Source organism: Pseudomonas sp. NY15374 (assembly GCF_048068255.1).
Lineage (GTDB): Bacteria > Pseudomonadota > Gammaproteobacteria > Pseudomonadales > Pseudomonadaceae > Aquipseudomonas > Aquipseudomonas machongensis.
Map to the genome: position 1 here is coordinate 112,848 of NZ_JBLUPZ010000004.1, position 115,092 is coordinate 227,939.

96 protein-coding genes (2 of these 96 running past the window's edge) are annotated in these 115,092 nt (G+C 63.2%); 49 read left to right on the plus strand and 47 right to left on the minus strand.

Features of this window, described 5'->3' with window-relative positions:
• Positions 1-216, minus strand: the 5' portion of a protein-coding gene (locus tag ACNFHO_RS11380) for a coniferyl aldehyde dehydrogenase (RefSeq protein WP_416766310.1). The gene continues 1,215 nt to the left of window position 1, outside the view; the window shows 216 of its 1,431 coding nt (coding positions 1-216); the start codon lies at positions 214-216; the stop codon falls past the left edge of the window.
• A 139-nt stretch (positions 217-355) separates the two neighbouring features.
• Between ACNFHO_RS11380 and ACNFHO_RS11385 the strand changes: the two genes are divergently transcribed.
• Positions 356-1,021, plus strand: coding sequence for a TetR/AcrR family transcriptional regulator (locus ACNFHO_RS11385; protein WP_054891154.1), 666 nt, complete (start codon positions 356-358; stop codon positions 1,019-1,021).
• 34 nt (positions 1,022-1,055) lie between these two features.
• Complete coding sequence (locus ACNFHO_RS11390; RefSeq protein ID WP_063541643.1) at positions 1,056-1,910, plus strand: sulfurtransferase; 855 nt, start codon at positions 1,056-1,058, stop codon at positions 1,908-1,910.
• A gap of 12 nt (positions 1,911-1,922) precedes the next feature.
• Here the strand turns inward: ACNFHO_RS11390 and ACNFHO_RS11395 are convergent, their stop codons facing one another.
• The 5 genes from ACNFHO_RS11395 to ACNFHO_RS11415 all read right to left on the minus strand — a co-directional run bounded on the left by ACNFHO_RS11395 (position 1,923) and on the right by ACNFHO_RS11415 (position 9,227).
• Positions 1,923-2,915 (minus strand): hydrolase, encoded by a 993-nt coding sequence (locus ACNFHO_RS11395; RefSeq protein ID WP_416766312.1) that lies wholly within the window; start codon positions 2,913-2,915, stop codon positions 1,923-1,925.
• A 63-nt stretch (positions 2,916-2,978) separates the two neighbouring features.
• Positions 2,979-5,696 carry a M16 family metallopeptidase gene (locus ACNFHO_RS11400; RefSeq protein ID WP_416766314.1) on the minus strand — a complete coding sequence of 906 codons (2,718 nt, stop codon included), beginning with the start codon at positions 5,694-5,696 and terminating at the stop codon, positions 2,979-2,981.
• A gap of 90 nt (positions 5,697-5,786) precedes the next feature.
• The gene (rsmD, locus tag ACNFHO_RS11405) at positions 5,787-6,380 is read right to left on the minus strand and encodes a 16S rRNA (guanine(966)-N(2))-methyltransferase RsmD (RefSeq protein WP_112899429.1); all 594 of its coding nucleotides are present in this window, start codon (positions 6,378-6,380) and stop codon (positions 5,787-5,789) included.
• On the minus strand, positions 6,380-7,879 hold the full coding sequence (locus ACNFHO_RS11410) for a M16 family metallopeptidase (protein ID WP_063541635.1): 1,500 nt from the start codon (positions 7,877-7,879) through the stop codon (positions 6,380-6,382). The genes rsmD and ACNFHO_RS11410 overlap by 1 nt, the downstream gene beginning before the upstream one ends.
• Positions 7,872-9,227 carry a M16 family metallopeptidase gene (locus ACNFHO_RS11415; protein WP_054891160.1) on the minus strand — a complete coding sequence of 452 codons (1,356 nt, stop codon included), beginning with the start codon at positions 9,225-9,227 and terminating at the stop codon, positions 7,872-7,874. Before ACNFHO_RS11415 ends, ACNFHO_RS11410 begins: the two co-directional genes overlap by 8 nt.
• A gap of 230 nt (positions 9,228-9,457) precedes the next feature.
• On the opposite strand from ACNFHO_RS11415, the gene ftsY reads away from it, so the two are divergent.
• The 4 genes from ftsY to rpoH all read left to right on the plus strand — a co-directional run bounded on the left by ftsY (position 9,458) and on the right by rpoH (position 13,613).
• Complete coding sequence (ftsY, locus tag ACNFHO_RS11420) at positions 9,458-10,957, plus strand: signal recognition particle-docking protein FtsY (protein ID WP_416766317.1); 1,500 nt, start codon at positions 9,458-9,460, stop codon at positions 10,955-10,957.
• Positions 10,954-11,625 carry a cell division ATP-binding protein FtsE gene (gene ftsE, locus ACNFHO_RS11425; RefSeq protein WP_011531723.1) on the plus strand — a complete coding sequence of 224 codons (672 nt, stop codon included), beginning with the start codon at positions 10,954-10,956 and terminating at the stop codon, positions 11,623-11,625. Before ftsY ends, ftsE begins: the two co-directional genes overlap by 4 nt.
• Complete coding sequence (ftsX, locus tag ACNFHO_RS11430) at positions 11,622-12,647, plus strand: permease-like cell division protein FtsX (RefSeq protein ID WP_416766319.1); 1,026 nt, start codon at positions 11,622-11,624, stop codon at positions 12,645-12,647. The genes ftsE and ftsX overlap by 4 nt, the downstream gene beginning before the upstream one ends.
• 111 nt (positions 12,648-12,758) lie before the next feature.
• Complete coding sequence (gene rpoH, locus ACNFHO_RS11435) at positions 12,759-13,613, plus strand: RNA polymerase sigma factor RpoH (protein WP_063541627.1); 855 nt, start codon at positions 12,759-12,761, stop codon at positions 13,611-13,613.
• Between the two features lie 78 nt (positions 13,614-13,691).
• Here rpoH and mtgA read toward each other — a convergent pair whose 3' ends face one another.
• The gene (mtgA, locus tag ACNFHO_RS11440; RefSeq protein ID WP_416766321.1) at positions 13,692-14,402 is read right to left on the minus strand and encodes a monofunctional biosynthetic peptidoglycan transglycosylase; all 711 of its coding nucleotides are present in this window, start codon (positions 14,400-14,402) and stop codon (positions 13,692-13,694) included.
• Positions 14,403-14,466: 64 nt separating this feature from the next.
• On the opposite strand from mtgA, the gene ACNFHO_RS11445 reads away from it, so the two are divergent.
• The 4 genes from ACNFHO_RS11445 (at position 14,467) to trmB (ending at position 16,721) form a co-directional block, all read left to right on the plus strand.
• Complete coding sequence (locus tag ACNFHO_RS11445; protein WP_054891165.1) at positions 14,467-14,838, plus strand: DUF423 domain-containing protein; 372 nt, start codon at positions 14,467-14,469, stop codon at positions 14,836-14,838.
• Positions 14,839-14,940: 102 nt separating this feature from the next.
• On the plus strand, positions 14,941-15,141 hold the full coding sequence (gene thiS, locus ACNFHO_RS11450) for a sulfur carrier protein ThiS (RefSeq protein ID WP_054891258.1): 201 nt from the start codon (positions 14,941-14,943) through the stop codon (positions 15,139-15,141).
• A 53-nt stretch (positions 15,142-15,194) separates the two neighbouring features.
• Positions 15,195-15,989 carry a thiazole synthase gene (locus tag ACNFHO_RS11455; RefSeq protein ID WP_008092966.1) on the plus strand — a complete coding sequence of 265 codons (795 nt, stop codon included), beginning with the start codon at positions 15,195-15,197 and terminating at the stop codon, positions 15,987-15,989.
• A gap of 9 nt (positions 15,990-15,998) precedes the next feature.
• Positions 15,999-16,721 carry a tRNA (guanosine(46)-N7)-methyltransferase TrmB gene (gene trmB / locus ACNFHO_RS11460; protein WP_054891167.1) on the plus strand — a complete coding sequence of 241 codons (723 nt, stop codon included), beginning with the start codon at positions 15,999-16,001 and terminating at the stop codon, positions 16,719-16,721.
• A gap of 55 nt (positions 16,722-16,776) precedes the next feature.
• Here trmB and ACNFHO_RS11465 read toward each other — a convergent pair whose 3' ends face one another.
• The 9 genes from ACNFHO_RS11465 to ACNFHO_RS11505 form a co-directional block, all read right to left on the minus strand.
• Complete coding sequence (locus ACNFHO_RS11465; RefSeq protein WP_054891168.1) at positions 16,777-17,103, minus strand: DUF3392 family protein; 327 nt, start codon at positions 17,101-17,103, stop codon at positions 16,777-16,779.
• Between the two features lie 9 nt (positions 17,104-17,112).
• Positions 17,113-18,291, minus strand: coding sequence for a radical SAM family heme chaperone HemW (gene hemW / locus ACNFHO_RS11470; RefSeq protein ID WP_416766323.1), 1,179 nt, complete (start codon positions 18,289-18,291; stop codon positions 17,113-17,115).
• Complete coding sequence (gene rdgB / locus ACNFHO_RS11475) at positions 18,288-18,884, minus strand: RdgB/HAM1 family non-canonical purine NTP pyrophosphatase (RefSeq protein ID WP_054891170.1); 597 nt, start codon at positions 18,882-18,884, stop codon at positions 18,288-18,290. Before rdgB ends, hemW begins: the two co-directional genes overlap by 4 nt.
• Positions 18,881-19,315 (minus strand): DUF4426 domain-containing protein, encoded by a 435-nt coding sequence (locus tag ACNFHO_RS11480; protein WP_063541623.1) that lies wholly within the window; start codon positions 19,313-19,315, stop codon positions 18,881-18,883. Before ACNFHO_RS11480 ends, rdgB begins: the two co-directional genes overlap by 4 nt.
• Positions 19,316-19,339: 24 nt before the next feature.
• On the minus strand, positions 19,340-19,960 hold the full coding sequence (metW, locus tag ACNFHO_RS11485) for a methionine biosynthesis protein MetW (protein ID WP_112899423.1): 621 nt from the start codon (positions 19,958-19,960) through the stop codon (positions 19,340-19,342).
• A 7-nt stretch (positions 19,961-19,967) separates the two neighbouring features.
• Positions 19,968-21,107 carry a homoserine O-succinyltransferase MetX gene (gene metX, locus ACNFHO_RS11490; protein WP_054891173.1) on the minus strand — a complete coding sequence of 380 codons (1,140 nt, stop codon included), beginning with the start codon at positions 21,105-21,107 and terminating at the stop codon, positions 19,968-19,970.
• A gap of 88 nt (positions 21,108-21,195) precedes the next feature.
• Positions 21,196-21,786, minus strand: a complete 591-nt coding sequence (locus ACNFHO_RS11495) for a YggT family protein (RefSeq protein WP_416766325.1) — start codon at positions 21,784-21,786, stop codon at positions 21,196-21,198.
• Positions 21,787-21,796: 10 nt separating this feature from the next.
• Positions 21,797-22,615: a pyrroline-5-carboxylate reductase gene (proC, locus tag ACNFHO_RS11500; RefSeq protein WP_054891175.1), complete on the minus strand. Its 819-nt coding sequence runs from the start codon at positions 22,613-22,615 to the stop codon at positions 21,797-21,799.
• A 38-nt stretch (positions 22,616-22,653) separates the two neighbouring features.
• Positions 22,654-23,340: a YggS family pyridoxal phosphate-dependent enzyme gene (locus ACNFHO_RS11505; RefSeq protein ID WP_063541619.1), complete on the minus strand. Its 687-nt coding sequence runs from the start codon at positions 23,338-23,340 to the stop codon at positions 22,654-22,656.
• 65 nt (positions 23,341-23,405) lie between these two features.
• On the opposite strand from ACNFHO_RS11505, the gene ACNFHO_RS11510 reads away from it, so the two are divergent.
• A complete protein-coding gene (locus tag ACNFHO_RS11510) occupies positions 23,406-24,407 on the plus strand; it encodes a type IV pilus twitching motility protein PilT (RefSeq protein WP_416766328.1) in 1,002 nt (333 codons plus the stop codon).
• A gap of 56 nt (positions 24,408-24,463) precedes the next feature.
• Here the strand turns inward: ACNFHO_RS11510 and ACNFHO_RS11515 are convergent, their stop codons facing one another.
• Positions 24,464-25,096 (minus strand): C40 family peptidase, encoded by a 633-nt coding sequence (locus tag ACNFHO_RS11515; RefSeq protein ID WP_054891178.1) that lies wholly within the window; start codon positions 25,094-25,096, stop codon positions 24,464-24,466.
• A 168-nt stretch (positions 25,097-25,264) separates the two neighbouring features.
• Between ACNFHO_RS11515 and ACNFHO_RS11520 the strand changes: the two genes are divergently transcribed.
• Positions 25,265-25,684 (plus strand): NINE protein, encoded by a 420-nt coding sequence (locus ACNFHO_RS11520; protein ID WP_063541615.1) that lies wholly within the window; start codon positions 25,265-25,267, stop codon positions 25,682-25,684.
• Positions 25,685-25,731: 47 nt separating this feature from the next.
• Here ACNFHO_RS11520 and ACNFHO_RS11525 read toward each other — a convergent pair whose 3' ends face one another.
• From ACNFHO_RS11525 to ACNFHO_RS11535, 3 genes are all read right to left on the minus strand, one after another.
• On the minus strand, positions 25,732-26,430 hold the full coding sequence (locus tag ACNFHO_RS11525) for an SPOR domain-containing protein (RefSeq protein ID WP_054891179.1): 699 nt from the start codon (positions 26,428-26,430) through the stop codon (positions 25,732-25,734).
• Position 26,431: 1 nt separating this feature from the next.
• Positions 26,432-28,168, minus strand: a complete 1,737-nt coding sequence (gene argS, locus ACNFHO_RS11530) for an arginine--tRNA ligase (RefSeq protein ID WP_054891180.1) — start codon at positions 28,166-28,168, stop codon at positions 26,432-26,434.
• Between the two features lie 132 nt (positions 28,169-28,300).
• Entirely contained in the window at positions 28,301-30,520 is a 2,220-nt protein-coding gene (locus ACNFHO_RS11535) for a primosomal protein N' (RefSeq protein ID WP_112899420.1), read from the minus strand.
• 167 nt (positions 30,521-30,687) lie between these two features.
• Here ACNFHO_RS11535 and rpmE point away from each other — a divergent pair, with 167 nt between their 5' ends.
• The 3 genes from rpmE (at position 30,688) to ACNFHO_RS11550 (ending at position 33,177) form a co-directional block, all read left to right on the plus strand.
• Positions 30,688-30,903 (plus strand): 50S ribosomal protein L31, encoded by a 216-nt coding sequence (gene rpmE, locus ACNFHO_RS11540; RefSeq protein ID WP_054891182.1) that lies wholly within the window; start codon positions 30,688-30,690, stop codon positions 30,901-30,903.
• Between the two features lie 2 nt (positions 30,904-30,905).
• Complete coding sequence (locus ACNFHO_RS11545; RefSeq protein WP_112899419.1) at positions 30,906-31,733, plus strand: thermonuclease family protein; 828 nt, start codon at positions 30,906-30,908, stop codon at positions 31,731-31,733.
• A gap of 175 nt (positions 31,734-31,908) precedes the next feature.
• Complete coding sequence (locus ACNFHO_RS11550) at positions 31,909-33,177, plus strand: malic enzyme-like NAD(P)-binding protein (RefSeq protein WP_054891184.1); 1,269 nt, start codon at positions 31,909-31,911, stop codon at positions 33,175-33,177.
• Positions 33,178-33,306: 129 nt separating this feature from the next.
• Here ACNFHO_RS11550 and ACNFHO_RS11555 read toward each other — a convergent pair whose 3' ends face one another.
• The gene (locus tag ACNFHO_RS11555; RefSeq protein ID WP_416766513.1) at positions 33,307-35,757 is read right to left on the minus strand and encodes a penicillin-binding protein 1A; all 2,451 of its coding nucleotides are present in this window, start codon (positions 35,755-35,757) and stop codon (positions 33,307-33,309) included.
• Positions 35,758-35,930: 173 nt separating this feature from the next.
• On the opposite strand from ACNFHO_RS11555, the gene pilM reads away from it, so the two are divergent.
• From pilM to ACNFHO_RS11670, 23 genes are all read left to right on the plus strand, one after another.
• Positions 35,931-36,815 (plus strand): type IV pilus biogenesis protein PilM, encoded by an 885-nt coding sequence (gene pilM / locus ACNFHO_RS11560; RefSeq protein ID WP_416766331.1) that lies wholly within the window; start codon positions 35,931-35,933, stop codon positions 36,813-36,815.
• Positions 36,812-37,345, plus strand: a complete 534-nt coding sequence (locus ACNFHO_RS11565; protein WP_416766333.1) for a PilN domain-containing protein — start codon at positions 36,812-36,814, stop codon at positions 37,343-37,345. The genes pilM and ACNFHO_RS11565 overlap by 4 nt, the downstream gene beginning before the upstream one ends.
• A 2-nt stretch (positions 37,346-37,347) precedes the next feature.
• Positions 37,348-38,358 (plus strand): pilus assembly protein PilP, encoded by a 1,011-nt coding sequence (locus tag ACNFHO_RS11570; protein ID WP_416766335.1) that lies wholly within the window; start codon positions 37,348-37,350, stop codon positions 38,356-38,358.
• Positions 38,312-39,550, plus strand: coding sequence for a type IV pilus secretin PilQ (locus ACNFHO_RS11575; RefSeq protein ID WP_414155836.1), 1,239 nt, complete (start codon positions 38,312-38,314; stop codon positions 39,548-39,550). The genes ACNFHO_RS11570 and ACNFHO_RS11575 overlap by 47 nt, the downstream gene beginning before the upstream one ends.
• Before the next feature lie 4 nt (positions 39,551-39,554).
• A complete protein-coding gene (aroK, locus tag ACNFHO_RS11580; protein ID WP_063541601.1) occupies positions 39,555-40,073 on the plus strand; it encodes a shikimate kinase AroK in 519 nt (172 codons plus the stop codon).
• A 97-nt stretch (positions 40,074-40,170) separates the two neighbouring features.
• A complete protein-coding gene (gene aroB / locus ACNFHO_RS11585; RefSeq protein ID WP_416766337.1) occupies positions 40,171-41,268 on the plus strand; it encodes a 3-dehydroquinate synthase in 1,098 nt (365 codons plus the stop codon).
• A 15-nt stretch (positions 41,269-41,283) separates the two neighbouring features.
• Complete coding sequence (locus ACNFHO_RS11590) at positions 41,284-42,882, plus strand: AAA family ATPase (RefSeq protein ID WP_416766339.1); 1,599 nt, start codon at positions 41,284-41,286, stop codon at positions 42,880-42,882.
• A 375-nt stretch (positions 42,883-43,257) separates the two neighbouring features.
• The gene (gene gltB, locus ACNFHO_RS11595; protein ID WP_054891193.1) at positions 43,258-47,703 is read left to right on the plus strand and encodes a glutamate synthase large subunit; all 4,446 of its coding nucleotides are present in this window, start codon (positions 43,258-43,260) and stop codon (positions 47,701-47,703) included.
• 123 nt (positions 47,704-47,826) lie between these two features.
• Complete coding sequence (locus ACNFHO_RS11600; protein WP_054891194.1) at positions 47,827-49,245, plus strand: FAD-dependent oxidoreductase; 1,419 nt, start codon at positions 47,827-47,829, stop codon at positions 49,243-49,245.
• Positions 49,246-49,424: 179 nt separating this feature from the next.
• Complete coding sequence (gene hemE / locus ACNFHO_RS11605; RefSeq protein WP_416766341.1) at positions 49,425-50,489, plus strand: uroporphyrinogen decarboxylase; 1,065 nt, start codon at positions 49,425-49,427, stop codon at positions 50,487-50,489.
• Between the two features lie 198 nt (positions 50,490-50,687).
• On the plus strand, positions 50,688-52,118 hold the full coding sequence (gene gbpA, locus ACNFHO_RS11610; protein ID WP_416766343.1) for an N-acetylglucosamine-binding protein GbpA: 1,431 nt from the start codon (positions 50,688-50,690) through the stop codon (positions 52,116-52,118).
• Between the two features lie 125 nt (positions 52,119-52,243).
• Positions 52,244-52,750 (plus strand): type II secretion system protein N, encoded by a 507-nt coding sequence (locus tag ACNFHO_RS11615; protein WP_416766345.1) that lies wholly within the window; start codon positions 52,244-52,246, stop codon positions 52,748-52,750.
• Positions 52,747-54,582 (plus strand): type II secretion system secretin GspD, encoded by a 1,836-nt coding sequence (gene gspD, locus ACNFHO_RS11620; RefSeq protein ID WP_416766347.1) that lies wholly within the window; start codon positions 52,747-52,749, stop codon positions 54,580-54,582. The genes ACNFHO_RS11615 and gspD overlap by 4 nt, the downstream gene beginning before the upstream one ends.
• Positions 54,579-56,042: a type II secretion system ATPase GspE gene (gene gspE, locus ACNFHO_RS11625; protein ID WP_416766349.1), complete on the plus strand. Its 1,464-nt coding sequence runs from the start codon at positions 54,579-54,581 to the stop codon at positions 56,040-56,042. The genes gspD and gspE overlap by 4 nt, the downstream gene beginning before the upstream one ends.
• A complete protein-coding gene (gene gspF / locus ACNFHO_RS11630; RefSeq protein ID WP_416766350.1) occupies positions 56,043-57,245 on the plus strand; it encodes a type II secretion system inner membrane protein GspF in 1,203 nt (400 codons plus the stop codon).
• Between the two features lie 2 nt (positions 57,246-57,247).
• Positions 57,248-57,694, plus strand: coding sequence for a type II secretion system major pseudopilin GspG (gene gspG, locus ACNFHO_RS11635; RefSeq protein ID WP_112899406.1), 447 nt, complete (start codon positions 57,248-57,250; stop codon positions 57,692-57,694).
• The gene (locus ACNFHO_RS11640; RefSeq protein ID WP_416766353.1) at positions 57,691-58,140 is read left to right on the plus strand and encodes a pilus assembly FimT family protein; all 450 of its coding nucleotides are present in this window, start codon (positions 57,691-57,693) and stop codon (positions 58,138-58,140) included. Before gspG ends, ACNFHO_RS11640 begins: the two co-directional genes overlap by 4 nt.
• Entirely contained in the window at positions 58,121-58,330 is a 210-nt protein-coding gene (gene gspI, locus ACNFHO_RS11645; RefSeq protein WP_416766355.1) for a type II secretion system minor pseudopilin GspI, read from the plus strand. The genes ACNFHO_RS11640 and gspI overlap by 20 nt, the downstream gene beginning before the upstream one ends.
• Positions 58,331-58,481: 151 nt before the next feature.
• Positions 58,482-59,075, plus strand: a complete 594-nt coding sequence (gspJ, locus tag ACNFHO_RS11650) for a type II secretion system minor pseudopilin GspJ (protein ID WP_416766356.1) — start codon at positions 58,482-58,484, stop codon at positions 59,073-59,075.
• Positions 59,076-59,131: 56 nt separating this feature from the next.
• Positions 59,132-59,926, plus strand: a complete 795-nt coding sequence (locus tag ACNFHO_RS11655; RefSeq protein WP_416766357.1) for a general secretion pathway protein GspK — start codon at positions 59,132-59,134, stop codon at positions 59,924-59,926.
• A complete protein-coding gene (gspL, locus tag ACNFHO_RS11660) occupies positions 59,923-61,035 on the plus strand; it encodes a type II secretion system protein GspL (protein ID WP_416766359.1) in 1,113 nt (370 codons plus the stop codon). The genes ACNFHO_RS11655 and gspL overlap by 4 nt, the downstream gene beginning before the upstream one ends.
• A complete protein-coding gene (gspM, locus tag ACNFHO_RS11665; protein WP_416766361.1) occupies positions 61,035-61,502 on the plus strand; it encodes a type II secretion system protein GspM in 468 nt (155 codons plus the stop codon). The genes gspL and gspM overlap by 1 nt, the downstream gene beginning before the upstream one ends.
• A 70-nt stretch (positions 61,503-61,572) precedes the next feature.
• Complete coding sequence (locus ACNFHO_RS11670; RefSeq protein ID WP_054891196.1) at positions 61,573-61,920, plus strand: YgiW/YdeI family stress tolerance OB fold protein; 348 nt, start codon at positions 61,573-61,575, stop codon at positions 61,918-61,920.
• Between the two features lie 48 nt (positions 61,921-61,968).
• Here ACNFHO_RS11670 and ACNFHO_RS11675 read toward each other — a convergent pair whose 3' ends face one another.
• The gene (locus ACNFHO_RS11675; protein ID WP_197890402.1) at positions 61,969-63,213 is read right to left on the minus strand and encodes an MFS transporter; all 1,245 of its coding nucleotides are present in this window, start codon (positions 63,211-63,213) and stop codon (positions 61,969-61,971) included.
• 107 nt (positions 63,214-63,320) lie between these two features.
• Between ACNFHO_RS11675 and ACNFHO_RS11680 the strand changes: the two genes are divergently transcribed.
• Both ACNFHO_RS11680 and ACNFHO_RS11685 read left to right on the plus strand, forming a co-directional pair.
• Entirely contained in the window at positions 63,321-64,226 is a 906-nt protein-coding gene (locus tag ACNFHO_RS11680; RefSeq protein ID WP_054891198.1) for a LysR family transcriptional regulator, read from the plus strand.
• Between the two features lie 52 nt (positions 64,227-64,278).
• The gene (locus ACNFHO_RS11685; RefSeq protein WP_054891199.1) at positions 64,279-65,052 is read left to right on the plus strand and encodes a ParA family protein; all 774 of its coding nucleotides are present in this window, start codon (positions 64,279-64,281) and stop codon (positions 65,050-65,052) included.
• Here the strand turns inward: ACNFHO_RS11685 and trxC are convergent.
• The 7 genes from trxC to betI form a co-directional block, all read right to left on the minus strand.
• Positions 65,049-65,483 carry a thioredoxin TrxC gene (trxC, locus tag ACNFHO_RS11690; RefSeq protein WP_063541589.1) on the minus strand — a complete coding sequence of 145 codons (435 nt, stop codon included), beginning with the start codon at positions 65,481-65,483 and terminating at the stop codon, positions 65,049-65,051. The two genes, ACNFHO_RS11685 and trxC, sit on opposite strands and share 4 nt — an antisense overlap.
• A 72-nt stretch (positions 65,484-65,555) precedes the next feature.
• Positions 65,556-67,016, minus strand: coding sequence for a protein adenylyltransferase SelO (gene selO, locus ACNFHO_RS11695; RefSeq protein ID WP_416766364.1), 1,461 nt, complete (start codon positions 67,014-67,016; stop codon positions 65,556-65,558).
• 163 nt (positions 67,017-67,179) lie between these two features.
• Positions 67,180-70,485 (minus strand): mechanosensitive channel MscK, encoded by a 3,306-nt coding sequence (gene mscK, locus ACNFHO_RS11700; protein WP_054891202.1) that lies wholly within the window; start codon positions 70,483-70,485, stop codon positions 67,180-67,182.
• 34 nt (positions 70,486-70,519) lie between these two features.
• On the minus strand, positions 70,520-72,262 hold the full coding sequence (locus ACNFHO_RS11705) for a potassium/proton antiporter (RefSeq protein ID WP_054891203.1): 1,743 nt from the start codon (positions 72,260-72,262) through the stop codon (positions 70,520-70,522).
• A 255-nt stretch (positions 72,263-72,517) separates the two neighbouring features.
• Positions 72,518-74,215 carry a choline dehydrogenase gene (gene betA, locus ACNFHO_RS11710; RefSeq protein WP_054891204.1) on the minus strand — a complete coding sequence of 566 codons (1,698 nt, stop codon included), beginning with the start codon at positions 74,213-74,215 and terminating at the stop codon, positions 72,518-72,520.
• Positions 74,216-74,291: 76 nt separating this feature from the next.
• Positions 74,292-75,764 (minus strand): betaine-aldehyde dehydrogenase, encoded by a 1,473-nt coding sequence (betB, locus tag ACNFHO_RS11715; RefSeq protein ID WP_112899397.1) that lies wholly within the window; start codon positions 75,762-75,764, stop codon positions 74,292-74,294.
• 30 nt (positions 75,765-75,794) lie between these two features.
• A complete protein-coding gene (gene betI, locus ACNFHO_RS11720) occupies positions 75,795-76,460 on the minus strand; it encodes a transcriptional regulator BetI (RefSeq protein WP_054891206.1) in 666 nt (221 codons plus the stop codon).
• 477 nt (positions 76,461-76,937) lie between these two features.
• On the opposite strand from betI, the gene ACNFHO_RS11725 reads away from it, so the two are divergent.
• Both ACNFHO_RS11725 and ACNFHO_RS11730 read left to right on the plus strand, forming a co-directional pair.
• Positions 76,938-78,941: a BCCT family transporter gene (locus ACNFHO_RS11725; RefSeq protein ID WP_054891207.1), complete on the plus strand. Its 2,004-nt coding sequence runs from the start codon at positions 76,938-76,940 to the stop codon at positions 78,939-78,941.
• Positions 78,942-79,137: 196 nt separating this feature from the next.
• Positions 79,138-83,829 carry a dermonecrotic toxin domain-containing protein gene (locus tag ACNFHO_RS11730; protein WP_416766367.1) on the plus strand — a complete coding sequence of 1,564 codons (4,692 nt, stop codon included), beginning with the start codon at positions 79,138-79,140 and terminating at the stop codon, positions 83,827-83,829.
• A gap of 21 nt (positions 83,830-83,850) precedes the next feature.
• On the opposite strand, the gene ACNFHO_RS11735 is transcribed toward ACNFHO_RS11730, so the two are convergent.
• The 4 genes from ACNFHO_RS11735 to gpmI form a co-directional block, all read right to left on the minus strand.
• The gene (locus ACNFHO_RS11735) at positions 83,851-84,615 is read right to left on the minus strand and encodes a divergent polysaccharide deacetylase family protein (RefSeq protein ID WP_416766369.1); all 765 of its coding nucleotides are present in this window, start codon (positions 84,613-84,615) and stop codon (positions 83,851-83,853) included.
• Between the two features lie 8 nt (positions 84,616-84,623).
• Positions 84,624-85,949 (minus strand): S41 family peptidase, encoded by a 1,326-nt coding sequence (locus ACNFHO_RS11740; RefSeq protein ID WP_054891210.1) that lies wholly within the window; start codon positions 85,947-85,949, stop codon positions 84,624-84,626.
• Between the two features lie 86 nt (positions 85,950-86,035).
• A complete protein-coding gene (locus ACNFHO_RS11745) occupies positions 86,036-87,328 on the minus strand; it encodes a murein hydrolase activator EnvC family protein (RefSeq protein WP_054891211.1) in 1,293 nt (430 codons plus the stop codon).
• 141 nt (positions 87,329-87,469) lie between these two features.
• Positions 87,470-89,005, minus strand: coding sequence for a 2,3-bisphosphoglycerate-independent phosphoglycerate mutase (gene gpmI, locus ACNFHO_RS11750; protein ID WP_416766371.1), 1,536 nt, complete (start codon positions 89,003-89,005; stop codon positions 87,470-87,472).
• A gap of 206 nt (positions 89,006-89,211) precedes the next feature.
• Here gpmI and ACNFHO_RS11755 point away from each other — a divergent pair, with 206 nt between their 5' ends.
• From ACNFHO_RS11755 to secB, 3 genes are read left to right on the plus strand one after another with little or no spacing between them, the layout of a single operon-like run.
• Entirely contained in the window at positions 89,212-89,625 is a 414-nt protein-coding gene (locus tag ACNFHO_RS11755) for a rhodanese-like domain-containing protein (protein ID WP_054891213.1), read from the plus strand.
• Between the two features lies 1 nt (position 89,626).
• Positions 89,627-89,881, plus strand: a complete 255-nt coding sequence (gene grxC, locus ACNFHO_RS11760) for a glutaredoxin 3 (protein WP_054891214.1) — start codon at positions 89,627-89,629, stop codon at positions 89,879-89,881.
• 39 nt (positions 89,882-89,920) lie between these two features.
• Positions 89,921-90,403 carry a protein-export chaperone SecB gene (secB, locus tag ACNFHO_RS11765; RefSeq protein WP_054891215.1) on the plus strand — a complete coding sequence of 161 codons (483 nt, stop codon included), beginning with the start codon at positions 89,921-89,923 and terminating at the stop codon, positions 90,401-90,403.
• Between the two features lie 70 nt (positions 90,404-90,473).
• Here the strand turns inward: secB and ACNFHO_RS11770 are convergent, their stop codons facing one another.
• Positions 90,474-90,917, minus strand: a complete 444-nt coding sequence (locus ACNFHO_RS11770) for a hypothetical protein (protein WP_063541575.1) — start codon at positions 90,915-90,917, stop codon at positions 90,474-90,476.
• 76 nt (positions 90,918-90,993) lie between these two features.
• Positions 90,994-93,096, minus strand: a complete 2,103-nt coding sequence (locus ACNFHO_RS11775; RefSeq protein ID WP_416766375.1) for a TonB-dependent receptor — start codon at positions 93,094-93,096, stop codon at positions 90,994-90,996.
• Positions 93,097-93,580: 484 nt separating this feature from the next.
• On the opposite strand from ACNFHO_RS11775, the gene ACNFHO_RS11780 reads away from it, so the two are divergent.
• Positions 93,581-94,900, plus strand: a complete 1,320-nt coding sequence (locus tag ACNFHO_RS11780; RefSeq protein WP_063541571.1) for an OprD family porin — start codon at positions 93,581-93,583, stop codon at positions 94,898-94,900.
• Between the two features lie 58 nt (positions 94,901-94,958).
• On the opposite strand, the gene ACNFHO_RS11785 is transcribed toward ACNFHO_RS11780, so the two are convergent.
• The 12 genes from ACNFHO_RS11785 to tssA form a co-directional block, all read right to left on the minus strand.
• A complete protein-coding gene (locus ACNFHO_RS11785; protein WP_416766377.1) occupies positions 94,959-95,750 on the minus strand; it encodes a hypothetical protein in 792 nt (263 codons plus the stop codon).
• The gene (locus ACNFHO_RS11790) at positions 95,747-100,156 is read right to left on the minus strand and encodes an RHS repeat-associated core domain-containing protein (protein ID WP_416766378.1); all 4,410 of its coding nucleotides are present in this window, start codon (positions 100,154-100,156) and stop codon (positions 95,747-95,749) included. Before ACNFHO_RS11790 ends, ACNFHO_RS11785 begins: the two co-directional genes overlap by 4 nt.
• A gap of 8 nt (positions 100,157-100,164) precedes the next feature.
• Positions 100,165-100,599, minus strand: a complete 435-nt coding sequence (locus ACNFHO_RS11795; protein WP_063541565.1) for a DcrB-related protein — start codon at positions 100,597-100,599, stop codon at positions 100,165-100,167.
• Between the two features lie 11 nt (positions 100,600-100,610).
• Positions 100,611-102,548, minus strand: coding sequence for a type VI secretion system Vgr family protein (locus ACNFHO_RS11800; protein WP_063541563.1), 1,938 nt, complete (start codon positions 102,546-102,548; stop codon positions 100,611-100,613).
• 23 nt (positions 102,549-102,571) lie between these two features.
• Complete coding sequence (gene tssH, locus ACNFHO_RS11805; RefSeq protein WP_416766380.1) at positions 102,572-105,244, minus strand: type VI secretion system ATPase TssH; 2,673 nt, start codon at positions 105,242-105,244, stop codon at positions 102,572-102,574.
• The gene (tssG, locus tag ACNFHO_RS11810) at positions 105,237-106,286 is read right to left on the minus strand and encodes a type VI secretion system baseplate subunit TssG (protein WP_054891224.1); all 1,050 of its coding nucleotides are present in this window, start codon (positions 106,284-106,286) and stop codon (positions 105,237-105,239) included. Before tssG ends, tssH begins: the two co-directional genes overlap by 8 nt.
• Positions 106,250-108,112 (minus strand): type VI secretion system baseplate subunit TssF, encoded by a 1,863-nt coding sequence (gene tssF, locus ACNFHO_RS11815; RefSeq protein ID WP_054891225.1) that lies wholly within the window; start codon positions 108,110-108,112, stop codon positions 106,250-106,252. The genes tssG and tssF overlap by 37 nt, the downstream gene beginning before the upstream one ends.
• Entirely contained in the window at positions 108,109-108,624 is a 516-nt protein-coding gene (gene tssE, locus ACNFHO_RS11820; protein ID WP_063541559.1) for a type VI secretion system baseplate subunit TssE, read from the minus strand. The genes tssF and tssE overlap by 4 nt, the downstream gene beginning before the upstream one ends.
• A 91-nt stretch (positions 108,625-108,715) precedes the next feature.
• The gene (locus ACNFHO_RS11825) at positions 108,716-109,204 is read right to left on the minus strand and encodes an Hcp family type VI secretion system effector (protein WP_054891227.1); all 489 of its coding nucleotides are present in this window, start codon (positions 109,202-109,204) and stop codon (positions 108,716-108,718) included.
• A 104-nt stretch (positions 109,205-109,308) separates the two neighbouring features.
• On the minus strand, positions 109,309-110,802 hold the full coding sequence (gene tssC, locus ACNFHO_RS11830; protein WP_063541557.1) for a type VI secretion system contractile sheath large subunit: 1,494 nt from the start codon (positions 110,800-110,802) through the stop codon (positions 109,309-109,311).
• Between the two features lie 10 nt (positions 110,803-110,812).
• Positions 110,813-111,328, minus strand: coding sequence for a type VI secretion system contractile sheath small subunit (tssB, locus tag ACNFHO_RS11835; RefSeq protein ID WP_054891229.1), 516 nt, complete (start codon positions 111,326-111,328; stop codon positions 110,813-110,815).
• A 57-nt stretch (positions 111,329-111,385) separates the two neighbouring features.
• On the minus strand, positions 111,386-112,423 hold the full coding sequence (tssA, locus tag ACNFHO_RS11840; protein WP_054891230.1) for a type VI secretion system protein TssA: 1,038 nt from the start codon (positions 112,421-112,423) through the stop codon (positions 111,386-111,388).
• Between the two features lie 396 nt (positions 112,424-112,819).
• On the opposite strand from tssA, the gene tagH reads away from it, so the two are divergent.
• The 3 genes in view from tagH to tssK are tightly spaced (at most 48 nt apart) and all read left to right on the plus strand, a layout consistent with a single transcriptional unit that may run on beyond the window.
• The gene (gene tagH, locus ACNFHO_RS11845; protein ID WP_416766385.1) at positions 112,820-114,175 is read left to right on the plus strand and encodes a type VI secretion system-associated FHA domain protein TagH; all 1,356 of its coding nucleotides are present in this window, start codon (positions 112,820-112,822) and stop codon (positions 114,173-114,175) included.
• A gap of 48 nt (positions 114,176-114,223) precedes the next feature.
• Entirely contained in the window at positions 114,224-114,721 is a 498-nt protein-coding gene (tssJ, locus tag ACNFHO_RS11850) for a type VI secretion system lipoprotein TssJ (protein WP_153773938.1), read from the plus strand.
• A 15-nt stretch (positions 114,722-114,736) separates the two neighbouring features.
• A protein-coding gene (gene tssK, locus ACNFHO_RS11855) for a type VI secretion system baseplate subunit TssK (protein ID WP_054891233.1) crosses the window boundary here: on the plus strand, positions 114,737-115,092 show its 5' end (the start). It continues 979 nt past the right edge of the window; only the first 356 of its 1,335 coding nucleotides appear in the window; the start codon lies at positions 114,737-114,739; the stop codon falls past the right edge of the window.

The following is a 115,092-nucleotide window of genomic DNA, read 5'->3' on the forward strand; positions in this document are numbered from 1 at the left end:
GGTTTCATCGGCGCTGCGCCCGCCGAAGTCCGCATCGATGGCCTCGATCAGCGCCTGTTGCTGTGCAACCAGGGCTTCACGCAGGCTCTTCAGCCACTGGATGCGCTGCGCGGCGGGTGGCATGGGATTGGCTGCGAAGGCCTGACGTTGCGCGGTGAACAACCGCTCGAGAACAAGGTCGGATGGCTCAAGAGGCTTGGCTGTGGACGAACGCATGGCAGCTCCGCGCAGAGGGGCGAGTTGTCGAGCTTATACTCTAATCGGCCTTGCTCTGTGAACGTTGGCGGGGTGCACCGCCCGTGGAATAAACCGTAAGATGGCTCGTCATCCGAAGCCCGCAGACCTGGATACCCGCATGGCCCCGCGCATGAAGACCCGTGAGCGCATCGTGCAAAGCAGCCTCGAACTGTTCAACCAGCAAGGCGAGCGCAGCGTCAGCACCAATCACATTGCCGCGTTCATGGAAATCTCTCCCGGAAACCTGTACTACCACTTCCCCAACAAGCAGGCGATCATCGCGTTGCTGTTCAGCCAGTACGAAGAGCTGGTGGACAGCTTCCTGCGCCCGCCCCAAGGCCGAGCAGCCACGGTCGAGGACAAACGCTTCTACCTCAAGGCACTGCTTGCAGCGATGTGGAACTACCGCTTCCTGCACCGCGATCTCGAGCATCTGCTGGAGAGTGATCCGGAGCTGGCCGCACGTTATCGGCGTTTCTCCCAGCGGTGCCTGCAGCAGGGCCAGGCGATCTATCGTGGCTTCGTCGAAGCGGGCATCCTGGACATGCTGCCGACCCAGATCGAGTCGCTGACCATCAATGCCTGGATCGTGCTCACCTCCTGGGTGCGTTTTCTCAGCACCACCCGCGAGCACTCTGCGCATATGGGTGAAGAAGCCTTCAAGCGTGGCGTCTATCAGGTATTGGTGCTGGAGCTGGGGTTCGTCACCGCTGGCTCCCGCGCTGCCGTGGATGCGCTATGCGATGAATTTCATGTTCCGTTCAACCAGGCCCTGGAACACTGATCCGGGCCTTTCGTGCCATCGATAGGAGATTGTCATGCCCCTTGCGCAACTGATCACCCCGCAGCAGCTGGCCGAGCGTCTGGACTCGCCGGGGCTGGTGATCCTCGACTGTCGCTTTGCCCTGGAAGACGTGGATTACGGCCAGCGCAGCTATGCCGGGGGGCATATCGCCGGTGCGCATTTCGCGGACCTGGAGCGCGACCTGAGCGGGCCTGTGGTCAAGGGGCAGACTGGGCGTCATCCATTGCCTGAGCCGCGCCGTCTGGTCGAGCGCCTGCGCGAGTGGGGCCTGGACAATGACAGCCAGGTGGTGCTGTACGACGACGGTCCCGGTGCCTTCGCTGCCCGCGCCTGGTGGTTGCTGGCCTGGCTGGGCAAGCGCAACGCGGTGTTCATCCTCGACGGCGGCCTCAAGGCTTGGCACGCGGCGCATCTGCCGCTGAGCCTGGATCCGCCGGTGCAGCGCGAGGGCAACTTCACGGGCGAGGCCGATGCGAAGCTGCTGATCGATGCCGAGCACCTGAACAAGCGTCTGGGCAGCGCCGACCTGACGTTGATCGATGCCCGCGCCTTGCCGCGTTTTCGCGGCGAAGTCGAGCCGATCGATCCTGTCGCTGGGCATATTCCTGGTGCGCAGTGTGCAGCGTTTACTGACAACCTGGGTGCGGATGGGCGCTTTCTGCCAGCCGAGCAGCTGAAGCAGCGCTTCGCCGAGAAGCTGGCAGGGCGTGCGCCGGAGCAGTTGGTCGCCTATTGCGGATCCGGTGTGACGGCCTGTCACAACCTGTTTGCGCTGGCGCTGGCGGGATACCCGTTGGGGCGCCTGTATGCCGGGTCCTGGAGCGAGTGGATCAACGATTCCAGGCACGGTGTCGCCACTGGCGATTGAGGCAGCGAAGCGCTAGCGGCCCTCCAGCAGCCACTGCGGAATCCGGCGCTCAAGGTAGTAACCCGGATTGCGCAGGCTGCCCTCTACAAAGCCCACATGTCCGCCGCGGCGGTGCAACTCGAAGTGCGTCTGCGGCGCCAGCTCCTGCGGTGCTGGCAGGCTGTGGTCGAACACGAACGGATCGTCCTGCGCGTGGATGATCAGTGTCGGTGTGCGGTTTTCCCCCAGGTAATAGCGGCTCGAGGCGTGGCGGTAGTAGTCGTGGGCATCGCTGAAGCCGTTGAGTGGTGCGGTCACTCGGCCATCGAAATCCCAGAAGGTCCTCAGGTTGCGTAGCGGCCCGAGGCGCTCCAGCGCGGCCAGCCCTTCGCTGTGGCCCCGGGCCTGGAAGTGCCGCTGCTTGTCCTGCACGTAAGCCAGCATCTCGCGCATGAAGTGCGCCTGGTAGACCTTGCTGAAGCCCATGGCGATGCGATCGGCGCACTGATCCAGACGAAACGGCACCGACACCGCCACCGCTGCTTCAAGCTGGCTGGCCGAACCGCTTTCGCCCAGGTACTTCAACAGCACGTTGCCGCCCAACGAGTAGCCCACGGCATACAGCGGCGCAAGCGGTCGTTGCGCGCGCAGATGGCGGATGGTTTCGGCAAGATCTTCGCTGGCGCCGGAGTGGTAGCTGCGAGCAAGCAGGTTCGGCTCGCCAGAGCAGCCCCGCCAGTTCAGTGCAACGCTGGCCCAGCCAAACGCCTGCAGCGCTTGCTGCAGACCTTTTACGTACGGGGAGTCGGAGGAGCCCGTCAGCCCGTGCAATACCAGCACCAGCGGCGTGTCCGCCAGATGCGAACCATGCCAGTCCATGTCGAGGAAGTCGCCGTCGGCCAGCCACAGACGCTCGCGGCTGCGCTCAAGTCTCGGAAGCCTGCGCCAGAGCGGGCCCCACAGTGTCTGCAGGTGAGGGTTTGACAGGCCGGTGGCTGGGCTGAAGGTTGCGGTGAGACTGGACATGCTCGGCGGCTCTTGGTGTGCCTGCCTAGAGTGCCACGAAACACCGCACCTGTGGTCGTGTTATCAGTCGGCTATTGGCAGTGCAGGCAGGGGCTGCTGAGCCACCTTGGGTCCGACGCAGGTCACGACACAACGGTTGCTGTCGAAGACCTGCCGAGCGACCGTCTGGATTTGTGTTGCCGTGGTTTGCGCGAGTTGTTCCTGGTAGCGCTGGAAATGATCCGCCGGCAATCCGGATGCGTTGATCTGTGCCAGCAGGTCTGCAAGCTCTTGGTCGTCGGCGAGGGTGCGCAACAGGTCACCGCACAGTTGGCTGCGTGCCAGCTTCATCTCGAACTCGCTTGGGCCTTGCTCGATGAAGCAGCGCAGCACGAGTTTGACGAGATCGATGGATGCTTGCAGATAGTGGGGCTTGATATCCCATTCGACGAGCAGCATCAGGGCGCCACGGTAGCCGTCGAAGTAGCTGCGAATGGCGTAAGTGAGGGATCGCCGTTCGCGCAGTTCGGATACCAGGCGCGACTCGAAGCTGGCGCCCAGAATCTGGTTGGCCATGGTCAGCGCAGGAAACTGCTCATCGCCGGGCTGGATTTCTACCGCAAACGCCAGGCTGACCTTTACGTTGTCGGTGTCTGGATTATTGCTTGGCTGTTCGATGTGCAAAGTCCTGGCCTGGTTGGATGGCCGGGCTTTTTCCAGTGCGGGAAGCGCAAGCTGGGTAACCGGCAGGGCCTGGCAAAGGTCGTTGACCAATGTTTCGGCATCCTCTCGAGACAGGTCCCCGGCCAAGGTGATTTCCAGGTTTCCGGCGCAGTAGGCTCGTTGGTGAAAGTCCACTATCTGCTGTCGGCTGATCGTCATGACACTGCTCGCAGTGCCATGACTGTCCCGCGTGTAAGGGTGGCTGTCATACACGTTACGAAGCCTTTCCACATCGAGCCGGTGCTCAGGTTTGGCTTCGCGACGGCGCAGATAGTTGATGACGCGGTTGCGTATGCCTTCCAGCGCCGTGGCCTCGAAGCTCGGCCGCGCACTCGTTGCAATCAGCAGCGCGACGGCTTCCTTGTACAGGCCGTTGGTGAATGGACTGCGCAGACGCAAGATGGCGTCGTCGTGCGTCACGTTGCGTTTGAGTGTGGCGCCAAGCGATTTGAGTTGGCTGGCTAGCTGCGCGGCGTCCAGCTGGTCACAACCCTGGTCGAGCATGTACAGCGTCATTGCGGCCAAACCGGGCGTGTCGCCGTCATGGTAGGCACCTGCCTTGAAGCGTAATTGCAGATCGACTGCAGGAGCACCTCGTACCGGAACGAAACACACCTTGCTGCCCAGCTCGGTATGCCACTGCTGTATCTCCTGTTTCGGGGTGTCCAGGGCGGCCTCTGAAAGGCCTTGCGCCGAGTTCAGGCCGGACAGGTCTAGCGCAGAGCTACCAGTGGCCAGGTCGCCGCATGCCAGTACGGGAGTCTCTACTATCGTTGCCTCGGGCGCGCACATATGAGTCACGGCAAGGCGTTCACGGGTGAGGTAAGTCTTGATCGCGAGCTGGATGTCCTGCTCGGTGAGCGACGCCAGTGTCTGAAATTCATCATGAAGTTGCGTTGGGTCCAGGCCGCCGATCACTCTCCAACTGAGCGCATCTGCCTGGCCGGTGAGGTTGGCCAGGGCCTCCGCGTGCTGCGCCAGCAGGTGCAACTTGGCATCTTCGATCTGCTGCGCGGTGAAAGAGGTCAACTGGACGCTTTCGATGATGTCCATAACTGCCTTTTCGGCGCTGGCCGGAGTATTGCCGAGTGCGACATAGCCGGAGAATGACAGCAGAGTATCGCCGCGCACCTGGTAGTCATAGGACGGGCCGATGCCTATCAGGACCTGTCGTTGGCGCACCAGTTTGTCATGCAGGAGAGACGACGCGCCTCTGCTCAGCAATTCAGCGACGATTCTCAAGGCGTGCACGCTGCGGGGCGACTCTGCCGTTGCCAGGCTTGGCACATTGAAGGACATCAGCAGGCCGTCGCGCAGGTTGGGCAGTGTCAGTGCCTGTTGGCGGTACGCCAATTGCTCAGGATGGCGAGGCGTCTGGGTCGGTTGCAGGGGGATGGCCTCGAAACCTGCGAAGTGCCGCTGCACCCATTCTTCGAGACGAGCCAGTTCGATGTCGCCAACGACTACCAGGGTGGCGTTGTTGGGGGCGTAATAATTCCTGTACCACGTGCGAATCGTGATCAGGTTCATGTCTTCGAGGTCTTGCGGGTCGCCGTAGTTGGGAGTGGCGTAGGGGCTGGTTTGGTGGGCAAGCTGTCTATGGCTTTCGAGGGCCTGTTGTACCGGCTGATTGTCGATTTTCAGTCGACGCTCATCGCGTACTGCGGTCCTGGCCTTTTCAAAGGCTTCGCCACCAAGGCGAGCATTGATCATGGCGTCGGCCATGATCTCCAGGCCTACCTCCAGGCGCGAGGCGGGCAGGGTCATCCTGTAGACCGTTGCATCGTCGAATGTAGAGGCGCCGCCGGTGCCGCCCAGCCAATTGATTATCCGCAGGTACTGGCCGGCTGCGAGTTTGCCGCTGCCCTCGAACACCATGTGCTCGAGCACATGGGACAGATTGCTATGGCCTGGCGGTTCGTGGCTGGAGCCCACGTGATAATGAAGCTGTGCACAAACAAGCGGGCTACGTTGATCACGCTGTAGGTAGACCTTCAGGCCATTTTCCAGGCGCACGTGCTGTAGCGGCGTGCTTGGTGGGGCGATTAGGTTGGTGGGTTTGACAGTGGATGCTGGCATCGTCGAGCTGCTCCGGCGGGTTTGAGAGCGGAGCAGCTTCAATCAGAGGGCTTGTTGACAGGTGCTATTTAAATCTTAGCGCTCATGGTTTCAGCCACGTTGCCACAGGGCGTAGTTCACCTGACCCGTTTTCTTTTCCCGGTGCAAGCGCCAGTTGCCGGGCATCGGCAAGCTGGAGGGCGAGGCTTCGCTTTCGGTATAGATCCAGGCCTGTTCTCGCAGCCACTGGTGTTCCTCCAGCAGGTTGCAGGCGTCTGCCAGCAGGTCCTTGTGGAAAGGCGGGTCGAGGAACACCACATCGAACTGCTGCTTGGCCGGGCCGCCGAGATAGCGCAGGGCGTCGGTCTGCAGGATCTGCCCACGGGGGCAGCGTAGCAATTCGAGGTTGTGCTTGAGGTTGGCGATGGCTGCGGGATTGCTGTCCAGTGCCACCGCATCGTCGGCGCCGCGCGAAAGGGCTTCGAGCACCAGCGCGCCGCTGCCGGTGAAGGCGTCCAACACGCGGGCGCCTTCGATGTAGGGGGCCAGCCAGTTGAACAGGGTCTCACGCACGCGGTCGGGTGTCGGGCGCAGGCCTTCGCCCTCGGGCACCGCCAGGCGACGGCTGCGCCACTCGCCGGCGATGATGCGCAGGTGCCCAGCTCCCTTGCTTTGGGTCTGGGCGGGGTTGGAGGGTCTTGCCATCAGTGCTCCGGTACGCCGAGCGGTTGCTCGGAAGGTTTGTCTGTGGGCGGTGGCAGCGGTTTTTGCGGCACGCTCGGGCCTGCGGTGACGATCACCAGCTTGTCCACTGCCAGGTGCTTGTTCATCGCCGCCTTGACCTGCTCGACGGTCAGCGCCTGGGATTGTTGCATGAAGTCTTCGAGCCAGGTCAGCGGCAGATTGTAGAAGCCGATGGCGCCCAGTTGGCCAACGATGCTCGCGTTGCTGGCATTGGAGAGCGGGAAGCTGCCGGCCAACTCACGTTTGGCATCGTCCAGCTCTTGCTGGGTCGGGCCGTTCTTCAGGTAGTCGGCGAGGATGTCCTGGACCAGCTTGAGCGTGCCTTCGCTGAGTTCGGCGCGCGTCTGCAGGTTGATCATGAACGGGCCGCGCACCTGCATCGGGCTGAATACCGAGTACACACCGTAGGTGAGGCCGCGTTTTTCCCGCACTTCGCTCATCAGGCGTGTGCCGAAGGCGCCGCCGCCGAGGATCTGGTTGCCCAGCGACAGTGCTGGCCAGTCAGGGTCCTGGCGAGTGATGCCCAGTTCGGCGAGCATCAGGTGGGTCTGCTTGGACGGGAAATCGATATGAGTCGCGCCCGGCTTGGGCTCTGCTGGTTCGCCAGGGCTGGCCAGCGCCGGACCCTTGGGCAGGGCGGCGGAGAGCTGCGCGGCGATGGCTTCGGCCTCACTGCGGCTGAGGTCGCCGACCAGGGCGATCACGGCATTACCGGCAGCGTAGGCCTTGGCGTGAAAGTCGCGCAGTTGTGCCTGGCTGATACCCGGGATGCTTTCGGCGGTGCCGTCGCTGGGGTGGGCGTAGGGATGGCTGCCGTAGAGGTTGGCGAACAGCGCCTTGCCGGCCAGCTTGCCAGGGTTCTGCTTCTCGTACTCGAAGCCTGCCAGTAGTTGGTTCTTGATGCGCTTGAGGGCGTCTTCGGGGAAGGTCGGCTTGCCGACCACGTCGGCGAACAGTTTTAGCGCCGGGTCGCGTTTGTCCGGGGCGCTCAGGCTGCGTAACGAGGCGATGGCCATGTCGCGGTACGAGCCGTTGCCAAAGTCGGCACCGAGCCCCTCGAAGCCTTGGGCGATCGCGGTGACGTCCTTGCCGGCCACACCCTCGTTGAGCATGGCGTTGGTCAGGGTGGCCAGCCCGGAGACGTTGCCGTCCTGGCTGCTGCCTGCGGCGAAGGTCACGCGCAGGTCGAACATCGGCAGCTCGCGGGCTTCGACGAACAGGACCCGCGCGCCTTCGGCGGTGGTCCAGTTCTGGATGTTCAGCTGGCGTCGACTGGGGGATTTGCCATCGAGCTCGGCCAGCGACTGCAGGGTGTTGGCCGGGCGTGCGGCGTTGCTGTCGGGCTGACCGGCGGCATTATCCGATTGCGCCGGGCGGGCCAGCAGCAGGGCCAGCGCCACGATCGCAGCCAGGATGCCGAGGCCGAACAGGGTATAGCGGGGGGCGCTGCGATCACTCATGAGCGGACTCCTCGGGCAGAACATGGGCAACGCTCAGGCGTTCGCGGGTGAAATAGGTGCGCGCGGCGTCCTGAATGTCCTGGGGAGTGACGCGCTTGAGGTCGTCCAGCTCGCTGTCGATAAGCTTCCATGAGAGGCCCACGGTTTCCAACTGACCGATGGTGGTGGCCTGGCTGCTGATCGAGTCGCGGTCGTAGACCAGGCCGGCGATGACCTGGGCACGCACGCGCTCCAGTTCTTCTGCAGTGGGTGGCGTGTTCTTGAGCTCGTCCAGCAACTGCCAGACGCCCTTCTCGACGTCGGCGAGGGTCTTCTGCTTCTGCACGTTGGGGGTGGCGGAGATCAGGAACAGGCTGTCACCCCGGGTGAAGGCGTTGTAGCTACTCGAGGCACCGGCCACCAGCTCCTGGCCGCGCTCGAGGCGTGCCGGCATGCGCGCACTGTAGCCGCCGTCGAGCAGCGCCGAGATCAGGCGCAGGGCCTGGGCGCTGCGTGGGTCCTTGGCAGTGGCCAGGCCTGGGACGTTGAAGCCGTAGATCAGGCTGGGCAGTTGGGTGCGTACGTGAAGAGTGAGCTGGCGCTGGCCGGGTTCGGCCAGTTCGAGTGGCAGTTTGGCGGGAGGAATGGCGCGTTTGGGGATGGCGGCGAAGTATTTGTTCGCCAGGCCCTTGACCTCATCGACGGTGACATCGCCCACCACCACCAGCGTGGCGTTGTTCGGTGCGTACCAGGATTCGTACCAGTGGCGCAGTTCCTCGACCTTCATCCGCTCAAGGTCGGCCATCCAGCCGATGGTCGGTGTGTGGTAGCCGCTGGCCGGGTAGGCCATGGCGCGGAACAGTTCGAAAGCCTTGGCGTTGGGCTGGTCGTCGGTGCGCAGGCGGCGCTCTTCCTTGATGACTTCGATTTCACGGCTGAACTCGTCGGCCGGCAGGCGCAGGCTGGCCAGGCGGTCGGCCTCGAGCTCCAGGGCTACCGGCAGTCGGTCGCGGGCCAGCACCTGGTAATAAGCGGTGTAGTCATCGCTGGTGAAGGCGTTTTCCTCGGCGCCGAGGTCGCGCAAGATGCGCGAGGCTTCGCCCGGACCGACCTTGGCGCTGCCCTTGAACATCATGTGCTCAAGCGCATGCGACAGACCGGTCTGGCCTGGCGTCTCGTAGCTGGAGCCGACCTTGTACCAGATCTGCGATACCACCACTGGCGCGCGATGGTCTTCGCGCACTACGACCTTCAGGCCGTTGTCGAGGATGAATTCGTGGGTCGGTTGCGTATCGGCGGCCAGGGCCGCAAGCGGCAGGCAGAGCGTGCCGAGCAACAGGCCAGCGGCGCGGCGGGCTAGAGCATTCATACGATGGATAACCTGTACGACGGCCCGCGGGGTTTAGCGTACGCGGGCCAGGAGGTGCTAGGATACTGATCCGGTTGCCTGGCGACCATGCCTGTCGCCGTTCTGGCCCACAGGACACTACGACAAAACGTTGCGCATGAACCAGCCGGCTTCAAGAGAGTCTGTTCTGCGTATAGAGAATTCCCGATGCCCAATGATGGTGCATCGCTACCCTGAGATAGCCGTCTTCCATGTTTGGTTCCAACGACGACAAGAAAGCGCCGGCCGAGGCCGGTGAAAAGAAAGGCCTGTTCGGCTGGTTTCGCAAGAAGCCGCAGCAACCTGTCGCCGAACAGCCGCAAGCCCCCGAGCAGCCCGTTAACGAGCCGGTAGCGCCAGCCACGCCCGTCGAGCAGGCCGTTGTCGCTCCGCTCGAGCCGGTTGCCGCCGATGCGCCGGTTGTGCCAGATGAAGTGCCGCCGTCGGTAGAAGCTCCCCAGGCCATACCTGCGCAGCCCGTCGAGGTCGAAATCCCGGCTCCGGTGGCTGAGGCCCCGGTGGCTGCGCCGGTCAGCAATCTGGTATTGCCTGTCGCCGAGGAGCCCGTGGCGCTGGTCCCTGACCTGGAACCGAGCGAACCGCCAGTCATTCCCGAGCGCCCTGTCGCGAGCCCTGAGCCTGTGGCAGCGGTTGTCGTCGAGCCTGAGCCGGTAGTTGTCACGCCCGTGGCCGAGGCGCCTGCGCCTGCACCGGTGGAGCCCCAGCCCGAGCCTGCCCTTGTCGAGCCAGAACCCGTGGTTGCCGCTACCGAGCAGTCCAAGCCCGGCTTCTTCGCCCGCCTCAAGCAGGGCCTGTCCAAGACCAGTGCCAGCATTGGCGAAGGCATGGCCAGCCTGTTCCTGGGCAAGAAGGTCATCGACGACGACCTGCTCGACGAGATCGAGACTCGCCTGCTCACTGCCGACGTAGGCGTCGAGGCCACTTCGCTGATCGTCCAGAATCTCACACAGAAGGTTGCCCGCAAGCAGTTGGCAGACGCCGATGCACTGTACAAGTCGCTGCAGGAAGAGTTGGCCGCGCTGCTGCGTCCGGTCGAGCAGCCTCTGAAGATCGAAGCCCAGAGCAAGCCCTATGTGATCCTTGTCGTCGGCGTGAACGGCGCAGGCAAGACCACTACCATCGGCAAGCTGGCCAAGAAGCTGCAACTCGAAGGCAAGAAGGTCATGCTCGCTGCCGGCGATACGTTCCGTGCGGCTGCGGTAGAGCAGTTGCAGGTCTGGGGCGAGCGCAACCAGATCCCGGTGATCGCCCAGCACACCGGCGCCGATTCGGCCTCGGTGATCTTCGATGCCGTGCAGGCCGCCAAGGCCCGTGGCGCCGACGTGCTGATCGCCGACACCGCCGGACGTCTGCACACCAAGGATAACCTGATGGAAGAGCTGAAGAAGGTCCGTCGGGTCATCGGCAAGCTCGACGCTGACGCGCCGCACGAAGTCCTGTTGGTGCTGGACGCGGGCACCGGACAGAACGCCATCAGCCAGGCCAAGTACTTCAACCAGAGCGTCGAGCTGACCGGCCTGGCCCTGACCAAGCTGGACGGCACTGCCAAGGGCGGTGTGATCTTCGCCCTGGCCAAGCAGTTCAGCCTGCCGATCCGCTTCATCGGGGTCGGTGAGGGTATCGACGATCTGCGGACCTTCGAGGCCGAACCCTTCGTCAAAGCCCTGTTTGCCGAGCGTGAGCACCCATGATCCGATTCGAGCAGGTCGCCAAGCGCTACCCCAATGGCCATGTCGGCCTGCATGAGCTGAGTTTCCGGGCACGCCGGGGCGAATTCCTGTTCGTCACCGGCCACTCCGGCGCGGGCAAGAGCACCTTGCTGCGCCTGCTGCTGGCGATGGAGCGCCCGACCAGCGGCAAGCTGCTGCTGGCCGGCCAGGACCTGGGTCAGATCAGCAATGCGCAGATCCCGTTCCTGCGCCGCCAGATCGGCGTGGTGTTCCAGAACCACCAACTGCTATTCGATCGCACCGTGTTCAACAACATCGCATTGCCGCTGCAGATCCTCGGGCTGTCCAAGGCAGAGATCGCCAAGCGCGTGGATTCGGCGCTGGAGCGCGTGTCGCTGTCGGACAAGGGCGAGCTGTTCCCCGCTGACCTGTCGACCGGGCAGCAGCAGCGCGTGGGCATCGCCCGTGCCATCGTCCACCAGCCGGCGCTGCTGCTGGCGGACGAACCCACCGGTAACCTCGACCCGCGGCTGGCCGCAGAGATCATGGGCGTGTTCGAAGACATCAACCGCCTGGGCACCACGGTGCTGATCGCCAGCCACGACCTGGCGCTGATCGCGCGCATGCGTCACCGCATGCTGACGCTTCAGCGCGGACGACTGATCGGCGATGGGGAGGCCGGACAATGAGCACTACGCGTATGCCAAAGGTCTCCGAGCGCGTTGCGCCCAAGGCCGCCGACCCGAAGCCGGAAAAACAGCGCGGTGGCCATGATGACGATGGTCCGGATTTCCGCACCCTGTTGAACGCCTGGCTTGAAAGCCATCGCGCCAGCCTCGCCGACAGCCTTCGCCGCCTGGGCAAGCAGCCAATCGGCAGCTTCTTCACCTGTCTGGTGATGGCGGTGGCACTGAGCATGCCCATGGGCCTGTCGCTGCTGCTGAAGAACGTCGAGAAGCTCGGGGGTTCCTGGCAGCGCGCAGCGCAGATTTCGCTTTATCTCAAGCTCGATGCGGGTAGCAAGGAAGGAGAAGCGCTGCGCGATGAGATCAAGGGCATGCCCGGCGTGGCCGAGGCGACCTACGTCAGCCGCGAGCAGGCGCTGCAGGAGTTCCAGCAGCAATCCGGCCTGGGCGAGGCCTTGCGCGAGTTGCCGGACAACCCGCTGCCGGGTGTGGTGGTGGTGACGCCGACCGAAGTCGACAAGCCGGCGCTCGAAGCCTTGCGTCAGCGCCTGTCGGAATTGCCGCGGGTCGAAGTGGCTCAGTTGGATCTGGTCTGGGTCGAGCGCCTGGCGGCGATCCTCAAGTTGGGTGACCGTTTTGTCTTCGGCCTGGCGGTCATGCTGATTTCCGCGCTGCTTTTGGTAATTGGTAACACAATTCGGCTGCACATCGAGAACCGCCGTGTCGAGATCGAAGTGATCAAGCTGGTCGGCGGTACCGACAGCTACGTGCGGCGCCCTTTCCTCTACATGGGAGCCTTGTACGGCCTGGGTGCGGGCGTGTTGGCGTGGGGCATCCTGGCGTTTGGCCTGAACTGGCTGAACGACGCGGTTGTCGGGCTTTCCGGGCTGTACAACAGTGACTTCGCCCTGGGCGGGGTACCTGGGTCCGATGGTCTGTCACTCTTGATTGGTGCGGTGCTCTTGGGGTATATCGGTGCTTGGATTGCGGTCGCTCGCCACCTGAACGAGCTTGCACCGCGATAATGCTTTCTTGCCAGCATTGACTTTTTTTCATCCAGGAACTTCTTTCATGGTTCCGGAGTCAATGATGGCAGTGCCCACAAGGCACGAGTCCAGTGAGTCGGAGGTACTTGAATGACCACTTCGTTGCAACCTGCCTATGCCCTGGTGCCCGGTGCGAACCTGGAAGCCTACGTGCACACGGTCAACAGCATTCCGCTGCTGACGGTCGAGCAGGAGCGTGAACTGGCCGAGCGTCTCTATTATGAGCAGGATCTTGAGGCCGCTCGGCAAATGGTGATGGCCCACCTGCGTTTCGTCGTACATATCGCCCGCAGCTATGCCGGCTACGGGTTGGCCCAGGCTGACCTGATCCAGGAAGGCAACGTCGGCCTGATGAAGGCGGTCAAGCGCTTCAACCCCGAGATGGGCGTGCGCCTGGTGTCCTTCGCCGTGCACTGGATCAAGGCAGAGATCCACGAGTTCATCCTGCGTAACTGGCGTATCGTCAAGGTCGCCACCACCAAGGCGCAACGCAAGCTGTTCTTCAATCTGCGCAGCCAGAAGAAGCGTCTGGCCTGGCTGAATAACGATGAAGTGCACCGTGTCGCCGAAAGCCTGGGCGTCGAGCCTCGGGAGGTGCGCGAGATGGAAAGCCGCCTGAGCGGTCAGGACATGGCCTTCGATCCGGCAGCCGATGCCGACGACGACAGCGCCTTCCAGTCGCCTGCGCACTACCTTGAGGATCACCGCTACGATCCTGCCATGCAGCTCGAGGATGCCGATTGGAACGACAACTCCAACAGCAACCTGCACGAGGCACTCAGTGGCCTGGATGAGCGCAGTCGCGACATTCTCTATCAGCGCTGGCTGGCCGAGGAAAAGGCCACGCTGCACGAGCTGGCAGAGAAGTACAGTGTATCGGCCGAGCGGATTCGTCAGCTCGAGAAGAACGCGATGAGCAAGGTCAAGGCACTGATCACGATCTGATCGGCGCCCTGACTGAAAAGCCGCCTGTCCCTCGCGGGGCAGGCGGCTTTTTGTTGGTCGCATGGGACTGCAAGCGCATCAAGGCTTGCGTGCGCTCTCCAACTGCATCAGGTAACTGGTTCCCCCGAGCTGGCTCATCTGTCGTCGAATCCATCCCGCCCGGCTGGCGACATAGGTGCTCGGGCGGCTGGCGCTCCACTTGATCGGGCTGGGCAGCACTGCAGCGAGCTGGCTGGCCTGTTGGCGAGTGAGGCGACTGGCATCGACGCCGAAGTGATAGCGCGCCGCTGCTTGGGCGCCGAATACGCCCGGACCCCATTCGGCGCTGTTGAGGTAGACCTCGAGGATCCGCTCCTTCGACCAGAACAGCTCCATCAGGCTAGTGAACCAGGCTTCCAGACCTTTGCGAAACCAGCTGCGCCCCGACCACAGGAACAGGTTCTTCGCCACTTGCTGGGAGAGCGTGCTGGCGCCGCGGATACTGCCGCCGCGCTCGTTATGTGCCAGCGCCGCCTGGATCGCGGGAATGTCGAAACCCCAGTGGTTGGCGAAGTGCTGGTCCTCGCCCGCGATAACGGCCACCTTGAGCTCGTCGGAGATCTCGTCCCAGGGCGTCCAGTCGCGCTGCAGGTCGATCGGCTCGCCACTGAACCAGGACTGCACCTTGCGTTCGACCATCAACGCAGTGCCCGGTGGTGGCACCCAGCGCAGCACGAGCACCAGCACGATGCTGCCGGCGGCGAACCAGAGCAGTGCGCGGGCGAGACGGCGGATCAGGGATGACAGCATGTCGATAGCTTGGCCGGACCGATGGAACGGGCCATTATACAGACCCCTCTCGAGGAGTCGTCCCATGCTTCGCAGCTTCCTGATGCTCGCCGCGTTCTTTGGCTTTACGGGTGTGGCCCTGGGTGCCTTTGCCGCACACGGCCTGAAGAACCGTCTTACCGCCGATTACCTGGCGATCTTCCACACCGGCGTCACTTATCAACTGGTCCACGCCCTGGCGATCCTGGCGGTCGCGCTGCTTTCGGTGCACTTGCCGGGGCGTCTGGTCGGATGGGCGGGCGGGCTGTTCGCAGTCGGTATCCTGCTGTTCTCCGGCAGCCTTTACGTGCTGACCCTCACCGGGTTGGGCAAGCTTGGCATCATCACCCCCATCGGCGGCCTGTGCTTCCTCGCCGGCTGGCTGTGCCTGGGGCTGGCAGCCTGGCGCCTGGGCTGACCAGGCGGTCGGGAATCGCGACTAATGGCGTGTGTCGCCCTTGGGTTGCAAGGCTGATCGGGGCTAGAATGCGGGCCCCAATGAACGATGGTGGCCGTGCGCATGCGCATTCAACTGAACGGTGAACCTTACGAACTGCCTGCGGGCGAGAGCGTCGCGGCCCTGCTGGGCCGGCTGGAGCTGGTCGGGCGTCGTGTGGCGGTGGAGCTGAACCTGGACATCGTGCCGCGCAGCCAGCACGAAAGCACCCTGTTGAACGAGGGTGACCAGGTCGAAGTGGTCCACGCCATCGGTGGCGGCTGACGCTTCTGCCGTGCCCCACCCGCAAGTCCCGCAACCTTTCCAGAGGAACAACGATGAGCAACGTTCGTAGCGACAAGCCCTTCACCCTGGCCGGACGCACTTTCCAGTCGCGCCTGCTGGTCGGCACCGGCAAGTACCGTGACATGGAAGAAACCCGCTTGGCCATCGAAGCCTCGGGTGCCGAAATTGTCACCGTCGCCGTGCGCCGTACCAACCTCGGCCAGAACCCGGGCGAGCCGAACCTGCTCGATGTGCTGCCGCCGGACCGCTATACCATTTTGCCGAACACCGCCGGTTGCTATGACGCCGTCGAAGCCGTACGCACCTGCCGCCTGGCCCGTGAGCTGCTCGATGGCCACAACCTGGTGAAGCTGGAAGTGCTGGCCGACCAGAAGACTCTGTTCCCCAACGTGATCGAAACCCTCAAGGCTGCCGAAGTGCTGGTCAAGGACGGTTTCGACGTGATGGTTTACACCAGCGACGATCCGATCATCGCCCGTCAACTGGCCGAAGCCGGCTGTATCGCCGTGATGCCGCTGGCGGGCCTGATCGGTACCGGGCTCGGGATCTGCAACCCCTACAACCTGCAGATCATCCTGGAAGAGTCCAAGGTGCCGGTACTGGTCGACGCCGGTGTAGGTACCGCCTCCGACGCGACCATCGCCATGGAAATGGGCTGCGAGGCCGTGCTGATGAACTCCGCTATCGCTCACGCCCAGCAGCCGGTGCTGATGGCCGAAGCGATGAAGCACGCCATCGTCGCCGGTCGCATGGCCTATCTGGCCGGGCGTATGCCGAAGAAACTCTATGCCAGCGCCTCGTCGCCGCTGGATGGTCTGATCAAGTAAGAGCCCCTGATGACTGAATCGCAAGAAACGCCGATCACCGCTGAAGGCGAAGAGCGCCCGCACCGCCGCATCAAGAGTTTCGTGATGCGCGCAGGCCGCATGACCGAAGGCCAGCAACGTGGCCTTGATCAGGGTGGCCCGCTGTTTATCCTGCCCCTGGCCGACAGCCCGGTGGATTATGACCAGGTGTTCGGCCGCTCGGCGCCGCGCACCCTGGAGATCGGCTTCGGCATGGGGCACTCCCTGCTGGAGATGGCCGCTGCTTCGCCTGAGCTGGACTTCATTGGCGTGGAAGTGCACCGCCCGGGTGTTGGCGCGCTGCTCAACGGCGTGCTGACTCAAGGGCTGAAGAACCTGCGGGTGTACGACTGCGATGCCATCGAGGTGCTCAACCGCTGCGTGGCCGACAACAGCCTCGATCGCCTGATGCTGTTCTTCCCCGATCCTTGGCACAAGGCGCGCCATCACAAGCGCCGCATCGTCCAGCCCGAGTTCGCCGAGCTGGTACGGCGCAAACTCAAGGTCGGCGGTGTGTTCCACATGGCCACCGACTGGGAGCCCTATGCCGAGCACATGCTGGACGTGATGAAGGTCGCGCCGGGCTACCGTAACCAGGCGGCTGACGGCGCTTACGTGCCGCGGCCTGAAGAGCGGCCGATCACCAAGTTCGAGCGTCGCGGCGAGCGGCTCGGGCATGGCGTCTGGGATTTGAAGTTCGAGAAGCTGGACTGATCGAAAAAACGCCCTGAGAAGGGCGTTTTTCATTTGGCTGGCCTGTACGCGTGGGTTAACCGCGACGATCCGCCACCACGCCGATGAGCACCAGCACCACCAGCAGCACCGGCGCCAGCGCATAGTTGTTGAATTGCGCCAGCGCCTTCACCACCCAGGGCGTGGCATAGATCAGCGCCGCGCCGCTGCCGATCATCACCAGCAGCGCCATGAAAGGTACGCGCAGGGCGCCAGCGAGGCCACCCAGGCGCTGGTCGACCCAGCCTTTGAGGTCGGTGCCGAACAACACCAGCAAGCACCCCACGAGCGCCAGCGAAATTTCTGACAGGTTGCTGCGGCTCCAGCGGGAAACGGTCGAGAGCAGGTCAAGTACCAGGTCCATGGGTCATCCTTAATTCAAGAAGTACTGCAGCAGGTCGTTGAGGAACAACTGGCCCCGCGGTGTCGCCGCCAGTCGATCGGGTTCGACCTGCAGTAGGCCCTTTTGTTCGGCAGCACGGCGTGCTTCTGCCAACTGTGCCAGCGGCAGGCCGGTGCGTCGGGTGAAGAGTTCGGCCTCCACGCCATCGGTCAGGCGCAGGGCATTCATCAGGAATTCGAACGGCAACTCATCGGCGGGCAACAGCTTCTCGCCGGCTTTGAAGGGCTTCGCCGGGTTGAGATAGTCCTTGGGCAGGCGGGTCTTCCAGGTGCGCAGGATACGCCCGTCCGGGAACGACAGCTTGCCATGCGCCCCCGCGCCGATGCCGATGAAGTCGCCAAAGCGCCAGTAGTTGAGATTATGCCGTGCTGCGCGTCCTGGCTGAGCGTAGGCCGAAACTTCGTACTGGTGGTAGCCATGTTCGGCCATCAACGCTTGGCCGGCCTCCTGGATGTCCCAGAGGATGTCGTCCTCGGGCAGTTCGGGCGGCTGGTTCCAGAATACGGTGTTCGGTTCCAGGGTGAGCTGGTACCACGACAAGTGCGTAGGCGCGAGTGCGATGGCCTGGCCCAGGTCACCCAGCGCCTCGTCCAGCGACTGGTCCGGCAGGCCGTGCATCAAGTCCAGGTTGAAGTTGTCGAAACCTGCTGCGCGGGCCATGTCTGCAGCGCGCACGGCCTCATCGCCGTTGTGGATGCGCCCGAGCTTTTCGAGCTTGCTCGGCTGGAAGCTCTGCACACCGATGGATAGACGGTTGATGCCGGTCTGGCGGTAGGCCTTGAACTTGTCCTGCTCGAAGGTGCCGGGGTTGGCTTCGAGGGTGATCTCGATGTCCGGGGCGAACGGGATCCGTTGCTCGATGCCTTGCAGCAGGCGCCCCAGCGAGGCGGCACTGAACAGGCTTGGCGTGCCGCCGCCGAAGAAGATCGTGCTGATCGGGCGGCCCTGCACCGCAGGCAGTTCCTGGTCCAGGTCGGCGAGCAGGGCGTCGATGTAGTCGTCTTCGGGCAGCGTCGGGCCGGCCTGGTGCGAGTTGAAGTCGCAATAGGGGCACTTGCGCACGCACCAGGGGATGTGGATGTACAGCGACAGCGGCGGGCGCTCTGGAAGGATCAGGCCCGCCGGCTGCAGGGACGGCTGTTCGGTCATGCCAGGCCCAGACGCTGACGCAGCAGGGCCATGGCGCGGGCGCGATGGCTGAGCTGGTTCTTCTCGAGCGGTGCGAGGTCGGCGCTGGAGCAGTTGCGCTCCGGTACCCAGAACAGTGGGTCGTAGCCGAAGCCATGGTCGCCGCTGGCCTCGAACAGGATGCGACCGTGCCACAGGCCTTCGCAGAGAATCGGCAGAGGGTCGTCGGCATGGCGCACCAGGGCCAGGACGCAGACGAACTGCGCGCCGCGCTGCTCCTCGGGCACGTCCTTCAGGGCATCGAGCAGCTTGGCGTTGTTCGCCGCATCACCCTTGCCGTCGGCGTAGCGAGCCGAGTAGATGCCCGGTGCGCCGCCCAGGAAGTCCACCGCCAGGCCCGAGTCGTCGGCCAGTGCCGGCAAACCGGAAAGGCGCGCGGCGTTGCGGGCCTTGAGAATGGCGTTCTCGACGAACGACAGGCCGGTCTCCTCCGGCTCGACCTGGCTGAATTCGCCGATCGAGCGCAGTTGCACGGAGCCGCCAAGCATGGCCTGGAGCTCTTTCAGTTTGCCGGCATTGTGGCTGGCCAATACGAGTTGCTGGAAATTCATCATTCGCCTGGGAACACTTCCTGGTTGAAGCTGAGTGTGTGGCTGAGGCCGCCGGTTTCGATATTGAGGTCGAAGGTCAGGGTTTCAGCCTGTGCGATCTTGAACTGGGCGATGTAGTACACCGCACCTTGGTCGGTGATCTGCCTGAACGACAGCGGGCTGCTGCGGCCGGTGAGGTCCTTGACCGTGCCGCTGACCACCGCCGTGCCAGGCTTGCCGGCCTTGAGCACAGCGATGTTGAGCACGCCCTGATTCTTGCTGCGGACAAGGCCGGTGGCTGCGGCGATGTCCGGCTGCAGCATGCTCGAGGTGAAGGCGCTGTAGTGCACCGTGACGTCGCCGAAGTCCTGCTTGCGCTCGGGACGGGCGGCGTCGGCAGCCAGCACTGGCCAGGCCAGGCACAGGCTGATCAGCAAGAGAGCGAGACGACGCATGGTGCCATTCCTCCGATAGGTGGATCAGACCGCGACCTGGTGCTCCTGCAGCCCAGGACTGCTGACCCGATAGATGCCGATCTCTCCCAGAAGATTAGGCCAAAGCCGACCGCCCCACCCGTTGCGGTGACGGTTGTCGACGGCCAGGCGATCGAGCACCTTGGCATTGCGCTCGTGGCACAGGTTCTCGAAGTCTTGGAAGGTGCAGAAGTGGATGTTCGGGGTGTTGTACCAGGTGTAGGGCATGAAGTCTGACACCGGCATGCGTCCTTTGGTGGCCAGGTACCAACGGCAGCGCCAGTGGCCGAAATTGGGGAAGGTGATGATGCACTGGCGGCCTACCCGCAGCATCTCGTCGAGAATGCGGTCGGGGTATTCCACGGCCTGCAGGGCCTGGGTCATGACCACCACGTCGAAGCTGTTGCTGGCAAAGTTGCCCAGGCCCTTGTCCAGGTCTTGCTCGATGACGTTGACGCCCTTGTTCACGCACTCGGCGATGTTGTCGGCGTCGATCTCCAGGCCATAGCCGGTGACGTTCTTGCGATCACGCAGCGAGGCCAGCAGTTCGCCATTGCCGCAGCCCAGGTCGAGTACCCGGCTGCCGGCGGGGATCCAGTCGTGGATGATTTCCAGGTCGGCTCTCATGCGGTCCTCAGAGGGTGATGCGGTTCATGTAGTTCGCGAAACCCTGCATGTAGCGCGGGGTCGGGATGAGGAAGGCGTCGTGGCCGTAGGGCGAGTCGATGTCCAGGTAGCAGACGTTCTTGCGCGCAGCCATCAGGGCATCGACGATCTCTCGCGAGCGTGCTGGCGAGAAACGCCAGTCGGTGGTGAACGACATGATGCAGTAATGCGCGGTGACATGCGCCAGCGTGGCGGCCAGGTCGCCATCGTGGGCGGCGGCCGGGTCGAAGTAGTCCAGCGCCTTGGTCATCAGCAGGTAGGTGTTGGCATCGAAGCGCCCCGAAAACTCCTCGCCCTGGTAGCGCAGGTAGCTCTCGACCTGGAACTCGACGCTGTGGAAGTCGTAGTTGAGCTTGTCGCTCTTGAGCTCCCGGCCGAATTTCTCGCCCATCGAGTCGTCGGACAGGTAGGTGATGTGCCCGACCATGCGCGCCAGCATCAGCCCGCGCTTGGGGATCACGCCCTGGTCCTGGAACGAACCGCCGTGGAACTCGGGGTCAGTGAGGATGGCCTGGCGTGCCACTTCGTTGAAGGCGATGTTCTGTGCCGACAGCTTGGGCGCCGAGGCGATGTCCACGCAGTGGCGTACGCGATCGGGGTAGGTGATGGTCCACTGCAGCGCCTGCATGCCGCCCAGGCTACCGCCGACGATGGCGGCCCAGGTCTGGATGCCGAGGCGATCGGCCAGGCGGGCCTGGCTGTGTACCCAGTCTTCCACGGTCAGAACCGGGAAATCCGCGCCATAGGGCTTGCCGGTAGCCGGGTTGAGGCTGCTCGGGCCGGTGCTGCCATTGCAGCCGCCGAGGTTGTTCAGGCTGACCACGAAGAAGCGGTTGGTGTCGATCGGCTTGCCCGGGCCGATGCAACTGTCCCACCAGCCCGGCTTGCGGTCGGTGGCAGCGTGGTAGCCGGCGGCGTGGTGGTGACCGGACAGTGCGTGGCAGATCAGCACGGCATTGCTGGCGCTGGCGTTGAGCTGGCCATAGGTTTCGTAGATGAGTTCGTACGAGGCCAGCGCGCGGCCACAGGCCAGGGCCAGCGGTTCATCGAACCGGGCGATCTGGGGGGTTACCAGACCGACGGAATCTTCGGGAAAGACAGTGGACATCGACCCTGCTCACGCTTGACGGAAGCGTAAGTCTAAAGAGCGCTACCCCCAGCGGCAAGCAAAGGCTGCCGCTGGATGACGCGGTGGTTCAGATCATTCGCCACAGCTGTTCCGGCATGCCGGCATAGGCAGCCAGTTGTGGCATCAGGAACGACTGGATCACCTGGATGGCGATGAAGGCGAAGATCGGCGAAATGTCCATGCCGCCGAGGTTGGGCACCAGGCGGCGGAACGGCGCCAGCACTGGCTCGCTGATCTGGTAGGCCAGTTCGGCGGCGGGGTTGTGGCTGTTCGGCGCGACCCACGAGACGATCACCATGACGATCATCGCGACCCAGAAAATCTTCAGGAACAGCGAGGTGATGCCGAGAATCGCCCACATCAGCAGGTGCAGGATGTCGCCGAAGGTGCCGTAGGTGACCATCAGCACGAAGGCCATCAGCAGCGCCTGGATCACGATCGCCAGCAGCAGCGAAGAGGTGTCCAGGCCAGCGATGCTGGGAATGACCCGGCGGATTGGCTCGAGCAGCGGTTGGGTGGCGCGCACGGCGAACTGGCTCAGCGGGTTGTAGAAGTCGGCCTTGACCAGTTGCAGCACGAAGCGCAGCAAGACGATCACCAGGTACAGGCTGACCAGGGTTTGCACCACGAAGATCGCGGCGTCGGACAGTGCATTCATCGACAGCTCCTTATTTGCCCAATTGTTCGGCCAGCTCGGCGGAGCGCGTGGCCGCAGCCTGCAGCGCCTGCTCGACGATGGCCTCGAAACCGTTGGCCTGGAACGACTTGATCGCCGCTTCGGTCGTGCCGGCGGGCGAGGTGACGCGGCGGCGCAGTTCGGCGGCATCGACATCGCTGGCAACCGCCATGTGCGCGGCGCCCAGGGCAGTCTGCAGGGTCAGTTGCGAGGCGGTTTCACGCGGCAGGCCGAGCTTCTCGCCGGCAGCGGTCATGGCCTCGATCAGCAGGAAGAAATACGCCGGGCCGCTGCCGGAGACCGCGGTCACGGCGTCCAGCTGCTGCTCCTGTTCCAGCCACAGGGCGGTGCCGACCGCAGTCAGCAGTTGCTCTGCCTGCTGGCGTTGTTCGCCGGAGACCTGAGCGGTGGCGTACAAGCCGCTGGCACCTTGGCGCAGCAGCGATGGCGTGTTGGGCATGCAGCGCACCACCGGGATTTCGCCCAGCCAGCTCTGCAGGCTCTGGCAGGTGATGCCGGCAGCGATGGAGACCACCAGTTGGCCCGGCGCCAGGGTTGGTTTCAGGGTCTCGCACACGGCTTTCATGACCTGTGGCTTGACCGCCAGCACGATCACGTCCACGCCATCGATGGCCTGGGCGTTGCTTTCGAAGGTTTCGATGCCGTGCTCGGCCTTGATCCGGGCGCGGGTCTCGGCACCCGGGTCGCTGGCGCGGATCTGCGCGGCGTCCAGGCCCTGGGCGCGCAGGCCGCCGATCAGGCTGGCGGCCATGTTGCCGGCGCCGATGAAGGCAATACGAGTCTTGCTCATGTCAGGTCCTTGAAGGAGAGAGTGAGTAAAGCATGGAATCAGGGCTGGCCGTAGTCGCGGGCGCCGAACAGGGCGGTGCCGATACGGACCCAGGTCGCACCCTGGGCGATGGCTGCTTCCAGGTCGTGGCTCATGCCCATGGACAGCGTGTCCAGGCCAAGGCCCAGGTTTTCCTGTAACTGGCGCAGGCGGGCGAAGGCGGCCTCCTGGGTGGCGCGGTCGTCGCTGGGCTCGGGAATCGCCATGAGCCCGCGCAGACGCAGGTTGGGCAGTTCGGCCACGGCCTGGGCCAGTGCCGGCAGATCGGCCGGGGTGCAGCCCGATTTGCTGTCTTCGCCGCTGACGTTCACCTGCAGGCAGACGTTCAGCGCTGGCAGGCCGCTGGGGCGCTGCTCGCTCAGGCGTTGGGCGATTTTCAGGCGATCCACGCTGTGTACCCAGTCGAAGTGTTCGGCAATGGCCTTGGTCTTGTTCGACTGGATGGGGCCGATGAAGTGCCAGATCAAGGGCAGGTCACGCAATTCATCTTGCTTGGCCAGGGCTTCCTGCAGGTAGTTCTCGCCGACGTCGCGTACGCCAGCGGCGTGGATTTCGCGAATGGCGGTGGCGGGCTTGGTCTTGCTCACGGCCAGCAGGTGTACGCTGGCGGTGTCGCGTCCAGCGGCTCGGGCCGCGTTGTCGATGCGTTCGCTGATAGCGCGAAGGTTGTCTGCTAGGGTGGACATGGATCGATGCCGGCAGCTCAGTGGTGTGCGGCATTCTACCTGCTTGATGGCCTTTGGGGAGTCTCATGGATGTGACCGACCTGTTGGCCCGGGCCGTGGCAGCGGGGGCTTCGGACCTGCACCTGGCTGCGGGCGAGGCGCCGCTGTGGCGCCTGGATGGCGAATTGCAGCGCCTGGCGTTGCCTGCCTTGCAAAGCGAAATGATCGAGAAAGGCTTGGCGCCCTGGCTCGAAGCTGATCAGCGGCGCCTGTGGCCGGCGGCTGAGGAAATCGATCTGGCCCTTGATCTGCCTGGGCTTGGCCGTTTTCGTCTGAACCTGTACCGGCAGTATCGGGGGTTGGCCGCAAGCCTGCGGCTGATACCTGCACAGGTGCCAACGGTCGAAGAACTCGACCTCATGGAAGTGTATCGAGTCATTGCCCAGTGCCGTGATGGCCTGGTGCTGGTGGGTGGTCCGACCGGCAGTGGCAAGTCCAGCACACTGGCTGCTTTGATCGCGCAGCTTGATCGTGAGCGCTCAAACCACATCCTCACATTGGAAGATCCGGTCGAATTCGTGCACCGCGCCGAGCGCTGCCTGATCACTCAGCGCGAGATCGGCCGCCACAGTCGCGATTTTGCCCAGGGGTTGCGCAGTGCCCTGCGCCAGGATCCGGATGTGATCATGATCGGGGAATTGCGTGATCTGGATACCATTCGTCTGGCGCTGCGAGCGGCGCAGACCGGGCATCTGGTGCTGGCCACGGTGCATACGCGAACAGCGGCGAGCAGCATCGATCGTCTGGTGGACGTGTTCGCCGCCGAAGAGAAGCCGCTGGTGCGCGCCATGTTGGCCGAGTCGTTGCGTCTGGTGGTGGCGCAGGTGCTGGTGCGTCGGGTGGGTGGTGGCCGGGTGGCGGCGCGGGAGGTATTGGTGGCGACGCCAGCGGTGCGCAACCTGATTCGCGAAGGGCGGATGGCGCAGTTGCAGTCGGTGATGCAGACCGGCACGGCGCAGGGGATGGTGACGATGGAAGGGGCGATGCAGGCGTTGATGAAGCGGGGAGTGATCGACGGGGCAGGGTGAAACTGCTGGCCTCTTCGTGGGTTTGCCCGCGAAGAAGCCAGAGAGAGAAACCTACATCAACGCTTGGCCAGCCGCAGCGCCTCCTGCTCCTTGGGCAGCACGCGCTTGGCAACCACATAATGCTTCTGCCAGTACGGTTTCTCGAGGCTGTCGATGCTCACCCGCTTGCCGGTGCGCGGCGCGTGGATGAAGCGGTCGTTGCCCAGGTAGATGGCAACGTGATTGACCCGACGGCTCTTGATGTTGAAGAAGATCAGGTCGCCGGGCTTGAGGTCATCCCGCGCCACTTTCACGCCATGCCCCTGGGCCATGGCGTTCGAGGTGCGTGGCAGATCGACGTCGGCGACATCGTTGAAGGCGTACTTGACCAGGCCGCTGCAGTCGAAGCCCTTGCCAGGCGTGCTACCGCCCCAGCGGTAAGGCGTGCCGAGCACGTTGACGGCGCGGCTGAGTACTTCGCTGCTCTGCTTGGGCGACATCGCCGCCACTTTCAGCGCGTGGTTCTTCGCGGCATTTGCCGGACGCGCACGCAGGCTGACCTGCTTGGCGGGGGTGCGTTTCACGGAAACATCGGCGTTGGAGGTGTAGCCAGTGAATCCGTTGGGAAGTCGTTGCTCACGGTTGGTGGCGTGGGCGGCCAGGGGTAACAATAGGCAGAGGGTCAGCCATGTCTTGAAGAAAGGCGGCATAGTTGAAGCTCTTTATGGATGTTTATAGATGTTGGCGCGCAACTTTATAACAGCTTTTTGATCAAAATCTGATCCGTTGGTCGTGTGGCTGGGTACCATACGTCGGGGCAAAACGAAAAAGTCACATTTTTCGTTAGAAAATTTTCGGCTATCCCACGAGGGTTTTGAATGAATACGTATCAACAGGGTGCGCCGCTTCATGACACACACAGCAAGGTCATCGGGTACCTGCTGTGGATCTTCGGCTTCACCGGCTCGCACCGTTTCTACTACGGCAAGCCGATCACCGGGACGATCTGGTTCTGCACGCTGGGCTTGCTGGGTATCGGCTGGCTGATCGACCTGTTCCTGATCCCGTCCATGGACCGCGAGGCTGACCTGCGGTTCCAACCAGGGCCGGTGAACTACAGCGTGGCGTGGGTGCTGCTGACGTTCCTGGGTATTTTCGGCATTCACAGGCTTTACCAGGGCAAGTGGATCAGCGCACTGATCTACCTGTTTACCGGCGGCCTGTTCCTGATTGGCGTGCTGTATGACTTCTGGACCCTCAACACCCAGGTGTCCGAGGTCAATGGCAGGCAGCGCTGACTCCATCAGAAAAAAGGCCTTGTCGCAGTGCGGCAAGGCCTTTTTCGTTACTGGCGGGTCTGTCGCTGCTGCAGCAGCAGGTTGCTGAAACCTGCTCCGGCCAGCTGCTTCTGTGCCACGGTCAGTTGTTCACGGTTGCTGAACGGACCGACCAGTACGCGGTACCAGGTTTCTTCCTTCACCGTCCCCGATTCCACCTTGACCACCTGGCCGAGCAGGATGATCTGCGCACGTACCTTGTCGGCATCGGCTTCCTTGCGGAACGAACCGGCCTGGAGGAAGAACTGCGTGGTCGCTGCAGGCTTGATCACTGGTGGAGCCGGTGGTGGCGTCTGCCCCGACAGCGCAGCCTGGGCTCGGGCCGTGTCGATCTTCGCGGCTTCGGCAGGAGTGACCGGCGTGACCGGCTGGGCCGGCACGGGCGGCGTCTTCTCCGGCACCGCTTCAGGCGGCACGATCACTTCCGACTCTGGCAGCAGGGTGTAGAAGTCGTACTTGGGCTTGATCGGCTGCGGCGTGGTCGGCGTGCTGCCTTTGGCCGCCTCGGCGACCTTGGCGGGCTTCTGCTGTTCAGGCTTGGCACGCTTGATGTCATCGCCGCCGGGCTCGAGCTTCATCAGGAAGACAATGAATGCACCTACGGTCAGGCCGACCGCCAGCCACACCCAGCCCGGGATCGGCTGTTTGGCGGGTGGCTGGTGACGGCTGGCGCCGCGCTTGGGCGCGGGTTTTTTCTTGGCAGCCAACTTACATGCGCTCCAGGGTTTCCAGGCCGAGCAGCTCCAGGCCCTGCTTGAGAGTACGGCCGGTCAGCGCGGCGAGACGCAGGCGGCTCTGCTGCTGTTCGACGGTTTCGGCGGTGAGGATCGGGCAGTTCTCGTAGAAGCTGGAGAACAGGCCGGCCAGGTCGTAGAGGTAGCTGCACAGCACGTGTGGGGTGCCTTTTTCGGCGACGTTGTTCAGCGTTTCGCCGAACTGTGCCAGGCGAGCCGCCAGGTCCTGCTCGTGGGCAGCCTGCAGCACGATGTCGCCCTCGACTTCGTCGAAGCCCTTGCCCAGCTTGCGGAACACACCGGCCACGCGGGTGTAGGCGTAAAGCAGGTAGGGCGCGGTGTTGCCTTCGAAGTTGAGCATCAGTTCGAAGTTGAAGCTGTAGTCGCTGGTACGGTGCTTGGACAGGTCGGCGTACTTCACCGCGCCGATCCCGACCACTTCACCGATGTGGCGCAGTTCGTCCTCGGCCAGGCTCGGGTTCTTTTCCTTGACCAGCGCATAGGCGCGCTCCTTGGCTTCGCTCAGCAGGTCGATCAGCTTCACGGTGCCGCCGTCGCGGGTCTTGAACGGACGGCCATCGGCGCCGTTCATGGTGCCGAAGCCCATGTGCTCCATTTTCATCGGGTGCCCGACGAAGCCGGCGCGACGCGCCACTTCGAACACCTGGTTGAAGTGCAGCGCCTGGCGTTGGTCGACGAAGTACAGGGCGCGATCGGCCTTGAGCACATTGCTGCGGTAGCGCACCGCAGCCAGGTCGGTGGTGGCGTACAGGTAGCCGCCGTCGGCCTTTTGCACGATCACCGGCAGCGGCTCGCCTTCGGTGTTCTTGAACTCTTCCAGGAACACGCACTGCGCGCCCTGGCTTTCGACCAGCAGACCCTTGGCCTTGAGGTCGGCGACTACGTTGGCGAGGTCGGCGTTGTAGGCACTTTCGCCCATCACGTCGGCCATGGTCAGCTTGACGTTGAGCAGTTCGTAGGTCTTCTGGCAGTGCGACAGCGAGATATCCTTGAAGCGCGTCCACAGCGCCATGCACTCGGGGTCGCCAGCTTGCAGCTTGACCACCAGGCCACGGGCGCGGTTGGCGAAGTCTTCCGATTCGTCGAAGCGCTTCTTCGCCGCGCGGTAGAAGTTTTCCAGGTCCGACAGCTCGTCGCTGGTGATGGGGTTTTCTTCCAGGTAGGCCAGCAGCATGCCGAACTGGGTGCCCCAGTCGCCCACGTGGTTCTGGCGGATCACCTCGTCGCCGAGGAATTCCAGCACGCGCGCGACGCTGTCGCCGATGATGGTCGAGCGCAGGTGGCCGACATGCATCTCCTTGGCCAGGTTTGGCGCCGACATGTCGATGACCACTTTTTCCGCTGCGCCGGCCTTGCGCACGCCCAGGTGGGCATCTGCAAGTGCCGCCTCCAGGCGGTTTGCCAGGGCGTCGGTGTTCTGGAAGAAGTTGAGGAAGCCGGGGCCGGCGATCTCGACCTTGCTGATGTCGGCGCTGGCAGGCAGGGCGGCGATCAGCTTGTCGGCCAGGTCGCGCGGCTTCATGCCTGCCGGCTTGGCCAGCATCATGGCGATGTTGCTGGCGAAGTCGCCGTGGGTCTTGTCGCGGGCGTTTTCCACCTGGATCGCCGGCGTCAGGCCTTCAGGCAACACACCTTCGTTGACGAGTTGGGTGAGGGCTTGCTGGATCAGCTGGCGAATGGTGTCTTTCATCGGGTTCTCTTTTCGACCGCAAGCGCGGTGCAGCGCTTCGATGCGCAGGTGGAAAAACGGAACATTATCCGTGGCCGGGGCTTGATTGCCAACCTTTACGGCTCGCTCAGGATAGCGCTGGCTTTCAGGGATTCAGTAGAGATCGACCGGGTCCACATCCAGCGACCAGCGCACTTGCCGCCCCGACGGCATCTGTTCCAACACTAGCAACCAGCTACTGATCAGTCGATGCAGCGGCGCCCGGGCATTGGCCTGGATCAACAGCTGCGCGCGGAAACGACCAGCGCGGCGCTCCATGGGGGCTGGTACCGGGCCGAGCAGCTCGATGCCGCTCAAGCCCTGCTCTGCCAGCACACCTTCGGCGGCGGCGCAGGCCTCGTCGAGAAAGGCTTCCGCCTGCCCTGGCTTGTGCGCTTCGGCGCGCAGCAGGGCCAGGTGCGAGAAGGGCGGCAGGCCGGCGGCGCGCCGCTCGCTCAGGGCTTGCTCGGCGAAGGCGAAATAGCCTTGCTCGGTCAGTTGCACCAGCAGTGGATGCTCGGCCAGGTGGGTCTGCACGATCACCTTTCCAGGCTCCTCGGCCCGCCCGGCGCGGCCTGCGACCTGGACGATCAGCTGCGCCATTCGCTCGCTGGCGCGGAAATCACCCGAGAACAGTCCGCCATCGGCATCGAGGATGGCCACCAGGGTTACCCGCGGGAAGTGATGCCCCTTGGCCAGCATCTGGGTGCCGACCAGAATGCTCGGCTGGCCGCGCTGGATGGTGGTGAACAGGTGGTGCATGGCGTCCTTGCGCGACGTGCTGTCGCGGTCCACGCGCAGGACTGGGTAATCGGGGAACAGGGTCTTCAGGCGCTCTTCGGCGCGCTCGGTTCCGGCGCCGACCGGGCGCAGGTCGACATGGGCGCATTGCGGGCATTGCAGGGGCAGGCGCTCGTCGTAACCACAGTGGTGACAGCGCAGTACGCCGGAGCGCTGATGCACGGTCATGCGTGCATCGCAGCGTGGGCACTCCGACAGCCAGCCACAGTCGTGACACAGCAGCGTCGGGGCGAAGCCGCGGCGGTTGAGGAACACCAACACTTGCTGGCCGGCTGCCAGGGTCTGGCCGATCGCCTGTTGAAGTGGGCCACTGATGCCGCTGTCCAGCGGCAGGCTGCGCACATCCAGGCGCATGAAGCGCGGCGGGCGGGCGCCGCCGGCGCGCTGGTTCATGCGCAGCAGGCCGTAGCGCCCGCTGTGGGCGTTGTGCAGGCTTTCCAGTGAAGGTGTCGCCGAGCCCAGCAGGATCGGGATGTTCTCCTGGTGCGCGCGGACCACGGCCAGGTCGCGGGCGTGATAGCGCAGCCCTTCCTGTTGTTTGTAGGAGCCGTCGTGCTCTTCGTCGATGATGATCAGGCCCGGGTTCTTCATGGGCGTGAACAGTGCCGAACGTGTGCCGATGATGATGTCGGCCTCGCCATCGCGGGCAGCGAGCCAGGCATCTAGGCGCTCGCGGTCGTTGACTGCCGAGTGCAGCAGGGCGATGCGGGCATTGAAGCGCTGCTCGAAGCGCGCCAGGGTCTGCGGGCCGAGGTTGATCTCGGGGATCAGGATCAGTGCCTGCTTGCCGGCCTCCAGGGTTTCGCGAATCAGCTGCAGGTAGACCTCGGTCTTGCCGCTGCCGGTGACACCGGCCAGCAGGAAGGCGTGGAAGCTGCCGAAGCCTGCGCGCACGGCCTGGAAGGCAGCGCTCTGCTCCTCGTTGAGCGGCAGTTCCGGCTGGGCCAGCCAGCGGTCATGGCGTGGCGCCGGCAGGTGCCGGCGCACCTCGACCTGCACCAGTTCCTTGGCCAGCAGCAGGTCGAGGCTATCTTTGTTCAAGCCGAGTTTGGCCAGCACGCTGTGGGCTACGCCATGAGGGTGCTGGGCGAGGGTCTGCAAGGCCTCTTTCTGGCGCGGTGCCCGGGCGATACGTGGGTCGTCCAGACGCGCGCCGGGGGTCGCATGCCAGAAACGCTCCTGGCGCACTTCGGCTGCTTCGCCCTGACGCAGCAACACCGGCAATGCCCAGCTCAGGGTGTCGCCCAGGCTGTGCTGATAGTAGTGGGCGGTCCATAGGCACAGCTTGAACAGTGCCGGAGGCAGCGGCGAGACCGGGTCGAGCAGCATGCTCGCTGGCTTGAGCTTGTCGGCGGGGACTTCGCTCTGCTCGCAGACCTCCACCAGCACGCCGATCATCTCGCGACGGCCGAACGGTACGCGGATGCGCATGCCGGGTGTCAGTTGCTGGCGTGCCATGGCGGCCGGGGCCCGGTAGTCGAACAAGCGACGCAGGGGCGAGGGCAGGGCAAGGCGCAGGATGACGTCGGACACGCGGCAGGTCTTCGTAGCTGGTCGGGAATCGCACGAGCCTAGCAGACGACGGCCGGTGCAAGCGACAACTTGCGCTGGCCTGACGGTCTGGTATTATTCGCCGCCTAATTACGTGCGGTATTCAACAATTGGTGTTGGGTGGCGGCACGCAGCTCGAGGAAGTGACCATGAAAGCCGATATTCATCCGAACTACGAAGCAGTTGCTGTCACCTGCAGCTGCGGCAACAAATTCGAAACCCGTTCGACCCTGGGCAACACCCTGGCGATCGACGTTTGCAACCTCTGCCACCCGTTCTACACCGGTAAGCAGAAAGTCCTGGACACCGGTGGTCGCGTACAGAAGTTCGCCGATCGCTTCGGTATGTTCGGTACCAAGAAGTAATCATGCGCACGGCGAGCCCTTCGGGTTTCGCATTGCTGCAAAAGAAGGCGCCCCTCGTGGGCGCCTTTTTTGTGGGCGCAATCTGGCATGTTCCCGCGCAGGCCTTCTGCCCGGTGCCCGAGGCCGTGCAGCCAGTGACGGTGCGTCAGGTCGTCGATGGCGATACCGTGCGTCTGGGGGATGGCCGCAGCGTGCGGCTGATTGGCATCAATGCACCTGAGATCGGGCGCAAAGGTCGCACCAGCGAACCCTATGCCGAAGCGGCCAGGCGACGGCTGGAGGCACTGGTGCAGGCCAGTGATGGCCGGGTGGGGCTGGTGCCGGGTGTGGAGCCCAGGGACAAGTACGGGCGCACCTTGGCGCACATCTATGGCCGTAATGGCGACAATCTTGAGGCGCAGTTGCTCAGTGAAGGCTTGGCCTATCGCGTTGCGGTGGCACCCAACGTGCGTCTGGTCGGCTGCCAGCAACAGGCCGAGCAGGCCGCACGCACAGGTAGGCTCGGGCTCTGGCGGCAGTCGCCGGTCATCGCAGCGGGGCGCCTGAGGCAATCCGGCTTCGCTGTGATCGGCGGCAGGGTGAGCGCGATCGATCACAATCGAGGAGGCGTCTGGCTGGAGCTTGACGAGGCTGTGGTGCTGCAGGTTCCCGCTCGTCTGCAACGCGCCTTCCCCGACGGTTTCTTCGATAATCTCAAGGGGCGTCAGCTTGAGGCGCGCGGCTGGGTGCTGGACCGTTCCCGCAAGGGCGGGCTCAAGCCTGGGCAGCGACGCTGGCTGTTGCCGCTGAGCGATCCGAGCATGTTGGAACAGGTTTCGGTGAAAAAATAGTTGTAGACATTATTGATTTGGATTGTACACACTCAAGGCCGTAAGCCCCGCGGGTTGTAGCGTAAAGTCGTAGGCCAAGGGCCTTGACACATGTGACCGGGCAGTCTTGTCGCCTCCCGGCTCTTTGCGTATCCTCGGCGGTCCGTCAGAACAGTAAACAAGCGGAATGCCCACCATGTCAGACTTGAAAACCGCCGCTCTCGAATATCACGCTCAACCTCGCCCGGGGAAACTGAGCGTCGAACTCTCCAAGCCAACCGCCACCGCCCGTGACCTTGCCCTGGCCTACAGCCCAGGCGTCGCCGAGCCGGTACGCGAAATTGGCCGTGATCCAGAGCTGGCCTACAAATACACCGGCAAGGGTAACCTGGTCGCTGTGATCTCCGACGGTACTGCCATCCTCGGCCTGGGTGACCTCGGCCCGCTGGCCTCCAAGCCAGTCATGGAAGGCAAGGGTGTTCTGTTCAAGCGTTTCGCCGGTATCGACGTGTTCGACATCGAAGTCGAGTCGGAAAGCCCACAGGCTTTCATCGACACCGTTCGCCGCATCTCCATCACCTTCGGTGGCATCAACCTCGAAGACATCAAGGCACCTGAGTGCTTCGAGATCGAGCGTACCCTGATCGAACAGTGCGACATTCCGGTCTTCCACGATGACCAGCACGGCACCGCCATCGTGACTGCCGCCGGCATGATCAACGCCCTGGAAATCGCAGGCAAGAAGCTCGAAGACGCCAAGATCGTCTGCCTGGGTGCTGGCGCTGCCGCCATCTCCTGCATGAAGCTGTTGGTCAGCATGGGCGCCAAGGTCGAGAACATCTATATGATCGACCGCAGCGGTGTCATCCACGCTGGCCGCGACGACCTGAACCAGTACAAGGCGCAGTTCGCTCACGCCACCGACAAGCGCACCCTGGCTGACGCGCTGGAAGGCGCTGACGTGTTCGTTGGTCTCTCCGGCCCGAACCTGCTGAGCCCGGAAGGCCTGAAGTCGATGGCTGCCAACCCGATCGTGTTCGCCTGCTCGAACCCGGATCCGGAAATCGCTCCAGAGCTGGCCCACGCCACCCGCAGCGATGTGATCATGGCCACCGGTCGTTCCGACTACCCGAACCAGGTCAACAACGTTCTGGGCTTCCCCTTCATCTTCCGTGGTGCCCTGGACGTTCGCGCCAAGCGCATCAACGAAGAGATGAAGATTGCCGCCGCTATCGCCCTGAAAGACCTGGCCAAGCTGCCGGTTCCGAAGGAAGTGTGCGAGGCCTACGGCGTTGAAGGTCTGGAGTTCGGCCGCGAGTACATCATTCCGAAGCCGCTGGACGCTCGCCTGATCACCGTCGTTTCCGATGCCGTGGCCAAGGCCGCCATCGAATCCGGTGTGGCGACCCTGCCGTATCCGAAGCACTACCCGCTCAAGAGCGTGGATGACGTGTTCAACGGCTGATCCTGTTGTAGCGACATGAAAAAGCCCCGGCTCGCAAGAGTCGGGGCTTTTTGTTGGCCGCTGTTCTACAGATGACCGCTCCACCTGTAGAAGCGACACAAGGCCGCTGCTACAGATTCAGATCGCTACTCAGAACAGATCCATCGGCGCCGCCTCATCGGCCGGCAGCGGGCTGCCTGGTGCTGAGCCGTTGCCCAGCTCATCTACCGATGGTGGTGAATCCTCGGCCTTGAACAGCTCGAAGTAGGCGTTCGGCGTGCTTGGCGTCGCCGCGCGACCGCTGACCGGATCCACGCGCAGGCTGAGGATGCCCTCCGGCTCTGCCGGTGCGTGTTCAGGCTTGCCCTTGAGTGCCGGGCCCATGAAGTCCATCCAGATCGGCAGTGCAACGGTGCCGCCATATTCTCGGCGACCAAGTGTTTCAGGCTGGTCGAAACCGACCCAGACCGTGGTCACGTAGTCGGCGTTGTAGCCGGAGAACCAGGCATCCTTGGATTCGTTGGTGGTACCGGTCTTGCCCGCGATGTCGCTGCGGCCCAGGGCCAGGGCGCGACGGCCAGTGCCACGCTTGATCACATCCTGCAGCATGCTGGTCAGGATGTAGGTGGTACGGCCATCGACGATGCGCTCGGCAATGGCCGGCGTCTGCGGCGGCGGGGCGATCTGGCCCAGTGCCGAAGGTGCGGTGCCCGGCTGCGGGAGCGTGGTGATCGGCTCTTCGGGCGCGGCGATTCCGGCCTGGTCCTGATTGCCCTGGGGAACGCGCGCCGGGTTGGCGGTGAACAGGGTTTCGCCGTTGCGGCTTTCGACGCGCTCGATCAGGTAGGGGTTGATCTTGTACCCGCCGTTGGCAAAGGTGCTCCAGCCGGTGGCGATTTCCATCGGGGTGAGCGTTGCGGTACCCAGTGCCAGCGACAGGTTGCGCGGCAGGTCCTGCTTGTTGAAGCCGAACTTGGCAATGTAGTCGATGGTGCGGTCGACCCCCATCGCCTGGAGCAGGCGGATCGAGACCAGGTTGCGCGACTTGTACAGCGCCTCGCGCATGCGGATCGGACCGAGGAAGGTGTTGGTGTCGTTTTTCGGGCGCCAGACCTTGTCGAGGTATTCGTCGACGAACACGATCGGTGCGTCGTTGACCAGGCTGGCGGCGGTATAGCCGTTGTCCAGTGCGGCGCTATAGATGAAGGGCTTGAAGCTGGAGCCTGGTTGGCGCTTGGCCTGCATGGCGCGGTTATAGTTGCTCTGCTCGAACGAGAAGCCGCCGACCAGGGCGCGGATTGCACCGCTGTTCGGGTCAAGCGTGACCAGTGCGCTCTGGGCGCCCGGCACCTGGCTGAACTTGAGCTTGCCGTCGTCCAGGCGTTGCAGGCGCACCAGGTCGCCGATCTGCGCGACATCGGCCGGCGACTGAGGCGCGCGCCCCTGGGCATTGCTGTTGATGAACGGACGGGCCCACTTCATGGTGTCCCAGGCGACGTCTTCGTCCTGGCCGCCGCGCGTCATGACTTTCAGGCCGGTCTTGTCCACCTGGGTGACGATGGCCGGTTCCAGGCCGCCGAGGGTACGTTGCTTGCCCAGTTCCTGCTGCCAGGCGGTGCGGGTCTTGCCCGGGAAGCGCGCTTCGGGGCCGCGGTAGCCATGGCGCTCGTCGTATTGCGAGAGGCCGTTGAGGACTGCCTTGTTGGCGATTTCCTGCGTGTCGCTGGGCACGGTCGTGGTGACCCGGAAACCTTCGGTGTAGGCATCGCTGCCGTAGCGGCCGACCATCTCGGCGCGCGCCATTTCGGCGACGAACGGTGCATTCACCTCAGGTGTCGGTACGTGATAGCTGGCGTTCAGCGGCTCGGCGAGGGCGGCCTGGTAGCTTGCCTCATCGATCTTGCCGAGCTTGTACATGCGGCCGAGGATCCAGTCGCGGCGCTCCTTGGCACGCACCGGGTTGGCCAGCGGATTGAAGCGCGAAGGGGCTTTGGGCAGGCCGGCGATCATCGCCATCTGCGCCAGGCTGACATCACGGATCGACTTGCCGTAGTACACCTGCGCTGCGGCATCGATGCCGTAGGCGCGGTTGCCCAGGTAGATCTTGTTGACGTACAGCTCGAGGATCTCGTCCTTGGTCAGCTCACGTTCGATCTGCAGCGCCAGGAGGATCTCGTTGGTCTTGCGCGAGAAGCTGCGCTCGCTGGTGAGGAAGAAGTTCTTCGCCACCTGCATGGTGATGGTGCTGCCGCCGGTCTGGATATGACCAGACTTCACAAGTTGGGTCGCAGCGCGCATCAGGCTGCTCGGGTCGACCCCGTAGTGATTGAGGAAATTGTCGTCCTCGGCTGACAGAAGCGCCTGGATGAACTGTGGGGGAATTTCCGCAAAACGGATTGGCGAGCGGCGCATTTCGCCAAACTCGGCAATCAGTTTGCCGTCGCTGCTGTACACCCTCAGGGGGATCTGCAACTGGATGCTTCTGAGCGAGTCGACCGAAGGCAGGCTGGGACTAAGATACAGAAACGCACCACTCAGACCGAGCACGAGCGCGCAGATGACGGCGACGAAAGACCACCAGAAGAACTTCAGCAGGCGTATCAAGGCTTTTGGGTGTCCAGGTTGAGAAGTGGAGTGCACGCAGGCCCGGCGGACGGGAAAAAACGCTGGGCATTATAAGCATTTTCGCCCCGCCGGGTCATCGGTCGGTCGGGGCAATGGGCGCAATCGCCCCGGATGGCAAGGGTTTGCCACGGTCATGAAAAGGAGCAGCGATGCTTGGACGCTTTGGCAGGGATGCCAGTTCAGTATTGGGGGTGGAAATTGCCTCCGATTCGGTGAGGATTCTTGAGTTGCAGCGGCGACGAGGGCGCCATGAGGTGGCTGCCTGGGTGGTCGAGCCAATCCGGGGGGCTTTGCGGGGTGGTGGCGATACCGAGGTGCAGGCCATGGCCCTGCGTCAGGCGTGGCGCCGTTGTGGCAGCCGGTCTCGACGGGTTGCGTTGGCGGTGCCGGGCTCGCAGGTGATTTGTAAGGTGGGGCAGTTGCCCGCCGCACTGGCGGAGCCTGAACGAGAAGCGCATCTGCTTGCCGATGCCGAGCGCCTTTTCCCTTTCCCGATTGACGATCTGGCCCTGGACTTTCAGGTGCTGGGCATTTCCCAGCAGACCCCCCACATGCTCGATGTGCTGGTCGGGGCCGCTCGCCAGAGCGTCCTGGCGCCGCTGTTGCAGCCGTTCGAGGCGGCAGGCCTGGAGGTGGTTGCCGTCGAGGTGGACAGTCTGGCGCTGCGTCGCTTGCAGGCCACCGACAGCTGCCGGCCGCTGCTGCAGGTCGAAGCCGCCAGCCTGACCCTGCATGGCTGGCCCGATGGACCCCTGCCTTGGCGAAAGGCGCAGAGGATCGAGCCTGGCGTGGGTTCGGCCGAGTTTCTGGCGCATCTCGAGAGCTTGCTGGAGGGGGATCCTCCGTTCGAAATGACCGCAGGGTTGATGGTCGGCGGCGGGGCGGCGACGGACGCTTGCGTGCGGTCGCTGGCGCGGCATTTCGGATTCCCCTGTGAGCGGGTTTGTCCGCAGCGGGTCCATGCGGCTTCGCTGCCAGACCGCTGCGGCGCCATGGTCCTGCCCCTCGGCCTCGCCCTGGGAGGTACGCAATGAACCTGCGCCTGAACCTGCTGCCATGGCGTGAGCGCCAGCGTCTGGTGGAGCTGCGCAACTTCAGGCTGGTGTTTCTGGGCAGTCTGTTCGCAGCGTTAGTCGTGGTCATGCTGGTCGATCGGTTCGCCCACCTGCGCCTGAAGCAGCAAGCAGCTGCCGGATTGCAGCGTCAGCAACAGCTGCAGTCGCTGGATGGGCAAGTGGCACGCCTGGAACAGTTGCGTGAGGCGCACACGGGCCTGCGCAGGCAGGTTGATGCGCTTGGCGCGTTGCGCTCCTCGCAGCAAGGAGTACCGCAGCTGTTGATCGAGATCGAACTGGCGATGCCGCATGGGATGCAACTGACGCGCCTGGACGTGCAGGGTGACCGGCTGCAGATCAATGGCCTAGCGGTTTCTCCTGCGGTGCTGGCCCAGTTCATGCGCGACCTGCAGCGCTCGCCGATACTCCTGGACCTTGAACTCAAGCACGTCTTGGCGCGGGCCGGTGGCGATGCGTTCTCACTCGTGGCCCGGGTGGTGGCCTCCTGAACATGCGTATCGCTGAGATGCTCGGCTGGCACGAGATGGCGGGGCGCTCGCGTATGTTCAGGGGCGCGGTCGTAGTCATTGGTGTGTCGCTGGTGCTTGCCTGCGGCTATCAGTTCCGTCTCCAGGAGGTGCGCGCAGCCTACCGTCAAGGCGTGGCGAGCGATGTCGAGCAGCGGAAGCTGTTGCAGGCGCGGGAGCAACAGCTTCTGGCTCTGGATGACGCCGAGGTGGCGCTGGCGAGCGAGGCGAAGCGGCTGCGGGATGCGCGTTGGCGATTGTCGGGCGGCGAGGGCATGAGCGATCTGCTCGACCAGTTGGCCGTGTCGGGGCGCACCTACGGCCTGGTCTTCGAGCGCCTCGACGTGGAGGAGGACGTCGAGGGGCCGGGTTACCGCCAGGTGCCCTTGCAGATGCAGGTGAGTGGGCGCTATGCCGCCCTGCGACCCTGGCTGGACGAGTGGCTGGGCCAGTTGCGCCTGCTGCGGGTGACCCGTTTGCAGTTGGAGCCTGCAACAGAACGGCCGGGGTTGCTGCAGCTTCATGTGTGGGTGCAGGCATTTCATGCCGGCGAGGCGCTGCCAATGCCGGCTTCGCTGGCCGATGAGCCCGCTCGGCCCCTCGGTCGGACGCCCGCGCTGGACCCATTTGCAGCCTGGTCGTCGCGTCGGCATACGGAGGGGTTGGCGGGGGTGCCGCTGGAGCAGTTGGAGATGGTGGGCAGCCTGTCCCGCGCGGGGCAATCCCAGGCGCTGGTGCGCTGGGCCGGGCGTGTTTACCGGGTTGCCAAGGGGGAGCGCCTGGGGCGTGAAGAGGGTGAAGTCATAAAGGTCGACCAGGATCAGGTCGAGATCAGGGAGCGGCTGTTCAGTGGTGGCGAGTGGCAAGAGCGCTCAAGCTACCTGACGTTGAGCCGGCCCGCAGGCGCAAGGAGCGAACGTGAAAAGACTGCTGATCGGCGTCGTGGCGATGCTGCTGACGCTACGGGCAATGGCGGAGCCCCTGTACAAAGGTGAGCCGCTTTCGCTGAATTTCCAGGACGTCGAGGTTCGGGCAGTGCTGCAGGTGCTCGCCGATTATACCGGCATCAACCTGGTGGCCAGTGACACGGTTCAGGGCAATATCACCCTGCGGCTGCACGAGGTGCCCTGGGATCAGGCATTGGAGCTGGTGTTGCGCAGCCGCGGGCTGGCCAAGCGTGAGGAGGGCAATGTGCTGTTGGTCGCCCCCGCCGCAGAGCTCGCCGAGCAGTCGCGCGAGGCGCGCATCGACCAGGCGCTCGAGGCGCAGTTGCAGCCGCTGCATCGGGAGTTGCTGCCGATTCATCATGCCGATGCGTCCGACCTGGCGAAACTATTGTTGGAGAGCCTCGCGGATGACGAACCTGCGGCAGGGCGCGGCAGTTTGAGCGTGGATTCGCGGACCAACACCCTGATCGCCACCCAGTCGGCCGCGCGCCTGGCAGAGTTGCGGCAACTGGTTGCGGATCTGGATGTGCCGGTGCGCCAGGTGATGATCGAGGCCCGGATCGTCGAGGCCAACGTCGATTACGAGAATGTGCTCGGCATTCGCTGGGGTGCAAAGCTGGGCGGTATGCCAGCGCGGTCAGGCAGTGAGCTGTTTGTCGATCTTGGCGCGCAGGGGGCGACCTCTGGCGTGGGCGTAGGGGTGGTGCGCGGCGATGTGCTGCTTGATCTGGAGCTCAGTGCCATGGAGAAAAGCGGCAATGGCGAGGTCATCTCCCAGCCCAAGGTGGTCACTGCCGACAAGGAAACCGCGCGTATTCTCAAGGGCACCGAAGTGCCGTACCAGCAGTCGAGCAAGAGCGGCGCCACCTCGGTGGCTTTCCGCGAGGCATCGCTGTCACTGGAGGTCACGCCGCAGATCACCCCGGATGGCAAGGTCATCATGGCGGTGCGGGTGACCAAGGACGAGCCAGACTACGTCAATGCCCTCAACGACGTGCCACCGATCCGCAAGAACGAGGTCAATGCCAAGGTGCGCGTGGCCGATGGCGAGACGATTGTGATTGGTGGCGTGTACTCGACGTCGCATAACAATGTAGTGGACAAGGTGCCATTTCTTGGCGATCTGCCGTATGTTGGACGGCTGTTTCGACGCGATGTATTACAAGAGAAAAAATCTGAGCTGCTGGTCTTCCTGACTCCGCGTATCATGAGTGACCGGGCGATTGCTGTGAGTCGTTGATTCTGTGCGAAATTTGATACTTGTAGGGCCCATGGGCGCCGGTAAGAGCACCATCGGGCGCCTTTTGGCCAAAGAGCTGCGCCTGCTGTTCAAGGATTCCGACAAGGAAATCGAGCTGCGAACCGGCGCCAACATCCCGTGGATCTTCGACAAGGAAGGCGAGCCGGGCTTTCGTGATCGTGAGCAGGCGATGATTGCAGAACTCTGCGAGCTCGACGGCGTGGTTGTCGCAACAGGTGGCGGCGCAGTGATGCGCGAGGCCAATCGCCAGGCGTTGCACAGGGGCGGGCGTGTCATCTACCTGCATGCCTCGGTGGAACAGCAGGTCGGCCGTACTGCACGTGATCGCAACCGTCCACTGCTGCGGACCGCCAACCCGGAAGCCACGCTGCGTGCGTTGCTGGAAACGCGCGACCCGCTCTATCGCGAAATCGCCGACCTCGTGGTGGAAACCGACGAACGGCCGCCGCGCATGGTAGTGCTCGACATTCTCGAGCGTTTGCAGCAGTTGCCGCCCCGCTGAGCCGGGACTATCCTCGGCGACCAACGTCGGGGCGACGTTGAACGTTACCGCGCTGGCCGCTCAGGCAAGGCCGCGCCAAAGCATATTGTGGGGATACATGCAGACATTGAAGGTCGATCTGGGCGAACGTAGCTATCCGATCTACATTGGCGAGGGCCTGCTGGACCAGCCCGAGCTGCTGGCGCCGCACATTGCCGGGCGGCAGGTCGCCATCGTCTCCAACGAAACCGTCGCGCCCCTGTATCTCGAGCGGTTGAGCAAGACACTCGGCGCCTGGTCGGTGCTGCCAGTGGTGCTGCCTGACGGCGAAGCCCACAAGAACTGGGAAACCCTCCAGCTGATTTTCGATGCCCTGCTCACGGCCCGCCATGATCGGCGCACCACTGTGGTCGCGCTGGGCGGCGGGGTGATCGGCGACATGGCCGGCTTTGCCGCGGCCTGCTACCAGCGCGGCGTCGACTTCATCCAGGTGCCGACCACGCTGCTGTCCCAGGTGGATTCGTCCGTTGGTGGCAAGACCGGCATCAATCACCCACTGGGCAAGAACATGGTCGGTGCCTTCTATCAGCCCAACGCGGTGCTGATCGACACCACCAGCCTGCGCACCCTGCCAGCCCGCGAGTTGTCGGCGGGCCTCGCCGAAGTGATCAAGTACGGCCTGATCTGCGACGAGCCATTCCTCGGCTGGCTGGAAGACAACATGGCAGCCCTGCGCGGGCTCGATTCCGTGGCCCTGACCGAAGCCATCCGCCGCTCCTGCGCGGCGAAGGCGGCCGTGGTCGGTGCCGACGAGCGTGAGTCTGGCGTGCGCGCCACCCTGAACCTCGGCCACACCTTCGGTCATGCCATCGAAACCCACATGGGTTACGGGGTATGGTTGCATGGCGAGGCCGTCGCTGCCGGGACCGTCATGGCCCTGGAGATGTCCATGCGTCTCGGCTGGATCGACCAGTCGGCGCGTGATCGCGGAATTCGCCTGCTGCAGGATGCAGGCTTGCCGGTGGTGCCTCCACAGGAAATGACCCCGGCGCATTCCATGGAACATATGGCGGTCGACAAGAAGGTGCTCGACGGACGCCTGCGCCTGGTGCTGTTGCGCCAGATGGGCGAGGCCGTGATCACCGACGACTATCCGAAAGAGATTCTTCAGGCCACGCTTGCAGCGGATTATCGCGCGATCGTGGCGCAGCTTTGAGGTTGTGACAGCGCAATGACCAGTTTGCATGCCGATGAGGCGTTCCTCGATCACTACCAGTTGAGTCACGATCCGTTCGCACCTCGGGTGCCCGGGTTCAAGTTCTTCCCTGCCCAGCGCAAGCCGGTGCTGGGCCAGCTGCATCACCTGGCGCGTTACAGCCACCTGATGCTGGTGGTAACCGGCCCGCTTGGCAGCGGCAAGACCCTGCTGCGCCAGGCCCTGGTGGCCAGCACCAACAAGCAGTCGGTGCAGAGCGTGGTCGTTTCCGCGCGTGGCGCAAGCGATGCTGCCAGCGTGCTGGGCCAAGTGGCCCAGGCGCTGAACGTCGCCCAGCCGGAAGTGCAGGCAATCCTTTCCCAGGTCGTCCAGCTGGCGTTGACCGGGCAGGAAGTCTATCTGCTGGTGGACGATGCGGAACAACTCGACGAGTCGGCACTCCAAGCGTTGCTGGAGCTGGCGGCAGGCGTTCCGGAAGGGCGCCCGCATGTGTTCCTGTTCGGTGAACCTTCGCTGATTGCCGGGTTGGACGAACTCAGTGTCGAGGAAGAGCGCTTCCACATCATCGAGCTCGCCCCCTACAGCGAAGAAGAGACTCGTGAGTATCTGGAACAGCGCCTGGAAGGTGCTGGCCGGGGCCTTGAAGTGTTCAGCGCCGAGCAGATCGCCGATATCCACGAAAACTCCGACGGCTGGCCAGGAAACATCAACCAGGTTGCCCGCGATACCTTGATCGAAGCCATGATCGCTACCCGCAGTACGGAAAAGCGACCATCCATGGGGTTCAAAATGCCTAAGAAACATGTGCTCGCGTTGTCCGCTGTCGTTGTGGTCGCTGTCGCGGCCGCAGTCCTGATGCCCAAGAAAGGGGACAAGGCGCCGACCGAAGCACCTGCGGCCCAGGCCCAGTTGCCACTGGGACAGTCGGGCAATGGCGGACCGACCGTCGAATTCTCCGGTTCTTCGCAGCCCATGCCACTGCCGCTGGTAGGGCAGTCGCAGCCGGTCATGCGTGAGCCGCTGGCCCAGGCTGCAGGCATGGGAGATGGCGACGAGGCGGGCCCTGCTGGTGATACTGCACTGCAGCCTTCAGCGCCCTCTGCTGCCGTTCCTCCCACCGTCACCACGACTGCGCCGCCGCAAGGTGTCGCCGCCGGTCCTGCCCCCGCTCCGGCCCAGCCGGTTGCGCCTGCGCAGAAACCTGTCGCAACCCAGCCGGTCAAGCCGGTTGCGCCTGCCGCCAAACCTGCGCCGGCCCCGACCCAGGTGGCGACCGCCAAGCCCGCTGCCAAGCCTGCCGAAAAACCCGCCGTCGTTGGCGCAGGCAACAGCGGCTGGTACAGCGGCCAGAAGCCGGGCAACTATGTGGTTCAGGTGTTCGGTACCAGCAATGAATCCGCTGCCCAGTCGTTCGTCAGGGAGCAGGGTGGCGACTATCGCTACTTCAAGAAAACCCTGCAGGGCAAGCCGCTGTATGTGGTGACCTACGGCAACTTCAGCAGCCGCGATGCCGCAGCTGCGGCAATCAAGAACTTGCCAGCGAAGGTCCAGGCTGGTAAACCTTGGCCTCGTACCGTCGGCAGCGTTCAACAAGAGCTGGCCACGGCCCGCTGATCCTTCCGGGCGGCACCACCCCCGCCGCCCAGTTGCTGAGCGAATCCCGGACTCGACAAAGCCTGCTGTGCTGATGCGCGGCAGGCTTTTCTGTCCCAGACTGCCGGCCACAAGCCTTCTGTTGCAGTCACGGCTGAAACGCTTCAGACTCGGCTCAAGCCGCTATCACGGCGCATGACGCAAAAACATTCAAAAATGCGACATAAACTTTCAACGATTCGTCGTGAAAATTTGTGAGCTTCCCTGTCGCTGTGCAACAATGGTTTCCCTATACCCACCGCAAAAAAGCTGGCATTCGATCGGCGTGGATGGTAAGTGGTTGTACTAAAAAGAGATTTGCCTTGGTTGAGAGGCGAACCTGGTGAGAAAGTGTCTATGAAAACAGGTCTGTACCATCCCGAAGAGTTCAAGGATAACTGTGGTTTTGGCCTGATCGCCCACATGACGGGCGAGCCGAGTCACCACCTTCTGCAAACTGCCGTCGAGGCCCTGACCTGCATGACCCACCGTGGTGGGATCAACGCAGATGGCAAGACCGGTGACGGTTGCGGCCTGCTGATGCAGAAGCCCGATCAGTTCCTGCGTGCCGTGGCCCTGGAGCACTTCGCCGCCGAGCTGCCCAAGCAGTACGCCGTCGGCATGGTGTTCTTCAATCAAGACCCGGTAAAAGCCGAGGCTGCGCGCGCCAACATGGACCGCGAGATCCTCGCTGCTGGCCTGCAACTGGTCGGCTGGCGCAAAGTGCCGATCGACACCAGCGTGCTCGGTCGCCTGGCCCTCGAGCGCCTGCCACAGATCGAGCAGGTGTTCATCGGTGGTGAAGGTCTTACCGACCAGGAATTCGCCATCAAGCTGTTCAGTGCCCGTCGCCGTTCGTCCGTGGCCAACGCCCACGACGCCGACCACTACATTTGCAGCTTCTCGCACAAGACCATCATCTACAAAGGCCTGATGATGCCGGCGGATCTCACCGCCTTCTATCCGGACCTGGGCGATGAGCGCCTGCAGACCGCCATCTGTGTCTTCCACCAGCGCTTCTCCACCAACACCCTGCCGAAATGGCCGCTGGCGCAGCCATTCCGCTTCCTCGCCCACAACGGCGAGATCAACACCATCACCGGCAACCGCAACTGGGCCATGGCCCGTCGCACCAAGTTCGCCAACGACCTGATCCCCGATCTGGAAGAACTCGGTCCGCTGGTCAACCGTGTCGGCTCCGACTCCTCCAGCATGGACAACATGCTCGAGTTGATGGTCACCGGCGGCATCGACCTGTTCCGTGGCGTGCGCATGCTCGTGCCGCCAGCCTGGCAGAACGTTGAGACCATGGACGCCGACCTGCGCGCCTTCTACGAGTACAACTCCATGCACATGGAGCCGTGGGACGGCCCGGCCGGTATCGTCATGACCGAAGGCCGCCACGCCGTGTGCCTGCTCGACCGCAACGGCCTGCGTCCGGCGCGCTGGGTGACCACCAAGAACGGCTACATCACCCTCGCTTCCGAAATCGGCGTGTGGAACTACAAGCCCGAGGACGTCATCGCCAAGGGCCGTGTTGGCCCGGGCCAGATCTTTGCCGTGGACACCGAGACCGGTCAGATCCTCGACACCGACGCCATCGACAACCGTCTCAAGTCGCGCCACCCCTACAAGCGCTGGCTGCGTCAGCATGCCACCCGCATCCAGGCGACGCTGACCGACGACCAGGGCGTGGCCAGCTACGATGCCGACCAGCTCAAGCAATACATGAAGATGTTCCAGGTCACCTTCGAGGAGCGTGACCAGGTGCTGCGCCCGCTCGGCGAACAAGGCCAGGAGGCGGTCGGCTCGATGGGCGACGACACGCCGATGGCCGTGCTTTCGCAGCGTGTGCGCTCGCCGTACGACTTTTTCCGCCAGCAGTTCGCCCAGGTGACCAACCCACCGATCGACCCGCTGCGCGAAGCCATCGTGATGTCCCTGGAAATCTGCCTGGGCGCCGAGCGCAATATCTTCCAGGAATCCCCTGAACACGCCTCCCGAGTGATCCTCAGCTCGCCGGTGATCTCGCCAGCCAAGTGGCGCTCGTTGATGGCCCTGGAGCGCGAAGGCTTCGACCGTCACCTGATCGACCTCAACTACGAGCAGGATGTCGGCCTTGAAGCGGCCATTCGCAACATCGCCGACCAGGCCGAAGAAGCGGTGCGCAGCGGCAAGACCCAGTTGGTGCTGAGCGACCGCTTCATCGCCCCGGGCAAGCTGCCGGTACATGCTTCGCTGGCCGTTGGTGCGGTGCATCACCGCCTGACCGAGCAGGGCCTGCGCTGCGACAGCAACATCCTGGTGGAAACCGCCACCGCCCGCGACCCGCACCACTTCGCCGTGCTGCTGGGCTTTGGCGCCTCGGCTGTCTATCCGTACCTGGCGTACGAAGTGCTGGCCGACCTGATCCGCACCGGCGAAGTGCTGGGCGATCTGGATGAAGTGTTCAAGTACTACCGCAAGGGCATCTCCAAGGGCCTGCTGAAGATCCTGTCGAAGATGGGTATCTCCACCATCACGTCCTACCGTGGCGCGCAGTTGTTCGAGGCCATCGGCCTGTCGGACGAAGTGGTCGGTCTGAGCTTCAAGGGCGTGTCCAGCCGTATCAAGGGTGCGCGTTTCGAAGACCTGGAGAGCGACCAGAAGCTGCTTGCGGCCGAAGCCTGGAGCGCGCGCAAGCCGATCCAGCAGGGCGGCCTGCTCAAGTTCGTACACGGCGGTGAATACCACGCTTACAACCCGGACGTGGTCAACACCCTGCAGGCTGCAGTGCAGCAGGGCGACTACGCCAAGTTCAAGGAATACACGACGCTGGTCGATCAGCGTCCGGTGTCGATGATCCGCGACCTGCTCAAGGTCAAGGTGGCCGATCAGGCCCTGGCACTGGATCAGGTCGAGCCGCTGGACGCGATCCTCAAGCGCTTCGACTCCGCTGGTATCTCCCTGGGCGCGCTGTCGCCGGAGGCCCACGAAGCGTTGGCCGAGGCGATGAACCGCCTGGGCGCGCGCTCCAACTCCGGTGAGGGCGGCGAAGACCCGGCCCGCTATGGCACCCTCAAGAGCTCGAAGATCAAGCAGGTGGCCACCGGCCGCTTTGGTGTGACCCCGGAATACCTGGTCAACGCCGAAGTGCTGCAGATCAAGGTGGCCCAAGGCGCCAAGCCCGGCGAGGGCGGCCAGTTGCCAGGCGGCAAGGTCAACGGCCTGATCGCCAAGCTGCGCTACGCGGTGCCGGGCGTGACCCTGATCTCGCCGCCACCGCACCACGACATCTATTCGATCGAAGACCTGGCGCAGCTGATCTACGACCTCAAGCAGGTCAACCCGCAGGCGCTGGTGTCGGTCAAGCTGGTGGCCGAAGCCGGTGTCGGCACCATCGCTGCCGGTGTGGCCAAGGCCTATGCCGACCTGATCACCATCTCCGGCTACGACGGTGGCACCGGCGCTTCGCCGCTGACCTCGATCAAGTACGCTGGCGCCCCGTGGGAACTGGGCCTGGCCGAAACCCACCAGACCCTGCGTGGCAACGACCTGCGCGGCAAGGTGCGGGTGCAGACCGACGGTGGCCTGAAAACCGGCCTGGACGTGATCAAGGCCGCGATCCTCGGCGCCGAGAGCTTCGGCTTCGGTACCGCGCCGATGATCGCCCTGGGCTGCAAGTACCTGCGCATCTGCCACCTGAACAACTGCGCCACGGGCGTCGCCACCCAGAACGACAAGCTGCGCAAGGACCACTACATCGGCACTGTCGACATGGTGATCAACTTCTTCACCTTCGTCGCTGAAGAAACCCGCGAGTGGCTGGCCAAGCTGGGCGTACGCAGCCTCGGCGAGCTGATCGGTCGCACCGACCTGCTCGAAGTGCTGCCGGGCGACACCGAGCGCCAGCACCACCTGGACCTCACGCCGCTGCTGGGCAGCTCGCACATTCCGGCCGACAAGCCGCAATTCTGCGAAGTCGACAAGAACCCGCCGTTCGACAAGGGCGAGATGGCCGAGAAGATGGTCGAGATGGCCTTGCCGGCGATCCGCGACCAGGCCGGTGGCGAGTTCGCCCTCGACATCTGCAACTGCGATCGTTCCATCGGTGCGCGTATCTCTGGCGAGATCGCCCGCCTGCATGGCAACCAGGGCATGGCGGCTAACCCGATCACCTTCCGCTTCAAGGGGACGGCGGGTCAGAGCTTCGGCGTATGGAACGCCGGTGGCCTGAACCTGCACCTGGAAGGTGACGCCAACGACTACGTCGGCAAGGGCATGACCGGTGGCAAGATCACCATCGTGCCGCCAGCCGGTAGTCCGTTCGAAACCCAGCACAGCGCCATCGTCGGCAACACCTGCCTGTACGGCGCCACTGGCGGCAAGCTGTTCGCCGCCGGTACCGCGGGCGAGCGTTTCGCTGTGCGTAACTCCGGCGCCCACGCTGTGGTCGAGGGCACCGGTGATCACTGCTGTGAATACATGACCGGCGGCTTTGTCTGCGTTCTGGGCAAGACCGGTTACAACTTCGGTTCTGGCATGACGGGCGGCTTCGCCTATGTGCTCGACATGGACAACACCTTCTTCGACAAACTCAACCACGAGCTGGTGGAAATCCAGCGTATCAGTGGTGAGGCGATGGAGGCCTACCGCAGCCACCTGGCGCGCGTCCTGGGCGAGTACGTGGAAGAAACCGGCAGCGAGTGGGGGCGTGAGCTCTCCGAGAACCTGGACGACTATGTGCGGCGCTTCTGGCTGGTGAAGCCCAAGGCGGCCAATCTGAAGCAACTGTTGTCCAGCACCCGTGCCAACCCGCAGTAAAAGCAGCTGCAAGTGGCGAGCTGCACGCTGTACGTAGAGGCAGCGTACGGTTCGACCGGCTTAAGTGATCGTCTTGCGGCTTGCAGCGTGTAGCTTGCAGCTGCTGTTGAGAGGTTTTGAAAAATGGCTGAACGTCTGAGCAACGACTTCCAGTTCATCGAAGTGGGCCGCAAGGACCCGAAGAAAAAGCTGCTGCGCCAGCGCAAGAAGGAGTTCGTCGAGATCTACGAACCCTTCAAGCCGCAGCAGTCCGTGGAGCAGGCACACCGCTGCCTGGGCTGCGGCAACCCCTATTGCGAGTGGAAATGCCCGGTACACAACTTCATCCCCAACTGGTTGAAGCTGGTGTCCGAAGGCAACATCCTGGCGGCAGCGGAGCTGTCGCACCAGACCAACACCCTGCCGGAAGTGTGCGGCCGCGTATGCCCGCAGGACCGCCTGTGCGAGGGTGCCTGTACCCTGAACGACGGGTTCGGCGCAGTGACCATCGGCTCGGTGGAGAAGTACATCACCGACACCGCCTTCGCCATGGGCTGGCGCCCGGACATGTCCAAGGTCAAGCCAACCGGCAAGCGCGTTGCGATCATCGGTGCCGGCCCTGCGGGCCTGGGCTGCGCCGACGTGCTGGTGCGTGCCGGTGTGACGCCGGTGGTGTTCGACAAGAACCCCGAGATCGGTGGCCTGCTGACCTTCGGCATCCCCGAGTTCAAGCTGGAAAAGACCGTGCTGAGCAATCGCCGCGAAGTCTTCACCGGCATGGGCATCGAGTTCCGCCTGAACACCGAGGTGGGCAAGGACATCACCATGGAACAACTGCTCGCCGAGTACGATGCAGTGTTCATGGGCATGGGCACCTACACCTACATGAAGGGCGGTTTCCCAGGTGAAGACCTGCCGGGTGTGCACGACGCTTTGGACTTCCTCATCGCCAACGTCAATCGCAACCTGGGCTTCGAGAAGTCGCCGGAAGACTTCATCGACATGCAGGGCAAGAAGGTCGTGGTGCTGGGCGGTGGCGACACCGCGATGGACTGCAACCGCACCTCCATCCGCCAGGGCGCCAAGGCCGTGACCTGCGCCTATCGTCGCGACGAAGCCAACATGCCTGGCTCGCGCAAAGAGGTGAAGAACGCCAAGGAAGAAGGCGTGAAGTTCCTCTACAACCGCCAGCCCATCGCCATTGTCGGCGAGGACAAGGTGGAAGGCGTCAAGGTGGTCGAGACCCGTCTCGGTGAGCCAGACGCCCGTGGCCGCCGCAGCCCCGAGCCGATCCCGGGCTCCGAAGAGATCCTTCCGGCCGACGCCGTGGTGATCGCCTTCGGCTTCCGCCCGAGCCCGGCGCCTTGGTTCGAACAGCATGGTATCCAGATGGACAGCCAGGGCCGCGTGGTGGCTCCTGAGAAAGGCAAGTTCAAGCACCAGACCAGCAACCCGAAAGTCTTCGCCGGTGGCGACATGGTGCGCGGGTCTGACCTGGTGGTGACGGCGATCTTCGAAGGGCGTACTGCTGCGGAAGGGATTCTGGACTACCTCGAAGTCTGATCCTGGCTATTCGCGGGGCAAGTCGGAGCGTCGAACCGCCGTTCCGACTTGCCCCGCGATGCATTTTGTATACAAAAATCCTTGATCCATGGCACCCGATAGACAAAACGCATGGCCCTGGCCGTGCCTTTTGCGCTGGCGTCTGAGAAAATGCCCGCACTTTTTTGCTGGATGCCGACATGACTGCCCTGAAGAACGATCGTTTCCTGCGTGCACTGCTCAAGCAACCCGTAGACGTGACCCCAGTCTGGATGATGCGCCAGGCCGGCCGCTACCTGCCGGAGTACCGCGCCAGCCGCGCCAATGCCGGCGACTTCATGAGCCTGTGCATGAACCCGCAGTTCGCCTGTGAGGTGACGCTCCAGCCGCTGGACCGCTACCCGCTCGACGCCGCAATCCTCTTCTCCGACATCCTCACCATCCCCGATGCCATGGGGCAGGGCCTGTACTTCGAGACGGGCGAAGGCCCACGTTTCAAGAAGGTCGTCAGCACCCTGGCCGATATCGAGGCGCTGCCGATTCCCGATCCGCACAAGGACCTGGGCTACGTGATGGATGCGGTCAGCACCATCCGCCGTGAGCTCAACGGGCGCGTGCCACTGATCGGCTTCTCCGGCAGCCCCTGGACCCTGGCGACCTACATGGTCGAAGGCGGCTCGTCGAAAGACTTCCGCAAGACCAAGGCGATGTTGTACGACCAGCCCGAGGCCATGCACCTGCTGCTCGACAAGCTGGCACAGACGGTCACCAGCTACCTCAATGGCCAGATCAAGGCCGGCGCTCAGGCAGTGCAGATCTTTGACACCTGGGGCGGTGCACTGTCGGCAGCGGCCTATCAGGAATTCTCCCTGGCCTACATGCGCAAGATTGTCAGCGGTCTGATTCGCGAGCATGAAGGGCGCAAGGTGCCGGTCATCCTGTTCACCAAGAATGGCGGCCTGTGGCTGGAAAGCATCGCCGAGGCCGGTGCCGACGCACTGGGCCTGGACTGGACGTGCGAGATCGGCGACGCCCGTCGTCGCGTCGGTGACAAGGTTGCGCTGCAGGGCAACATGGACCCGACCGTGCTGTACGCCAAGCCAGAGGCGATCCGCAACGAAGTGCAGCGGATCTTGGCCAGCTACGGCAAGGGCAGCGGCCATGTGTTCAACCTGGGTCATGGCATCACGCCGGAGGTGGACCCGGAGCATGCCGGTGTGTTCATCAACGCCGTGCACGAGTTCTCGGCGGGCTATCACGGCTAAGGTGACCTGTGGGCGATCCGGGTCTGCAATGGGCTTCGGATCTCACAGGCCAGTGTGCATTGACTGCGCTTCCTCTCGGACTAGCCTTACAGTCCGCACTCCTGCGTTTTCTTAATCTTCGTGCTCTTCCAGCTCAAGCCGTATCGGTCGTCCATGCAGGTGACCGAGCGGACTTGGACTTTGCCACGAGGATTTTGTGTGAAACGAGTAGCTCCACGAAAAGGATTTCTGGCGAGCAGCGTATGCGCTGCGCTTGTCAGTACGACCCTGTTACCGCAGTTGGCAAACGCCCATGGTTACCTGCAAGACCCGCCTTCGCGTGACATCCTGTGCAAGCAGAAGCAGAACACTGGCTGTGACTCGGTGGACTGGCCACCCAGTGCGGGAGAGTTCGCCCAGGGATTCCCGAGTGATGGTCCAGCTGATGGCAAATTGATCGGTGGTCACATATTTCCTGTCCTTGACGAGCAGAGTGCCAACCGTTGGCATCGTGTCCCGCTCGACAAGCATGAAATCGAATTCAAGTGGCTCTACACAGCAGCGCATGTAACCAAGAGATGGGAATATTTCATCACCAGGAGAGACTGGAATCCCAACGCTGCCTTGGAGCGCGCCTCGTTCGAGAGCACACCATTCTGTTCCGTCGATGGTGGCGGGAAGAAAGCCGATGATCCCTCGCATCCCAAGCACACCTGCGCAATTCCTGCCGATCGCTCGGGACATCACATCATCCTTGGCGTATGGACTGTCGGTGACACCAGCAATGCGTTCTACAAGGCTGTCGATGTCGATATCCAGGTTGACGGCGGGCCTGCACCCGAATGGCGCCAGGTCGGCAGCATCAATCCGCATCGCAATCTGAAGAAAGGCGACAAGGTCAAGGCCAGAGCGTTTGTCGGCGGTCATGAGTCCGAGCAGTTCAGCGCCAGCATCGTTATCGAAACCGCCGAGGAGGGTGGGGCGCCGAACTGGGCCTACAAACTGGCCAAACAGATCAACGCCACACAGGTGTTGGTCAGCGCCGGACAAAAGGACGCCGAGGGCAACGTCGCGCCGGTGCGCGGTTCCAATATCATCTTTGCCAAGCAGGAAAGCGGCGTTACGGGCTACGAGTTAGGCTTCGAAGGCAGCCCGCCGGACGCCTATATGCACTTGCACGGGGTGAAGCCGCAATACAGTTTGATAGACGGTAAAGCCACCATCGACTTCTCGGTGATGACCAATCGTTCGATGGAAGTCACCGCAATACTGTTCGATGCGAGCAACAAGCAAGTCGGCTACCAGCGTCAGCCGGTGGATTCGACCACGAAGCCGTTCACCGTCGACGCCATCAGCGTGGAGGGTGGGCATGTGCTCAAGGTCGTCGGCAAGAATGAAGATGACGAGATCCTCCTGCAACAGGAGCGCGACCTGACCCTTGAGGTGCAAGGCGAAGAAGCCTATCCCACCTTCCCGGAAGGCATTGCAGGCTACACCGCGGGTACCCGGGTCTATGCCAGGGGAACTCGCGATGTCTATGAATGCAAGCCTTTCCCATACTCGGGGTATTGCCGCCAATGGACCGAAAGCACCACCCAATATGAGCCCGGCATTGGTTCTCAATGGCAGAGCGCCTGGGACAGGCATTGATGAACAGGGGGTATCCGAACAGGGTGCCCCTTTTCATAAGCGGGAATGGGCATGGCTTACGGCAAACAATACTGGCAACTGCTGTCGTGGCAATCGGTGCTCGTCATCCTCCAGCGGGGGTTGCCTTGATACCTGAACATTACCGTCGTCATGCGGCGTGGCTGGTGTTGCCTGTGCTGCTGGCGTCGTTCCTGGTGTGGCGAGAAGACCGGTTACGCAGTCACTGGCGCACCGAGGAACCGTCGGTCGCCACATTGCCGGACGTCGAAGTTGACCGCTCCCTTGCGGTTACCACGCTTGCGCTGGCGTTCGGTTTTCGGGCCGCGGATGCGAGAGCTTCCGTGCGCTCGGACATCATTCTCAAGGCCACTTTCGCCTCCAGTGCCGGAGGGTCGCGCGCGCTGGTTGCTCTGGATGGCAAGGTTGCGGCGTATCGCATTGGCGACCGTCTGGCGGGCGGTGCTGTCGTCCGGCGCATCGAATCGCATGCAGTTGCACTATGGATTGATGGCGTTGAGGAGGTTCTGCCCCTTGAGGGGACCAAGGGCTCCTTGCTGCACCTGGTGAGAGAAACCTCCCATGCGCCAATAAAACCGGATTCCCATCGTCTTTTCCTGCGGACTTCCCGATGAACATACGGCTCATGTTGCGGTTAGCGTCGCTGAGCACGCTTTTGTGCCTGTCTGGCGTGTTTGCCCACGCGCAGCCTCCGGCCACCTGGCAAATGGCGATGAGCGATGCGGATGTTCGCGATGTGGTACGGGAGGTAGGGGCAATCCTCGACCAACCGATCATTCTCGATCCTCGGGTACAGGGGCGGATCACGGTGCTATCCAATGAGCGGCTGGACAGTGAAGGTATCCGCAGATTGTTCTACTCGGTACTCAATGCTCATGGCTTTGCTGCAGTGAACGATGATGGGCGTTTACTGGTATTGCCGGCGAGCGAGGCCAAGGCGTGGGCAGATCAGCAACTAGACGCTGCGCCGACAGCCTTCACTACCCGTGTATTCAGCCTCCAGAGCAGTCTTGCCGCCGATCTGGCAGGCCTTCTGCGTCCATTGGTTTCCAGCAATGGCTACATCGGCCCTTCGAGTTCGGCCAATGCCTTGATCGTTACCGACTCGGGGACGAATCTGGAACGCCTTGCGACATTGATTGCGCAACTCGACAGTGGTCAGCGACACGACCATGAAGTTGTCGTGCTGCGTCATGCCCAGGCCAGTGAATTGCTGGCGGTGATCGAGGCGGCGGCGGGTGGGACGGAGACTGGCGTACGGGTACTTGCCGACACTCGCAGCAATACAGTGCTGATGCTGGGCCCCATTCAGTCCAGGCGACGTCTGGCGCAGTTGGCACGTTCGCTGGATGTGCCGACGCCGCAGGCTTCACAGAATTGGCGCGTGATCAGGCTTCAGCACAGCAATGCCGAGCAATTGGCCGAAGTACTGACTGAAGTTGGCGATGGCCTGAACGGCAAAGCATCAGGGGAGCGCAAGGGTTTCGACAACTTGTCGGGAAAAACCTCGGTCAAGGCGGATATCAGCCAGAACGCTCTGGTATTGCTAGGTGAGCCGGAAGTGTTGATCAGTCTGGAGCAGATAATCCAACAGCTCGATCAACCGCGTGCGCAAGTGTTGATCCATGCGGCCATCGTCGAAGTCAGTGGCAGTATCTCCGAGGCCCTCGGGCTGCAGTGGGGTATCGATCGAGGCAGCCTGAGGGGCGGAATCACCTTTCCTGACAGCGGCTCTTCATTGTCGACGCTGCTTGGCGGTGAGTCTCTACCAGCAGGGGCCGCACTGGCGATCGGATCTGATCGTTTTGCTGCATTGGTCAGTGCGTTGGCGAGCAACTCCAGCAGCAACCTGCTGTCCACGCCCAGCCTGGTGACACTGGATAACCAAGAGGCCCAGATCCTTGTGGGACAGAACGTGCCGTTCAGATCCGGCAGCTATGCAACCCCAGGCAGCGGCACGGAAAACCCCTTCACCACCGTCGAGCGCAAGGACATCGGCATCAGCCTGAAGATTCGTCCCTATATCAATGAGGGCAGCAGCTTGCGTCTGGAGGTCGAGCAGGAAAGCTCGGAGCTTGCGCCCAGCGTGGTCGAGAACGATCTGATTACCAACAAGCGCACCCTCAAGAGCACCATTCTCGCTGCCGATGGCGAAATCATCGTGATCGGCGGATTGATCAAGGACAGTGTGCGTGCCGAGCAGCGCAGCGTACCGCTGTTGGGAAGCTTGCCTCTGATCGGCGGATTGTTTCGCTGGCAGCGAGATATCGATGAGAAAACCAACCTGATGGTGTTCCTGCGTCCGACCATCCTGCGTACCCGACAGCAACTGACCGAAGCTGGCGAGCGAGCCTATCGAGATGTGCGCTCTCCTGCGGCCTCTTCCTTCCCGGACGATGTGCAAAACCTGTTCGACACCCCCACCATCAGAAGTGACCGTCAATGAATGGGTCTCTGCCGTTTGCCTTCGCCAGACGCTACGGCGTGCTCTTCGACCAGCATGCCGAACCGCCCGTCATGCTGATGCGCAAGGACACCTCGCTGTCGTCGCTTTCGGAGGCGTATCGCTTGGTGGGTGCTGGTTGGGATTTGCAGTGCCTGGACCCCGAACGTTTCGCCGAGCGTCTCGCCAGTTACTATGGTCGGACACAAGATGCTGCCCAGACTGTGGTTCAGGACATCGATCAGCAGTTGGACCTTGCGCGGCTGGCCGAGGAATTACCGCAAACCTGCGACTTGCTCGACCAGCAGGATGATGCACCGATCATTCGTTTGCTCAATGCACTGCTCAGCGAGGCCGTCAGGTCGCGTGCATCGGATATTCATCTGGAAACTTTCGAGCAGCATCTGCGTGTACGCATGCGCATCGATGGTGTCATGCGTGAAGTGCTGTCGCCGCCACGAGCGCTGTCGGCCCTTCTGGTATCTCGGATCAAGGTGATGGCACGGCTGGACATCGCGCAGAAGCGCATTCCCCAGGACGGTCGCATCAGCCTTCGCCTGGCCGGACACGAGGTGGATGTGCGGGTTTCGACCCTGCCTGCGGCCCATGAAGAGCGGGTCGTGCTGCGCCTGCTGGACAAGCAGGCGGTACGTCTTGATGTCGAGTGCATGCAGATGCAGCCGCAAACCCGCTCGGGGTTTGTGCGATTACTGCAAAGGCCTCACGGCATTTTTCTGGTTACCGGCCCCACCGGATCGGGCAAGACCACCACGCTGTACACCGCGTTGTCGGTCTTGAACGAGGTGACGCGCAACATCCTGACTGTTGAGGATCCGATCGAGTATCACTTGCCCGGCATTGGCCAGACCCAGATCAACAGCAAGGTCGACATGACCTTCGCCAGGGGGCTGCGGGCGATTCTTCGACAAGACCCGGACGTAGTGATGGTCGGCGAGATCCGTGATCACGAAACCGCAGAAATTGCCGTACAAGCATCCCTGACCGGTCACCTGGTGTTGTCGACGTTGCATACCAACAGCGCATTGGGGGCGATCACACGCTTGACCGACATGGGAGTGGATCCTTGCCTGCTCGCGTCGTCGCTGTCGGGGGTGATGGCCCAGCGTCTGGTCCGCCAGTTGTGTCCCAGCTGCAAGACGCCCATGGAGGTCGACGCCGTCACCGCGCAGTCGCTCGGCTCCCCTGCAAACCTGCCTGCGCGGATCTATCGTGCGCAAGGCTGCGAGCATTGTCAGCATGGCTACAGTGGGCGGCTGGCGCTGCATGAACTGGTGCTGGTGACTGCGGAACTTGCCGAAGCGATTCATCGGCGCTCCTCGCAGGCGCAGATGCTCGATTGGGTACGTCAATCCACGCCAAGCTTGTTTGACCACGGCGTGCAACGTGTGTGCGAAGGCCAGACCAGCGTCGAGGAGTTGCTGCGAGTGGCGGGGCAGGGATAGATGATGAGGTTCAGGTATCTCGTTCAAGACCACCAAGGTGCGCGCAGGCGGGGCACCCTCGAGGCCGGAAACGCCAGGCAAGCTCGACAGTTGTTGCGCGAGCAGGGGCTGCTCATCATTGCGGTCCGCGCGGTTCGACTGCAATGGAACAGTCGCTTGCGGCTTGTCCGGCTTGGAGCGACACAGCTGGCGATCATCACGCGGCAGTTGGCTACCTTGTTGCGTGCCAGCATGCCGTTGAGCGATGCGTTGCTGGCGGTCGCTTCGCAAAGTGAAGATCGCCAGGCCAGCAAGCTGATGGGTGCCGTCAACGAGCAGATCGCCCAAGGGCGTACCTTGGCCGATGCCCTTGGCCATTATCCGCAGGCTTTTCCTGCGGTGTACCGGGCAACGGTGGCGGCAGCTGAGCGCTCGGGTCATCTGTCGAGCGTATTCGAGCGTCTGGCCGACCATGGCGAGCGTGAGCAAGCGCTGCGCCAGAAGGTTCAGCTGGCGATGGTCTATCCGCTGATCCTGTTCCTGGTGTCGTTGCTGGTGGTGGGGTTCCTGCTGGGATATGTGGTGCCAGATGTCGTCCAGGCCTTCGCCCGCGATCAGGCGCAGTTGCCCTACGCGACCTTGTTGTTGATCGCTCTCAGCGAGTTCACTGGGCATTTTGGGCTTTTGATCATCATGACTGTGCTGTGCTGCGTGGTGGCCGTTCGCTGGGCGCTGCACCAGCCCGCCAGGCGACGGCGCTGGGATGCACTGGCTCTGCGTATACCGTTGTGGGGTGAGTTCATTCGTGCCAGCAACGCAGCGCGTTTTGTCGCCACGTTGGCCACACTCGGGCGCAGCGGCGTTCCTCTGGTCGAAGCCATGCGCATCGGTGCCGTGGTTACCAGCAACCTGGCATTGCGCGAACGTCTGATCCGCGCAGCCGTAGAGCTGGCCGAGGGTTCAAGCCTGGCCAGCAGCCTGACGCGCTGCGCAGCGCTCCCTCCACTGACCCTGCACATGATCGCCAGTGGCGAGCGGGCCGGTGAGGTCAACACGATGCTTGAGCGCGCCGCAGACCTGCAAGAAAAGCACCTGAGCTCGCGCATCTCGTTGCTGGTCAGCCTTTGCGAACCCGCGATGCTCCTGCTCATGGGCGGCATCGTGCTGTTCATCGTGCTGGCGATCCTGCTGCCGATACTCAACCTCAATCAACTGGTTACCTGATCATGTCCCCACGCAACAGTCGTCGCCGCAACGTCGGTTTCACCCTTATCGAAATCATGGTGGTGATCATCATCCTGGGCGTGCTTGGCGGGCTGGTGCTGCCCAACGTCATGAGCCGGCCAGACCATGCGAAAGCTACGGCAGTGCGTACCGACCTGCAGTCAATTTCAACCGCGCTGGAGATCTACCGGCTCGACAACGGTCGCTATCCCTCCACCGAGCAGGGCCTGCAAGCCTTGGTAACACGTCCCACCCAGGCGCCTGCGCCAAGGATGTGGAACGAGCAGGGCTATCTCAAGAGCATGCCGGTCGATCCTTGGGGAGGCGAATACCAGTACCAGAGCCCTGGTACTCGCTCGAATCAGGGCTTCGACCTCTACTCCCTTGGTGCAGATAACCTGCCGGGAGGCGAAGGTATGGACGCCGACATCGGTAACTGGCCCCAGTGAGACGTAGCCGCGGATTTACCCTGCTGGAGTTGCTGCTGGTAATGGCGGTGCTCGGGGTGGTGATCGGCATGGCAGGGTTTGTATCCATGCACAACCCGCAACGGTTGGCCGTACAGGAGGCGCAGTTGTTCCTGCGGTTTTTCGAGCACGCCCGTGCGCACGCATTGATCTCGGGACAGACCCTTGGCATTCAGGTCAACCAGGATGGCTACCGCATGATGAGGCTGACGCAGTTGGGGTGGCGTGCAGGTGGTGATCTGCAGCCCAGTGAGATGAACCTGCGCCTGAAACACACCGACTGGTCGCCGGTCGTCTCGGACGGCCTTGTTCCACTGGTGCTGGTCGGTGACGAAGAACACACGCCTTTCATCCTGTATTTCAGCCACGCCGGGGAGCTTCTGGCATGTGTGGCAAGTGACGGAATCAATGTGCAATTCGGCTGCTGAGCGGGGCTTCACCCTGCTGGAGGTCATGGTTGCTCTGGCGATCTTTGCGGTACTGGCAGGTGCGGCGAGCATGGCAATGCAGCTGGTCTTGCAACAGTCCCACCAACTGCGTGAGCGCATGTATGGCAGTTGGATTGCGGACAACCACTTGACCGAAATGACTCTCCTGCCCACGCCAGGCCCTGGATAACGCGTACTGACGATCGACTTTGCCCAGGGGCGTTGGCACTTGGAGGAGCGGCGTAGACGCAGGCACGCATTGCTCGAGGTCGAGGTACTGGTCATGCGCGTCCCGAGTGGTCCGGCGGTGTATCAGGCCAAGCGCTGGCTGGAGATTTCGAATGAAACGCAATGAGTCTCGCGTCGGGCGCAGGCAGCGTGGTTTCACGCTCCTGGAGCTACTGCTGGCTGTGGCAATCTTCGCTGTGTTGGCTGCTGGTGCTGCCCGTTTGTTCAATGCGTTGCTGCGTACCGACTCGGCGCGCCAGGCGCACGCCGATGAAATTCGTAGCTTGGCAAGGGCGATGGGTATGCTGCAACGGGACGCCCTGCAAGGGGTATTTCCAGCTGCGTTGGAGAAAGAGCACTTCGCCTTGAGGTTACGGGAGCAACGGCTTAGTTGGTTGTCGAGTAGCGGATATGACATCCACCTGCAGCCGCGCAGTGACTTGCATATGATCCAATATTGGCTGGAAGACGGTGTGTTATGGCGCCAACGCGACAGTCTCGTCAGTGGCGCAGGGCGAGCGCAATACTTGCTCGGAGGTATCACGAGTCTGCATTGGCGAGTCTTCGTGCCTGGCCTGGGGTGGCAAGCCGACTGGCCCGGTGATCGTACAGCGAGCGAACCGCCCATCGCTCTCGAAATTACCTTTTCCATTGGACGAGCAGAGCGGCTTCGCCGCGTTCTCCCGCTGGCGAGTGTGAGCCTGTGAGAGGGACACGACAAGAGGGCCTCGCGCTGATCACCGTGTTGTTGGTCATGGCACTGATGGTGATGCTGATCGCCGCGATGTTGCGTGACCACCGACTGTTGATTGCCAGTGTATCCGGCCAGACTGAGGCTTCGCGCGGGCTACAGGTGCTGATGGCCGCAGAGCGCCAGGCACTGGCGCTTTTGCGCGAGCGCTTGAGGCTCGACATGCGTGTCGTTCAGGCGGGGCAGTCGTGGTCAAAACCCTTTGAGTTCACTCTGGGCGATGTGCGCCTGCGAGGGCGAGTCGAGGATTTGGCTGCGCGCATCAATCTCGCTGCGCTTGTCCGCAGCCGCGAGCCCGACCCCGTGTTGCTTGCGCGCTGGGAGCGTCTTTGCCGGGCCCTTGGCCTGGTTACTCCGGATCTTGCCATGTTGCGGGGTGTTCCACTGGTGGATGTCAGCCAGTTGGCGCAGTTGCCGGATGTGAGTGCCGAAATATTGGAGCGCCTCAGGCCGTGGGTGGCGGTGCTGCCTGCGCAGGCTGGGCTGAACATCAACACTGCAGATCGATTCGTCCTCGGCACACTGGAGGGCGTGACGCCGGCGATCGCTCAGCGCCTGGTCGAGCAGCGCCCCAAGGATGGATATGCCAGCGTGCAGGCCTTTCTTGGCGATCCGTTGCTCGATGGTCAGGTCGCCACGGGGCGCGGTCTGGCGGTTGGCAGTCGATGGTTCGGTATGACCCTTCAGGCCGATTTCGAGACGAGCCGCTCGTACCTGCACAGCGAAGTGGAAGTGGACCTGGATGGTCATCGAATGCGCGTATCACGACGTATGTTTTCCATGGTACGACCAGCAGGTGCCGAATGAGTGAGTACGCTGCCTACCTGCTGCCCGAGGGCGTGGGTGGGGTTCCGAAGCACTGGCCTGTTCGCGTTCTTCAGCCTGATGGCGTCACGCGGGAGTCTCGTCTGAGTGACCTGGAGGCATTGGCTGGACAGAAGGTGACACTGGTGCTGCCGATGGAGCTTCTCTCCTACTGTCAAACTGGCTCCTTGCCGGGACGCAAGCCTGCCTACGATACCCTCGCCTTTGCGGTAGAAGATCGATTCGCCACCACCCTGGAGGCGCTTCACCTCGCATTCGGCGTCGCGAACCAGGCATCATCGCGTCCCTGCCTGGTGATCGACCGAGCGTGCTTCGAGCAACTGCTGTCGTGTCTGCGCGTTCAGGGAGTCGAACCGCAGGCAGTGCTGGTCGATGCAGACATGCTCGCCTCGGCCGGCCCCACGGCGTTGTGGCTGGAGGGGCGTTGGCTGTTTGGCGGCAGGGAGCAGCAGCGTCTTGCGGTCAACTGCGCGGCAGCCAGAGTGCTGAGTACATCGTTGCCTGAAATCAAATGGCTGGCAGAACCAGGGCAGGCGTCACGATGGGACGAGGTCGAGCTGGTTACCGACGCCTTTGCGTTGCTTTGGCAGGGGCGATTTGACGCCATCAACCTGCTCCAGGGCGCCTTCGCACCCGGACGCGCCAAGTCAGTGCCTTGGCAAGCGCTACTGGGCGGATGCCTGCTGGCAGCATTGCTGGCCTGCATTGCCGAGTACTGGCACGTAGAGTGGCTGCAAGGACAGGTCGCGCAGTTGAAACAGCATAATGTGCAAGCATTCCAGCGTTGGGCGCCGGGACATGTACCGCGTGATGACCTTGCGCGTCAGATAAACGAATTGATGCAGCACCCTGCTCCGCCAACAGCGATGCAGCGTCTGGCCGTGTTGAGTGAATCCTTGGTCGAAAGCGGCGACTTGCGGATCGAGCGCGCAGAGGTTGTGGCTGGTCAGGGATGGCGGATCGAGGTTCTGACCCAGGGCTTCGATGATCTGGAACGATTTCGTCAGCGTCTGCCAGGGCTACAGGTCGAGCGTGCGCAGCAGGCTGCACAGCAGGTAAGCGCTACATTGACATGGGCAGGAGGCCAATGATGGTTGGCCTGCTTGATTGGGTCGGCAGAGAGTTGCGAGGTATTCCGGCCCCGCGTCGCAGGGCGCTCAAGGCCGTTGCCTGGGGCCTTGCCGCGATCATGGTCTGGCAGGGGTTCTGGTTGCCGGCTCAACAACGATTGGCTCAGGTGCAGGTGCAATTGAACCGGGAGCGTGCGCTGGCTCAACAGTTGCGACGCCTTTCGGCGACTTCCGCAGCGCTGCCAACGCCCGCGCAGGCCTTGACGACCGCACGCCTGAATGAGAGGGCGCGGATCGATGGGCTGCAGATCGTTGACATGCATAGCAATGGCTCGCAGGTGACGATGACGCTGCAGGGTAGACCGCATATCTTGACGCTCTGGCTCCATGCATTGGAGCAGGATGGGATGCAGTTGACCGGGATAAGGCTGCAGGCGGTCGATGACCAGCTGCAGGCGCATCTGGGCCTGGTCATGGATGATGGGTGATTGCCATTAAGCTTGGCTTCAGCAGCCGTTGTTAGCTTGTATCCATCCAAACCCATACAGGACCTGCATCATGAAAGCCCGTTACCTGCCCCTGATCCTCGCCCCACTGTTCAGCACCGCCGCTCTCGCTGCCGGCTACACAGGCCCGGGCGCCCAGCCGGTGACCACCGTCGCTGCCGCCAAGGAGGCCGCCGATGACACCCCGGTAGTGCTGCAAGGCTATGTGACCAAGAAGATCAACAACGACGACAAGTACGAGTTCAAGGACAACACCGGCACCATCACCGTCGAGATCGACAACGAAGACCTGCCGGTAACCCCGTTCAACGACAAGACCAAGGTCAAGCTGACCGGCGAGGTGGAAAAACACCTGATGAGCCGTGAAGTGGATGTGGATATCGTCGAGATCGTCAACTGACGAACACCGTTTCGCGGCGGTTCTGCGCCCCGAACCGCCGCGAATGCCTCACACCGATTTAGGTGCCAGCTTGCTCAGGTGCAGCGCCACCAGCAACGCCACCGCCAGCAGGCCGCCGATGAACAGGCCGATGCCGTTCCAACCGGCGTAATGCCAGAACACCCCGCCCGCCGTCCCGGCGACACTCGATCCCGCGTAGTAGCAGAACAGGTACAGTGAAGAGGCCTGCCCCTTGGCCTTGAGCGCGCGTCGACCAATCCAGCTGCTGGCCACAGAATGGGCACCGAAGAAGCCGAAGGTGAACACCAGCATCCCGACGATCACCACTGGCAATGGGGTGAACAGGGTCATCAGCATGCCAGCGGCCATCACCAGGATGCTCGCCCAGAATACCCTGCGACGCCCCAGCCGGTCAGCCAGCGCGCCGACCTGTGCCGAACTGTAGATGCCTGACAGGTACACCACCGACAGCAAGCCGACCAGCGCCTGGTTCATGTGATAGGGCTCGGCCAGCAGGCGATAGCCGATGTAGTTGAACAGGGTGACGAAGGCGCCCATCAGCAGGAAGGCTTCGAGGAACAGCCAGGGCAGGCCGGCATCCTTGAAGTGCATGAGGAAGCCATCGAGCAGATTGCGCGGTTTCAGCGACTGCGCGCGGAAATTGCGCGATTCCGGCAGCACCTTCCAGAACACCACCGCGGCCAGCAGCGCCAGGCCGCCGATCACCAGCATGGCGGTGTGCCAACTGACGAAGTCGATCAGCACCCCGGTGATCAGCCGCCCGCTCATCCCGCCGATCGCATTGCCACCGATGTACAGGCCCATGGCCAGGCCGATGTGCTGCGGGTGGATTTCTTCGCTCAGGTAGGTCATGGCCACCGCCGCCAGGCCGCTCAGCGACAGGCCGACCAGTGCGCGGGTGGCGAGCACGCCTTCCCAGGTTGGCATCACTGCGCTGGCGAGTGTCGCCAGGGCAGCGCACACCAGGGCCGAGACCATCACCGGTTTGCGCCCGATTCGATCGGAAATGGGCCCGGTCACCAGCAGCCCGAACGCCAGCATGGCGGTGGATACTGACAGCACCAGGCTGCTCTGCGCAGCGTTGATCGAAAACTCTTGCGACAGCAGCGGCATCATCGGTTGCACGCAGTAGAGCAGCGCGAACGTGGCGAAACCGCCGCTGAACAGCGCCAGTACGGTTTTCATGAAGGCTGGGGTGCCTTTTTCGATCCACAAGTCGTTCAGGGGAGGCACTTCGGGTTCGGCGGGGAGGGGGGCTACAGCAGTTTTCACGGGCGATACCTCTGGCGCAATGAAAAAAGCATATAGCTGGCTAATGATTAGATCCAATATATTGTTCGACCTATTTGATAGCTTTAGCGACTTGTTTGGAGCCGATCATGGAACTGCGCCACCTGCGTTACTTCATCGCCGTCGCCGAAGAACTGCACTTCGGCCGTGCGGCCCAGCAACTGGGCATCTCTCAGCCGCCCTTGAGCCAGCAGATCCAGGCGCTGGAACAGGAACTGGGGGCGCGTCTGTTCGAGCGCACCAATCGTCGGGTCGAGCTGAGCGAGGCCGGACGACTGTTCCTTGAGGAGGCGCGCCAGGTGCTGGCGCAAGTCGACAAGGCGGCCGACGTGGCACGTCGCGCACAGTTGGGCGAGCTGGGCGAGATGAAGATCGGTTTCACCTCGTCGGCGCCCTTCACCTCGAGGATTCCCCAGGCGATCCACGCCTTCCGCCAGCGCTTCCCGGCAGTGCACCTGCACCTCAAAGAGATGAGCAGCCGTGAAGTGGTCGATGCGGTGTTCGACGAATCCATCGAGGTCGGCCTGATGCGGCCGCTACCGGTGCCGGAAGGGTTGGCGGTCACCGAGTTGTTTCGCGAGCCGTTGGTCGTGGTGCTCAATGCCTCTCATCCGCTGGCGCTGGGCGGCGAGCAGGGCCTGTATATGCGGGACTTGGCCCACGAGCCGTTCGTATTCTTCCCACGCAGCTACGGCAGCGGTCTGTATGCGCAACTGATGGACCTGGCACGCCAGGCAGGCTTCAGCCCGCATTTCGCCCAGGAAGCCGGTGAGGCGCTGACCATCATCGGGTTGGTCTCGGCGGGCCTTGGGGTTTCGGTGTTGCCCGCGTCGTTCCAGCGCATCCGCATCGACGGCGTGGTGTACCGCACGCTGCTCGACGAGCAGGCGACCAGTGCGGTCTGGCTGGTGCGTCGCGAGGGCGCGGGCTCGGCGATGGCCCGGGCGTTCGTCGACCTGCTGGCGGGCCTGGAAAAGCCCGAAGGTGCTGGCTAAACCGCTGCGCCGGACACATACTCGGGCATTCCCTGATACACGGAGGTCAGTCATGCGGCGCGTGGTGTTCAATCAGAAAGGTGGCGTGGGCAAGTCGAGCATCGCCTGCAACCTGGCGGCGGTCAGTGCCAACGAAGGCTACCGGACCCTGTTGATCGACCTGGATGCCCAGGCCAACTCGACCCAGTACCTGACCGGTTTGACGGGTGACGACATCCCCATGGGTATTGCCGATTTCTTCAAGCAGAGCCTGTCCAGCGGGCCGTTCAGCAAGAAGAACAAGGTCGATATCTATGAAACGCCCTTTGACAACCTGCACGTGGTCACCGCCACCGCCGAGCTGGCCGACCTGCAGCCCAAGCTCGAGGCCAAGCACAAGATCAACAAGCTACGTAAATTGCTCGATGAGCTGGACGAGGATTACGAGCGGATCTACATCGATACCCCGCCAGCGTTGAACTTCTATGCGGTTTCCGCGTTGATCGCCGCAGATCGTGTGCTGATTCCCTTCGATTGCGACAGCTTCTCGCGCCAGGCCCTGTACGGCCTGCTGGCCGAGATAGAGGAACTCAAGGACGACCACAACGAAGACCTCCAGGTAGAGGGCATCGTGGTCAACCAGTTCCAGTCACGGGCCAGCCTGCCTCAGCAGATGCTCGACGAGCTGCTCGCCGAGGGCCTGCCGGTGCTACCGGTGTACCTGGGCAGCTCGGTGAAGATGCGCGAATCCCACCACGCCAGCCTGCCGCTGATCCACCTGGAGCCGCGGCACAAGCTGACGCAGCAGTTCGTCGAGTTGCACTCGCTGCTCGAAGAAAACGCTTAGATCCCTTGGCTGCGCACCCACTCCAGCAATGACTGGAGTGGAAACGCACCTGCCTGGCGGCTGACTTCGCGGCCGTTCCTGAACAGGATCAGGCTGGGGATCGAACGGATGCCCAGTTGCCCGGCGAGGTTGCGGTTGGCCTCGCTGTCGAGCTTGGCCAGGCGGCAGCGGCCGCTGAGCTGGCGGGCCGCCTGTTCGAAGGTCGGTGCAAAGCTCTTGCACGGGCCGCACCAGTCGGCCCAGACGTCCACCAGCAAAGGCAGGTCGCCCTTTATCTGGCTGGCGTAGGTGCTTTCGCTGAGCTCGAAGGGCTTGTCGAGCAATACCGCCTGCTTGCAGCGCCCGCATTTCGGGCTGTCGCCCAGGCGTTCGCTGGGCAGGCGGTTGAGGCCGTTGCAGTGCGGGCAGGGGATTACCAGTGGGTCGGACATGTTTTCTCCGCATAGGCTTCACATATAACCTGTGACAGTGGGCAAGCCCGCTGTCACAGGATCAGGTGTTGTTCAGGAAGAACAGCTGATTTCCAGATGCTTGCCCCACTCTGGTGGTCGCTCGGCATAGGCTTGCATCCCGGGCTGTTCCTCGAATGGCTTGCACAGTACCTGGTGCAGCCGTCGCACTTCACTGTAGTCCCCACCTTCGGCCGCCTCGATGGCGCGCTGCGCCAGATAGTTGCGCAAGATGTACAGCGGGTTGACCGCATGCATGCGCTCACGCCGACCTTCGGCGTTGCCCGCTTCGCGCTGGCAGCGTGCGAGGTAATCGGCGCTCCAGGCGTCGAAGCCGGCGAGGTCGATGAAGTCGTCGCGGACCACTTTCAGTGCCTGTTCCACTGGCTGCTCGCCAAGGCGGCGGAAGAACAGGGTGTAGTCCACGCCGCCACTCTGCATGCGCTGCAGCAGGCGTTCGACCAGGGCCATGTCGTCGTCTTCGGCGGTGGTCAGGCCGAGCCGACGGCGCATCAGGTCCAGGTAATGGGCCTGGTACAGCGGCAGGAACAGGCTGAGCGTCTCCTTCAGCGCCTCCACGTCGATCACCGTGGTCAGGGCCTGGGCCAGGGCGCTCAGGTTCCAGTGGGCGATCGGTACCTGGTTGGCGTAGCTGTAGCGGCCGCGATCGTCGGAGTGGTTGCAGATGAAGTTGGCGTCGAAGTCGTCGAGGAAAGCGTAGGGACCGAAATCGAAGGTGATGCCCAGGATCGACATGTTGTCGGTGTTCATCACCCCGTGGCAGAAGCCATAGGCCTGCCAGCGCGCGATCAGCTCGGCGTTGCGCTCGACGATGTTGCGGAACATCGCCAGGTACGGCTGCTCGGCGTCGCGGCATTCGGGGTAGTGCTGATCGAGCACGTGATCGATCAGCACGCGTTGTTGCTCGGGCTGCTGGGTGTAGTAGAAATATTCGAAATGACCGAAGCGCACATGGCTCTGCGCCAGTCGCAGCAGCATGGCCGCGCTTTCGCGGGTCTCGCGCCACACCGGGGTGCTCGAGCCGACCACGCATAGTGCCCGGCTGCTGGGAATGCCCAGGGCGTGCAGCGCTTCTGAGGCGAGGAACTCACGGATCGACGAACGCAGCACCGCGCGGCCGTCGCCCATGCGCGAGTACGGGGTCTGGCCGGCGCCCTTGAGGTGCAGGTCCCAGTGCTCGCCCGCGTCGTTCAATACCTCGCCCAGCAACAGGCCGCGGCCGTCACCCAGGCGCGGGTTGTACGAACCGAACTGATGGCCGGAATAGACCATCGCCCGTGGGTCGGCTTCTTCCCAGAGCTTGTGGCCGCTGAACAGCTCGGCGAACACGGGCTCATCGGCCTGGGCTGGGTCGAGATCGAGCAGGGCCATGGCCGATTCGCTGGCGACCACCAGGCGCGGCTCGGCAATCGGCTCGGGCAGCACCTGGGTGGAGTAGGTGTCGCCGAGTTGGGCGAAGCGGTTATCGAAGGTGAGTTGGTCGAGGGCTTTCACGTGGCCGGCTCCTGGCTATCGGTGACATGGTGCCGCCTTGCGGCCCTGCGCGGGGCAAAGCCCGCACCTACAGAACTCGGTTTCCTGTGGGAGCGGGCTTGTCCTGCGGTCGAGGGCAAAGCCCTCGCAGGCATTCTGGGCGCTTGCACCCATCAGCGTCCACTCAGCTCGGTGGCGTGCTGTCGGGTTTGCTCTCCAGCGGGATCATCTGCTGCTTGCCACCCTTGGTGTCCATCAGGAACACCTCCACCTGACGCACCGAGATCTTGATGTCGTGGGCCTTGAACTCACGGTTGATGTAGCGGTTGATCTCGTCCAGCGTCGGGTTGCGGTCGCCCAGGTCGCGCACGTGCATGCGCAGCTCGTGATCCAGCGAGCTCTCGCCGAACTGCAGGAAATACACGATCGGCTCAGGGTCCTTGAGCACACGTGGGTTTTCGTGGGCACCCTTGAGCAGCAGGTCGCGCACCAGGTCCAGGTCGGAGCCGTAGTCGATGCCCAGCTTGAGCGTCACTCGGGTAACCGTGTCGGTCAACGACCAGTTGATCAACTGGCCAGTGATGAACGTCTTGTTGGGGACGATGATGTCCTTGCGGTCGAAGTCGGTGATGGTCGTGGCGCGAATGCGGATCTTGCTCACCGTGCCGGACAGATTGCCGATGGTGATGGTGTCGCCGATCCGCACCGGACGCTCGAACAGGATCATGATGCCGGAGATGAAGTTGGCGAAGATCTCCTGCATGCCGAAGCCCAGGCCCAGAGACAGGGCGGCGACCAGCCACTGCAGCTTGTCCCAGCTCACCCCGAGGGTGGCTAGGGTGCTGACGATGCCCACCCCGACGATCACGTAGGACAGCAGCGTGGTGATCGCGTAGGCACTGCCCTGGGCCAGGCTCAGGCGCGACAGCACCAGCACTTCCAGCAGGCCTGGCAGGTTGCTGGCCAGGGCGATGGTGATGCCGGCGATGACCAGCGCACCGAGCAGGTCGCCGAGGCTGATCGGCACCATGCTGGCTGCCGCGCCGGTGCCGCTGGCGTATTCGTACAGGGTGACGTTGTTGAGGTAGGAGAACACGGTGATCAGGTCCGACCATACCCAGTACAAGCCACCGATGAAGCCACCGAGCAGGGCCAGGCGGATCAGGCGCAGGGACTGCTGGTTGACCTGCTCGATGTCCAGGGTCGGTTCCTCGATGATGACTTCGCCGTCCAGACCTTCCTTGGCAGCCGCGCGCTTGCTCAACGCGCGCTGGTAGGCCAGGCGTCGCGCCGCCACCGACAGGCCACGGACGAACGCCGCCTCGATCACCAGCCAGAACAGCAGCAGGTAGAGGGTATAGATCAGGCGGTCGGTGAGTTTCAGTGCGGTGTAGTAGTAGCCGAAGCACACCGCGACGAACAGTGCGATCGGCAGCGCGGTGAACGCTACCCCGACCGCCTTGCGGAACAGCGACGTGTCGCGGTGCGCCGGGCTGCTCAGCAGCAGGCGGCTGAGCAGCCAGGCCATCAGCGCATAGCACGCCAGCACCACGCCGATGCCCAGCACGTCGTCGGCCAGCGCCGAAGGCTGGTGCTCGGCCACCGCGACCACACCCACCAGGGCCAGCACCACCGTGCCGAGCCTGCGTACCCAACCGCGCAGGAACTCCACCTGCGGCTTGTGCCAGCGGAAGTGCACCTCGGCCACGCCGCCGGGGGCCAGCACGCGGTAGGCGGTGTAGAACACCAGCCAGGCCTGGGCCAATTGCCACAGCGCAGCGCCGAGGTTGGCGTTCTGGCCGCGGGCGTCGATCTGCAAGGCATAGCTGCACAGCGCCAGGCCCAGGCTTACCGGCATGGCCAGGAGGATGTTGATGAGGATCGCTTGTGGCGTGTGCCACTGGCTGTCGCGACGGAAGTGGCCGATGTCCTGGTGCACCTTGCCCAGGCGCTGGTACAGGTACTTGCGCCGCCACAGCAGCGCGCCGATCACCAGCAGCAGCGGCAGGAACAGCAGCGGGCGCTGGCTCAGGCCGTCGGCCAGTTCCTTGATGCCCGAGCCCCAGGGCAGGCTGGCGACCTGGTCGGCGAAGCGCTCGGGCACATAGCGCAGCCAGTCCCAGTCCAGCGGCTTGTTGCTGGGGATCCAGAACATCTGCTCATCGAGGGTGGTGCGCAGGTTCTGCGCGGTGCCCAGCAGTTGCTTCTGGTTGAGCTGCAGGGTGATGGACTCATTGAGCAATGCCGAAAGCTCGCGGTTCAGGCGCTCGAGCAGGTCGCTGCGGGTGATGGCGACTTCCAGCAGCGCCTTGCGCAGTTGCGGGGTGACATCCTGCTCAGGCTGGGTGGACAGCAGCTTGTCGACGTAGCTGACCGGGCTGCTCATCTGCTCGCGCTGCTGGTTGACCTCGAACTGGTACAGACGGATATCGGCGATCTGGTCGGCCAGGTCGCGGTCTACCTTCAGGTGCGGCAGCGCCTGCTTCTGCTTGTAGAGGATCTTCGACAGCAGCAGGCTGCCCTTGAGCACGTTGATCTGCTCGTCCAGCGCCTGGTCGGCCTGGGTCAGGGTGTCGAGCTGCTGCTTGGTCTGCAGGTTCTGCTGGGTGAGTTCGTTGAGGCGGTCGGTGCTGCGCAGCAGGTAGTCGGAGAGCTTGAGGTTGGCGGCGCTCTCGTTGGCCAGCAGGGTGCTGCCGCCGGCTTTCTGCGCTTCGATCGACTGCTGGGTGACGGTCTGTTGCGACTGTGCCAGGCGCTTCTCGTTGATCAGTGTCTGCAGGTCCTGGATCTCTTGCTCCAGGCGTGCGGCACGCTCGATCAGCAGGTCGTGGCGGGCGTTGCCCAGGTCCTGCAGCAGGCTGTTGCCGGCCAGCTCCTGGCGGCGCAGCAGGGTGAGGGCGTTGAGCGAGGCCAGTTCGGCATTGAGCTGGTTGCGCTGGTCGGCGGAAATTGCCTTGCCGTTGTCCTTGCCCGACTTCAGCGCGTTGTTGATCTGCTGGGCGCGGGTCTGGTTGTTGCTGATCTCGGCCTGGGCACGTTCGGGGCGGGTCTGGGAGTTGATGATCAAGCTGTTGGCTTCGGACAGCGCCTTTTGCAGCTCGCCCTGCTGGGTGCTGCGCTCGCTGAGCATCTGCTCGAGCTGCGGTACGCTGAGGCTGGCGTAGCGCTGGGCCACGGGCGTGACCTTGCTGTCCTTGAGCTTGGCCAGTTCGCGCTGGCTGTCGCGGGTTTCCTGGGGGGCACCGGCCAACTGCTGCTTGAGGTCGGCGAGTTTCTTCTCGCTATCCTCTTTGCTGGCGATCAGCGTGAGGGTCTGTTCCAGGACCTGCTGGAGCGCCTTCTGCTCGGGCTCCGGCAGCTTGCGCTCGGCAATCTTGTCCAGGCTGTTCTGAATACCGGGAGCGGCCGGCACCTCGGCCGCCACAGCGGCGAACGACAGGGAAAGGCACAGCCCGAGGAGGGCTGCGCGGGCATACACGCGCAGGGACATAGGCAGACTACTTGCGAGAGGGCACTAACGGAGTTTAGAGGAACAGCCCCGGGCCGGGCCGGGTTCCTTCGGGGAATCTGACGCCCACTTTCTGGATCTTGTTCCCGTCCATGGTCGCGACCGTCCAGATCGTGCTGTGCCATTCGACCTGGTCGCCTACGACTGGAGCGCCTCCGACCTTCTGTCGGATGAACTGCGCCAACGGCATTTTCGCATCCAGGCCGTCGAGTTTCAGGCCATAAAGCGCTGCCACCGCACCGAGTTCGGCATCGCCTTCGAGGACGAAGTCGCCGAAGAAGCGCAGGTCCAGGCCGCGCTGTGGCGCCTGGCTGAACAGTTTGCCCAGGGCGGGCAGGTTGTGCTCGTGGCCGATTACGCAAAGCATGTCGCCGACCTCCAGCACGGTACTGCCCGAGGGGTGCAGCAATTGCTCGCCACGGAACAGCGCGGCGATACGCGTGCCCTCGGGCATCTTCAGCTCGCGCAGGGCTGCGCCGATGCACCATTTTTCAGCGCCCAGGCGGTAGACGAACAGCTCCCACTCGCTGGTAATGTGCACTTCCAGCGCCGAGCGCGAGATCGGCGCTGGATCTGGCGGCACCGTGACCTTCAGCAACTTGGCCATCCACGGCAGGCTGGTGCCTTGCACCAGCAGCGACACCAGCACGATGAAGAACGCCAGGTTGAAGAACAACTGCGCATCCGGCAGGCCCGCCATCAGCGGGAACACCGCAAGGATGATCGGTACCGCGCCGCGCAGGCCAACCCAGGAAATGAAGCCCTTTTCGCGCCCGTGGAAAGCCTTGAACGGCAGCAATGCGGCCAGCACCGACAGTGGGCGGGCGAAGAGGATCATCCACAGCGCCAGCCCCAGGGCGGGCAGTGCGATGGGCAGCAGGTCGTGCGGGGTGACCAGCAGCCCCAGCACCAGGAACATGCCGATCTGCGCCAGCCAGGCCATGCCGTCGAGCATGTGCAGGATGCCGTGGCGGCTGCGGATCGGCTTGTTGCCCAGCACCAGGCCGCACAGGTAGACGGCAAGGAAACCGCTGCCGTGCAGGGCGTTGGTCAGCGAGAACACCACCAGGCCGCCGGCGACCACCAGGATCGGGTACAAGCCGCCGGCCAGGTTGATGCGGTTGACCAGTTGCAGCATCAGCCAGCCGCCGCCCAGACCCAGCAGGCCGCCGATGCCGAACTCGCGCAGCAGGTGGGTCAGCAGGCTCCAGTGCAGGCCGGTCTGGCCGCTGGCGATCATGTCGATCAGGGTGACGGTGAGAAATACCGCCATCGGGTCGTTGCTGCCCGACTCGATCTCGAGCGTTGCCGTGACCCGTTCGTTCAGGCCTTTGCCACCGAGCAGCGAGAACACCGCCGCGGCGTCGGTAGAGCCGACGATGGCACCGATCAGCAGGCCCTGGATCAGGCTCAGGTCGAACAGCCAGGCAGCGACCATGCCGGTAAGGCCGGTGGTGATGAGCACGCCCACCGTGGCCAGCGACAAGGCTGGCCAGAGGGCCACGCGGAAACTCGCCACCCGCGTGCGCAGGCCGCCGTCGAGCAGAATCACGGCCAGCGCGAGGTTGCCCACCAGGTAGGCGGTCGGGTAGTTGTTGAAAATGATGCCACCACCATCGACACCGGCGACCATGCCGACCGCGAGGATGATGACCAGGATAGGGATGCCCAGACGTGACGACAGAGAGCTGACCAGGATACTTGCGCCCACCAGCAGTGCGCCGATCAGGAACAGGCTGTTGATGGTGCTGGCATCCAAAGGCAGGTACTCCGGGATATCGCAGAAAGATGACTTGACTGGCAAGTCGCGTGCCAATCGATTCTAACCTGATGAATTGCCAGCATGTAAAGCGTTTCTGCAGATGTACAAAAGGCACCGCGGTGGGTGCCTTTTGTTGTGCTGACTATGCGGGCCCTTTCGCGGGCAAGCCCGCCCCCACAGATTCACCACAGGCATGAAGACTTGTGCAGTACCTGTGGGAGCGGGCTTGCCCGCGAAGAGGCCGGTGCAGGATTACGCCTGCTTGACCTCACGCATCGGCTTGCCCTTCACCGGCGCACCGTTGGCCTTGTAGTACTTGGCCGTGCTGCGTGGCAATGGCTTGCGGCCACGGATCTTGTCGGAGATTTTCTCGGCGATCATGATCGTGGTGGCGTTGAGGTTGCCGGTGATGATGATCGGCATGATCGACGCATCGACCACGCGCAGGCCTTGCATGCCATGCACGCGGCCTTCGCCATCGACCACCGCCATGTCGTCGGTGCCCATCTTGCACGAGCAGGACGGGTGGAACGCGGTTTCGGCGTGCTCGCGGATGAATTTGTCCAGCTCTTCATCGGTCTGCACGTGCGCGCCTGGGCTGATTTCGCGACCGCGATACGGGTCCAGCGCCGGCTGGGCCATGATCTCGCGGGTCAGGCGGATGCCGTCGCGGAACTCTTGCCAGTCCTGTTCGGTGGCCATGTAGTTGAACAGGATGCTCGGGTGCTGGCGCGGATCCTTGGACTTGGCCTGGATACGGCCACGGCTTGGCGAACGCATCGAACCCATGTGCGCCTGGAAGCCGTGTTCTTTCACGCCGTTGGAGCCGTTGTAATTGATCGCCACCGGCAGGAAGTGGTACTGGATGTTCGGCCATTCGAACTCAGGACGGGTGCGGATGAAGCCACCGGCCTCGAACTGGTTGCTGGCGCCGATGCCGGTGCCGTTGAACAGCCACTCGGCACCGATGGCCGGCTGGTTCCACCACAGCAGCGAGGGGTACAGCGACACCGGCTGGGTGCAGGCGTACTGCAGATACAGTTCCAGGTGGTCCTGCAGGTTCTCGCCGACGCCCGGCAGGTCGTGGACCACCGGAATGTCGAGGCTCTCCAGCAGGGCGCGCGGGCCGACACCGGAGCGCTGCAGCAACTGCGGCGAAGCGATGGCGCCGGAGCTGACGATGACTTCCTTGCGGGCACGGGCTTCGACGCGCTCTTCGCTGTCACCGACCAGATAGGTCACACCCACGGCGCGCTTGCCTTCGAAGAGTACGCGATCGCTCAGGGCGTGGGTGACGATGGTCAGGTTAGGGCGCTTCTTGGCCTGGTCCAGGTAGCCACGGGCGGTGCTGGAGCGACGACCGTTCTTGGTCACCGAACGGTCCATCGGACCGAAGCCTTCCTGCTGGTAGCCGTTGAGGTCTTCGGTGCGTGGGTAACCGGCCTGTACACCGGCTTCGACCATGGCATGGAACAGTGGGTTGTTGCCAGCTTTTGGCGTGGCAACGCTGACCGGGCCGTCGCCGCCGTGGTAGTCGTTCGGGCCGATGTCGCGGGTTTCGGCCTTGCGGAAGTACGGAAGGCAGTCGAGGTAGGTCCAGTCTTCCAGACCTGGCAGTTCAGCCCAGCCGTCGAAGTCCATGGCGTTACCACGGATGTAGCACATGCCGTTGATCAGCGAGGAGCCACCCAGGCCCTTGCCGCGGCCACATTCCATGCGGCGGCCATCCATGTGTGGCTCAGGGTCGGTCTCGTAGGCCCAGTTGTAGCGGCGGCCTTGCAGCGGGAAGGCCAGGGCCGCCGGCATCTGGGTGCGGAAATCGAAGCGGTAGTCGGGGCCGCCTGCTTCCAGCAGCAGCACCGAGACGTTGGCGTCTTCGGTCAGGCGGGTGGCCAGGGTGTTACCGGCCGAACCGGCACCGACGATGATGTAATCGAATTCTTGGGACATGCAAAGTACCCTCGTTGGCAGTGTTCAGGGAGCGGGAGCGCCCGTGCGCAATGTCACGGGCGTGGCCAGACCGGTCTTAGAAGACCGAGTTGTAGCCGCCCAGCTCGACCTGCACCGACTTGATGCGAGTGTATTGAGCCAGCGAGCTGACGCCGTTTTCACGGCCGACGCCCGACTGCTTGTAGCCGCCAACCGGCATTTCGGCTGGCGATTCACCCCAGGCGTTGATCCAGCAGATACCGGCTTCGAGCTTGTGGATGATGCGGTGTGCGCGGGTGATGTCGTTGGTGCATACGCCCGCAGCCAGGCCGTACTCGGTGTCGTTGGCGCGGCGGATGACTTCTTCTTCGGTTTCGTAGGTGAGGATGCTCATCACCGGGCCGAAGATCTCTTCCTTGACGATGGTCATGTCGTCGCGGCAGTCGGTGAACACGGTCGGGGCGACGAAGGCGCCCTTGGCGAACGCGCCTTCGGTCAGACGCTCACCGCCGCACAGCACGCGGGCGCCTTCTTCCTTGCCCTTGGCGATGTAGCCCAGGACGCTTTCCATGTGCGCGAAGCTGACCAGCGGACCGAAGTTGGTGTTCTCGTCTTCCGGGTTGCCGATGCGGATGCGGGCGACGCGTTCGGCGATCTTGGCTTCGAACGCGGCTTTCATCGCTGCCGGAACGAACACGCGGGTGCCATTGGTGCAGACCTGACCGGAGCTGTAGAAGTTGGCCATCATCGCGATGTCGGCGGCCTTGTCCAGGTCGGCGTCGTCGCAGATGATCAGCGGCGACTTGCCACCCAGTTCCATGGTCACTTCCTTGAGCGAGGAGCTCGAAGCGCTGGCCATGACTTTCTTGCCGGTGGTGGTGCCGCCGGTGAAGGAGACTTTCTCGATGCGCGGGTGCTCGGTCAGCAGGGTGCCGACTTCACGGCCGCTGCCGGTCAGGACGTTGAACACGCCATCCGGCAGACCGGCTTCGGTGAAGATCTCGGCCAGCTTCAGGGTGGTCAGCGAGGTGACTTCAGACGGCTTGAAGATCATCGCGTTGCCGGCGGCCAGGGCTGGCGCAGACTTCCACAGGGCGATCTGGATCGGGTAGTTCCACGCGCCGATACCGGCAGTCACGCCCAGCGGCTCGCGGCGGGTGTAGACGAAGGACGATTCGCGCAGCGGGATCTGCTCGCCTTCGATGGCCGGGATCAGGCCTGCGTAGTACTCCAGCACATCGGCACCGGTGACGATGTCGACGTAGCGGGTTTCGGAGTACGACTTGCCGGTATCCAGGGTTTCCAGCATGGCCAGCTCGTCGTTGCGCTCGCGCAGGATGTCGACGGCGCGGCGCAGGATGCGCGAACGCTGCATGGCGGTCATCGCGGCCCAGACTTTCTGGCCACGTTCGGCGCTCTCGACGGCGCGCTCGACGTCAGCCTCGGTCGCACGCTGGACGTGGGCAAGGACTTCGCCGGTGGCCGGGTTGATGGCTTCGAAAGTGGCATCGCTGCCAGCGTCGACATAACCACCATCGATGTAGAGTTTTTGCGTTCCGAAACGGGCCATAGAGTCCTCGCAAGTGCAGTGTGTGATTGGCTAGCCGCGTCGTGCTCCTGCCGGTTGGGCAGTCGCTGCGTGCGATCGTTCAGCCGCCTGGGGGTTGGTAGCCAGGTCGTGCTGCTTAGCCAGTTGTAGATCCATGTATTCGTAGGCGATCCGTATTGCCTGCTCGGTGTCGAACGCGTCGCCCGAGAGCGCACCACGCAGCCACAGGCCGTCGATCAGGGCCGCCAGCCCGCGAGCAGCCTTGCGTGCATGGTAGAGCGGCAAGACACGACGGAACTGGCAGCACAGGTTGGAGTAAAGGCGGTGATCGTTGATCCGCTGCAACCTGTGCAAGGACGGCTGGTGCATGCTGGCGGCCCAGAAGGCCAACCAGGTTTTCATTGCCGGGCCGCTGACCTGGCTTGCGTCGAAGTTGCCTTCGACGATCACTCTCAGGTGCGCCCGCGGGCTGTCGTCGGTGAGGGCTTGTCGGCGGGCGACGGTGCCTTCGCTCAACGCATTCATGAGGTAGCGCATGGTCGCTGCTATCAGGCCGTTCTTGTCCTGAAAGTAGTGACTGATGATGCCGTTCGACACACCGGCCAAACGGGCAATCAGCGCAATGCTGGCATCTCCCAGGCCGACCTGGTCGACAGCCTGCAATGTGGCGTCGATCAACTGCTGGCGGCGGATGGGTTGCATACCGACCTTGGGCATCTTGCTATCTCCTCAGGCCTGCGAGCGGACAACACGCATCCGACTCGGCGAGGGCCAGTCTATTTTGTTTTGATTGAACGTTCAATCAATAAAGAATAAGCTCTGCGACAATTTGTGCCATTGACAGTCTTTCAGGCGGTCGAGAAGGCACGGATTGACACCCCAGGAAAACGTGTAACCCCCGGAATACAAGGCGTTGACGGGCAAGAACGGTGCATGGACAGATTCTGCCGAGCGGTCGATGACCGCGCGGACGACCCTTGGAGCGGGTCAGGCGAGCTGTGACCAATGCGCGCATCCAGTGAGGATGAAGGCGCTCAGGTGCAGTCCGCCGGTCTGTTTTTTTGCAGCGTTTCGATTCGGGATCACGGTTTCCAAGGTGCTTTTATAACACCTGACGCAGTGGAGCTATTGCACCAATTGCGCGGGAAATGACTGATTAGCCTCCACAGCCGTACTGCCCGGAGCATTCGTGCAATGAGTTCTGCCTCCCTGACAAAGCCCCCCGCCGAGAGGGTTCGGGTCAACCGCGTGGTGTTCCTCACCTCCGCGCTGCTGGTCCTCGCGTTGACTGCCTTGCTTATCGCTGTACCCGAAACCGCCGGCCAGGTGCTGGGCGTGGCCCAAAAATGGCTGACGCGCACTTTCGGCTGGTACTACATGCTGGTGATCTGCGGTTACCTCGTGTTCGTCGTCTACCTGGCCTTCTCCGACTACGGCAAGCTCAAGCTGGGCGGCAAGGACGACCAGCCCGACTTCAGCTACGGCGCCTGGGCCGGCATGCTGTTCTCCTCCGGTATTGGCATTTCGCTGCTGTATTTCGGCGCATCCGAACCGCTGGACCACTATTTCAATCCGCCGGAAGGCACCCCTGCCAGCCTCGAGGCTGCGCGCCAGGGCCTGCAACTGACCTTTCTGCACTGGGGCCTGCACGGTTGGGCGATCTACGCCCTGGTGGGTCTGGCCGTGGGCTACTTCGCCTACCGCCACAACCAGCCGCTGGCGCTGCGTTCGGCGCTGTACCCGCTGGTCGGTGAGCGTTGGGTCAAGGGCGCGGCCGGCAATGCCGTGGACATCTTCGGCATGTTCGTCACCCTGCTGGGCCTGGTGACCAACCTCGGTATTGGCTCGATGCAGGTCTCCTCGGGCCTGGAGTACCTGTTCGGCATGGATCACAGCAAGACCAATCTGCTGGTGGTCATTCTGGTGATGGCCGGTGTGGCCACCGTAGCCGCGGTCTCGGGTGTGGAAAACGGCATTCGCCGCCTGTCCAACCTGAACATCATGCTGTTCAGCGGGCTGTTGATCTTCGTCCTGCTCGGCGGCAATACCCTGCACCTGCTCAACGGCTTCGTGCAGAACGTCGGCGACTACCTCAACGGCATCGTACTCAAGACCTTCGACCTGTATGTCTATGAAGGCGAGGCCGGCAAGTCCGAGCGCTGGCTGGGCCTGTGGACCGTGTTTTACTGGGCCTGGTGGATCTCCTGGGGCCCGTTCGTCGGCATGTTCATCGCCCGTATCTCCAAGGGTCGTACCGTGCGCCAGCTGGTCAGCGGCGTGCTGCTGATCCCGCTGGGCTTCACCCTGGCGTGGCTGTCGATCTTCGGCAACACCGCGCTGGACCTGGTGATCAACCAGGGCGCCGTTGAGCTGGGCAAGACAGCGCTGGAGCAGCCCTCGATGTCGATCTACCAGTTGCTGGAGTACTTCCCGGCGGCCAAGATCGTGATCGGTGTGGCGGTGTTCGTCGGCTTCGTGCTGTTCCTCACCCCAGCCGACTCGGGCGCGGTGATGATGGCCAACCTTTCGTGCAAAGGCGGCCAGGTCGACGAGGATGCGCCGCACTGGATGGTGGTGTTCTGGTCGGTGATCATCACCCTGGTTACCATCGGTCTGCTGTTCGCCGGCAACTTCGAAGCCATGCAGACCATGGTGGTGTTGGCCGGCCTGCCGTTCTCGGTGGTGCTGGTGCTGTTCATGTTCGGCCTGTACAAGGCGATGAAGCAGGATGTCGCGGTCGAGCAGGAGCGCGCGGAGCTGGCTGCCCGTGGCCGTCGCGGCTTCAGCGAGCGCCTCACGCAACTGGAGCTTGAGCCGACCCAGGCGGTGGTGCAGCGCTTCATGGACAAACAGGTCAGCCCGGCCCTCAAGGAGGCGGCGGAACAACTGCGCGCCCTGGGCTTCGAGGTGGAGACCCGTGTCGGTCAGTCGCGCAACATGATGGGCGTGCGGGTGATGATGGAAGAGGGCAACCCGTTCGTTTATGAAGTCAGCCTGGACGGCTACCTGGCGGCACCGAGCGAGGCGTCTGCCGGGGGCGAACCAGAAGTGCGCCAGCGCTTCTACCGCGCCGAGGTGTACCTGCACAACGGCAGCCAGGAGTACGACCTGATGGGCTTCCTGCCTGAGCAGATCGTGCGCGATGTGCTCGATCAGTTCGAAAGCCACCGCCAGTTGCTGGGGCGTGTCTACAGCTGATCGCTTAGGCGGCGTATCGTTGGGAAAAGGGCTCTGTCGAATGACAGGGCCCTTTTTTCTTCAGCGGGCGGTCACGTTGGGGCGGACCGGCGATTGCCGTTGCCCATGGTCAACCGGTGCGCAAAAGCATTATGTACCTCCCAGTGATATCGACTGGCGCGGAGGCTTTGGCTTCATTTCACAACGAGCCTTGAGCATGTCTACTACCTCCGTGAGTTACCCACCCTACGACCTGTACAGCGCAGTCGCTGCGCAGTTCGCTAATCGACCGACCTTGCGCGAAGTGCTCGACCAGCAGGTCATGAAGATAATCGTCGAGCAGTATCCGCTGATCGCGATTCATCGCCCCGAGATGACTTCTGCACAGCCACTCTCGCTGCTTTGCTCCACCGCAGATGACACCTACCGCACTGAGTTGCTGATCGACCATCTGCTGCAGTTGGTGCTCGATGGCAAGCGCGTGGATTTCGCCAGCATGGGCGCTTATGCGCTGAGCCTGAATCCGTACCAACGCCTCTTCGCCATCAAGTCGCCCTTCGAAACCAGTGATGGAGACCTGATCAAGCCCGAGAAGCTGGTCGAACCGCTCGACAAGATGCTGCCTCTGTTGCCCCACTATCTGCAGCAGGCGCAGATCGGCTACTGGAATGGCGACGGCCAGGGCAACCGGGATCTCTGGTTGCAGCAAGTGCTGCGTGCCAGCCTGCTGCAAGGCCTGGACGAGGCTGACCTTGAGGAGGCCGAGCGCGCCTGCCTGCGCCAACTGCTGTTGGGGAACACGCGTAACGTCGAGGTGCAGGCCGTTCGCGTGCAGATGCACTTGGGCGATCGACAAAGCAGTGAACTGTTGCCCGGCTTACTGGTGACGACCCTCGACACACCTCGTCCGCTGGTCTTTTGGTGCCAGCCGGATGGAGAGGTGCGTAGCTTCGAGTCACTGAGTGCCTTCGGCCGAGGGCTGCAGTTGCAGATGGCGCGGCGTTGCGAGTTCGATCGTATGAGCTGGAGTGGTTTCACGTCGGAGGGGGATGCGTTCGCCCTGCAAAGCGGGTTGCTGCTGGAGGTCCTGCTCGAGCGTCAGTCGCGTGTGCGCTGGGGGGCGGCTGATAGCGTCGCCGAGCTGGAGCGCCGGGTCGATGGTGCCTTTGACCCCTCGCGTTTTTTTGCTCAGCGCAGCAATGTGCCTGCCAAGCCGGTTGCCCTGTCGCTACCTGCTGGGATTCGGAGGGCCGGGGCTGAGGGGCAGGCCACCTATTTGCAGGCCATGCTCGATCTGACGCTGTTGCAGGGGAGTGACGGTGGTGAGCGCGCCATGGAAGGGGTGGATGATCTGCACACCTATGCAGCCCGTCGTCTTCGCGAGGAAATGCTTGCCGATCATCCAGTCGATGCCAACTACTTTGCCGATGATCTGCTCCTGACCATCGACACCTTTGTCAGCGACGGTCATGGCCTGGGTTTTGGGCAAAAGATCGACAGCCGTACCTTGACCCTGGCCGAGCTGGCCATCAGTCGGCTGGCTGCTTCGCAGGGTGGCGTGGTGACACACATCGCCCACCGTAATGAACAGTTGATCATGGACTGGATGAATGTCGATTACATCCGTGAACTGGTCGCACGCGTCGATATCGGCGGTACCTACCCGACCTACGTCAACGACCTGCTCGCCGATGCCACCGACAACGCCGAACGTACCGCCCGTTTCGGTCGCCAATGGCGTATCACTTTGATGTTCGATACCGCTCGGGCGGTGGTGGTCAATCGCCTGGATACGTTTGCCTATGGTGCAGTCGCCCGCTTCTGTCGCGATGGAGACGCGCAAGCGGCCGGGGTGAGAATTGCACCCTTGGCCTTCAGGCGTTCTCCGACCTCGAAGAAAGTGGATCGAGTGCACGGTTTCTATGTCATTGAAATCGTCGACTCCGGCCAGGGTGTGCTGTATTGCCCTGTGTACACAGACGGCGCGGTCCATGTCTTCAAGGACGTCGATACCTTGATGGGGGCCATCCGCAAGCCTGGCAAACTACAGAACCTCGCGCTGATGTGGATGGATCAGAGCGAGCGTCCTGTCTACGACAATGGGGGATTCAACGAACCTCACCTGCCGCACTGGGTGTTCGACCCCTTCAGTCCACTGGACAAGCCTGATCCTGCTCAACTGGCGCTGGAATTCTGGGAGCAGGACATCGACGCACGGATGTTCCAGGCGCGGCATCAGGTGTTGGTCGAGCTGGCCGACCGTTCGGCGGTGAGCAACAGCGAGTTGCGGTGGGGGGTAGTGATCGCGTTTGGCTGGGAGCTGCTCAATGCGGTATTGCCTGTGCTGCCAGGCCCGGTGGTTTCGATTGCCTGGCTGTACATGGGCATCCGCAGCCTGGCCAGCGATGTACAGGGGCTTGGCAGTGACAGCACGGGGGAACGCATTCAGGCCGTGATCGACCTTTTGAACAATACCTTGATGGCATTGATCCATCTGCAGACCCCCAGGAACACTGTGCTGGGGCCGCAGTACGATGTTACGTCGCTCGAAGAACTGCCCGCGGCGCAGGACGTAGCGCTTCACCCGCTGCCGGAGCCTGAACGCAAGCCTGCGGGGCTGGTGCGTGACTTGTACGGCACCACGCAGACACACCTGGACTTTTCGTGGCGTGGGGCTGGCGGCCTCAACGGACTTTCGGCTTCTCAACGCAGTCGCGTGCGCGAATTGGCGGTCGAGGTATCGCTGGCTGGACACGCGCCCGACACGCAAGGCGCAACGGCGGGCTTGACTGCCGTCGAGGGCAGGTACTACGTCAAGCTGGGGCAAGAGGTCTATCAGGTCGTTCTCCATGAAGGGGTGGTGAGAATCGTGGGGCCTGACCTGACGTCAGGACCTTGCCTGCACAACGATGGCGGTGGCTGGCGCATCGATACACGGTTGCAGGGGGGCGGTGGGCGTGGACGCAGCGCTGCGCAGGAACGGCTGCGCCAGAAGATTGCCGCTACGATCCAAAAGTCGCTGGAAGAGGTGGAGCATCATTTGCTTGAGGCAAACAAGCCGATTCCTGAGTACCTGAGACAGAACAGCCAGATCCAGGAGCTGCGGGCCAAGATCGTGAAGCTGGAGGAAACATTGAACCAACCTCCTCCCACGAACCCGGAAGACCTCTCCCGATTCAAGACGTTGTCCGAACTGTACACAGCAAAGCGCGATGAGCTATTGCGCGCGATGCAGGACCTGCGCCGGCAGCGTGTCGAGCTGGTCTATTCCATGTTCGAGCACCAAGCCAGCGCGCAGCAGAGCATTGTCGAGCTGCTGGATAACCCCAACTATACGCGCACAACCGCCCATGGCAGGGACCTGCGACAAGCCCTTTCGAATGCACGTCACGACTTGATTGGCTATGGCCTGTTCCTTCTGGATGAAGCGGTGGCTGTGGGTAGTTTCCGCGAGTATGACCAGATCGTCCGCAACCTGAGCGGAGCTACGCCAGAAAACCGCGCGGTTCTCTATGCCAAGTGTCGAGAGTTGCTCGAGGGCATGGTCCTGGACCAACCAAGGATCATGGAGGTCTCAAACCAAATGGATCATGTGCTGGCGGTCAGCGATATCGATATCAAGATCCAATCGAGCAGGGGCTCGGTCACCGTCGCTCAGGTCATCGCCTCGCGCAAGACTTCTACGGTCATGATTCGCTTCTTCCAGGCGATGAGCCTGGCCGAACTGGCACTTCGCTTCGAGGAGGGTGCCGCCAGCCAGCATTACACGATCTTCCGCGACGCGATTGCCAGCTACCGTTTGCGTGTAGCCGCAAATGCCCACCATCTGTCGATGTTCTGCGAACTGCCTATCGCCGAGCGCATCGAGGTGCTGCAAGGTGCCTGGGATGAGTATCTGGCGGCGATTCTCAACTGCGACCGCATCAGCAAGCTGGGCAGCGGGCTGGTCGATACCCAGCGCCTGGCAGCCTACAGAGAGCAGATGGTGAGCCTGAAGAAGATGGCAGGCGATGCGCTGGTAGAAGCCATGCGTGAGCAAGCTTCCGGACAAACCCAGGCCTCGCGCCGAATGGTTTATCCACTGCGGGTACTGCAAGTGGCGCGGACCCTTGCAGGTCAGACAGTGCTAGGTACAGAGGTGATGCTCGATGGGCAGGCGCAATTGCAGGTCAAGGGCGCGTTCAGCACCAAGATCCAGCACCGGTTTCAAAAGGTAGGCGGGACCTGGTTAGAGGAGGTCGAGAGCACGGAGCCTGAGTCGCAGTCGCGGACCTCGACGCCGGAATTCGAGAGGAAAAGCCGTGAACTGGCCGAAGGCATATTGGCGCAAAACGAGAGCGTCATCGAGCAGGCCAAGGCATTGGTAAGCAATGACGCGCAGGACAGCGGGTTGATCTCGATGCTTGATGCGCAGATCGCTGAAGTACTGGAGTTGCGCGAGCAATTGGCGGACGCGGATAGCACCGACAGCCTGTTAGGCCGCCTGGATGACGCGGTGATCCGGTTGCGCGAGCAGAAGCGCGAATGCCTGATCGAGCTTTATACCAAGACGCGCTATCCCGCTGCCCGGGGTCTGAGCTTTCTCCATCAGCAAGGCTTGATCACGGTTGAGTACGTGGGGCCGCGCAAGCAGGTTTCAGATGGCTATCTGGATGAATACCGCATCAATCTGCTCAAGTCACCTGGCGACAGTAAAGGCCGGCCCCTGTGGGCCGCGCACTTCCACTTCGCCGACTCACAGGCGGCGCCCACGGCATTCGGCAAAGGCCATCTGAAGCTCTGGAGCCAGCGCAAGATGGGCTACAGGGAGCAGATGAGGGCTGCGAGCGAGGGGCAGGTGCTGAGCATCTACCGGGGCAACCTGACCTACGCCCAGGCCAAGGACATCATTCCCTTCAACAGCCTGTAGGCGCTCTGAACGGCCAAGCGATCAACGGTTGCTGTAGCGACCGTTGCGACCGTGCGCCGACATGGCCTGGTTGCTGCGTTCGGCGATCATCTGGCGCAGTTCGATCAACTCGATGCCCTGGCGCTTGAGCCCGGGCATCTCTCGTTCGAGCACTTCGAGAGTCTGCGGGTAGGGGTGGCCGATCAGCACCGCTGAACCTTGCTTGCGGGCAAGCTCGATGCCTTGGCGCAATTGGCCGGCGATGGCTTCGGTTGTGCGTACGTCATCCAGAAATACATCCCGCGAGACGTGCGCCAATCCGATTGCCTGGGCCTCGGCCGCCGCCACCGTGGCGGCGCTGGTGCGGCTGTCGACGAAGAACAGCTCGCGGCCCTGCAGGTTACCCATCAACCAGGCCATGGCGTCGCGCTGTGCGGTCATGCGGCTGCCCATGTGGTTGTTGATGCCTGCGGCGAAGGGCACCTTGAGCAGCGCGGCGTCGAGGCGTCGTGCCAGCTCCTCGATGGGTAGCCCCGGATGCCAGGCATAGGGCCCGGTGGCCGGGTCCATGGGCATGTGCAGGATCACCGTACGCCCGGCCTTGTGGGCCTGGCGGGCGAAGTCGGTGGCGTGCGGGGTGTCGGGCATGATCGCCATGGTGACCGGCCCGGGCAGGGCGAGGGTTCGGCTGTCGCGCTCGCTGTTCTGGCCCAGGTCGTCGATGATGATGCTCATGTAGGCCTTGGCCGGTGCCGCATGTGCGGTACCGGCCAGCAGGCAGAACAGCGTGAACAGCAGAAAACGCATGGTGGTTATCAATCACCCTTGGTGATGTTCAGGCCCTTGAGCAGGCTTAGCGCCTGGCTCAGCTGGAAGTCGTTGTCCTGCGGGCGCTCGGTACGCTTGCTGCTGCCGGTCGGACGATCGGCGCCGCCATTGCCGTTGCCCAAGTGACCCTGCAGGTCGGCTTCCTTGAAGTTGTCCGTGTCGGCTTCTGCAGTGAGCTTGGCCTGGCGTACTTCAATGTCCGGCACGATACCCTGTGCCTGGATCGAGCGGCCGTTGGGGGTGAAGTACAGCGCGGTAGTGAGCTTCAGTGCGCGGTCGTTGGCCAGTGGCAGCACGGTCTGTACCGAGCCCTTGCCGAAGCTGTCGGTGCCCATCAGCACGCCGCGTTTCTGGTCCTGCAGGGCACCGGCGACAATCTCCGAAGCCGAGGCGCTGCCGCCGTTGATCAGTACCACCAGCGGTACGCCTTCGCTGGCGTCGGCCGGGTCGGCGGAGAAGCGCAACTCGGAGTTGGCGATACGGCCCTTGGTGTAGACGATCAGGCCTTTGGTGAGGAAGTGGTCGGCCACTTCCACTGCCGACTGCAGGACGCCGCCGGGGTTGTTGCGCAGGTCCAGGACCAGGCCGCGCAGCTTCTTGCCGTTATCCTTGCGCAGCTTGGCCAGCGCCTTGCCGACCTCTTCGCCGGTCTTGACCTGGAACTGGGTGATACGGATATAGCCGTAGTCGTTCTCGAGCAACTGGCTCTTCACGCTCTTGACCTGGATGACCGCGCGGGCCAGCGTCACATCGAAGGGCGTGCCGCCATCGCGTACCAGGGTCAGGGTTATCTTCTGGCCGATCTTGCCGCGCATCTTGTCGACGGCCTCGGTCATGGTCTGGCCACGGGTCGGGGCGCCGTTGATCTTGACGATCAGGTCGCCCGCCTCGATGCCGGCGCGTGAGGCCGGAGTGTCGTCGATGGGCGAGACCACCTTGACGAAGCCGTCCTCCATGCCAACCTCGATGCCCAGGCCGCCGAACTCGCCGCTGGTGCTTTCCTGCAGCTCCTGGAAGTCTTCAGGGCCGAGGTAGGCCGAGTGCGGGTCAAGGTTGCTGAGCATGCCTTTGATGGCATTTTCCAGCAGGGTCTTGTCGTCCACCGGCTCGACATAGGCTGCCTTGATGCGGTCCATGACCTCGGCGAAGGTGCGCAGTTCGTCCAGCGGCAGCGGCGCCTTGGCCGTCACCTCGGTGGCCGGCACGGCAGCCGCCTTGGCGGGCTTGACCGGCTCTGCGGCGCTGGCCAGGGGCGCGCCGACGACCAGAGCTATGGTCAGGGCCAGCTGGGTGAGGCGAGACGAGTGCAGCATGTCGAACGAACTCCTGATCCTGTAGGTGCTCCCGTGGGAGCATCGGTGCGGCCCACCGTCGGGCCTGACCGTAAATGTTGCGGTGCCTAGCCTCGGCACCATTGCGCAGGGTCGGTGGGCCGGCCCTGCTGGCGAATCGCGAAGTACAAACCTGCGCTGTCCTGGCCGCCGCTGTCGCCGACGGTAGAAATGGCTTCCCCGGCCTTGACGATGTCGCCGGCGCTCTTGAGCAGGCTCTGGTTATGGCCGTACAGGCTCAGGTAGCCATTACCATGGTCGAGAATGACCAGAAGTCCAGCGCCGCGCAACCAGTCGGCGAACACCACACGCCCGCCATGTACGGCGCGCACCTGAGTGCCGGCGCTGGCGCTGATCATCACGCCGTCCCACTTGGCACGCGCATCACCGCCTCGCGTGTCGCCGAAGCGTGCCAGCAATCGACCATTGACTGGCCATGGAAGTTTTCCACGGGCGGCGGAAAATGCACCACCGTAGTTGGCGCCATCGCTGGACACCAGCGGGCCGAGTACGGTGCGGGCCTTTTTCGGCGGCTCTTGCGGCTCGTCGCGGCGAGCGTCGGCCAGCGCCTGTTCCTTGCGCCGCTTCTCTTCTTCCTGCTTGGCCAGCAGCGCCTTCTGCCGCGCTTCTTCGGCTTCACGGGCCTGGCGGGCGAGGGTTTCCTCGATGGTCTTGAGCACCTTGGCGAGGTCGGCCTGGTCCTGTTCGCGGGCCTGGAGCTTCTGGTCGCGATCCTTGACGTCGCTGTTGAGCTTGGCCAGTACCTGCTGGCGCTTGCTGCGTTCGGCCTCCAGTGCCTGGCGGCGGCTGTCGAGGTCGGCGCGCTGGGCCATCAGCTGTTCCTGCTGGCCGGAAATTTCCAGTTCGACATTGGCCAGCTGGCGCAAGGTTTCGTTGAAGGTGCGCAGTTGTTCCAGGCGTGCCTTGCTCAGGTAGTCGTAGTACGTGAGGGTGCGAGCGAACTTCTCGGGATTCTGCTGGTTGAGCAGCAGCTTGAGGTATTCCTCGCGACCGTTCTGATAAGCGGAGCGGGCCTGGATCGCGATCAGTCGTTGCTGTTCAACGCGGGCGCTCTGGAGTTTTTTTTTCTCATGGTCAAGGCGCTCCAGCTCGCCCTCGGTCTTTTTTAGTTCTTGCTGAAGACCCTCCACCTGCTTTTCGAGATTGCCGATATCGGTCTCGGTGGACTTGAGGTCTTTCTGCACGCCGGCTTTCTCTTCCTGGAGCTTGCCCAGCATTTTCTTGAGCTCGGCGATGTCCTGGCGAGTGGCGTCCAGTTGTTGCTGGGTCTGCGCGCGCTCGTCGGCGAACGCCGGACTGAGCAGGCATGACAGGGCTAGGAGTATGAGGGCGCGGCGCATGGAATCGGGCGTACCAGGGATGGAGACTGGCCTAGTATGCCCGCCTGAGCGTGCAAAAAAAACGCCCCGCTGCGGGTGCGGCGGGGCGTTTGTCCGGAAATCACGTCAGGGTGCGCTGCGTCTCGGCCCCAACGCGCAGTCTCAAGCGTCGATCAGGATCGATGTTCCGGTCATTTCGGCAGGCTTCTCCAGCCCCAGCAGCTTGAGCATGGTAGGCGCCACATCGGCCAGCACGCCGCCGTCACGGACTTTCACGCTGCGCTTGCCGACATAGATGAACGGTACCGGCTCGGTGGTGTGCGCGGTGTGCGCCTGGCCAGTGGACTCGTCTTCCATCTGCTCGACGTTGCCGTGGTCGGCGGTGATCAGCGCTTCGCCACCGACCTTGTCCAGCGCCTCGACGATGCGCCCGACACAGCCGTCCAGCGCCTCGACGGCCTTGACCGCCGCGTCGAATACGCCGGTGTGGCCGACCATGTCGCCGTTGGCGTAGTTGACCACGATCACGTCATAACGCTGTTGCTCGATGGCCTCGACGATGCGGTCGGTCACTTCCGGCGCGCTCATTTCAGGCTGCAGGTCGTAGGTGGCGACCTTCGGCGACGGAATGAGGATGCGCTCTTCGCCTTCGAACGGCTCTTCACGTCCGCCCGAGAAGAAGAAGGTCACGTGAGCGTACTTTTCGGTCTCGGCGATACGCAGCTGGGTCTTGCCGTTCTTGGCCAGGTACTCGCCCAGCACGTTGTTCAGGCTGGCTGGGGCAAAGGCCGCGGGGGCGGGGATCTTCGCCGAGTACTGGGTCAGGCCGATGTAGGCAGCGAGCTTCGGCAGGCGCGCACGGGGGAACTCGTTGAAATCGGCTTCGACGAATACCCGCGACAGTTCACGGGCGCGGTCGGCGCGGAAGTTCATGAAGATCACCGCGTCGCCGTCTTCGACCTTGACCGCCTCGCCGATGCGCGTGGCCTTGACGAATTCGTCGCTCTCATCGCGTGCATAGGCTGCTTTCAGCCCAGCCACGGCGCTGTCTGCGCTGTACTCGGCGGTGCTGTCGACGATCAGGTTGTAGGCGGCGCTGACGCGGTCCCAGCGGTTGTCACGGTCCATCGCGTAGTAACGGCCGATCAGGCTGGCGATGCGGCCCTTGCCCAGCTTGGCGAAGGTCGCGTCGAGCAGTTCGATGGACGACTGGGCGCTGCGCGGAGGGGTGTCGCGGCCGTCGAGGAAGGCGTGCAGGTAGATTTTCTCGGCGCCACGCTGGGCGGCCAGTTCGGCCATGGCGACGATGTGGTCCTGGTGGCTGTGCACGCCGCCGTCGGAGAGCAGGCCCAGCAGGTGCACGGCCTTGCCGGCTGCAACTGCCTTGTCCACGGCGCCGGTGAGTACCGGGTTTTCGAAGAACTCGCCGTCGCGGATGGCCTTGGTGACCCGGGTGAAGTCCTGGTACACCACACGGCCGGCGCCGAGGTTCATGTGACCGACTTCGGAGTTGCCCATCTGCCCGTCCGGCAGGCCGACATCCATGCCGGAACCGGAGATCAGGCCATGCGGCTGGGTGGCGCGCAGGCGGTCATAGACCGGTGTGTTGGCGGCGTAGATGGCGTTGTATTCGGGGCTTTCGCTGTGACCGAAACCATCCAGGATGATCAGGACCAGGGGCTTGGGCGTGCTCGTCATCAATCAAACTCACGGTTGTTCAAAGATGATAAAGACACGCATTTTAGGGCAAATCGGCCAGCGACGGCGAATATTCGTCGGTTCGTACGACCAGCGTCCCGACGGGTTGCAGATGAAGGCTGTTTCCGAGCCGGCCCGGCGGGCTTTGGCGGGCATGGGTGGCTGTGTATACTGGCCGGCATTTTCAATCGCCTGGAACACCCCTGATGGTTGCTCACCTGATTCAATTCGCGACAGATCACTTCATCCTGGTTGCGATCTTCTTCGTCCTGCTGATCCTGCTGCTGGTCAATGAAATCCGCCGCGGCGGCCAGAGCCTGAGCAACGGCCAACTGACCGCGCTGGTCAACGCCGAGAAGGGCGTGGTGATCGATATCCGTCCAAGCAAGGAATACTCCGCCGGCCACATCGTCGGGGCGCTGAACATTCCGCAGGACAAAGTCATCGGCCGCATTGCCGAGCTGGAAAAACACAAAGAAAAGACCCTGATCATCGTCGATGCGATGGGCCAGCAGTCCGGCACCATCTGCCGCGAGCTGCTCAAGGCTGGCTTCACCGCTGCCAAGCTCAGCGGTGGTGTGTCCAGCTGGAAAGCCGATAACCTGCCCCTGGTGAAGTGATATGAAGCCCGTCATCGTCTACTCCAGCGACTACTGCCCCTACTGCATGCGCGCCAAGCAACTGCTGGCGAGCAAGCAGGTGGCGTTCGAGGAAATCCGTGTCGACGGCAAGCCGCAGCTGCGCGCCGAGATGGCGCAGAAGGCCGGGCGTACCTCGGTGCCGCAGATCTGGATCGGCAGCACCCACGTTGGCGGTTGCGATGACTTGTTTGCGCTGGAGCGCTCGGGCAAGCTCGACGCCCTGCTCGAGGCCTGATTCACGCCTCTTTCAACCATTTTCAGAAAAGGATCTGCCATGACTGACCAACAGAACAACGGCGCCGCCGAAGAGAACAGCCCACAATTCTCACTGCAGCGCATCTACGTGCGTGACCTGTCGTTCGAAGCCCCGAAAAGCCCGCAGATCTTCCGCCAGCAGTGGGAACCCAGCGTCGCGCTGGACCTGAACACCCGCCAGAAGGCCCTGGAAGGTGACTTCCACGAGGTCGTGCTGACCCTGTCGGTTACCGTCAAGAACGGCGAAGAAGTCGCCTTCATCGCTGAAGTTCAGCAGGCGGGCATTTTCCTGATCTCGGGTCTGGATGCAGCTTCCATGAGCCACACCCTGGGTGCGTTCTGCCCGAACATCCTGTTCCCGTACGCGCGTGAAACCCTCGACAGCCTGGTGACCCGTGGCTCGTTCCCGGCGCTGATGCTGTCGCCGGTGAACTTCGATGCCCTGTACGCTCAGGAGCTGCAGCGCATGCAGGAAGCCGGCGAAGCGCCTTCCCTGCAGTAATCGTTATCGCGCGGCATAAAAAAACCCTCGGGATCGACCCGAGGGTTTTTTTGTGGGCGCAAGCTGAGCTTCAGCCGAACTGCTTCTGTTGTTGCTGCTGCTTGGCCACTGCCTCCGACGCTGCCACGTAGGCTTCCTGGAACTCGTCGCTCTCCAGCCAGGCCATGGTCGCCGCTTCATCGGCGCCATCGAGCCAGGCGCGGTAAGCGGTGAACACCAGGACGATGTAGTCGGTGGCGTGCTCTTCCTTGTGCCCCTTGAGTACCAGCGCCAGCAATGGATCGACCAGGAACACCGAGATCATCGACACCAGGCTGGTTTCCTGGGCCTCCTTCATCTTGTCGAACAGGGCGTCATAGCTCCCGGACTCCATGGCCTTGTTGTACACCTGCTCGACACTGGCGCTGTCGCCAGCGCTGGCCTTGACCGCCTGGCCGCCGCGGACCATGCGGTTCTGCTTGGCCTTGGAGGCGGCGCGCTTGGCGCGTTTCTGTTGCTTGGTGTTGGAAGCCATGGGTGAATCCTTGGGTGTGTCCGGAAAAAACGCGTATTGAAGCCTAGTTGCCGCAGTTCTGGATAGGGCCCATCGGTCAGAAGCTGTAGGTGCCTGTCACCACTAGGCTGCGCGGATCGCCGAACTGGATCTGCGCGGCGCTGGTCGCCGAGCTGTAGTAGGTCTTGTCGGTGATGTTGTTCAGCGCAGCGCGAACGTCCCAGTCGTGGGTGCGGTAGCCGGCCAGTGCATCCCAGTGCCCATAGCCTGGCAGCACCGTGGTGTTCTGGTTGTCGGCGTAGCGTTCGCCGACCAGTACCAGGCCGGTTTCGGCGTACCAGCCCAGCTCCGGCTTCCAGGTCACGAACAGGCTGGCGTTGCGCCGCGCCACGTTGTTTACCCGGTTACCCTCCAGGCCGCTGTTGTCCTTGGCGATGATGGCATCCTGCAGGCCGATGCCGCCGCGTACGTACCAGTTGCCGACCACATTGCCCTGGGCGGTCAGCTCCACGCCACGCGAGCGTTGCAGGCCGGTGAGGATGGTGATGCCAGGGTTGTCCGGGTCGGTGGTGCGACGGTTGTAGAGCTCCAGCTCGTAGATGGCGAGGGTGGTGCTCAGGCGCTCGTCGAACCAGTCGCTCTTGACCCCAATTTCCTTCTGCCGGGTGTTCTCCGGAGCCGTTTCGTTGGTGTTGCCGGCAGCGCCGGGGGTGATACCGATCAGGCCGCCGCCGACCGGGGAATAGGTCTTGCTCCAGGAGGCATAGAACGAATGTTCCTGCCACGGCGAATAGACCACGCCCAGGCGCGGGCTGGTGCTGTTGTCGTCCTGTTTTTCCGAGATGCCTCGCAGCTTGTTGGTGGTTTCCACCTCGAACTGGTCGAAGCGCACGCCCGCCAGGATCTGCCATTGGTCGTTGAGGCGGATCTGGTCCTGCAGGTAGACGCCACGGCTATCGACCACCGTGTGGTTGTAGCTCGACGGCACCATGGGACCGTTGTGTTGCAGGCGCCGGTTGGGGTTGTTCAGGTTCAGCGACGGCACCGCCTGGCCACCGGCACTCACCGCCCGCGCGGTGTACAGGCGCGGATCGCGGCGCTGATTGCCGAATTCCAGTCCCAGCAGCAGCTTGTGCTCCAGGCCCCAGGTGCTGACATCGCCCTCGGCCTCGAGGTTGTTGAAAAGGTTGCGGGTGTTCAGGTCCTGCTGCCAGCGCTGGCGGGTCACCAGATTGGTGCTGGGGGTGTAGCCGGTGAGGTAGGTGTTGTCGAAGTCGCTGTCGAGCTTGAACAGGCTCAGGGTATGGCGCACTTGCCAGTTGTCGCCGAGCTGGTAGTTCAGGCGCGAGCGTAGCGACTGCGACTTGTCGTCGATGAAGTCGCGCTGCGTGTCGCCGTACGTAGTGCTGCGCCCGACATCCGCCGGACGACCGCCGACACCAGGAATGCCGCGATCCGGGGTGCGGTTGTAGCGGCTGTATTCGTACTGCACCAGCCAGTTCAGGTCGGGGCTCAGTTGCCAGCTCAGCGACGGGGCGAACAGTTGGCGGTTGCCATCGACGCCATCGCGGAAACTGTTGTTGTCCTGGTTGCCCATGTTCAGGCGCACGCTGATGTCGTCGTTCAGGTCGGCACTGAGATCGGCGTACAGGCTGCGCAGGTCCTCGCTGCCGCCCTGGGCTTCGATGGTCGAGCGCCGGCCATGCTCGGGCGCCTTGCTCACCCGATTGACGATGCCGCCCTGGCTGCCACGGCCATAGAGCACGGCTGCCGGGCCCTTGAGCACCTCGATGCGCTCGATGTTGTGCAGGTCGCGCACGTACTGGCTGTCATCACGCACGCCGTCCAGATAGAAGTCGTTGCTGGCGTCGAAGCCGCGGATACGCAGGCTGTCGAAGCGTGTGTCGGCGCCGCTGCTGACGTTGGGGATGCCTTCCAGTGCCTTGCCCAGGCTGTTTTTGCCGTAGTCCAGTACGTTGGCGGTCTTGACCGTGTCGATCGCCTGCGGGACGTAGCGCACAGGCGTCGAGGTGCGGGTGGCGGTGCTGACGTCCTTGACCCGCGGATTATCGCGCTCGCGTTCACTTTCGGCAGTGACCGAGAGCTCAGGCAGGGTAGTGGTGGCAGCGCTGGCAAGGCCCGCGCTGAACATCAGTGAGAGGCCCAGAGACAGGGGAGACAAGCGGCAGGGGACAAGCATCGGCAGGCATCCAGCAGAGATTGTTATGAAAAGGATGCGAATGGTAATGCTTGCTATTTGCTCTTGCTTGGCTATTTGTAAAGGCGCGTATTTACGAATGTATCAAATTGTAACTGGTAATTATTCGCTTTTATCGAGGTGTTTTTGTCAAGCCAACCAGAAGTGAGTTGCCTGTACGAAAGTACAGAAAAGAGAGGGAATAACTGTCTGCTCTGCGATTCAGCACAGTTTTGCACCAGCTCTGGCCTTTAATTTGGTTATATCAACCTTCATTTCACGTTTTTTTGACATTGCGAAGCACACGCGGCTAGGATTCGGCCTCTACGCCTGCCGGCCATCAGTTGGCCGAGCGCCGGACGAAGCCCGCTACCTGCAAAAGGAGCGGGGTTTTCAGTTTGGATACAAGCGTCGAACCTACGAAGGGGCGTTGGTTCCTGGCGTTTTAGGTAGCAGAGCGTTCTGATTCGGTAATAAGGAAAACAACATGTTGAATACAAGGATCAGCCTGGTAGCGCTGGCACTCATCGCCGCCACTCAGGCCCAGGCCAACGACCAGGCCGAAAGCAAGGGCTTCATCGAGGACAGCCACGCCAACGTCCTCCTGCGCAACGCCTTCATCAACCGTGACAAGAAGCACCACACCAACGACCAGTCCCAGTGGGGCCAGGGTGTGATCGCCAACTTCTCGTCCGGCTTCACTCAAGGCACCGTGGGTGTCGGTGTCGACGCCTTCGGTCTGTACGCCGTGCGTCTGGATGGTGGCAAGGGTCGTAATCAGGGTGGCGGTGTCGACTTCTTCAAACGCTCCGACCCCACCTTCGACGGTGAGAAAACCAACGCCCCTCACAACCTGGCTCGTGGTGGTGCAGCGGTGAAGTTCCGCATCTCCAACACTGTGCTCAAGTACGGTGACCAGATGCCGGCTCTGCCGGTCCTGCAGTACGACGACGCTCGTCTGCTGCCAGAGAGCTTCACTGGCACCATGATCACCTCCAAGGAGATCAAAGGCCTGGAGCTGAATGCAGGCCGCTTCACCCAGGAAGCCCGCAAGAGTGCCGAGCGCCGTGATGGCGGTGGCCTGAAGTCGATCAACGTGCTCGGCGGCAGCTACAAGTTCACCGACAACTTCACCGCGTCGCTGTACACCGCGGACAACGAAGATGTCATGAAGAAGCACTACCTGGGCCTGAACTACGTCTTCCCGATCGCGGCCGACCAGTCCCTGACCCTGGACTTCAACGGCTACAAGTCGGACATCGACAACAAGTATGTGCGTGAAGCTGGCTTGAATGGCGACCGCAACACCATCTGGAGCCTGGCGGCTACCTACGCCTATGGCCCGCACTCCTTCACGCTGGCCCACCAGCGCAGCACCGGCAGCACCGGCTACAACTATGGCTGGTACCAGAACGAAGGCGGTGTCGGCGACGGTGGTTCGACCATCTACCTGGCCAACTCGTACTGGTCCGACTTCAACGCCGAAGACGAGCGCTCCTGGCAGTTGGGCTACGGCCTGGATTTCGGTGCCTTCGGCATCCCTGGTCTGACCTACAAGCTGGCTTACGTGGTGGGTGACAACATCAACACCCGCAACCTCAAGAACCCGGAAGGTTTCGGCGAGGGTAAGGAGCGCGAGATCTTCAACCAGGTTCGCTACGTGGTGCAGGACGGCCCGGCGAAGGACCTCTCGATCAAGCTGCGTAGTTCGTTCTTGCGTACCAACAACGCTGTGCGCCAAAACGGCTACAACGACGACGGCAACGAAGTTCGCGTATTCGTCGAATACCCGATCAGCATCTTCTGATACTGATCTGGCGTAACGAAACAGCCCCGGCATTTGCCGGGGCTGTTTCGTTTCAAGGCTATTGCGCCAAAAGTTGCGGATAGTCGCCGAACCAATATTTCATCGCGTCGGCGTCCACGCCGTTTGCTCCGGTCCAGAAATCCACCGGATAGCTCCAGTCCGACGAGCGCGAGCTGCTCGGCGCCAGGCCCTGGTTGGTGAAACGCTGCAAAAGCCCGGGGTGTTCGGGCGTCTGCAGGATGGCGCAATGCCCCAGCAGATCGATAAAGCTGCGCGCTTCCTCTTCGCTCATCTTCACGCCCTTGAGCTTGCGCAGTTGCTTGAGCATATCCTTGGGCCTGGCGCTGTCTGGCATCGCCCGGATCATCTCGAAGATGCGGGTCGTGAGCGGCAGTGCCTCAGGGCGGGGGCTGTCGATGGCGTTGGCCTGTTGCAGGAAGAACGCCATCTCGGCGATATCGCCGCTCAGCACGCTGCCGCACAGGTAGCGTGTCTGGTTCAGCAGGACGAAATCGATGTCCAGATGCTCGAAGGCCCCGCACACCTGGCAGTTGAGCTGCTTGTCGACGCTGAACGGGTGCTGCATGAAGTGAGTTGCGCTGGCGAGTGAGGAAAGGCCGGCGCGCAGGTGCGCCTGGTTCGTTTCCACACCGTGCAGGAACTGGGCGACGATATTTGCCTTGTCAGCCTTGTCACGCTCCTGCAGCAGCCACTGCACCACCTGGTCGTGGGACATCTTCTGGCTTGCAGGTGCCAGCCCGGCCTTTTTCAGCACCGGGTCGATCGCTTCGCCTTCTTCGTAATCTTCCAGCGCCTCGCGAATCGCCGCCAGTTGCTTGCTTGTCGTCATTTGCCACATGTCCTCGTGTTGACCTTTCTCGGTGCCGCCTTGCTGGCCAGAACCGGCAGTGAACTGACCTTGCTGACGCCCGAATTGCGCAGATAGGTCTTGGCAGCCTTGATCCTGCGTCTGCCGCGCACCGTCTTGGCCTTGGCATCGGAAATACCGTGGATCTTGTTGCCGCGGACCTTGGGATTCTTGCGTCCGAGCACCTGCTTGCGTTCGCGGATGCCGGCGTTCTCGATACCGCGTGCCACGTCTTTGGGCGTGCCATGGGGCGTGACCTGGTTGATACGGTCGCCATACCTGAAACGATAGCCGTCGGTGCCTTTGGTCTTGCCATGGCGACGCATCACATCTTCCAGCGAAGCCTTGTCGGAAGCCCGGCCGTGATAGTAAGCCTTGCCGTTACGGTCGGTCAGGATGTAGTTCCAGTCCAGCCCGTGAGGGTCGATCCAGGTGAATGGGTTCGGCGAGTACTGGTACAGGTTGATGCCGCCTTCCAGGCCGATGGGGTCAGGCTGGGTGAATCGCCCGACCTGCGGGTCGTAATAGCGGAACAGGTTGTAGTGAAGCCCGGTTTCGCGGTCCAGGTATTGGCCCTGGAAGCGCAGGTTCTGCTGTTCGCTGAACGGAGCGGTATTGCGCTCGTTCAAGGTGGCCCCCCAGGTTCGATACTCGCATTCCCACAAGGTCTGGCCGTCGGTATCGTTCAACTCGACAGGCTGGCCGTTGAGGTCGGTCTGGTAGTAGCGGATCTGCTGGTGTTCACCCAGCCCGTCGACCCGCGCCATGGGCTCGTATTCGTCGCCATACAGGTACAGGGTGCTGTGACCGTTGCGGGTTTCGCCCAGCAGTTGCAGGCCGTCCCAGAGAAACCGGGTGCTGCCAAGCAGGTTGCCGCGATCATCGTGCTCGTCCTTGCCAATGCGTCGCCCCAGCGGGTCGTAGTGCATGCTGACCTTGCGTTCCCTGCCGTGAAGGACGGTCGCTACCTGAACCAGGCGTTCTTGCGCATCGTAGGTGAAGGTCTGCAATCCATACTGGCTGCTGCGCCGCTCGAGGAGGCGAGCGAAGCCATCGTAGCGATAGCGGTTGTCGCGATAGCGCTGCAACTGGTTGTGGCGAACTGCAACGCCAGGCGTCTCGGTGAGGTTGGCCGCGGGATCGTAGTGGAAGCTTTCGTTCTGCCCGGCCAGGGCACTCTGGCAGGCCATCACCCGGCCGCTGGCATCGTGCGGCAACAGCACCTGGTGCTGCTTGCCGGGTTGCTGGATGTAGCGCTGGACCAGATTGTCCAGATCATCGAACACGAAACGCTGTTGCCAGGGCGCCGGACCGTGAGCCGGCTGCTGCGCGTTGCGGCGTAATTGGGTGCGCAGGCGGCCGCAGCGATCGTACTCGCGGGTCAAACTCATGCGCCCCTGAGTCCGGCTGACTTCTCGATGCAGGCGATCGCGCTCGAAGTCGCAGACCACAGTGCCATCAATGTTGACCTGATGCAGGTGACCGCTGCCGTAATACAGGCGGTTCACCGTACGGCCGTCGGGCAGTTGTGTCTGGATAAGGTTGCCCAGTTCATCGTAGCGATGCAGCAGCTTGCCGGCGTCGGTGATTTCGGCCAGGCGTTGGCCAAGGCCGTCGTATTCGAAAGCGACACTGGCCGACTGCCCCTGAGTGTCGGTGAAGGTGACCGAAAGCAACTGATCCACGCCGTCGTAGCAATACTCGGTACAGCCATCGTCGGTGGTGAATGACAGCAGCCGACCGCCGGCATCACGCACATAGGTGTGCCGCAGCACCGGCTCTGGGCTGCCAGGTATGGGGTGCCAGTCGATTTCCAGCAGCTCGCCGAGCGCGTCATAGCGATAGCCTTTGCTGCTCAGGTCCAGGTTGTGCTGGCGCTGCAGGCGATCAGCAGCATCCCATTCGAACCGGTAGTGTTCGCCGTTCTCGTTGGTCAGCGTCACCAGGCGGGCGAACAGGTCGTAACCCAGGCGTACGCTGCGGCCCAGCGGATCGCGCTGCTCGGTCAACTGGCCGTGCCGATCGTAGTGGTAGAGGGTCTGGTGCCCCAGCGGGTCGATATAGGCCGACAGCAGGCCGGCAACGGTGTAGCTGTAGCGGTGGGTCCGACCATCGGGCTCGACCTGCTCGATCATCCGCCCCAGCACGTCATAGGTGTAAGTGGTGCTTTCGCCATCGGCATCGGTGATCCGGCAGGGAAAGTCGTGGCGATCGTACTCGTAGCGGGTGCGATAGCCGGAGCAATCGATATCCTCGACCAGCAGGCCGCGGGTGTTCCAGCGCTGGTGGCGCTGGCGCCCCGCGGCATCGGTGATGACGATGACCTGCCCGCGTTCGTCGTACTGGTAACGGGTCACCTGGTGCAAGGGATCGGTTTCGCTGATGCAATTGCCGCGCTGGTCATAACGGTAGCGCCAGCGATTCCCGGCGCTGTCACATTCCTCTCGTGGCAGGCTCCAGTGTTCCAGCCACAAGGTCGATTCACTTCGCCCCAGTGGATCGATGGTCTGGGCCAGGTTGCCGGACTCATCATAGAAATACTGCCACTGGCCGCCAAGCGGATCGGTCGCACCCAGCAACTGGCGCTCGTCGTTCCACTGGAACTGCCAGCAGTTGCCCAGCGCATCGAGATAACGTTCGACCTGGTACTGGCGGTTCCAGTGACGGATGCTGGTACGCCCAAGATTGTCGGTGACCTCGGTCACACCCTGGGCAATGTCGTAGCGAAACTGGTATCGCTCGCCCTCGCTGGTGGTGTGCAGTGACACCCGCCAGCCATCCTCGCTGTGCATCCACTCGTAGAAGCAGCGCAGGCCTGCGGGAGTCTGGTGTTCGATAAGGCGCTGGCCGTCGTCATAGGCGAATCGGCGCTGCAGTTGGCCCAGCGCGTCGCGCACCTCGTTCAGGTCGCCGCGATGGTCGTAGCCGTAGCTGACGAGCGTCTGGCGGTTGCCGTCTTCGAATACTTGTTCGATCCGACCCAGGCGTCGCGGCGAGCGCTCGTGAGCAATGAGCTGGATGCAGACGCGATCAAAGGTGTCGCGCAGACCTGAAAGGCGCCCTTGATCGTCGTAGTCGAGATGAATGCGGTTGTCGTTGCGGTCGCCCAGTTTGCTCAGGCGCAGGTGTGAAGGGTTCGTCGGTGCAGGCTCGAACAGGCGATAGAGGCCAGTCTCGATGTCCTCGATCAGCAGCTCGCCATTGAGGGCATGACGTACGCTCAGGCCCTCGGCAGCACTGAACACGGCATCACCTGGCGGGATCTGGCCCATGTCGATGACCCGCATCTGTTCATCGTTGTACAGCAGGCGATCGGCCTGGACAGTCACGAAGACTTCGTAAGGTACGCTCCAGCTGGCGCCGAACAGGCCGTCGCGACGCTCGTCGCGGCTGTTGTAGGAGCGCTGCCAGTCCAGCGGCAGCAGGCTCTGCAGGCTGAAGTCCAAATCCAGGTCGTCAGCGAGCACCTTGGCGCCGGTCGGAGCGTGGACCGGATTCGGCGAGCCGGCAATTGCCGAGGTCAGGGCACCGGTCACTTCGCTGGTGATCAGCGTGGTCACACCCCCTACCAGCATGCAGCCGAAGCGGCTGTAGAACTTGCCACCGCGCCCGCGCAGCATCAGCAGGGCGGTGATGGCCAGGCCGATGCCCGGGGTCTTGCCGCTACGGATCTCACGCACGACGATCGGCTCGCCACCGATGCGCACGTTTTCGGAAATTTCCCCGGCATCGACGATGACCGCCTCGCAGGTGCTGCGATCACCGCTGCGACAGGCGGGATGACCGTTGATCAGCACCTTGCTCGAGCCCTCCGCCAGGTATTGCGGGGGCATTGGTGGATGCTTGCTGCAGAGGATCTTGTCGTCTTGGGCCTGCTCTGTGTTGGCGGCAGGGCTGGCGACGGTCGGTCGCCACATCTGGGAGAAGAAGCCCTTGGCCATGTCGAGGAAGCTTTCTTCCTTCTCCGCTCCCGGCGCGCCTTCGCCACCCGCTGCCAAGGCTTGCGCAGGGCCGGTGACGATTCCGGCAGCGCGTGCTGCACGCTTGCCGTTGGTCTTGGTGTCGGAGGAGCCGGTGAGGATGTTGGCTTGTACGCTTGGCGGGAACAGGGCATTGCCGATGCCCTCGCATAATCGACTGAGCCCGGTGTCCGCTCCGGTCTTGGCCATCACCACGCCCACCACCAGCCCCACCACCGCGCCAAGCACGAAGCAGCCCAGGCCGCCGGTGGCCACCGTCAGGCCCAGCGCTGCTGCCACCGCTGCCGTGGCCAGGGCGCCGATGGCGATGTTCGCGGCAACCTCCAGCACACCTCCGACGATATCGGCCATCATCGAGGTATGCATCAGCGCGTCGCCTTCGCGTGCGGCCCAGAGTGCGTCGGACATAGGTCAGGTCAACCGAGGTTGTCGAATTCGAGTGACTGCTTCAGACGTGCCCAGTGCGCCGCTTCCGCTGCCCCCAGCGGCGTGGGCTTGACGTAGCTCAGCGCGAACATCTTGCGTGTGCCGGGCAATACCAGGGCGAGCTGATACTGGTAGACCTTCTCCTGGCCCTTGCTGAACTGACTGCTCAACTCGATAGCGTCGATGTCCTGCGCTGTGCCTACCCGAAGCGCCTGGGCCGGCTGAAATTGCAGGTCCTTGACCTGTTGTTGCAGGCGCTGCAACTGGCCATCGAAGTTGCTCTGCAGGGTCTCGCCTTCGGCGAGTAGGCTGCGGCTGACGATCAGCGAAGTGCCCAGGGCTTCGAAGCGCAGGATATTGATGCTGGTATCGCGTACGTCGGCGTCGGGCAGGACCAGACGGAATTCGTTGAGGCGGTAGCTCATGGTCGTTCTCGTTACTTGCCTGTATTCGGGAAAAGCGCTTTCACCGCGTCATCGATGGTCTTCTTCACCCCTTGTTTGTCCGGCGCAGTCTGTGCGCCGCTTCCGACGTTCAGGTCGAGGGTGCCGTCCGTGTTGATTTCCCCATCCTTGCTGGCGTGAAAGCTGAACTGCTCGCAACTGATGTTGATCTGGCCGCTGGCGTTGAGCTCGATCACGCTCTTGCCGCAGACCAGGCGCAGGTTCTCGCCGACTTCGATCAGGTAGCTGGTGCTGACGCTGTCGGTCTTGCTCGCCCCGACCATCAGCATGTCGTCACGGCGCACCGCCCGGATGCGGTCTTGGCCGATGGTGATGGTTTCCAGCATGCCGACGGTCTGCACTCGACTGGCGCCCACCGACAACGTCTCATTCTGCTCCACCACCGTGTCCATGTTGCGCTCGGCATGCACATACAACTGCTCCTGCCCGCGCTTGTCTTCCATACGGATCTCGTTGAAGTTGGCCGGGCTGCCGCCTTTGCTCGAACGGCTCTTCATGCCGCTCTGGGTGGCGTTGCCGGGCAGATCGTAGGGCACGGCCTGCTCGGCGTTGTACACCCGACCAGTGATGATCGGCCGGTCGGGGTCGCCTTCGAGGAAGCTGACGATCACTTCCTGGCCGATCCGCGGGATCTGCATCGAGCCCCAGTTCTTCCCGGCCCAGGCCTGGGATACGCGGATCCAGCACGAGCTGTTCTCGTTGGACTGGTCGTGGCGGTCCCAGTGGAAGTGCACCTTCACCCGACCGTACTGGTCGGTCCAGATCTCCTCGCCGGCCGGGCCAACCACCACGGCAGTCTGCGGACCCTTGACCAGCGGGCGCAGGGTGCTCGATACCGGCCGGTAGCTCTGCTGGGCGTCGATGCAGCTCAGGTTGCTCTCGAACTGCGCCGAGCCGCTGCCGCCGCCGGTTTCCAGGCGCTCCTGCACCACGTAGTAGCGGGCGGCGACGATCAGGTACTCGCGGTTCTGATCCTGGCGGGAGAAGCCGCTGAGGCTGAACAGGTGACCACTGCCAAGACCACGGGCGTTGCCGCGCAACTCCACGCGTTCATGCAGGCTCTGCAGCGACTCGAGACGGGTGCGCGCATAGTGCTCGCCGTCCTGGGTCTGCTCATAGGCGCCGGGGTAGTCGTACAGCGGGTAGTCGCCGGCCTGGTGCGGGCGTGGCATGGCCGAGCGCACATCGATGCGTGCGCTGGGCCGCTGGAAGTCGTAGTCGTTGAGCTCCATCGAGCCGGACTGCACCTCTTGCGCCAGGTGCCAGTCGTTGATGTGGTCGCGCTCGCGGTGCTGGCCGTCGGGCGGATAGAACGGCACCGACTCGTAGCCGGGTGCCTTCTGGTGTGCGCCATAGGCGTCGGCCAGCACCAGGACGTGACGCGCCTCCTCATGGCGGAAGAAGTAGTAGATGCCTTCTTCTTCCATCAGCCGGCTGACGAAGTCGAAGCTGGTCTCGCGATATTGCACGCAGTACTCGCGCTCGCGATAGCTGCGGCTCAAGGCATCCTCGAAGTCCGAAAAGCCCAGGTCGCGGAATACCTGCTTGATGATCTGCGGTGCGCTCAGGTGCTGGAAGATCCGGCAGTCGCTGGTGCGCGTCAGCAACCACAGCCAGGGCCGCAGGGTGACGCGGTAGCTGGCGAACTGCCCGCGATCGACCGACTGGCTGCAGCGCGCGACGATGCCGTGGAAGTGACGCGAAGCCATGCCGCTCAATTGCAGCGACAGGCTCATGGGTTTGCCCAGCAGCTGGTTGAGGTCGATGGCCGGATCGTCGCTGGTCAGCTGCAGCTCATAGTCGAACAGGCGGCCGAGCTCCTCGCTGCCGCCCATCTCGCTGAGGATCAGCACGTTCGGCCCCAGGGGGCTGTTGATCTGCGCCAGGCGCGTCAGTTGCGTGAACAGCATGGATGTTCCTGTATGCGCGAGACTCAGGCCGCGCTGAAGTCATAGTGCAGTTCGTTGTCGCGCGCGCCGATGCTGACGCTGGCCAGCGGCTTGCCTTCGAGCAGACGGGTGAGGAACTCGCGGCTCATGTCCGGCAGCAGGCCGTTGGTCAGGATCGCATCGATCATCCGCCCGCCGCTCTCGGTCTCGGTGCAGCGCGAGACAATCAGGTCCACCACCGCGTCGTCGTAGGCGAAGCCGACCTTGTGCGTAGCTTCCACGCGCTTGCGGATGCGCTCCAGCTGCAGGCGGGTGATGGCCTTGAGCATGGCGTCGCTGAGCGGGTAGTAGGGGATCGTCACCAGGCGACCGAGCAGCGCGGGCGGGAAGATCTCCAGCAGCGGCTTGCGCAGCAAGGTGGCGACTGCATCCGGTTCGGGCAAGGTCTGCGGGTCCTTGCAGATTTCGGCGATCAGCTCGGTGCCGGCATTGGTGGTGAGCAGGATCAGGGTGTTGCGAAAATCGATCTGGCGCCCCTCGCCATCTTCCATCACGCCCTTGTCGAACACCTGGAAGAAGATCTCGTGTACGTCAGGGTGGGCCTTTTCCACCTCGTCGAGCAGCACCACGCTGTAGGGGCGACGGCGCACGGCCTCGGTCAGCACGCCACCTTCGCCGTAACCGACATAGCCGGGCGGTGCGCCCTTGAGAGTGGAGACGGTGTGCGCTTCCTGGAACTCGCTCATGTTGATGGTGATCAGGTTCTGCTCGCCGCCATACATGGCCTCGGCCAGCGCCAGGGCGGTCTCGGTCTTGCCCACGCCCGAGGTGCCGGCAAGCATGAACACGCCAATGGGTTTGTTGGGGTTGTCGAGGCCGGCGCGGGAGGTCTGGATACGCTTGGCGATCATCTTCAGGGCGTGGTCCTGGCCGATGATGCGCTTGCCCAAGTGACTGTCGAGGTTGAGCACCGTCTCGATCTCGTTGCGTGCCATGCGCCCCACCGGAATGCCGGTCCAGTCGGCAACCACAGAGGCCACGGCCTGGTAGTCGACGGTCGGGAGGATCAGCGGGCTTTCGCCTTGCAGGGCGCTCAGGCGCTGCTGCAAGTCGACGAGTCGCTCGCGCAGCTCATGGCTGCCTTGGGCATCGACCTCCTGATCGACCACCCCGACCTGCTCACGCAACTGGGCGCGGGTGGCCAGCAGTTCGTCGACCAGGGTCTTTTCTTCGGCCCAGCGGCCTTCCAGCTCGAGCAGGCGCTGACGCTCTTCGGTCAACAGCGTGTCGGCCTGTGTCTGGCGTTGCTCGGTGGCGACGCCAATGGCGGCTTCGCGGGCGATGATCTGCAGCTCGACTTCCAGCGCCTCGATACGCCGGCGGCTGTCATCGACCTCTGCAGGCACTGCATGCAGGCTGATGGCCACGCGTGCGCAGGCGGTATCGAGCAAGCTCACCGACTTGTCCGGCAGTTGGCGTGCGGGGATGTAGCGGTGCGACAGCTTGACCGCGGCTTCCAGCGCTTCGTCGAGGATCTGCACCTGATGGTGCTTCTCCATGGTCGAGGCCACGCCGCGCATCATCAGCAGCGCCTTTGGCTCGCTCGGCTCATCGACCTGCACCACCTGGAAGCGGCGGGTCAGTGCCGGGTCCTTCTCGATGTGTTTCTTGTACTCGGCCCAGGTGGTCGCGGCCACGGTGCGCAGGCTGCCACGGGCCAGTGCCGGCTTGAGCAGGTTGGCGGCATCGCCGGTCCCGGCAGCGCCACCGGCACCGACCAGGGTGTGGGCTTCGTCGATGAACAGGATGATGGGCTTGGGCGAGGCCTGGACATCCTCGATGACCTGGCGCAGACGCTGCTCGAACTCACCCTTCATGCTGGCGCCGGCTTGCAGCAGGCCGACATCCAGGCTGCGCAACTCGACGTCCTTGAGCGCAGGCGGTACGTCGCCGGCAACGATGCGCAAGGCGAAGCCCTCGACGACAGCGGTTTTGCCGACGCCGGCCTCGCCGGTGAGGATCGGGTTGTTCTGGCGGCGACGCATGAGGATGTCGACCAGTTGGCGGATCTCTTCGTCGCGACCCACGATCGGGTCGAGCTTGCCGCTGCGCGCCTGTTCGGTCAGGTCGACGGTGAAGCGCTTGAGTGCTTCCTGCTTGCCCATCGCCGCGGGGGCCACGGCGCCGCTGGCTTCGCCCGGGGCTGCCGCAGTGAAGCCGTCGCTGGCGGCCAGATTGTTCTCGGGGGAGTCGCCGACGTACTCGTCGAAACGTTCACTCAGGGCCTCGACCTTGAGCTTGGCGAACTCGCTCGACAGACCCAGCAGGGCATTGCGCAGGCTCGGGGTCTTGAGGATGCCGACCAGCAGGTAGCCGGTGCGCACCTGGCTCTCTCCGAACATGAGGCTGCCGTAGACCCAACCGCGTTCCACTGCCTCTTCGACCTGCGAGGACAGGTCGGTGATCGAGGTCGAGCCCCGCGGCAGGCGGTCGAGGGCATCGGTCAGGTCGCGGGCCAGGCGCGCCGGCTCGACGTTGAACTGGCGCACGATACGGTGCAGGTCGCTGTCCTGCAATTGCAGCAACTGGTGCAACCAGTGCACCAGCTCCACGTAGGGATTGCCGCGCAGCTTGCAGAACACCGTGGCGGCTTCGATGGCCTTGTAGGCGACGCTGTTGAGTTTGCCGAACAGCGCGGCGCGGCTGATTTCACCCATGTTCCTGACTCCTTGTGCAAGACGGTTTGACCGGCTGCGCGGCGTAGTAGCGAGCGAGCTTGAGGTCGTTGGCATCGTGTTGTGGACGGCCGAGCCAGGTGTCGAAACCCAGGCGCCTGCCGGCATCGAGTTCCAGCGCGGGCACGTGCTCGCGCGCGAGAATGAGGTTCAGGTCCCAGTCCAGTTCGTGGCCTTGGTACTCGGCGACCCAGGCCGCCAGTTCGATGAACGCCTGCCCGCCCGGCAGCAGCGCGTGGTATTGCTCCAGCGTCAGCGGGCCGAGGCACAGGCGGAACTTGTGCTGGCGATCCCAGACGTAGCGGCCCAGGCACAGGTCCATGCCCAGGCGGTTGGCGTGCACGCCGAGGCGGCTGCGCTCGGGCAGTTCCAGCCATTGGCCGACGTACTCCTCGATGCGCACTGGCACGCCGAAATAGCTCGCCAGGATGCTGGCCAGCCCGTCCGGATAGCGCGTCTGTGCGGCGAGGTGGCCGGAGTAGTGCAGCTTGGCGGTATGCGGCAGCGGGCCCTGGTCCTGCAGTTCGGGCTGGCCGCGCCCGCTCAGGGCCGCCAGACGCGCGGCCCAGTAGTCATCGCCGGGGCGGTCGTGGCTGACGGTTGGCCGCGCTTCGGCCCAGGCACGGTAGAACAGGCTCAGCAGGCGGTGATGGAAGATGTCGAGGAAGCGCTTGCTGGTGTGATCGGCGTGGTTGCGCTGGCGTTCGCGCATGTACTCGGTCAGGTGCAACGGCAGCGGTCCGTTGGGGCCGCCGAGGCCGAAGAAGAACTGTTCCAGGCGCGCCGGCCCTTCGCCGTCTTGCGTTACCGAGGCCAGGGTGGCCGGGGCGAAGCTGCAATCCAGGCGCTGGCCCAGGCGCACCGGCTCATCGGCCAGGCGCTGGGCGTGACCGAAGCGAGGCAGCTCGGGGTGCTCGGCCTCGAGGCGACGCAGCGCCTGGAAGAAGTCGAACTCCCAGGGTTCGGCCTGCATGGCCTCGAGTATGTTCACAGGGTCGGCCTGCGTCCGGGCTTGGCTTTCCATCGCATGATCTCGCCGCGCTCGCTGGTGCGCAGCACGGTTTCGGTGAAGCTGTTGATGGACACGTAGCGGGTCAGGAAGCGTTCGAACACCGCGCCGAGCAGGAATACGCCGGTGCCGCGGAAGGCGTTCTCGTCGAATTCCAGGGTAATTTCCAGGCCACGGCCAAAAACGATCGGGCCGGGCATCGGCAGGCGCCGGGTGCAGGGCTTGCTGCTGACCTCGCGCAGGCCGTCGATCTGCAGGTGCAGTGCGCTGTCCTGGCTGTCGCCGTACAGGCGCAGCAGCTCGCGCAGGGCGGCGGCCCCCTGGCCTTGCTCGGCCAGCGACAGGTAGTTCAGCGACAGTTGGCTGATCAGGCGCCAGGCGCGGTTGTCATGGGCATGGCTGGCTTTGGGTCGGCTGGGGCCGGCCAGGCAGCGCACGGCAGACACGGGTGCGCTGTCGGCGAGGCTGAAGTCGCTGCGCCCATCGCCGACGCTCATGAACAGCGGCAGGTCGCGGTTGCTGCACAGCGCGCTGATGCCCAGCTGGCGCAGGTCGTGGCGGTGTGGCGCCTGTTGGCCATCGACCAGGCTGATGAAGGTTTCGCTGCCCATGTAGCTTGAGCGCGTGCCGTTGCGCCGCTGTTCGCTCGACAGCACTCGCTGCTCGCGGCGCACGATGTAGTAGGCCTGATCGCGGCCATAGCGCGAGGGGTCACGCACGGCGTAGAAGGGCAGGAACTCCTGGTCTGCACCGGTGCCGTGACCGGTGACGCGCTGCAGCGAGTGGATCTCGAAGTCGGTGGGGCGGGTGCGGTCGGCGATCACATGGTGTTCGTTGACCTTGTCGGTCAGGTGGATGCGGTCGACGCGGCGGGGGAACAGGTTGATCGCCGGGGTACAGAAGGGCACGAGGCGCTCGGCGCCGACGCTGCTTTCCAGCGCCGAGTCGAAACGCTCGAACAGCACCAGCAGCTCCAGCTCCTGGCCGTTGCAGCGCTTGACTGCCCGTTCCAGGCCCGCGAAATCGACGAACAGAAAACGTTGTGGCAGGGCAAAGTATTCCTGCAGCAGTCGGTAGCCCTGGAACGCCTGCGGCACCACCGGCAACGCCGCTTCGCTGTCATCGAAACCGCAGGGGCGCAGGGCGTGCTCCAGCGGGATGCGCTCGACCCAATCAGCGCCGGGCTGGCGGGCGAACACTGCACAGGCGTTGCCCAGCAGTTGTTCGTAGAGACGGTAGGGCGTTTCGTCGGCACCGTTGAGGTACAGCGGCAGGTGCGTCAGCGGCAGGCTCGAGAACGGGATCTCGGCACCGCTGCGCAGTGTCAGCCGCAATGCGGCGCGGGCCTTGGGTTCGCTGGCGGCGAGGCGGCCGAGCACGGTGCCAGGGTTGCCGAAATATTCGGCGCGGGCCACCTGCAGCGGCCACAGGGTGACGTCCTGGGTGCTGCGAAACTCGCATGGGGTCTGCGAGTCGCGGCCAAGGTTGGCGCGCAATACGCTGCCGCGTGGCAGCGGGAAACCTGCGCTGAGCGAACCTTCGTCAGGATCGGTCTGCAGCTGCACCACGGTCATCGAGGGCGTCGGCGCCAGGTAGTGCGGGTAGGCGATTTCCAGCAGGTTGTGGGTGAAGGTCGGGTACTCGGCGTCGAGCTTGAGCTGCACGCGCGCGGTGAGATAGGCGAAACCTTCGAGCAGGCGCTCGACGTACGGGTCGGCACAGTCGATGCCGGACAAGGTCAGGCGCCCGGCGATCTTCGGGTACTCGCGGGAGAACTCCGCTGCGCTTTCGCGGATGTGCCGCAGTTCCTGGTTGTACAGATCGAGCAGGCGCGGGTTCATGCGCGTCTCCTGCGTTCGGCGGGGGCTACGTGCACTTGTCCGGACTCCAGGTCCAGGTCGGTCTGCAACAGTAGTGGCAGCGCCGCAGGCTGGGCCCAGAGATCACCTTCGATCTCGAAGCTCAGGGCGTTGGCGTTCATCTCGCCGGGGGCGACCATGGCGCGCACCTTGAGGGTGTGGGCCAGGATGCGCGGTTCGTAGGTGGAAATGGCCTGGTGGATGATGCGCTCCAGGGCCAGCAGATCGATGTTCGAGGCGCAGTTGCCGGCCAGGGCGGGCAGGCCGTAGTTGACCACCGAGTTGCCTGCGGGAGTGTTCAAGGTGCTGGTGCTGTCGAGCAGCGACGTGGTGTTGAGCAGCCAGGCCAGGTCGCGCAGTACCGATGCCTTGAGCTGCTGCAGCGACAGCACGCGCTTGTCCGGGGCTTCCTGCGGGTTGCCGGGATCATCGTCGGTCAGACGATCCAGCAGCGAGGGTTGCAGGCGGTCACGGGCGGCGATGTCGGCTACCACGGTCGGGTTCCTTCAAGGGTTCGGGGTCGTGGCGACTGCTTCGCGGGCAAGCCGCAGCTGCGACTTGCCCGCGAAACAGTCGCCAGCGCTATCAGATCTTGACGTTCTGACGCACGTTCCAGCCGTACTTGATGGCGCCGCCATCCTTGGTACCGTCGGCTTTCTGTGGCTGGTAGTCCACGGTGACCTTGGCGAAGTTCAGGGTGACGTTTTCGGTCAGGCGGTCATCGCTGCCCGAGCCGCCGGTGCTCAGCGAGCTGATGATCACTTCTTCGAGGTTGATGATCAGGTACTCGACCTGGCTCTCGCCACCGGCCTTGCGCACGGTCAGCTTGACCTTGTCGATGTGCTTGCCGCTGGAGCAGTGGGCCATCAGGTTGGGGCTGGACTTGTCGACGTACTTGGTGATCGACAGGTCCTGGATGTTGACCTTGCCGGCACCGCCGCCTCCGCCCATGTGCATGTTGCCGGACTGGGACATGCCCCAGCTCCAGTTCAGCACGTCGATTTCTTCCTTGTGGGTCTTGTCTGCGGACTCGCCCTTGATGTCGCCGATCTTGATGAAAATATCTACAGCCATGATGTCCTCGGTATTTCGCGTCGGTTGGCAGTTCTATCGGGGCTGCTGCGCAGCCTATCGCGGGCTTGCCCCGCGACGGGGCGCGCAGCGGCCCCGGTTCAGGCTCAGGCGCCTTTGGCCGAAGGCAGCTTCGAGACCAGACGCAGCGACACGGTCAGCCCTTCGAGCTGGTAGTGCGGGCGCAGGTAGAAGCGCGAGTTGTAGTAGCCAGGGTTGCCCTCGACTTCTTCCACCACCACTTCAGCCGCCGCCAACGGGTGCTGTGCCTTGGTGGTTTCGCTGGAGTGCGCCGGGTCGCCGTCGACGTAGTTCAGGATCCAGTCTTGCAGCCAGCGCTGCATCTCGTCCTTTTCCTTGAACGAGCCGATCTTGTCGCGAACGATGCACTTCAGGTAATGGGCGAAGCGGCAGGTGGCGAACAGGTACGGCAGGCGGGCAGCCAGGTTGGCGTTGGCGGTGGCGTCCGGGTCGTCGTACTCGGCCGGCTTCTGCAAGGACTGGGCGCCGATGAAGGCGGCGAAGTCGGTGTTCTTCTTGTGCAGCAGTGGCATGAAGCCGTTCTTGGCCAGCTCCGCCTCGCGGCGGTCGGAAATGGCGATTTCGGTCGGGCACTTCATGTCCACGCCACCGTCGTCGGTGGGGAAGGTGTGCGCCGGCAGATCCTGCACTTCACCGCCCGATTCGACGCCGCGGATGCGCGAGCACCAGCCGTAGTGCTTGAACGAGCGGTTGATGTTGACCGCCATGGCGTAGGCGGCGTTGGCCCAGGTGTACTTGCTGCTGTCGGCGCCGTCGGTATCTTCCTCGAAGGCGAAGGCCTCGACCGGGTCGGTCTTGGCGCCATAGGGCAGGCGAGCCAGGAAGCGTGGCATGGTCAGGCCGATGTAGCGCGAGTCTTCCGATTCGCGCAGCGAACGCCAGCCGGCATACTCCGGAGTGGTGAAGATCTTGGTCAGGTCACGCGGGTTGGACAGCTCCTGCCATGAGCCCATGCCCATCACCGTTGGCGATGCAGCGGCAATGAACGGCGCATGCATCGACGCACAGACCTTGGACATCTCGCCCAGCAACTCGACATCGGGCGGCGACTGGTCGAAGTAGTAGTCGCCCACCAGGCAGCCGTAGGGCTCGCCGCCGAACTGACCGTATTCCTCTTCGTAAAGCTTCTTGAACACCGGGCTCTGGTCCCAGGCGGTGCCCTTGAATTTCTTCAGGGTCTTGTGCAGGTCGGTCTTGGAGATGTTGAGCACGCGGATCTTCAGCTGCTCGTCGCTCTCGGTGTTGTTGACCAGGTAGTGCAGGCCGCGCCAGGCGCTTTCCAGCTGCTGGAAGTCATCGTGGTGGATGATCTGGTTGACCTGCGCGGTGAGCTTGGCGTCGATGGCGGCGATGATCTGTTCGATCGAACCGATGGCATCGTTGGAGACCAGGTTGGTCTGCGCCAGGGCCTGTTCGGCCAGGGTGCGCACGGCGCTTTCGACGGCTTCCTTGGCACGCTCGGTCTTGGGTTTGAATTCCTGCAGCAGCAGGTTGGCGAATTCGCTGGCCTGCTCGGTGGTGGCCGGCTGGGCCTGGGTATCGCGCAACGGATCGGTCATGGCGGGCTCCTCAGGCGCTCGGCTCGTTATCGGAAGGTTTCGGGGCGCTGGCCAGGGCCTGCAGCAGGGCAGGGTCCTTGATGGCCTTGAGGATGATGTCCTCGGCACCGGTCTTGCCGTCCATGTAGGTCAGCAGGTTGGCCAGTTGGGTGCGCGCCTCGAGCAGCTGGTTCAGGGCATCGACCTTGCGCGCAACGGCGGCCGGGCTGAAGTCGTCCATGCTCTCGAAGGTGATGTCCAGGCTCAGGTTGCCTTCGCCGGTCAGCTCGTTGGGGACGTTGAATGCCACCCGTGGCTTCATGGCCTTGAGGCGGGAGTCGAAATTGTCGACATCGACTTCCAGGAACTTGCGGTCGGCCACGGCGGGCAGTGGTTCGGCCGGCTTGCCGGCGAGGTCGGAGAGCACGCCCATGACGAAGGGCAGCTGTACCTTCTTCTCGGCACCATACAGTTCGACGTCGTACTCGATCTGCACTCGCGGCGCGCGGTTGCGCGCGATGAATTTCTGGGAGCTGTCTTTGGCCACGTGGTTCCTCCTGGTCGCCGCTGGGGGCGCTGTCGTTCGTTGCGGCTGTCGGTGGTATCAGTCGTCCTGGGGCCCGCGCAGGTTCTCGAACTGCGAAAGGCCCTCGGGAATCAGGTCGCGCACGATGGTCGCGAAATCGGCGTTGACCAGGTTCTTGGCCCGGCGCAACAGCACCGGCAACGGGCTGGAAGGCTCGTGGCGGGCGTAGTACTGGAGCAGGCGCTCGAGGCTTTGCTGAACGTCGTCGCGGTTGTTGATCTCGCCGGGGCGTGCAGCGGCACGAGCGGCTGGAACTGCGGCGGCGGACGTCGAATGGTCGTTCTGGAAATCTTCCTGCGGCGCTTCGCTGTTCTCGGCGGCTGGCGGCGAGCCGCCGGGGGCGTAGTCGGCCAGTACCTGTTGTGCCAGGCGCAGCGGTTGCTTGAGTGCCGACAGGTCGACGCCGCTGGCCGAACCGACCTGGTCGCTGACCCGGCGCTCGATCGCTTCGCAGGCCTCGCGGGCCAGGCTCAGGGCTTGGCGAGTCTGTTCGAGCTCATCGGGGTCGGCATCACGCAGCGCAGCGGCCAGCGCTTCGACGCTCAGGTCTTCGCTGGCGAAGTGCTGAAGACCGGCGGCGTGCAGGGCCGCGCGCAAGGTGACCGGGCCGAAGGCGCGCGAGCGTGCCAGCACGGCTTCGCGCAGCAGGGCGATGTTGGCGTCGCAGGTCAGGCCGGACAGGGCGTTGACACGCACCGTCGGGTCGTTGTCGTCGGAGGCGTCGAGTTGCGGATGCAGGTGCAGCCAGTATTCGCCGAGCAGGTCGCGGATCAGTTCCAGGCTGGCGGCCAGGCCGACGAAGCCTTGCAAGGCGAGTTTGGACTGCACCAGGAAGTGGGTGATGCGCAGGTCCTTGCTGCGTTGCAGCAGGTCGGTGCAGGTCTGCTCGATGGTGCGCCACTGCGGCGGTTCGGCAGGTTGTACCGCATCGCCCATGACCCGCTCCGGACGCCCTTGCGCATCGCGTTCGAGTTGCAGGAAGTCCGCGTCGTATTCGAGATCTTCACCGCATGGGAAGTCATCGGAAATAGCGGCGAGCAGCAGCGGCGAGTTCACCAGGAATCGATCTCCATATCGGCCCGTGGCGGGGCGTTAGTTGCGCGAAGTTGCAAATGTGAACTGGCGCACAAAAACTTGTAGAGGAGCGGGCGGTTGATGTCAGCGTGATATCAATGGCAGGCTCCAAAGTTGCGCATTTATGGTTTATTTCCAAAATGCTGTCAAGGTAAGCTACCCGCCCCCGAGTGGAGGTGTGACCGAGTTTGCAGCTTTGAAGGCCCATCTGTCGGATGCCATCAATGTGCCTTGCTGCTGTGGTTAAATTCGCCGATATGTCGCGATAAAACAGCTAAAGATGTTATTTAGGTCGTTGTTTTTTAAGGATTTATTGGCGATTTTCGCTATCCACTCATTTGAATGGAATCACGATACACATTATATGCAGGAGGCGTGATGGCACTTTGCCTTACTATCACTAGTTATCACAAGATTACTCCGGGCCAGCGTGCGGAGATGCTTGTGGAGACTGGTGCCGTCACCATCGGGCGAAGTCCGGACAATGATTGGGTATTGCCGGATCCTGAGCGATTGGTATCGTCGAATCATTGTGTCATCCAGTTTCGAGATGGCCGTTATTACCTGACCGATAGCAGCACCAATGGCGTGGAGTTGGTACACGCTGGCGTGCGTTTGCGCCGCGGAAACAGCGAGCCCTTGATGGATGGCGAAGTTATCCGGATTGGCGAGTACGAGATCCAGGCGCGCATCGATTCGGGGTTCTCGCTGGAGGAGAATCGCCAGCCTGGCGCACAGAGCTTCGAGGCGCTGATGGCCGGGCAGGCGACGCCCTCCGAGCCCCCCCTTGCACCCGCCCCGGCTGCTTTCCTGCAAGGGGCTTCGAGCCACGACACGCTGCCCGACATCTTTGATTTCCTTGGGCCCGCCAGCGTGCCAGCGGCGAGCCAACCTGACCATGTGCCGGCCCAGCAGCACGACTTTCGTCCGCCCGCGCCGGTAACGCCCGCCGTGTCGCCTGCCGCACCCGCCCCGGGGGTGATTCCGGCGGACTGGAACCTGTTCGACGAGGCCCCGGCCTCCAGCCCGCTGCCTGCGCAAGAGCCGATCGCGCCTGTTGCCCCAGTGCCTCCACCGCCTGCACCTGTCGCGGTACCGGCACCGGCACCCGCACCCGTCCCGCCCCCCACCCAGGCCACGCCCGACCAGGCGCTGCTGCAGGCGTTCCTGCGCGGTGCGGGCATCGAGCACCTGCGCATCGACGCTGGCGATGCCGCAGCGCAGATGGAGGCGGTGGGCCGCAGCTACCGCCTGATGGTCGAGGGTCTGATCGACGTGCTGCGCGCACGCAGCAGCCTCAAGGGCGAGTTCCGCATGCAGCAGACCACCATCGCGCCGGTGCAGAACAACCCGCTGAAATTCGCCCCCAACGCCGATGAGGCGCTGTTGCTGCTGCTGCGCCAGGGCAACCAGGCGTTCATGCCCGCCGACCAGGCGGTACGCGACAGTTTCGATGACCTGCGCGCCCACCAGTTGGCGGTCATGGCCGGCGTCGAGGCGGCGATCAAGCACGTGCTGACGCGTTTCGAGCCCGCCCGCCTGGAGGCTCGCCTGGCGCCGGCCACAGGCCTGTCGAAGGTATTCGGCGGCTCGCGCCAGGCCCATTGCTGGCAGCAGTTCACCGAGCTGTACGGGCAGATATCAGCTGAAGCCCAGGACGATTTCCAAGACTTGTTCGGCCGCGAGTTCAGCCGTGCCTACGAGGCACACAACGCCCGACTGCAACGCTCTTGAGGCTGATTCTCAAGGCAGGAAGAACACCAATACGTCATGAGGACGAGGATGAGTGCAACAAGACTGATGGCAGCCCTGGCCTTCGTGCTGCTCAGTGCCTGCAGCAAGGATGCGTCGGTGGTGCCGAGCTCCGACGCTGAGCCGGCAGAGCCAGGCGTCACCCTGTACTTCAGCGCCGCCGCCGGGCTCAACCCCGGTGCCGATGGCACGCCAGCACCTGTGCGGGTGCGCATCTACGAGCTGAAGAACGCCGCCGCCTTCGAGCGCGCCGATTACTTTGCCCTGGCCGAACGGGCGCAGGCCACGCTGGGCGCCGACCTGATCGACCAGGACGAAGTACTGCTGCAGCCCGGTCGTCAACTGCAGCTGGATCGCCCACTGAACCCGGCGACGCGCCAGGTCGGCCTGGTGGTCGGCTACCGCGAGATCGACCGTGCGCAGTGGCGCAGCGTGCTGGCCGTACCGCCTCGCGATTACCAGATCAGCCTCGATGTGCGCGCCGTGCGCAGCGCCGTGGCCACCCCACAACCTGTGCCTGCCCGCTAGGCAAACGGAGAACCCATGTCCTGGAACAATCGTGTGGTCTGGTCGGAAGGCATGTTCATCACGACCCAGCACTTCCAGCAGCACGACCGCTATCTGGAAAACTTCATCGATGCCCGCAGCCGCCCTCTGTCGAGCGCGGCCTGGGGCTTTTCCGAGCTGCTGGTCGACCAGGGCCTGCTGGCCCAGGGCAAGCTGGCGATCCTCAGTGCCCGTGGCCTGTTGCCGGACGGCACACCCTTCGATATCCCTCGTGATGACCTGCCACCGGCGCCTCTGGAAATTCCCGACGACCTGCGCGACGGGGTGATTCACCTGGGCCTGCCGCTCAAGCGTGCCGGTGCCCGCGACACCGTCGACGAAGGCGAGGCGCT

Coding starts and splice junctions, on each gene's coding strand:
- metX (WP_054891173.1), bottom strand. CDS start 21,107: ATGTCCACTGTCTTTCCCGAAGATTCCGTCGGTCTGGTAACCCCCCAG.
- ACNFHO_RS11600 (WP_054891194.1), top strand. CDS start 47,827: ATGGCTGAACGTCTGAGCAACGACTTCCAGTTCATCGAAGTGGGCCGC.
- proC (WP_054891175.1), bottom strand. CDS start 22,615: ATGAGCAAGACTCGTATTGCCTTCATCGGCGCCGGCAACATGGCCGCC.
- ACNFHO_RS11725 (WP_054891207.1), top strand. CDS start 76,938: ATGAGTTCTGCCTCCCTGACAAAGCCCCCCGCCGAGAGGGTTCGGGTC.
- ACNFHO_RS11495 (WP_416766325.1), bottom strand. CDS start 21,786: ATGAATGCACTGTCCGACGCCGCGATCTTCGTGGTGCAAACCCTGGTC.
- ACNFHO_RS11680 (WP_054891198.1), top strand. CDS start 63,321: ATGGAACTGCGCCACCTGCGTTACTTCATCGCCGTCGCCGAAGAACTG.
- gspD (WP_416766347.1), top strand. CDS start 52,747: ATGAACATACGGCTCATGTTGCGGTTAGCGTCGCTGAGCACGCTTTTG.
- ACNFHO_RS11655 (WP_416766357.1), top strand. CDS start 59,132: ATGGTGATGCTGATCGCCGCGATGTTGCGTGACCACCGACTGTTGATT.
- betI (WP_054891206.1), bottom strand. CDS start 76,460: ATGCCCAAGGTCGGTATGCAACCCATCCGCCGCCAGCAGTTGATCGAC.
- argS (WP_054891180.1), bottom strand. CDS start 28,168: ATGAAAGACACCATTCGCCAGCTGATCCAGCAAGCCCTCACCCAACTC.
- tagH (WP_416766385.1), top strand. CDS start 112,820: ATGGCACTTTGCCTTACTATCACTAGTTATCACAAGATTACTCCGGGC.
- ACNFHO_RS11825 (WP_054891227.1), bottom strand. CDS start 109,204: ATGGCTGTAGATATTTTCATCAAGATCGGCGACATCAAGGGCGAGTCC.
- gspM (WP_416766361.1), top strand. CDS start 61,035: ATGGTTGGCCTGCTTGATTGGGTCGGCAGAGAGTTGCGAGGTATTCCG.
- gspL (WP_416766359.1), top strand. CDS start 59,923: ATGAGTGAGTACGCTGCCTACCTGCTGCCCGAGGGCGTGGGTGGGGTT.
- ACNFHO_RS11390 (WP_063541643.1), top strand. CDS start 1,056: ATGCCCCTTGCGCAACTGATCACCCCGCAGCAGCTGGCCGAGCGTCTG.
- ftsX (WP_416766319.1), top strand. CDS start 11,622: ATGAGCACTACGCGTATGCCAAAGGTCTCCGAGCGCGTTGCGCCCAAG.
- ACNFHO_RS11515 (WP_054891178.1), bottom strand. CDS start 25,096: ATGCCGCCTTTCTTCAAGACATGGCTGACCCTCTGCCTATTGTTACCC.
- ACNFHO_RS11745 (WP_054891211.1), bottom strand. CDS start 87,328: ATGCGCCGCGCCCTCATACTCCTAGCCCTGTCATGCCTGCTCAGTCCG.
- hemW (WP_416766323.1), bottom strand. CDS start 18,291: ATGACCGAACAGCCGTCCCTGCAGCCGGCGGGCCTGATCCTTCCAGAG.
- gspJ (WP_416766356.1), top strand. CDS start 58,482: ATGAAACGCAATGAGTCTCGCGTCGGGCGCAGGCAGCGTGGTTTCACG.
- ACNFHO_RS11480 (WP_063541623.1), bottom strand. CDS start 19,315: ATGCGTCGTCTCGCTCTCTTGCTGATCAGCCTGTGCCTGGCCTGGCCA.
- tssG (WP_054891224.1), bottom strand. CDS start 106,286: ATGGAAAGCCAAGCCCGGACGCAGGCCGACCCTGTGAACATACTCGAG.
- ACNFHO_RS11545 (WP_112899419.1), top strand. CDS start 30,906: ATGCGCACGGCGAGCCCTTCGGGTTTCGCATTGCTGCAAAAGAAGGCG.
- gspG (WP_112899406.1), top strand. CDS start 57,248: ATGTCCCCACGCAACAGTCGTCGCCGCAACGTCGGTTTCACCCTTATC.
- ACNFHO_RS11445 (WP_054891165.1), top strand. CDS start 14,467: ATGCTTCGCAGCTTCCTGATGCTCGCCGCGTTCTTTGGCTTTACGGGT.
- ACNFHO_RS11800 (WP_063541563.1), bottom strand. CDS start 102,548: ATGCTGTTCACGCAACTGACGCGCCTGGCGCAGATCAACAGCCCCCTG.
- gltB (WP_054891193.1), top strand. CDS start 43,258: ATGAAAACAGGTCTGTACCATCCCGAAGAGTTCAAGGATAACTGTGGT.
- ACNFHO_RS11395 (WP_416766312.1), bottom strand. CDS start 2,915: ATGTCCAGTCTCACCGCAACCTTCAGCCCAGCCACCGGCCTGTCAAAC.
- secB (WP_054891215.1), top strand. CDS start 89,921: ATGACTGACCAACAGAACAACGGCGCCGCCGAAGAGAACAGCCCACAA.
- tssC (WP_063541557.1), bottom strand. CDS start 110,802: ATGACCGATCCGTTGCGCGATACCCAGGCCCAGCCGGCCACCACCGAG.
- metW (WP_112899423.1), bottom strand. CDS start 19,960: ATGAGAGCCGACCTGGAAATCATCCACGACTGGATCCCCGCCGGCAGC.
- rsmD (WP_112899429.1), bottom strand. CDS start 6,380: ATGGCAAGACCCTCCAACCCCGCCCAGACCCAAAGCAAGGGAGCTGGG.
- gspE (WP_416766349.1), top strand. CDS start 54,579: ATGAATGGGTCTCTGCCGTTTGCCTTCGCCAGACGCTACGGCGTGCTC.
- mtgA (WP_416766321.1), bottom strand. CDS start 14,402: ATGCTGTCATCCCTGATCCGCCGTCTCGCCCGCGCACTGCTCTGGTTC.
- ACNFHO_RS11795 (WP_063541565.1), bottom strand. CDS start 100,599: ATGAGCTACCGCCTCAACGAATTCCGTCTGGTCCTGCCCGACGCCGAC.
- gspI (WP_416766355.1), top strand. CDS start 58,121: ATGTGCAATTCGGCTGCTGAGCGGGGCTTCACCCTGCTGGAGGTCATG.
- trmB (WP_054891167.1), top strand. CDS start 15,999: ATGACTGAATCGCAAGAAACGCCGATCACCGCTGAAGGCGAAGAGCGC.
- grxC (WP_054891214.1), top strand. CDS start 89,627: ATGAAGCCCGTCATCGTCTACTCCAGCGACTACTGCCCCTACTGCATG.
- ACNFHO_RS11770 (WP_063541575.1), bottom strand. CDS start 90,917: ATGGCTTCCAACACCAAGCAACAGAAACGCGCCAAGCGCGCCGCCTCC.
- ACNFHO_RS11740 (WP_054891210.1), bottom strand. CDS start 85,949: ATGCTGCACTCGTCTCGCCTCACCCAGCTGGCCCTGACCATAGCTCTG.
- ACNFHO_RS11565 (WP_416766333.1), top strand. CDS start 36,812: ATGAACCTGCGCCTGAACCTGCTGCCATGGCGTGAGCGCCAGCGTCTG.
- ACNFHO_RS11455 (WP_008092966.1), top strand. CDS start 15,195: ATGAGCAACGTTCGTAGCGACAAGCCCTTCACCCTGGCCGGACGCACT.
- ACNFHO_RS11570 (WP_416766335.1), top strand. CDS start 37,348: ATGCGTATCGCTGAGATGCTCGGCTGGCACGAGATGGCGGGGCGCTCG.
- ACNFHO_RS11790 (WP_416766378.1), bottom strand. CDS start 100,156: ATGTCCGACGCACTCTGGGCCGCACGCGAAGGCGACGCGCTGATGCAT.
- ACNFHO_RS11685 (WP_054891199.1), top strand. CDS start 64,279: ATGCGGCGCGTGGTGTTCAATCAGAAAGGTGGCGTGGGCAAGTCGAGC.
- rpmE (WP_054891182.1), top strand. CDS start 30,688: ATGAAAGCCGATATTCATCCGAACTACGAAGCAGTTGCTGTCACCTGC.
- ACNFHO_RS11575 (WP_414155836.1), top strand. CDS start 38,312: ATGCTGCTGACGCTACGGGCAATGGCGGAGCCCCTGTACAAAGGTGAG.
- trxC (WP_063541589.1), bottom strand. CDS start 65,483: ATGTCCGACCCACTGGTAATCCCCTGCCCGCACTGCAACGGCCTCAAC.
- rdgB (WP_054891170.1), bottom strand. CDS start 18,884: ATGATGAATTTCCAGCAACTCGTATTGGCCAGCCACAATGCCGGCAAA.
- ACNFHO_RS11520 (WP_063541615.1), top strand. CDS start 25,265: ATGAATACGTATCAACAGGGTGCGCCGCTTCATGACACACACAGCAAG.
- mscK (WP_054891202.1), bottom strand. CDS start 70,485: ATGTCCCTGCGCGTGTATGCCCGCGCAGCCCTCCTCGGGCTGTGCCTT.
- ACNFHO_RS11755 (WP_054891213.1), top strand. CDS start 89,212: ATGGTTGCTCACCTGATTCAATTCGCGACAGATCACTTCATCCTGGTT.
- ftsE (WP_011531723.1), top strand. CDS start 10,954: ATGATCCGATTCGAGCAGGTCGCCAAGCGCTACCCCAATGGCCATGTC.
- tssJ (WP_153773938.1), top strand. CDS start 114,224: ATGAGTGCAACAAGACTGATGGCAGCCCTGGCCTTCGTGCTGCTCAGT.
- tssH (WP_416766380.1), bottom strand. CDS start 105,244: ATGGGTGAAATCAGCCGCGCCGCGCTGTTCGGCAAACTCAACAGCGTC.
- gpmI (WP_416766371.1), bottom strand. CDS start 89,005: ATGACGAGCACGCCCAAGCCCCTGGTCCTGATCATCCTGGATGGTTTC.
- rpoH (WP_063541627.1), top strand. CDS start 12,759: ATGACCACTTCGTTGCAACCTGCCTATGCCCTGGTGCCCGGTGCGAAC.
- betB (WP_112899397.1), bottom strand. CDS start 75,764: ATGGCCCGTTTCGGAACGCAAAAACTCTACATCGATGGTGGTTATGTC.
- pilM (WP_416766331.1), top strand. CDS start 35,931: ATGCTTGGACGCTTTGGCAGGGATGCCAGTTCAGTATTGGGGGTGGAA.
- ACNFHO_RS11785 (WP_416766377.1), bottom strand. CDS start 95,750: ATGACGACAAGCAAGCAACTGGCGGCGATTCGCGAGGCGCTGGAAGAT.
- ACNFHO_RS11465 (WP_054891168.1), bottom strand. CDS start 17,103: ATGGACCTGGTACTTGACCTGCTCTCGACCGTTTCCCGCTGGAGCCGC.
- ACNFHO_RS11510 (WP_416766328.1), top strand. CDS start 23,406: ATGGATGTGACCGACCTGTTGGCCCGGGCCGTGGCAGCGGGGGCTTCG.
- ftsY (WP_416766317.1), top strand. CDS start 9,458: ATGTTTGGTTCCAACGACGACAAGAAAGCGCCGGCCGAGGCCGGTGAA.
- ACNFHO_RS11550 (WP_054891184.1), top strand. CDS start 31,909: ATGTCAGACTTGAAAACCGCCGCTCTCGAATATCACGCTCAACCTCGC.
- ACNFHO_RS11385 (WP_054891154.1), top strand. CDS start 356: ATGGCCCCGCGCATGAAGACCCGTGAGCGCATCGTGCAAAGCAGCCTC.
- tssF (WP_054891225.1), bottom strand. CDS start 108,112: ATGAACCCGCGCCTGCTCGATCTGTACAACCAGGAACTGCGGCACATC.
- betA (WP_054891204.1), bottom strand. CDS start 74,215: ATGTCCCAAGAATTCGATTACATCATCGTCGGTGCCGGTTCGGCCGGT.
- ACNFHO_RS11415 (WP_054891160.1), bottom strand. CDS start 9,227: ATGAATGCTCTAGCCCGCCGCGCCGCTGGCCTGTTGCTCGGCACGCTC.
- thiS (WP_054891258.1), top strand. CDS start 14,941: ATGCGCATTCAACTGAACGGTGAACCTTACGAACTGCCTGCGGGCGAG.
- gspF (WP_416766350.1), top strand. CDS start 56,043: ATGATGAGGTTCAGGTATCTCGTTCAAGACCACCAAGGTGCGCGCAGG.
- ACNFHO_RS11780 (WP_063541571.1), top strand. CDS start 93,581: ATGTTGAATACAAGGATCAGCCTGGTAGCGCTGGCACTCATCGCCGCC.
- ACNFHO_RS11410 (WP_063541635.1), bottom strand. CDS start 7,879: ATGAGTGATCGCAGCGCCCCCCGCTATACCCTGTTCGGCCTCGGCATC.
- ACNFHO_RS11730 (WP_416766367.1), top strand. CDS start 79,138: ATGTCTACTACCTCCGTGAGTTACCCACCCTACGACCTGTACAGCGCA.
- ACNFHO_RS11735 (WP_416766369.1), bottom strand. CDS start 84,615: ATGCGTTTTCTGCTGTTCACGCTGTTCTGCCTGCTGGCCGGTACCGCA.
- hemE (WP_416766341.1), top strand. CDS start 49,425: ATGACTGCCCTGAAGAACGATCGTTTCCTGCGTGCACTGCTCAAGCAA.
- ACNFHO_RS11400 (WP_416766314.1), bottom strand. CDS start 5,696: ATGCCAGCATCCACTGTCAAACCCACCAACCTAATCGCCCCACCAAGC.
- ACNFHO_RS11670 (WP_054891196.1), top strand. CDS start 61,573: ATGAAAGCCCGTTACCTGCCCCTGATCCTCGCCCCACTGTTCAGCACC.
- aroB (WP_416766337.1), top strand. CDS start 40,171: ATGCAGACATTGAAGGTCGATCTGGGCGAACGTAGCTATCCGATCTAC.
- ACNFHO_RS11505 (WP_063541619.1), bottom strand. CDS start 23,340: ATGTCCACCCTAGCAGACAACCTTCGCGCTATCAGCGAACGCATCGAC.
- ACNFHO_RS11590 (WP_416766339.1), top strand. CDS start 41,284: ATGACCAGTTTGCATGCCGATGAGGCGTTCCTCGATCACTACCAGTTG.
- ACNFHO_RS11775 (WP_416766375.1), bottom strand. CDS start 93,096: ATGCTTGTCCCCTGCCGCTTGTCTCCCCTGTCTCTGGGCCTCTCACTG.